Source organism: Enhygromyxa salina, assembly GCF_002994635.1.
Lineage (GTDB): Bacteria > Myxococcota_A > Polyangia > Nannocystales > Nannocystaceae > Plesiocystis > Plesiocystis salina_B.
The window spans coordinates 57,672-154,130 of sequence record NZ_PVNL01000111.1 but is presented as its reverse complement, the minus strand read 5'-3'; the positions used below and the strand labels follow the sequence as shown (position 1 = coordinate 154,130).

Here is a 96,459-nt window from a genome sequence, read left to right as displayed (position 1 = left end):
CGGTTGAGGTTTGGGGTGAGGGGGGCTGCGGGATCCGCAGCGTGCGCGCGCCCGTGGGGGGTGGTGCGGCTTCTGACCGGCTTCCGGACTCGGAGTCTCGTCGACCGGCTTCCGGAGTCGGCTTCCGGACTCGGAGTCTTCCTTTTGATCCTCAGATCACCCTGCTCGCTCGTCCAGTAGTCTCGTCGGCTTCCGGACTCGAAGTCTTCCTTTTGACGTCGGCTTCCGGACTCGGAGTCTTCCTCTTGATCTCAGAACACCGTGAGGAGGCGCGATGCCCGCGACACACCAGCCCTCTGATCCTCCGCTGACAGGAGCACGCGCCCCGACTCCAGCTCACTGGTTGGATAGGTAGTCCGCGACATGCAGAAACTCTGCAACACAAGCCCGCGCGGGCCGATACCCATCTCGTGGCCACATCCGAGCAAAAACAAGCCAGTGCCGCCCGTCGCGCCAAGAACCGAGCCCGGGGGCAAGCCCGTGACTATCCACGGGTCCGTGCGCGCCCGATCTATCCCGGCAGCCGGTACAAGGTCAACCGGCGCTGCGCGGGCCAGCTGATGATGTTTGCCCCAGAAGCGAATCCCACCGAGCTCAACAACTTGATTGGCTACTGCCTTGCCCGCGCGGCGGCACTCTACGGAGTCCAGATCCATGCCAGCCTCTGGATGTCCAACCACCATCACACGGACATCACCGATCCCGACGCCAACTTCGGAGCCTTCAAGCAGCTCCTGCACAGTCTCATCGCGCGTGGCCGCAATGCCCAGCTCGTTCGAGACGACAGTGTTTGGAGCGGCGCTCGCCCCTGCGACACCCAACGACCAGCCGATGACCATTCGCTCGTGGACCTCGTCTACACGCTCACCAATCCGGTCAAAGATGGACTGGTCAAGTGGGCGCGCCTGTGGCCTGGGTTCACCACGATCGGCTGGCGCTTCGGAGAGACCCGCACTTTCAAACGCCCGGACTGCCTGTTTGATGAAGAGGGCGACATGCCCGAGGAGCTCTCGCTCACGCTGGTTCGGCCGCCGGTCCATCCCGAACTCGACGACGATGCGCTATACGACAAATTGATGGCGGAGGTGCGTCAGCGCGAGCTCGAGATTCAACGAAGCATGGCCGCGCAAAATCGACGGTTCATGGGGCTAACTAAGCTCGCTCGGCAGTCTTGGAACAAGGCGCCAAAGACCTTCAAGAAGCGGTTTACGGTCGCGCCAAAGCATGCGGCCTCGATTCGGGAGTTGGTGCTGGCCCAGCTGCCACGTGACCGGGAGTGGGAGAAAAAGTATGCGGCAGCGCGGGCGTTGCTGCTTGCGGGTAAGCCGGCGCTGTTTCCGGCCGGCACCTACTGGATGCGACGTTTCGCAGGGGTCGATGTGGCCCCGCAGGCGCCGTAGCGGCTGTGCATATGGGGTGAGACGGAGTCGCGCAAGCCATTCCGTCGTTGTGTATTGGTTTGGCTAGTAAAAGGGCATGGTCGCGGGGTAATTAATCTCGTTTATCGGCCCTCGTTGGGCGAAAGTGAGCGTGAACTTGTGACTCGAGTGTCGTCGGAAGCCCAACTCCGACCTCATCGGGTTGCTGCGCGACCAGAGACTCCCAGTCCGGGGCTCCGAGATCAGTCCGGGGCCCCGAGATCAATCCAACCGCAGCTCCGCAAAGCTAGGAATCCCCCGAGGATCCATCTCAAAGTCCCGCACCCGCCAGCTATGCACCGCCACACTAGCCCCATACATCAACGGAACCAACGGCCACTCCTCCTCAAACAACTCCACCACCGCCCCCAACTCCCCCAGCTCCCGCTGCGCCACCGCCAGCCGCCGGTCCATCTCCGGATCCGCATACCCCCCCAGATTCGTAGTACTAGCCATCGGCGTCCCCGCCTTCGGAATCCGCTTCGACGACAGCAGCGCCGCCAAAAAATCCACCGGATCAGGCGTCTCCGCAATATACCCCGACAGGATCAGATCATGCCCCCCCCGACGAACCGCCTCAAAAAACGCCTCCGGACTCTCCGCCTGCTCAATGATCACCCCAATCCCCAGCACCCCAAATTGCTCCGCGATCACATCAGCCACCCCCAGCGGATCCGGCAGATAAGGACGCGGCCCCCAGACCACCAACATCCGCAGCGAGGTCGGCTTGTCCCCGATCTCCGCCAGCGCCTTCGCAGCGATCTCCTCCCCATAGCTCGGCAAGCTACGCCGATTCAGCGCGAGCGCAGGCGGCAGCAACCCGCGCGCGGCAAAGGCCGCCGGATTATCATGGCTCGTCCGCGCGATCGCCCACGGATCGATCGCAGCCGACAGCGCCCGCCGAACCGCAGCGTTCTTCAACCACGGCCGCCGACACCCAAACGCCAAGAACGCGGTGCTCTGCCCCGGCTGATAGACCTTCCGAACCCCCTGCAACCCCTTCGCCACCTCCCGCGGCAGCATCATCGTAAAGTCGATCTCACCGCTCTCGAGCGCCTCCCGCAGCTTGCTCGGCTTATTGTCCTCATCCAGCGGATACGCCCAAAACTCGATTCGCTCGATCGCCGGCTTTGCGCGCCGACCCGCGACCCAATGCGGATTGCGCTCCAGCGTCAGCACCTTACCCGCCGCCGCGATCTTCTCATCCACGATCGCGTACGGCCCCGTCCCGATCCAGTGCTTGGCCCCGCGCTTCCCGATCACGCTCCAGATCTGCGCGAGGTGGGGTTCCAACACGACATCACGCTCGAGGCAGTTGAACTGGACCCGGCGCCCACCGGCCGCGTTGACCTTGGACACCGCGCGCAGCGGCGCCACCTGCTGCAGCGAGGCCGCGACGTCCTCTGGCTGGACCGCCGTCCCGTCACTGAACAGCAGATCGTCGACCAGCCGAACCGAGTAGCGCGGCATCCCCGTCAGCGCGATCGTCTCGAGCCGCAGCTCGTGTGCCAGGTAGCGGGTGTCCGGCACGATCGCGCCGCCGGTCCGAGTGTAGAGCGTCTCGAAGCACTGGTTGCGAACGATCACACCCGACAGGTCCTGCGCCTCCCAAGGATCGAGACCGCCCCAGCCACCGAGCAGCCCCACACGCAAGGTGCTGGAATCGGGCTCATGGGTCTTCGTCTTGCGGGTCACGCCCAGCGATTGTTTCAGACCGTGGCCGATCGGGCAAAGCCGGTCCTCAGGCCGGCGTGGGAGGCCGGGAAGCCAGGCGAGCCGCCTCGCGCGGTTCGCCCCCAAACATGAGATCGATCGAGAATATCTGCGGTCCGGCCGCGGCGACGGCTATAGTGGCCCGATGACACGTCGCGCTGGGTTGCTGATGCTGTGGTCCTCCTCGCTGCTGTGGGTCGCGCCCGCGTGCACCAATACCGGCGCCACCGAGGCCGAGGGTGCAGGCGAGACCAGCACGACGGGCGACGGCGACGGCGACTCCGGTGACGGCGATGGCGACTCCGGCGACGGCGATGGTGATCCCGGCGACGGCGATGGTGACCCCGGCGACGGCGATGGTGACCCCGGCGATGGCGACGGCGACGGCGACGGCGACGGCGACGGCGATGGCGATGGCGACGGCGACGGCGATGGCGATGGCGATGGCGATGGCGACGGCGACGGCGACTTCCAGTGCATCGAACAGCTCCCCCCAAACCCGCCGGTCGAGTGCGACGACGTTGGCATCATGTTCGCCGACGAGTTCGAACCCCACTACGAGTGCTACGACCTCGGCAACCTCCCCAACGTCCCAAGCAACTGGGGCGGCCTCACCGTCAAGATCGACGATCCCTACAAGCTGCTGATCGGCGGCGCAGCCAACACGGCGAACGGCAAGCTCTACGCCGTCGACATCACGCGCGACCTCGACTGCCACGTGACCGGCTGGGCCGGCGTCCCGATCGTCGAGTTCGCCGAGGCGGCCTACAACGACGGCGGCGTGACCTACGGCCCCAACGACGTGCTGTTCCTGGCCCGCTGGCCCAACAACGAGCTTGGCCAGCAACAGCTCGGCAACTTCGCGACCGACAAGATCATCAGCCTCGCGCAATTCAACATCGTGTCATCGCCCGGCGGCCTCAACTTCGTGCCCCCCGGCTTCGCGGGTGAGGGCCAGCTCAAGATGGTCTCGTGGTCGGGCGGGCAGTGGTACTCGGTTGCGATCTCGCCCGACAACAACGGGACCTTCGACATCCTCTCGGCCACGCTCGAGACCACGATCGTCGGCGGGCCGGAGGGCTTCGTCCACATCGCCGACGCCAACCCAGGGTTCCCGGTCGAAGGCCTGCTGGTGTCCGAGTACTCGGCCGGCAAGCTCGCGGCCTACGACACCGACGACAACGGCGACCCGGTCAACGCCAGCCGCCGCGACTTCGTGACCGGGCTGACCGGCGCCGAGGGGGCGTTCCTCGACCCCTACAGCGGCGACTTCTTGTTCACGACCTTCGGCGGCGGCAACCGGCTCATCGCGATCCGCGGGTTCACGCCAAATCCCCAGTAGCCGCCGGCAGCTCGTGGAACACGGCGCGACACTTGGGCACAAACCCGGCGCGTCGACACACGCCCGCCGAGGTCGCCTCATCGGCCCACACCACGACATGCTCGATGCCCTGCGCTCGCAGCACGCCAAGTCGATGATCGAGCAGCGCCTGATACATGCCCTGTCGCCGGTGCTGACGCACGACCGCGGCGCCCTGTAGGTAGCCAAGTCCCGGCAGCAGGCGCAAGATTGCGGTGCCGACCAGCTCGTCGTGCCGATAGACCAACCATGATCGCAGTGTGTTGGCCTCGCGCCTGAGCGCCTGTGTCATGAAGTCTTCGCACTCGCGGCGAAACGCCGCGCCCCGCTCCCACGCCCGCGCGTTGACCTCGCCGAAGCTGGCGATGTCCCCCACTCCGACCTGGCGCAGCTCCACACCCTCAACCAGCGCAGGTGGCTGTTCGGGTACACGCATGTGCATGCCCAGCGCGCTCGCCAGGCGCGGGACTCCAGCGCGCTCGAGCCTCTCCGATAGATCGTCAGGCGTGCTGCTGGGGCCGACGATCCACCGCATTCCAGCCCCGCGCGCCACGTGCGAGCTCCTGATCTCGGCGATGCGCGCGTCCGCCAGCTCCGGGCCCAGCCGAGCCAAGAACACACCATTGCGGTTCGGGTGCGGCGACGAGGGCGTGGTGAGCTGAACCCAGTCGGGCTCATCGACCAACACGGCGTCGGGCGTCGGCGCGAGCGCGTCGACCAACACCCGCTCCAGCTCGACAGCTCCGAGGTCGGCCATGATCAAAACGCCCCGTAGCTGGTCAGCTGCCCGGGCTCGACCTCGACCACGGTGCCGAGCTTGGCGAGCGCGGCGAGGTCGACCCGACTCCGATCACCCACGATACTGATGATCGCCGGCCGATCCGCGACCCCACTCGCAAAGGTCTGAACCTGCTCGACCCCCAGCGCCTGGATCTGCTCCCACTCCCACGGCCGCGGATCCTGCTTCTCACCCTCGCGGTCCCAGCTGTCGACCCACAGCACAATCCAGCGCGGATCAATGCGGCTCGAGCGATAGTCGGCCTCGAGCGACTCGAGGGTCTGCCCCAGCCGATTCCCGTCGATCGGCCGCTCGCGCAGCAGCTCGAGGTAAGTCGTGAGCGCGTCGACGGTCTTGTCAGCCTGGGTCCCCATGCCACCCACCAGCGCGCACTCGTCAGCCGGGATGCTCCCCCGCGCGACGTAGGCGTACGCGTAGTAGGCCAGGCCCCGAGCCTCGCGGATCTCCTGAAAGATCAGCGAGCTCATGCCGCCGCCCAGATAGCGGCCGAAATACTCCGAGACCGGGACCTGATCGCGCGGCAGCACACCCTGGGGGATCGCCACCGAGACCGCGGACTTGGCCACGTCCTTGTGCAAGAAGTAGATCGTCGTGCCCTCGCCCCCAGGCCGGAACTGCCGCTTTTCGCGGGCGCCCGCGGGCTTGTGCTTGCGCCCCATGCCCACGACCTTGGCGGCCTCGGCTGGCGTGCGCGGGCCATAGTAGAGCGTGGTGTGGGTGAAGTCAGGGAAGCTGGTCAGCTGCTTGCGCAGCTGCTTGGCCGTGACCTTGTTGATCGCGGCGTTGCTGGGCTGGCGCAGGTAGGCGCTGCGATCGCCGTAGCTGGCATACGCCGACAACATCTGGGCGAGCGAGTCGGAGTCGTCGAGCTCGTCCTTGCGCTCGCTGATCAGGTTGGTCCGCAGACCCGCGAGGGTCTCGTCGTCGAACTTGGGATCCCGGATCCAGGACTCGACCAGCTTCACGCTCTGCTCGAGGTTCTTGTCGATCCCGTCAATGTCGACATTGGTGTACTCGGAGCCGCAGCCAAAGCTCACGCTGGTGCCCAGCGCGAACAGCTGCTTTTGCAGCTCCTCGGCCGAGGTATTGCCCGCACCCGAGCGCTCGAGCAGATCGAGCGCCACACACAGCATCTGAGCTTTGCGGTGACCACGGTCAAACCGATACTTCACCGAGAACAGATCATTGCGGGAGTTGCGAGCGGCGACCAGCGGGCCGGCCGGCAGCGTGAGGTGCTCGTAATGCTCGCCCTCGACCAGCCACTCGGGCTCCAGCTGGCTCGCGGGCATCGCCTTGATGTCGGCGGAGAACTGGCTCTCGCGGGTGGCGTCGATGTCGATCGGCGTGATGCTGGGCTTTTGAATGTTGGGCAGATCCTGCTTGCCCGACTTGCGGTTGATGACCACATACTCGGCGCCCAGATACTGGTTCGCGACGCGAATCACGTCCTCGCGCGTGACGGCGCGCAGCCGCTGATTACGCGCGATCACATCTGCCCACGAACGCCGCTCGATGTAGGACTCCATCATTCGCCCGACCCGCCCCCGGTTGCTCTCGAGCGTCCGCTTGTCGTGCATGTCCTCGTGCAGCTTGATCGCGTCAATGTCGGCCTGGGCAAACTCGCCCGCCTGAAGCTTGGCGATCACCCCGGTCAACAGCTGCTCGACCTCGGCGTGGGTCTGGCCCTGCTGCAAGGTCGCGCGCACGCCAAAGTAGCCGGCCTCATTGAGGTGGCTGGCCCACGAGCCGGCATCTTGGACCTTCTGCGTGAGCTCGAGCTCGAGGTTGAGCAGGCCGCTGCTGGAGTTGTCCATCAGCCAGTCCGCCACGACCAGCGCGGGCTCGTCGGCGTGGGTGACCTCGACGGTGCGCCACGCCATGGTCACGCTCTGCTCGCCCTCGGCGATGACGTCGTGGGCGACGCGGGTCGCGAGTGGCGGCAAGTCAGCGGGCGCCTTGGTGCCGATGCTGCGCGGCGGGATCTGGCCCAGGCTCGCCTCGAGCACGGGCAGCGCGGTCGCAGCGTCGATGTCCCCGGCCAGGATCACCGCCATGTTGTTGGGCGCATACCAGTCTTCGAAGTACTGGACCATGTCGGAGTAGGCGGGGTTCTTGAGGTGCTCGACCACGCCGATCGTGGGCTGGGTGCCGTAGGGATGCTGGGGAAACAGCGTCAGCAGCAGCGTGTCCCAGATCCGACTCTCGGGCCGATCGATCGACAGGTTCTTCTCTTCGTAGACCGCCTCGAGCTCGGGATAGAACAGCCGGAACACCGGATCCGAGAAGCGCTCGCCCTCGATCTTGGCCCACGCGTCGAGCCGGTTCGAGGGCACGTCACCGATGTAGGCCGTGACTTCGTTGCTGGTGAACGCGTTGACGCCCTCGATCCCCAGCGCCGCGTACATGCGATCGAGCTCGTTGGGGATCGCGTACGCGGCCGTCGCCTGGGTGTGCTGATCGATCTCGGTGAAGATCTCCGCGCGGCGAGCTTCGTCGGCGCCGCGCAGCTCGGTGTAGAGCTGCTCGATCGCGTCGAGGTGAACCTGCTCGGCCTCGAGGTCCAAGGTTCCGTAGTCGTCGGTGCCCTTGAACAACATGTGCTCGAGGTAGTGGGCCAAGCCGGTCGAGCTGGCGGGATCGTTGCGGCTGCCCGTGCGCACGGCGATCCACGCCGAGAACCGCGGCTTTTGGCGATCCGTGCTGATGTACACGGTCATGCCGTTGGACAGGCGGTGCACGGTCACGGCCATCTCGTCGTCCGCGAGCGGCGTCTCGACCAACGGCGGCAGCTCCGACGCCGCCAAGATCTGCGCGGCCGTCAGCTCCTCGACTGGCGGCGTGGCCGTGTCGTCGATCGGCGACGTCGTGTCCGGCGTGCGGCAAGCGAGCAGGAGACCCGAGAGCGCGACCGTGCGAAGGAGGTGGCGCGAGAGGATGGCGCGGTTCATGCGCAGTGACATAACATGCCCGCGCGCTGCACGACTCGATTTTCCGCCCGTCTTGGACCATGCAGCCGCGATCACCACGCGGGCTTCACGAGAAACTTCTGCAAAGCTTGCGTCGCTGCCCCCTGTTGGCGCTTTCCAATTTATCTACACTCCGGCCCATGTCCCGGTCCCGCACCCTCGCACTGAGTTTCGTCTTCGTCGGCCTCGCCACCGCCTGCAACGGCAAGGGCGACGCCAACGCTGAGGCCGCGGCCGAAGCGGAGAAGGTCTGGCAGGAGCGCTGCGTCACCTGTCACGGCCCGGACGGCGGCGGCAACGGTCCGGGCGCGGCCGCGCTCGCGGTCAAGCCTCGGTCGTTCAAGGATCCGACCTGGCAGGCCACCACCGACAACGAGCGGATCAAGAAGGTCATCGTCGAAGGCGGCGCGTCGGTCGGTCTCAACGAGGCCATGGCCCCCAACCCCGATCTCAAGGACAAGCCCGCCGTGCAAGACGAGCTCGTCAAGAAGGTCCGAAAGCTCGCCCAGTAATGGAGATCGACAGCAAGGGCGCCCCCGACCCACGCCAGAACCTGTTTGGTGGGGTCGGCACGGTCAAGGTCTGGAACTTGCTGCGCCGCAGCGCTCCGCCCTTCACCGCCGTGCTCGCGTGCGAGCTCGAGCCCGGCGGGCGAGTCGGGCGACATCTACAGGAGGAGTTCCCGGAGATCGTCGTGGGGATCGAGGGGCTCGGCGAGGCGGTCGTGGGTAAGCAGCAATTTGGGCTGCGACCGGGCGATGTGGTGTACCTGCCGCTGGGTGAGACCCTGGAGATCATCAACCATTCGGACACCGCCCGGTTGCAGTACCTGATCATCAAAGCCCGCGAGGCTTAGTGGCTGTCTCGGGCCAGGCTTCTGGCCCGCTTGCGGGCGCCTTGGTGTACTGGAACGCTCGTTGGCGCGAGGACTCAGCCCTTGGTGCGGAACTTGATCTGCACCGAGGCGGAGACCGTGAGGTCCTCGGGGATCACCGGGGTCGCCACTGACTTGGCCTCGAGCGCTTGTGCCCGGTAGAACAGCTGCGTCGGACGAGGATCGATCTCGATCATCTCGGGCCCCTCGATCTCGACGTCGGCGGACTTGGCCACCAGTCGCGCCTCCTTGCAAGCCGCCTTCACGGCCATGCGCAGGGCATCTTCTCGAAATGGGGTCTCGTCCTGCAGACGGAAATCAATGCCGCTGCTCTGGTTGGCGCCAGCCTTGACACCCGCGTCGAACACCTGCCCGGCGTAGCTGACCTTGGTCCTGATCTGCACCCCGTTGCTGGCCCGAAAGCCGACGATCGAAGGGACATTGGTCTTTGGATCGTAGGTGATGACCGGGCTGACGCCGAGGCCCGTGGTCGTCACGCCGTGGTTGGGCTGGGCCGACACCGCCTTGAGCACGGCGTCGGTCTGCTTGGCGGCCATGGCGACCGCCTCGGACGCGGTCTTGCCCTCGGTGAGCACGCGTAGCTTGACGACGGCCTCGTCGGGAGCCACCTTGATGTCACCAGTTCCAGTTACTTGCAGGGTTCCATACTTTTCTTTCATAACACTCTCCGTCGACTGCGTATCCTGTCACGAATTTGCATAGTGGCTGGTTGGTGCAGCCCGCAGCGTTTGCGACCGGATCTTCGCGAGACCGTGGAGTTTTCGCTGCCCTGACCCCGCTCTCTCACCTAGCCTGCGCATACCTCGATCACGAAATTCCCACGCATGGCGCACATCATCAGCTCGCTCATTCAAAAGCTCGACTCCACTCCGGTCAATATGCCCGACTATGAAGCCACGAGAACCGGCTTTGACTGGGCGGACGCCCGCGCCGAGCTCGCCGGGCTGCCGGGCGGCGGCCTCAACATCGCCCATGCAGCCGTCATGCGCCACGCCAGAAGCCCGCTCGCTGACACTGTCGCGCTGCGCTGGCTGGGAAAGCGCGGCGCGATCGTGGAATACAGCTACGCCGAGCTCGCGCGCAAGGTCGCCCAATTCGCGAACCTGCTCGATGCGCTGGGCGTCCGCGCGGGTGCTACGGTGTGCTCGTTCGCCGGTCGGCTGCCGCACCTGTATGTCGCGGCGCTCGGCGCCCTCGCCCATCGATCGGTGTTCTGCCCGCTGTCTCCCGGGCTGGAGCCCGAGCCGATCGTGGCGCGACTCGGCTCGAGCAAGACCAAGGTCATCGTCACGACCGAGCGCCTGTACGCGAGCAAGCTCGCTGCGCTGCGCGACCGTCTGCCCGAGCTCGAGCACGTGCTCTTGCTCGACATGGATCTCGATCTCGCGCCGCCCAAGGGCACGCGCTCGCTCGCGGCGGCGCTGCGAGACATGAGCCATGTCTACGAGATTCCGCCGACGAACCCCGAGGACCCCGCGTTGCTGCACTTCACCAGCGGGACCACCGGTCAGCCGAAGGGGGTCCTGCACGTGCACGAGGCGGTGGTCGGCCACCACAGCAGCGCACGCCTGGCGCTGGATCTGCGGCCCGGCGACGTCTACTGGTGTACGGCCGATCCCGGCTGGGTGACCGGGATCTCGTACAGCATCATCGCGCCGCTTTGTCATGGTGTGACCATGATCGTCGACGAGGCGAACGTCGACGCGCGGCGCTGGTGCCAGATCGTCGAGCAACAGCAGGTCACGGTCTCGTACACCGCACCCGCGGCGATCCGGTCGCTGATGCGCGCAGGTGTTGGGCTCAGCCGCGAGTATGATCTGTCGAAGCTGCGCTTCATCGCCAGCGTCGGCGAGCCGCTCGACCCCGAGGCGGTCCGCTGGAGCATCAAGGCGCTCGGTCAGCCGATCCACGACAACTGGTGGCAGGCCGAGACCGGCAGCATCATGATTGCGAACTATGCCTCGATGCCGGTCGTGCTGGGGTCAATGGGCAAGCCGCTGCCCGGCGTCACGGTCGGTATCGTCACCCGGGTCGCTGGCGGGGTCCGGCTGATCGATGAGCCCGGCGCCGTCGGTGAGCTGGCCGTGCGCGCGCCTTGGCCTTCGATGTTTCGTGCGTACCTCGATCAGGAGGAGCGCCACGAAAGCTGCTTTGTCGACGGCTGGTACCTCAGCGGTGATCTGGCCTCGCGCGACGCTGCCGGCTACATCTGGTTCGTCGGGCGGGCCGATGACATGATCCAGTCCGCTGGCCACCTGATCGGCACATTCGCGGTCGAGAGCGCGTTGCTCCAACACCCGGCCGTCGCCGAGGTGGCGGTGATCGGCAAGCCGGATCCGGTCGACGGTGCGTGTATCAAGGCCTTCGTCACCCTCGCGCCCGGCTTCGCGGCCCGGGAGGCGCTGCGCCGCGAGCTCCTCGGCTTTGGCCGCGCGCGCCTCGGCCTGGTCGCGGCCCCGCGCGAGCTCGAGTTCTGCGACGGGCCGCCCCGGACTCGAAGCGGCAAGACCATGCGGAGGCTGCTGTTGGCGCGTGAGCTGGGCCTGCCCGAGGGAGACACATCGACGCTGGCGACTGGGTCCGATGAGTGACGCCCGATAAACCCAGGTAGAATCTGGCATGAGCCGGATCCTGGTCATCGGGGGCACGGGGTACTACGGAGCCCGGGTCGTGGCGCAGCTCGCCCGCGCGCACGAGGTCTCGATCGGCTCGCGGTCTGGCTCGGGCGACGTCGTGCTCGATCTCTCGCGCCCCGAGACCTTCGGCGCCCTCGCGGGCTTCGAGCTGATCATCAACTGCAGCGACAGCGTGAACGCGCCGCCCGACGCCGCGATCGCCCATATCCTCGCCCACGGCGGGACCTGGCTGGAGATGGGCGCCGACCCAACCACGATCGAGCGGCTGCTCGCGCTCGATCGTCCAGAGGCCAACGCCGCGGCCAAGGGCACCGTGATCCTGGGCGTCGGCGTGTTCCCGGGGATCAGCACCGTGCTCGCGCGGGCCGTCGCCGAGCGTGCGCCCGAGTGTGACAGCATCGAGCTCGGTATCCGGATCTCGCCGCTGTCGGGCGCGGGTCCGGCCAACTGCGCGCTGATGGCCGAGAGCCTGTTCACGCCTGCGTTTCGGTGGGACCGAGGCCAGCGCCTGCAGTCCAGGACCGCGCTGGGCCCGGGCACGGCGCTGCCCTTCGCCGACGGTTCGGCCCGATCGATCAACTTCGCCCTGCCCGACACCGCGCTGATCCGCCACGCGACCGGCGTGCCCACGGTCATCGCTCACTTCGCGTTGACGCCCAGCTGGCTGCTGTTCAACTTCGCCGCGCTGGCCTGGGTCGCGTGGCTGCTGCGCGTCGCCAAGCGACCGTTGGCGTGGGTGTTGACGTGGCAGCTGGTGATCTTGCGCGCCTGGCTGCTGCGCACGGTCGAGTCACGCGTGGAGCTGGTGGCGATCGCGGACCGCAACACCAGCAGCGAGCGCGGGTGCTGGCTGAGCTTCGAAGACGGACAGCAGGCGACCGCGCTGGGGGTCGGGGCGGCCGTGGAGGCCTGGCTCGCCAAGCCAGACCACCGGGCGGGGGTGTTTGGGGTGGCGAATTACTTTGAGCTCGCGGAGATTACCGCCGGGCTCGAGCGCTGCGGTGACGAGACGGCGGTGCTGCACTGGATGTGAAGGTTTGCGAGCGGGGGACCTCCGCTCGATCTGCGCTACGCGGGGCCAGCCGACACGAAATGTGGTTTGCCGGGCTCGGAAATGGCTCAGCTCCTGCCAGGACCAAAGCTGCGGACGAGCTGGGTCAGGGCCGCCTCGAATTCGGTGAACGCGGCGAGACGTCGGAGCGCCGCGAGGCTCACCTGCTCACCAAACAGCGTGTAGGGAATGCCGGGTGCGCTCCCACGCGGGGACGGCAGTCGCTCACGCAGGATCCTCTTGGGGTCGAGCTCGCGCTCGGGAGCCGCCGGTAGAGCAACCTCGACGCCGAGCTGCTCGCGGAAGACGCTCTCGTCTGCGAGCAACCACGCCTCGATCTCCCGGACCGGGACACAGGGGATCGCGGGGATGGGCTTGTTGGGGATGGCAGTTCGGGCGGCCTCAATACCGGGCGCGACTTGCTCTCGGATCACGGCGGCGGGATTTCCTGCGCCATCAGCGTGGATGATCAGGATATCGATGAGATCTTCGTTGTCCCGTACGGCTGCGGCGATGCGATCGGCTCGGGTCTTCTCGCCGCCGGAGCTGTCGATCCCCCGGGTGTCTTCAATCTCGTTTGCGCCCGGGAACAGCTGCGCCGCGATCTCTCGAAGCATTCGGTTGAGCAGCGGGCACAGGAAATAGTAGTCGGTAGGTCCCTCGGCGTAGAGCCCCGCTCGCAGGTAGATCATGGGGGACCTCCGCTCTTGACGGTGTTCATGAGCTCGTCGATCTCTCGGGGCGAGACCACGAGGTGCCGACGATCGGCGCTGACCGAGCCTACCTTGCGGACGCGAGTGACCCGACGCCTGTCGCGGTGCACGGTGTCGACGAAGCGCAGGTGCTCCGGGTGCTCGCGCAACATTGCGAGCAACAGCGGCGAGTGGGTCGTGAGCAAGATCTGCGGCGGGAGAAAGTCGCTCATCAAATTACCGAACTCGGCACCGCCGCTGCCTGCGAGGCGCGCGTCGGCGAATCCGGGCTCCTCGTGCAGCTTGCGTCCGGCCTCCTGGCGCAGGAGCTCCACGAGCACGCTGAGCCGGCCGGGGAAGATGCCGTTCTCGGGCTCCTCGATCCCAATGAGGGCGGGGCGTTGCTCGAGCCGCAGGGCGGTCAGCAGCGCGAGCAGGCGCAAGGTCCCGTCCGAGGCCAGGCGCCCCGGGACCCGCTCCCCCCCAGAAAGCTCGAACTCGAGGCTCAGCGCCTCCTGAGCAGGAACCACGGACACCGAGGAGAGCCCGGGTACGAGCGCGACGAGGCTGGCGCGGATCTCCCCGAGCAGGGGCGGGGGGAGATCGGCGAGCACCGTGGGGAGGTTGGAGCCATCGGGACGCAGGCCGTCGGTGTCGACTCGATCGCTGGTGCTAGCGAGGTGAGCGAGGTCGAGACGGAGCCACTGACACGCCGCGAGGTTGTCGGCGACCAGGTGAACGCTCGCGGACTGATTCGACTGCAGCTCGTCGCGGCCGAGCAGCGTGCGGCGGGGGTCTGGGCGCAGCTTCTCTGGCCATATCTGGGGGATCAGCGTCACCTGGGAGCGATCGACGGTGAACTGATTCTCGGCCTCATCGCTCGGCTTCACCAGCTCGGCGAACTCGGGGTGTGCCACGACCCAGGTGTCCTCGGCGCTCGTCATCGTCCGGAGCAGCTCGTGGCTCGCGCTCAAGTGCTCGGTGCCCGACGCCCGGGTCTCCCGCGCGATGACGAGCTCGTAGCGAAATCGTCCCCGCGGGTGCGGTGCGAAGCCTGTGGACTTGGCGTAGCTCCCGAACAACAAGAACTCCGCGGCGAAGCGAATTTGGTGGCTCCGCTCATCGACGTAGCGCGAGAACTGATCCCCCGGGAGACCGCGGCCGCCCTTGAACGCGTCGACGATCGGCATCGTCGCCAGGCGCGACAGCAGCGACAGCGCCTCGAGGATGTTTGACTTCCCAGCACCGTTGGGCCCGAGAAACACGGTGAACGGCTCTAGATCGACGGAAAAGTCGCGCAGGGACTTGAAGCCGTCGACTTCGAGGCGGGTGAGCATGTCGCCGCGAGCATAGCAGCCGTTCGGCGACGCCTCTATGCCCTCCATGGGTAGCACCACCGCGAGCTCCGCCCTGGTGATGACGGATGCGCGCCAATCGGATCCGCGTTCGCGCCAAGCCATGGCCAACCGACAGCCTCGCCCGCATGGTCCGGCGCGATGACCCTCGCACACGCGCAGCGACTCACGCTCTTTGCCCTCCTCGGTGCCGGCCCGCTGGCGAGCGGCTCCGCCTGCCTGGTGATCGACGCCGACGCCGACGCCGACGCAGGCCCGACCGCTGGCTCCACAGCCACTGACCCCACCACCAGCGACGCCTCCGGCACCTCCGACGGCGACCCCGGCACCACCGAAGGCGACTCCGGCACCACAGACGACGACCCAACGATCACGGAGCTGATCCCCCAGCAAGTACTGAGCGACGCGGGCCCCGACCACGCTGTCGCTGCGTTGGCGTTGAGCCCCGCCGGGGACCAGGTCGTCGCTGCGCTCGGCGCCAACCGTGTCGTCGTGTTCTCGCTCGCCAACACCAGCGCGACGCTGGTCCACACGATCGGCGCGGGTGACTTGTTCGAGCCCAGCGCCGCGGTGTGGGGCGCGAAGGGGTTTGCGATCGGGACCTTCAGCCACTGCCTGGTGTTCGACGCCGCGGGCAGCCTGATTCACGAGCTGCCGGATCGCTGCTCGTACCTGACCGTGTCCGCCGACGGAGAGACGCTGGTGCGAACGACGACCGACGCCGTGGCGACCGTCGGATTCGAGAGCGGCTCGGTCACGGCGACGGCCGCGATGGTCAGCCCGTCGGGCCTGGGCTTCGACGGCGATCGAGTTCACGTGCTCGAGAACGACGGTCAGTTCTCGATCGCCTCGCGGACGCTCCCGAACCTGGACGGACCTGTGAGCCACCCGATCGACGTCCGCGCGCTGTCGGGCGGACCGCTGCGTGGGACCTTGCTCTACGCCGAGGCCAAGCTCTGGTCAGACTTCGCGGCCTCGCCCGTGGTCCTGATCACCGAGGGACTCGAAGACCAAAAGGCGCTCGCGGTCAGCGGTGATCGGCGCTGGGCCGCGTCGCTGGGCTACAGCGCAGGGCTCCACGTGTACGACGCTGCGACCGGTCAGCACCTCGCCGAGGCGACGCTCGACACGACCAGCGCCGCTGGGTTGGCGTTCGACGCGAGCGCAGATCGGTTGTTCGCTGGCAGCAGCGCTGGCGTCGCTGTGTTCACGATCGTCAAGCAGTGAGCTCTCCCGCCGCTCACGATCGCTGCGCCGCACGCCAGGCCGCGGGTGGCAGGCCGGTCTCACGCGTGAACAGCTCGGTGAGGCGCTGCGGCGCGGCGAAGCCCAGCTCGAACGCGATATCCTTGATGTCGCGATCCGACTCGCGCAGCAGCTGCTTCGCGGCGATCACGAGCGCGCGGCGCTTCTCGCGAGCGAAATTGGTGCCGGCGAGGCTGAGTCGGCGCTGCAGCGTGCGCGGGCTCTGTCCGGTCTGCCGGGCGGCCTGCGAGAGGGTCAGTCCGGCCCCGGCTTGGCCCAGCAGCTTGGCGAGGCGCTCGAGATCGGGAGCCGCGGCTCGGGCGTGGTCACGCAGCTGCTCGCGGATCCTCGCCAACCATGCCAACCGCTCGGCCGACCACTCGACAGGCTGCGGCCGCAGCCACGCGAGCGCCTCGCGTTCATCGGTGAACACGCGACCGTCGAACGGCAGCGGCACGACCCGGTGGAAGCCCTCGGCGAGCATGGCGACGACGCCCTCGGCCCGGATCACGGCCTCTTTGTGGATCCCGTCGAGATAGCTCGGCCGGGTCGCGTAGTACCGCATCACGCGGGTCATGGCGCGGGGGCTGACACCCGTGACGTCGCTGAGAACGACCAGCTGAAGTCGACGCTGCGGCCCACAGCGAGCGCACGCCTCGAGGGTGTCGACCAGCTCGTCGGCGTCCTCGGCCTCGAGCCGACCCCAGGCCAGCAGCACGAACAGATCGTCGCCCGGCGAGGCGCACCAGAACCGTCGGGCCTCGAGGCGGTGCTCGCCGGGCGCCGAGAAATAGCGGGCAGCGTCGGCCGTCCGCTCTGGCTCGATGGCGCTGGCTGGCGACACGCGGCGGAGCATAGTGGGTGCCTGCGCCAGCCTCTACCCCACGTGGCAGCGCGGGCGACCAAGGGCCGCCCGCGCGTGATAGTTGCAAGCTAAAACCAGGACTTCGAGGGCACCGCGGCGGCGGGGATCGGCTGCCGCGGCTCGACGATCTTCAGGTTGGACCCAGTGTGCGGCTCGGTCTTCAGCTCGGCCTGACGCACGACCGGCGCGTCGCTCTCGGCGACGCCTTCGCTGCGATTCGCACCAAGCTGCAGGGCCTGCCGCAGCAGGCTCTCGCGGTTTCCGGTGTTGCTCTTGGCGAAGATGTTGTGCATGTGCCACTTCACGGTCGCGCGGCTGATCTCGAGGTCCTTGCTGATGTCCTCGTTGTTGCGGCCCGCGAGCACCCGCTCGAGGATCTCTTGCTCGCGCGCGGTCAGCTTGTGGCGACGCGAGAGCCGGTTGACGGCCCAGCGCAGGCGCGAGGGTCCGTCGCCTTCCTCGAGCTCGCGCAAGACAGTGTAGCCAAGCGCCTCGAGCACCGCGCTCACGCGGTTGGCGTCTTCGTCATCGGTGACCCAAATACGAACTTCGGTAGAGAGAGTGGTTGCGGTGGTGGTTGCGGTGATTTCATTCGACACGGCGATAACCTCGACTTCTGAGCTCGCGCTCGATCAGCCCGACCGCGGCCGGGCTATACAGGTGAGAGACGACGGCGCGATCTCGGCCGACGGCCTTGTTGAGGACTGCTTTGCTGTGAACCTTGCTGTCGCGCAGGCCGGTCGAGCTGATGACCTGGCCGACCCGCTGCGCGGTGACGCCGAGGTGCCGACGAGCGATCTGCGTGGGGCTCAGCCAGCCCGGCTCGATCATCGGCTTGAGCTGCCACAGCTCACCGCACAGCGCGATCTCGGCGGCCACCACTCGGTAGGCCCAGATGACCTCGGGATCGATCTCGTGCTGGTCGGCGAGCGCGTCGCACAGGCCGGCGAGCGCGTCGTACTCCCAGCGTCGGCGCTCGAGCTCGATCCGCTCACGAACGATCGCCGCGGCCTCGCGCTGCAGCGGCGATCCGCTGGGTCGACGAATGGCGGCGACGTCTGGGATCACGCGATCTCGCAGGTGCGCGAGCAAGCGGCGACTGACGCTGGCCTGTCGCTGCTCGGCGCTGCAGCGCGCGGCCACCAGCGCGATGCCGGGCTCGAGCAACAGCAAGGTGCTGCTGGCCTCGGCCAGGCTCGACGGCATGACCACGCCGCGATCGCTCAGATCCAGGCGCAGCTCCGAGAGCTCGAGCTGGCCGATCCGGACCCAGTGCACGCCCTGGCGGGCTTCGGCGGCCCAGTCGATCGCAAGCCGACGCGCGAGCTCCGACGCGCCGCCGATCCCCAGGATCGCCGCGACCTCCCCAGCGAGCCAGCAGGGCTTGCCGTCGAAGTCACAGGTGATCAGCGCCCGCCCCTCGAAGGAGCCAATGAAGCTCACCCCCGTCGGTGGTCGGGTCGCCTCATTCCAGGCCTCGTCGGACGGGTGGTCGTGTGGGTCGTGCTCGAACATCTCGGTGGGCTCCTGCTGTGCAGCGAACGAACCCACGATGAAGCGCGAGGTACCTGACCGTCAGGGACGACGGCGCCACGCTGGGATCACGGTGACGCCCCGTTCGAAGCACGGTCGAACCGTTCGCGTTCGCGACCGAACCGACCCCGCCATCGGCCTCGATCCCGCGTGAACGGGTGGTAGCGAGGCTCCGATCCCCAGAGCTGGTTGGGGGTCGAACCCATGTCACGGGTGATCACTCGACCGTGGACGGGCACCGACCGGTCGCGGCCAGCGGTGACGCCCCGTCACCGGGGGTCGGCCGCGCGTGTCCGTTCGCGCCGCGTCCACGCAGGGTCGGTGGTCTGGGCAGGCCCTGACCGCGCGCGTGGTGGGCTCGCCGAGATCTCGGCGGGAGCTGTTAGCCTTGGGGATGGCTCGCCGCCGCCGCCGCCCACTCAATTGCTCTTGGACCACGTTGCGCCGGGTCGGTGTCGCGGCCCTGCTTGGCGTCGCGGTCGTGGGTGCGGCCCCGAGCGACGCGCTCGCGTGGCATGACGACGGTCATCGCATCGTTGGCGAGATCGCGGCGCGGAACCTGTCGAAGTCGGCGCTTGCCCAGATCAACGAGCTGCTCGCGGACATGCCCGAGTACTCGACGATGGCGACCGCGGCGACCTGGGCCGATCAACAAGCCAAGCTCGATCCGAGCTTCGCGTTCGCCTACTCGAGCCACTACATCAACGTCGACGCACGCTCGACCCCGCGCGAGGTGCTGGCGCAGTGCCTGGAGAAGTCTGGCTGCGTGGCGACCGGCATCACCTACTACGCGGACATCCTTCGCAGCGAGCGAGCCTCGCGGGCGCAGCGGGCCGAGGCCCTGCGGTTCTTGCTGCACTTCGTGGGCGACGTGCACCAACCACTGCATGCCGGCCACAGCCAGGACAAGGGCGGCAACGACATCGCCGAGCTGCGCTTGCTCGAGTACACGCCGGCCAAGCAGCGGACCAACTTGCACGCGGTCTGGGACGGGGGCTTCGTCGCGATCACGATGGCCCGCGAGGGTTGGGACTGGCAGCGCTACGCGGCCGAGCTCGACGCCCGCGTCACCGACGAGATGATCGCGCGCTGGGGCCGGGGCTCGGTGTACGACTGGATCGAAGAGTCGCGCCTGTTCGCGGCCGCCAACGGCTACCTGCGCGCCGACGGCATGACCCCGGTCCGCTCGGGTGACGCGCTTGGCGAGGACTGGTACCAGCGCAACCTCCCGGTCGCCGAGCAGCGCTTGCAACAGGCCGGCGTCCGCCTGGCGCTGGTCCTGGAGGAGCTATTTTGAGCCGCTGGCGGCAACCGTTTGACCTCGCGGCACTTGTTCACGTAACAGTTGGTTGGAGATCTGCCTGGATTTTCTTCGGAGCCAACATGATGCGAACGCCTTACAGTCTCGTGGCCTGCGTGATCCTGACCCTGACCGTGGGCGCGATCGGGTGCGACTCCAACCCCGACGACGGCTCGACCGAGAGCGTCGCGGATGACACGGAGGGCACCACCGGTGATGGCGGCGGTGACGAGTCGGGCAGCAGCGGCAACAGCGGTGACGGCGACGGTGACTCCGACACCGACCCCGACTGCCCGCTCGGCAGCTTCGACTGTCCCTGCAACGACGGTGAGTGCGCGGAAGGCCTGACCTGTGGAAACGACGGGCTGTGTTCGCTCGGCGGGGGGACCGGCGACCCGACGGGCGATCCCACGGGTGATCCCTCGACGACCACCGGAGGCAGCGGCGACCCCTTCGATCCCGAGCAGTGCGAGGCCCCCTCGGAGGTGCTCAGCGTCGAGAAGATCGACGGTGACTTCTGCTCGGCGCCCTGCGTCGACAGCGAGGAGTGCCCCAGCGGTCCGCCCGGGACCACGCCCGCCTGCGCGATCGCAACCATGGGCGCGGTGCCAAACTTCTGTGCGTTGATCTGCACGCCGGAGTCCGAGGACTGCCCGACCGGATCGACCTGCAAGGTGATCCCGCAGCAGCCCAACACCGGGCTGTGCACGTATCCCTGACCCCTAGCGCTAGCTAGCGGGCCCGCAGCACCAGCCCGCGGCGGCTGCCGATCCACACCCCGCGCGTGTCCTCGACCACGCGCGTCACGTCTTCGAACACGCCGAGCTCGCCCGCCACCCAGCGCCCGCCACGATGCACGCGGGCGCCCTTCATGGTCGCGGCGTGGAGCTCACCGTCGATCACGCTCAGGCCGGCCGGGTTGACCCGCCCGCCGCCGAGCGCCTGCGCCTGCCAGCTGTTGCCGTTGGGCGTGAGCGTGTCGACGCCGCTCGCGTAGGTGCCGACGTGGAGCGCGTCGCCCTGCCAGACCAGCGCGGTCACCCAGTTGTCGCTCAGGTGGCCCGACAGCATCGACAGGTGGTCCCAGGTGCCGTCGAGCTTCCAGCGGATCAGCCCCTGCGTGGTGCCGAGCCACAGCTCGCCGTTGGGGGCCTCGGCGATCGCCCAGGTCGCCCATCGCCGGGCGCGGGACCCAAGCTCGCGCACGTCGTCGTTGGCGTCGATGATCGCCACGCCCGCGTGGGTCCCGACGATCAGCTCCCCCGCGCTCGACACCGCCAGGCTCAACACCGTGGAATTCGGCAGGCCGCGCTTGCTGGTCCAGGTCTCGACTCGTCCGTTGTCCACGCGATGCAGCCCGCGCGCGGTCGCAACCCAGACCCGGCCGTTGCCCGCGGGCGCGAGCGCGTTGACCTGCGGATCGATGGCGTGGTCGGGATCTTCGATCGGCGTCCAGTCGCCGCCGCGGTTGACCAGCACGCCCTTGTCGAAGGTCGCGGCGTACAGCTCATCACCCACGCGCAGCAGATCCGTGATGTCGCCCGAGGGTAGGCCGTGATCTGCAGCGGCGACCCAGCGCTGGCCGTCGCGGATCCACAGCCCGTCGGAGCTGGCCACGCAGCGGTCCTGATCGAACCCCTGGACGTGGCTGACGGGCGGCCCGACTCGCAGCTGCGATCCGAGCGGCGTGATCCCCTGTCCGGTGGTGCCGATCAGCAGCTCGCCGCCGACGCTGGCGAGCGCCCGGGCGTCGTGGTCGCTGACGGTGATCGAGGCCGCGCCGTCGAGCTTGCGCACCCCCGCGAAGGTCCCGGCATAGAGCGCGCCCTCGTGGACCGCCAGGCTCCAGACCACGCCCTCGACCCCCTCGACCGGCCGCGGGTGCTCACCGATGATCCAGGCGCCCGCGCCAGCGGTCGCGACGACCACGTGGCCCCCGTGCGCGACGAGGTCCGTGATCCGATCGGCCTTGACCAGGTCGGGCCCCGGGGTCGGCCGGAGCCGCCCGCCGCGGAGCTCGAGCACCCCTGCGCCCCAGGTACCGACGAAGGTGCGCCCGCCGTGCTCGAGCACGGCGCGGACCGGCGCGGTGCTGGTGAAGGCCTCGACCACGCGCGCGCCCGCCTCGCTTCGCTCGACCCGCGCGAGCCCACCCTCGGTCCCGACCCAGACTCGACCCGGCTGCCCCGCGACCGGCTCGACCACGTAGCTGCGGGTCTCGGGCAGGCCGTCCAGGGCGGTCAGCGGCGCGGCACTGTTGCCCGCGTCGTCGAGGAACACCAGGCCACCGTCGGTCGCGGCTGCGTAGCCGTGGTCCAGCGCCCGGCAGCTGCGGACGTCGCGGGTCGCCGTGTGGACCTCGAGCGGCGCGGTCGCGAGCACCCCCATGAACATGCCGAGCGCGAGGTTCATGACGGCCCCTCGAGCGAGAGCTCGACCCGGCGGCTGTTGAGCGCACGGTCAGCGACGACCGCGGTCACGGTCGCTGGCCACTGGACCTCACCACGCGGCGCCCACCGCCGCACGAAGTGCCCGTCCATGCCCAGCCGCAAGCTCAGGGTCTGACCGTCGGGCATGATCAGCTCGACCCGCCTGGCGTCGAGCGTGCTCGCCTGCTCGTCGCCGCGCCGACCTTCGACCCGCTCGCGGGCGGCGTCGGCTTCGCTGAGCAGCTGGTGCGCGTAGACGTCGTAGGCCCCGTCGTCGCGGATCTTCAGCTCGAGTCGCAGCTGCGGCGCCTCCACATCGATCGTGTACTCGAGGTTCAGCAGCTCGACGCGACCATCGGCGTGGGTGACCCGGACCAGGACTTCGTAGGTGCCCGGCTCGGTGTCGTCGTCGACCAAGAAGCGCACGGTCCACTGGCCAAGCTCGTGCTCCCAGCGGGCGGTCTTGGTCTCGCCGAACGGAAACACCACGTCGACCGACTGCGCGTCGCGGGGCGCGGGGATGTGGATCTCGGGGTCGCCCGGCTGCAGATCCCCGGGCCCGAGGTAGGGGCTGCCGCCGTCGGCGTCCAGGTTTCGGCCCGACACTTCCGGGGTCTCGCCTGCGGGTTGGTTGGCGGCCGGACCGTTGCGGCGCTCGATGTCGTAGCGCTCGTACGCCTCCTCGCTCTCGAGCACCAGCAGCGCGGTGTGCTTGCTGAGCACCGAGTGCTCGACGCTGAGCGCCACGGCGGTGGCCTTGTCGGTGGTCGCGGCGAGCTCCCGCGCGGCCCACTGCTGGCGGACGCCGACCTGCGCCAGCGGCTCGCCCAGCTCCACGACCTGCTCGAAGCGCAGCCCGCCGGCCCAGCCGCGCACGGTCACCTGGGTGGGGATCGGCGCGCCCTTGGCCACGCGAAAGTGCACGACCGGACGCTCGCCCTCGAACAAGGTCGTGCGCAGCGGGGCGTGGACCTGCTCGACCCCGGGGACCTCGAGCTCGAGCTTGGCGACCCGGCGGACCTGCGGCGCGCGCTCGAGGAACGCCGAGAACGCCTGGACCTGCGGGACCGACTGGGGCCGGAGCGTGCGGCCGCCCGTGCTGCCCGTGAGCGCCTCGAGGGTGTCCCGGCTCTCACGCTTGCCGACGCTCAGGGCGTAGAGCGGGGCCCCGTCGAGCGCGGCCGTTGCCTGCTCGACGAGTCGCTCGCGGTCGGTCGTGCCCCAGGTTGGCGTGCCGTCGCCGACGTACACGACCTGGTCGCCGACGCTCGGGGTCCGCAGCGCCGCGCCGACCCGGGTGATCATCGCGCCCAGATCACTGGCCCCATCTGGCTCGATCGTGGTCAGGAACGCGAGCGCCGCGGCCCGCTGGTCGGGGTCATTGCGGACGAAGTCATCGCTGAACACGCGGGTCTCGAGGTCGCCGGTCACGAGCATGAACTCGTCGTCGGGACCGAGCCCCGCGAGCACGGCCGCGACCGCCTCACGCGCGAGCGCCCACGACTCGAGCGCGCTGCGGGAGCTGTCGACCACGATCACCGTGCGCCGCTGGTCGATCTGCGTGACGGGGTTGGCGACGCGGGCCCAGTCCAGATCCAGGCGCGCGGCCAGGTACATCTGCTCGCCGCTCGACTCCTCCACGTAGGCCGGCGCGCTGGCGCGGTCGAGCGCGACGCTGAGGTTCTCGCGGGCGCTGTGGTTTTTGCGCTGCAGCACCTCGCGACCGTCGACGCGGACCGTGAGCGCGGGGATCGACGTCTGCATGGCCGGCGCGGCGCTGGGGATCGCCACCGCGAATCCGCTCGGCGCGTCGTCGCTCGGCTGCAGCGGCGCCATGTAGCGCATGACCACGCGCTTGCGCTCGCCCGCCTGGATCGGGAACACCCGCAGCTTGAAGGTCTGGCCGGCCTCCCACTCGAGCAGCGCCGGGTCGCGCATGCTGTCGACGATGTCCTGGTAGATCTTGCGCGCCCGCTCGCGCTCGAGGATCTCGCCGTCGAGCAGCTCGCCGTCGATCTCCATGGCGAGCCCGGTCACGATCGACCCGGCCGGCAGCGGAAACCGGAACGTGCCCTCGAGCACCTGATCGGTCCCGTTGTGGAACACGTGCTCGACCTCGTAGCGCGCCATTGGACCGATCGTGTCGACATTTACGCTGAGTGAGTCGAGCTCGAGAAAGGTCGAGGCGTCGGCCGCCGCAGGGTCCTGGACCTCGAGCTGGCCGGGTCCAAATTGATCCGCGCCGCGATCCATGTCGGCCAGCCACGCGGACGTCCGCGCGACGTCGGTCTTGGCCCCGAGCGCGGGCTGAGCTGCGCTGGTGGTGGTGTTCGAGCTGGTGGTCGGGCTCGCGCACGCGGCGAGCAACACGACAGACAACAACAAAGGGGTACGCGAGCGTCGCATCATTTCACCTCGATCTTGGCCACGCGCACGCTGTCGCCGACCTTGGGGAGCACATAGGGGAACGTGTGTTGCTGCTCGTCTTCGCGGCCTTCGTTGACGACGACGAGCAGCTCGCCGCGGGCCTCCTTCATCGCGCCGCCGCTGCCGTAGTAGTTGACCTCGACCGCGTAGGTGCCGGCCTTGGCGGTCTTGGCCGTGAAGCTCTCGGGCCCGTAGCCGGTCGTGACGTCGCCGTAGAGCGTGCCGCCGAACGCACCTTGGCGGTGGCTGTAAAACACCTTCTCGCCCTTCGGATTGATCACCCACAGATCCACGTCGGTGCGATCCGTGTCCCAGGTCAGGTAGACCTTGATGTCGTTCTGTGAGCCGCCCTCGAGCGCGAGCGCGTCAATCTTGGCGGTCCACTCCCGGCGCTGGGCGTCGGTGTTGGCGTCGCGGCGAAAGCCCGCGTAGACCTGCGCGAGCCGCTGTTTAGCGGGGTGTCGCAGCTGCTCCGAGGCGCCCTCGTCGGCGACGATCGCCTCGAAGCGAGCGGCCGCCTGGGCATAGTTGCCGCGGCGCAGCTCGACGTCGGCGAGCTCGAACGAGAGGCGCTGATCCTCGGGGCGCAGCTGCGTCGCAACTTGGAGGCGGGCGAGCGCGTTGTCGAGATCGCCCTGGGCCTTGAGCACGGTCGCCAGCGCGCGCTGGGCCTCGGGATCTTCGGACAGTAGCTCGGTCACCGCGGAGTAGGTGCGCAGCGCTTGCTTGGCGTCGCCGAGCTCGGTCTGGATGTCACCGATCAGGCGCACGACCACGAGGTTGTAGGCGTCGATCTCCCGCCAGGCTTCGGCGGCCGCGAGCGCCTGATCGAGCTCGCCTGCGTCGATCAGCGCGCGAACCAGCGCGAACCGGTGGGTTCGCTCGCGCGGCGCTTCTACGATCAGCTGCTGCAGTTGCTCGATCTCGGCCGTGAGTTCGGCGTTGGCGACCCGGGTTGGCCGTTCGTCGACCGCCGTGACGGTGAAGGAGGGCGGCGCGAAGGCCAAAGTGGCGCAAAGCCAGAGCGAGGGCGTCATGGTGGCAGCCAGACGCGCAGAGACGGCGGAGCTATTCCGACGCTGGGCACTGCTCGGGTTCGCGCTCGCCGGTCGCGCCGACGGATGTACCGATCAATCTCTATCAACCGCGATCAATCTCGCTCAGAGCGTGCACTTTGATCGAGCCAGATCACCTGCACGCCCGTTCGCAGCGTTCGACGAGACCATCGAGGCGAGCGCGTGTCCGTCGAGTGCCCACACCGTCGCCGCCCTCCAGGACAGCCAATGATGCCAAACCACTGTGAAGAATGCCGCGCGAACGAGTCGATGGGAGCCCGCAGGGGGCGTTGCAAAACTTGTAGTCGAGCCGTCGGTACCCCGCGCGTGGGGGCGCTGACGGGCCAGCGCAACGAGAACTCCTCGCTGTTCTCGCTCGAGGCGCTGGCGGGGCTGTCCATGACCCCGGCGCGCGCGGCCCCGGCCACCGAGGGCTCTGGACTGATCGATATTCGCGCGATGCGGGCGATGCTCAACCCCGAAGCTGGTGACGGAGCAACCCGCGGGGCCGGCCGCGACAACAACACTTTGCTGCCGAGCTTTGGTGAAGGTGGGTTCGGGGGGTTGGCAGCCGATCGGCTCGTGACGGTCGCGCCCGCTCCTTCGGCTCAGACTCAGTCTCGGTCCAGTTCCGCTCGCGGTCCGCTGTATGCAGTGATAGGTGTGCTCGGCCTCGGCGTCCTGGGGCTGGCGGCCGCGCTGGTGCTCGACCAGCCGAGCGCGCCTTCGAGTCCGGAGCAAGTCGTGGTGGTTGCCCCTGCTGTCGAGCCTGTCGAGCCGGATGAGCCTGTCGAAGCGGCTGACGACGAAGCGCCCGCGGACGACGAGCCGCCAGTCGACGACCCGGTGGCCGAGCCCCAGCCGGAGCTCGCCGCGAAGGTCAGCAAACCAGCGAGCAAGCCGGCCAACAAGCCGGCAAGCAAGCCCGCAAACAAGCCGATCAACAAACCGACCAGCAAGCCAGACAAACCGCTCGACGTCGACTGTCTCCTCAACAACAAATTGCCGCAGTGCGACACTGACCAGGTCAGCGAGCGCCCACCCCCCAAGCCGACGGCTCCCGAGCAAGACCTGGCCAACAAGCTGAGTCAGAGCGACATCCTGGCCGGGGTCGGCCCGATCAAGACCGCCGCCAAGACCTGTGGGTCGGGGACGGCCGTCGTGATCAAGTTCTCAGTCAAGGGCGCAACCGGCAGCGTGGTCTCGGCCAGCCCGCTCGAGGAACACAGCGCGAGCGCGGTCGGCAAGTGTGTCGCCAACGCCGCCAAGCGGGCGACCTTCCCCAAGTTTCAGGCCGAGCAGCAGGGCTTCACCTTCACGTTTCGGCTCTGACGCGGTCACGAATCGCTGACGCGCAGGTGCACGACCCCACCCACGAGCACCGCGACCTCGTCGATCCCATCGCCGTCAAAGTCCCCCGCCACGGCTCGCTCACCACCCGCCGGGAACCCCTCGAGGGGATAGTGACACCCGAGCGGATCGCTGTTGAGCCGCTGCACCAACCGCGGCACCGGGGTTCCAAGCAGCACCTCTTCGCCGTTGGTCCCGTCAAACTCCGCGCCCAGGATCCACGCGAGTTCCGTCTCGGGCACGGTCGCCGCCGCGAGCTTGCCCCCGCTCCAGCTCTGCATCACGACCACGCCCAGGCTCGGCGCCGCCGAGAACGCGTCGTCGAGCCCGTCGCCGTCGAGATCGAACGCCCCCCACTGCTGCGGCTGATCCAGGTTCAGCCCCACCGCGGGCCCCGACGGCTGCCAGCTGCCGCCTTGCTGCAGCACCCACGAGGCCGACTGCGCGAGCATGTCGCTGGCCAGCCCGGCGAGCAGCAGATCTTGCTCCCCGTCGCCGTCGTTGTCGCCGTGGTGCACGTGCTGGTGCGCCTCGGTCGGCGTCAGCGAGACCACGACCCCGGCCTCGCCGACCCCTTCGATCGACGCTGGCATCCCGTTGATCAGCCCGACCAGCTCATCTTGCCCGTTCAGATCGAGGTCGAGCCCAAACCCGCCGGTGATCGCCTCCAACACCTCGGTGAATTCGTTGCCAAAGGTGCCGTTGCCATTGCCGAGCATGGTCCGCAGGGTGCCCGACTCGGGCTCGGTGAACGCGAGGTCGACGAACTCGTCTTCATCGACCCGCATCGCAATCATCTGCGTGAACTGGCCAGGCTCGACCCACGCGGAGTCGGTCAGCGAGAGATCATCGTCGAGCACGCTGACCCCGGCCAGGGTCAGCATCACCAGCTCCTGCGCGCCGTCGTTGTCGACGTCGACGAACTGCATGTCGAGCACGTCGTCGAGCGCCGGGATCGCAATCTCCAGCGTCGCCCAGGTCCCGCAGGCCAACGCCTGAGGCACCTGCGTACAGATGCTGTCGATGCAGGCCAGCCCGTCACGACAGTCGAGGCTATCTTCGCAGTCCGGCACGTAGCACTCGCCGTCTTTGCACATCTCGTCGGGGGCGCAGTAGTTACAGGGATCGTAGTAGTCGTCCCAGTTGTCGGAATAGTCGCTGTACGTGGTGTACGTGCTGTACGTGGTGAGCGTGCTGTAGGTCGTGAACGTGCTGTACGTCGTCGTGTAGCTCGTGGTGGTGTCGTTTCCCTGCGTGGTCGTGGTTCCTGCGTCGTCCTCTGCAGCACCGGGTCCGCACGCCGCCAGCGCGAGGGCGCCGAGGCTCAGGGGTTTGAACAGGTTCCAGGCGCTAGGATTGAGTGGACGCATGCTGAGTCGGGACTCCGGTGGCGGGACCTGGCCAGGGTATCGCGTCTGCGTGGCGCGCGGTGCCAAACCCGCTGGGCGGCCCCACGACCGCGCCTACCCGCGCCAGTCGTCGGTGCCGCCCCTGGCCAGATCACGAACGGCCGCGTGTCGAACTGCTCGCCGTCGAACCACGGCCGTTGCATACGGCCCACTGCGAAGCCCGACCCCGCGACCCTCGGCGACCTCGCAGCGCTGCACCCCAAGATCGTCCGCGGACCACCGTGGTGCCCACTCAGGCCAGAAATTGAGCATAGTGAACGCCTCCCCACCCCAAACTCTGCCATGTCTCGCGCTTCATCGTTCACCTCCGCCTCACTGCTTGCCTTGCTGTCGATCGCCTGCGCGAACGAGACCGAGCGCCCCACCGACACCACCGGCGTCACGACCCTCGCCGCCACCAGCACGGACGGCAGCGAGACTGCCGACAGCGCGGACACCACCACCACCACCAACACCAACGCCGACGACGGCGACCCGTGCACCAACGCAGACGACTGCGCGCCCGGCCAGGTCTGCTACCCGGCCTCGGGCGAGTGCGGGCCGGCCGGCGGCTGTGGCATCGACGACGACTGCCCCGAGGGCCAGATCTGCGAGGACAACCTGTGTGTGATCGGCGGCGAGTGTGGCGGCTTCGAGTTCTCGATCGAGGCGGTGCCACCCAACTTGCTGATCATGCTCGACCGCAGCGGCAGCATGGACGGCTCGGTACCCAACACCAACCTCAATCGGTGGGAGGTCGCCAAGGTTGCGATCGAGCAGGTCACCACCAGCTTTGACGAGCAGATCCGGTTTGGCCTCGCCACCTACTCGGCCTGCGTCGGCAACGGCTGCTCGGCCGGGACCGTCGTGGTCCCGATCGCCGATCAAAACGCCGCCGCGATCAACGGGTTCCTGGCGACCACGGTCGGCGCGGGCTCGAACAACGGCGACAACGTCAACAACCAGGGCTTGATCGAGTACCTGTGCGACTCCGGCGATCCCGAGACCAGCACCGGGAAGTCACTCCAAGCTCAGGTGGCCAACCCGTCATTGCAGGACCTCGAGCGCGACAACGCGATCTTGCTGATCACCGACGGCGCCGAGAGTGGCTCGTGCGTCGACAACGGCAACGACGGCCCGACCGCGGCGGGCAACCTGTTTGGTCAGGCGATCCCGGTCAAGGTGTTCGCGGTCGGGTTTGGCGGGGCCAACGTCGGCGAGGTCAACGACATCGCCGAGGCCGGCGGCACCGAGACCGGTTACCTCGCGGATCAGGCCGCCGAGCTCGACATGGCGCTGGCCCAGATCGCCAACGCCGTGGCCACGTGCACCTTCGAGCTCGATCAAGTCCCGCCCGATCCCAACGAGATCTTCGTGTTCTTCGACAAGGATCCCGCGGGCGTGCCCAACGATCCGAACAACGGCTGGACCTACGATCCAATGACGAACACCGTGACCTTCCACGGGACCGCGTGCGAGGCGATCAAGAGCGGGGTCATCGTCGACATCGACATCGTGTACGGCTGCAACGAGCCGCCGATCGGGTGATCGGCCGAGCCTGCTCAGGGCAGGTTCATCGGGTAGTAGAGTGCCACGATGTCTTCCCTGTTCGATCACTTCTTCGATGACGACCACCGCCAGCGCCAAGACATCAACACACTGCGTCTCGATGCCCAGCTCGATGCCGACAACATCCAGCTGTTGTGCCGTCGGCTCGACGCCACCATGAAGCGGCTCGATCGTGCGGAGCTGGTGCTCGAGGCCATGTTCCTCTACCTCGAGAACCAGGGCCTGATGAACCGCGAGACGCTCGCGCGGCTGGTCCGCGAGGTCGACGAGCTCGACGGCAAGCGGGATGGTCGGGCAGGCGTCAAGCCCACGGATGAATGAGCGGACTCGGAGTTTCGCTACTCGGAGCTCGCGGGCCCTAGCACGGGCGCGGGTGTCGACGCGTGTCCGACCAGCTCCGAGAACGCGCCGCGCAGCTGCTGCTCGCGCCCGTCGCTGCGCCATCGCCAGACCGCGCGTCCGATCAACCAGCCGATCAGCGCCCCGGTGGCCGTCATCGGACCGAGCAGCGTGAGCAGCAGCCACTTGGCGACCAGCGGCTTGAGCGGGATGATCGACATGAACCCGCTGAAGCCAGCGATGAAGGTCCGTATCGCGACGGTCCCGTGCGCGTCGTTGGGCATCCGCTCCTCGAGTCGGCCGGGGTCCGCGAAGTGGCGGCGCAGGACCTCGATCATCTGCGTGAGCGCGTCCTCGTCGACGTGGCTAGCGATGCTGGTCTCGAACATCAGCTCGGTCTTGCCGCCCAGCCACCACACCGGGCGGTTGCGGACGTCGGCGACAGACAGCTCGGACCAGGCGCTCGCCCCCTGCGATCGACGAGCCGGTCGCCGAGCGTGCTCTGGTGCGCCCGATCAAATGTCAACAACCAGGGGTTGATCGAGTAGCGAGCAGCCACGCGCGGTGGCTGAGATATCCGCTCTAGAGTCGACGGGGTGTGAACATCATGCCACCATGCTCTTGGTTCGGGCAGCGCTGTGCACGGCGCAGGGCGCCTGTAAGCCGACCGACGACTGGGTCGTCGCGGCGCTGTGTATGTACAATCAGGCCCACGATGAGTACGCCGACGACCGTCTCGCTCAACACCGAAGCCAACCGCAAGGCCACGATCGCCGCCGGCGCGGTCGCGGCCGTGGGCCTCGGCCTGCTCGCGCTGGCCTACTTTCGCGACTGGGGCTTCTTGGCGTGGTTCTGGAGCGGTGTCGTGGCCTTCGGCGGGCTCGCGGGGTTGTTCGGCTTGCTCAAGGGTGGCGGCCACGCCCAGGCGCCGTGCCCCCACTGCAGCGCGCAGCTTCGCTTCATCCACCCCGAGACGGCGCGCACGATCCAGTGCTCCAAGTGCAGCGCGTGGTCGACGGGAACCAAGACCATGGCCCCCGTCTCGAATGACCACATCAATCCCGAGGCCGTGTTCAACGTGCCCTTCCCCGATGGCGGCGTCTCCTGGCCGACGACCGACGACGGGACGCCGTGCTGCCCCGTGTGCGAGCGAGCCGCGACGCGGCAGGTCGAGGTCACGTTCTCGACCGGAGACATCGCGGCGCTCGTGCTGCCCGTGTCGATTCGAACCACCAACAGCCTTCAGGTGCCCGCCTGCGCCGAGCACGACGATGGCGCGAGCCTCCAGCCGAGCGAAGACGGAGAGGTCGAGCTGGCGTTCCGATCCTACGCGTACATGCGTCGGTTCGTCGCGACCAACCGCTCTCTCGCGACGCCCTGACGATCGCTAGCTCGCGCCTCGCGGTCTTCACTGAAGCTGTTGTTCGACGGCGACGCCTCCGAGCCGCCACCCATGGGCATGGCTGTGGTCTGCCCGCGCCATCACCACTCCAGCCGGCCTCCCAAGCGTCGCAGCTCCTGTTTACGCCGCTCATAGTCGGGCATCAGCGCCCCGAGCCGGGCCCAGAACGCCTTGGTGTGATCCGGGTGGACCACGTGCACGACCTCGTGAGCGACGACATAGTCAACCAGGCGCATCGGCGCTTGGATCACGCGCCAGTTGAAGCGCAGCACGCCCTTGTCGTCGCAGCTGGCCCAGCGCTTTTGTTGGTCGCGGACGCGCACGTCGGCCACCTTGGACGCGACTGGCGAGGGCCTCAAATTCTCTCAGCGCCTCGTCGTCCACTGGAGTCCGAGCTATCGGCGTGTCGGTCGGCGTATAGGACTTCTAAACAATGGCCGGGATGGCGACGAATGCACGCCCGTGCAGGACGCGACCAGAACTGGGGCTCTGGCCAGCGTCGGGCGACCTCGTTGGCGGCGGCGCGGCGACGGGCGCCGGCGTGCCACGAACGATCTCGCTCGGCTGCGATTTCGAGGAGTGCTGAGTGCAGGAGACTGCGAAAGAGACCCGCTGAGTGTCCGCATGACGGGTCAGTTATGCGAGTCTCAGTGCAACCCTCGCTTGACCACCATGCGCGAAAACGATATCCTCACAACAAATGCGTCGACGAACATCAATTGCGCAGGCGTTTCCCGCAATACTACTGGCCATAACAGCATGCACTTCCCCTGACACCAGGCTTGACGATGCGATCAGGCAATATGTCGAGCAGCGAGCGGCGGAAGCAGAGGCAGCCTGCGAGTGCTACTTTCTATTCCTAGACCTAAGCGATCCCGACAACAACACCTTCACATCAAAGTCTGATTGCCTCGAGTCCACGATCCCTAGCTCCGAGGACGATGCAATCCGCTGCGTGCGTGACACTTTAGACGACAGCGGCGCGACCACCGACGAAAGCACTGAGATCATAGCCTGCTACACCGAAGGGACCAAACGCACAACAGACTGTCATCTGCAAAACACAGACATGTGCTCGGCGTCGGAATGCACAAGTGACACAGTGACGGCCGACACATGCAAAGGCCACCTCACATCAACACAGGCCGAAGCACTTCACTTCTGCGTATGACGAACCCTCGCGTCCTACAGATCAGAAACCCTATCCCATGCAAAAAGCGCCATTATTTTCTGCGCATCGTCTGCAGCGACGAGACGGGATTCCCCGAGAAACGACAACCTTGGGACCTGAGTTCTCCCCGAGAAAATCATCTCTCACCGCCCCTCGGCGCCCGACGGCGAGTTCCGCCCTACGTTGCCCGAGTTCCAGGGGGATCGGCTCCGTGTTCTCAACGAGACGGCCCGTGCCCGCGGCGTCCAGGCGCAGGCATTTTTCGAAGAGCTAACACCGCAGAGTGTGCTAGACATTGCGGTGCGCAAGCTCGGCGCAGCCAACGTGAAGGTCTTTCCACGATGAGCGACCGCGACTACATGCCCGATATGGCTGGATCCAAAGGGTTCGCCCTCTTCTCCCGGCAGCGTGAGAATGCGGATTGGCTGGACGGACTGCGCTTCCTGAACGAGTCGGGGTTTAGCCTCATCGATCCCAACGTGGTCGACGCGACGGCCGTAGCAACTGTCGAGAACATGGGCGAACGGCACGACCTTGACGTTGAAGTTTTCCAAGAACATGTGATGGCTCAAAAGCCGATCAACTTTCGCGTATGGACCCACGATGGCGACGACATGTTGTGCGAGTTTCGTCGCTGCGGAACGAAACTAGTCGAGTGGTACTGGTTTGGTCAACTCGTGACGGCGGACAGTGGATTCGTTTCTGCGCTGGTGCGTCGCTTCCAATCAGCAACCGCTGCCGGCCGCACCATGATAGTCGTCGACTGGCACGCGCTTTCAGAAAACTTCGACTGGCCGGCGTTGCTTGCTGGAGCCGTCGCATACTCTGGCACTCCCCCGGAGGTCTTCGGCATCCCGTTAGACTTGTCACGTGCAAACCGGCTAGTTCTTCAAGGTTTTCGCACCCAGGTATTCAATGGTCACGTACTGCACAAGCGTAGCCAAGACCCAGACAGGCCGGTGGGACCACCGTTGGAACTGCCGGTCTCTGCTCTCGACTAGACGGCTGCTCGAGTGGCCTTACGCATGGCGCATCTTGGCCAACTCGGCGCAGCACGGACAGTTCGTTGCTCGAGACAGAAAGAGAAAGGGCGGTCGGCGGTGGTCTCTTTCTGGGCTCGAGACCGACGCCGCGCTCGAGAGTCAGCTGCGGAAGCTTGGTGGATCCTTCGAGTCGAGCCACGTCGCCAACCGATGAGATCGAGTAATCGATGACGCGGGCTTCGTCGGTCGAGTGTATCCGACAGGAAAAAAAGAGTTCAAATGAAGGCCGGCGTCGGTGCATACTCCAGCCCGCATGACCGTGGCGCCCGAGCAACAGCAGGTACTCGACCCCTCCGCGAGGCGGGCCTGATGCGTTGGCCAGAGCCAACTTTCGTGGAGCGGGCGCTGCAGCTACCACCCGAAATTCGAGCCTGCGGGCTCGCGCGTGGCGACATCCCCACCCTGATCGAGTTACTCGCCGCGTGGTATCCGAGCCTCGCGGCCGCCGAGGATCAGACGTTGCTCACCAGCGCGATCTACGAGACACAGGCCGCCCTCGTCGGCGAGGAGCAAGACGTCTTGGCGCGCCCGCTCCATGTGCTCCTGTTCAAAGCGCAGGGCGAGGCCGCGCCGGTCGGCTACCTCGCTGTCGAGTACGAGCCGATCAACCGATCCATGCTCGGGCGCATGTCCGTGGTCGATCCCCGGTTTCGCGGCCGGGGCCTCGGCGGCGCGCTGGTCGAGGCCTCGGTCGTGATCGCGCGGGCGATGGGGGTTCAGATGATCTACGGCCTCGTCGAGCTCGACAACAAAGCGCAGTGCGCTGGCCTGGAGCGAGCTGGACACCTGCTATGCGGGATCGCGCCCGACTCGGACAGCAAGCCGCTCGACGCCGCTTCGACCTGCCACGTCCCCGAGGCCGTCTACGTCAACCTGTTGTTGCCCGCAGACGAGCTCGTCTGGCCCAAACCAGCGGCCCTGCGCCCGAGCACGGCCGCCCTGATGCAGCTGCTGTTCGAACACGATGACACGCGAAGCGCCCCGCCACCATTGGCCATGACGCCGCTGCCGAGGCTCAGCGCGTCCGCGGCTGCTCGATGCGCCGCCCGGCCCCCGGGCACGTGGCCGGACATCCGCTGGCTCGCCGACGAGCTCGGGCTGCCGCAGGGTCTCACGCCGCGGCCGCTCGCACGCGCCGACGTCCCAAGGCTCATCGCTGCGCTGCCGGGGCTCAACCCAGAGCTCGAGCACGACCCCGATCATCACATGCTCGATCCAACGTTCTATGCCGAGCGTGTGGCCTTTGCCGGGGAGGACGCCGTCATCGCCAACCGACCGGTCTACGCCTGGGTCATCGAGCGCGAGGGCGAGATCGTCGGCTTCCATCACGCAACCTTCGATGTCGAACGCTCGACCTTCACCGCCAAGCTCTCGACCCTGGCCTCACCGCGCGACCCGGAGGTCCAGACCTCGCTGCCTCGCTGGATCGCGCTCGTCGGACCGTGGCTGGAAGTGGAGACGCTGCTGTGCTGGACGGACCTGCGCGAGCTGAGCGGCCAGCTCGCGTGCGAACGCAGCGGCCTTCGTCTGTTTGGTTTCCTCCCCGCCTCCGACCGCACTGCGACCGCGCCGGGCGTCGTCCGTCATGGGTTTCTTGCAATCTATGGGGTCTCGCTGGTGCCCCCAGAGCGCGCCTACGTCCCCGCCCGCGCAACCATGACCCCGCGCGTGGCCACGCTCGCCGACTTCGTTTTGGGGTCACCAGCGTAGCTGATCACAGACGCAGGAAATTGGGCGTAGCGAAGGCGCCCAGATGAACCAACGGATTGTAGTAGCGCAATGTGGTGCCGAAGCGATCATGAGCGGCCTCGAGCTGGGCCAGATCGAGTTGGGCCAGGTCGAGCGTATCGGAGGCCCAGCCGAACGCCAGCGGACCGCCACAGTAGCTCGGCACCGTTGCGAAATAAAAGCCCGCGTGGCGGAACAGCTTGGCTCGGGTGGCGCCGGTGGTTTGGTATTGCAGGCGCTGCACGAATGGCACACCGTTTTGGGTGACCAGAATACCACCCGGCGCCAAGACACGCTGACAGTCGGTATAAAAGGCATCCTCGAACAGCACCACGCCCGGACCGATCGGATCCGTGGAGTCGATGATGATCAAATCGAAGCGTTCGACGCTCTGGGCCATGGACTGCATGTACCGAGCGCCGTCACCGATGATCAGCGACAGTCGGGGATCGTCGAAGGCACCGTTGGAGATCATGGCCAGGTGTGCCTTGGCGGCCGCCACGACCGCGCCGTCGATCTCGACCATCACGACCGTCTCGACGTCGTGCTTGAGCACCTCTTCGGCGCAGCCACCGTCGCCGCCGCCGATGATCAGCACCTTGCGGACCCCACCGTGGGCCAGGATCGGCGGATGGGCCAGCATCTCGTGGTAGATGAATTCGTCCGCCTCGGTGGTCTGGACCACACCATCCAGCGCCAGGACCCGACCGAAGGTGCGGTTCTCGAAGATCTGGAGGTTCTGATACGGTGTCTGCGTGACGTGAATTTCGCGATCCACGCGCATTAGTTGTTTATAGTCGCCATTTAGTACTTCGCGTGACGGAATCATGGAATTAGGCCGCGGTCCAGCAAGGGAAGGTCAATTTATCGCAGAGAGTCGGCGCGCATGCAAGCGTCAAGTCATCGGCCGGGTCCCGGCCCCGATGTCTGCCCCCGATGTCTGGCCCCGATGTGGTGATTGGCCAGGCGGGCCATGGCCAGGGTCAGTGTTGGGCGATGAAAGCCTGATAGAGCCCATCCGGCGCGCCGAGCCAGGGGTTGCATTCACTGTAGTTCGCCGTCTCGACCCAGATGTCGTACTCGCCAAGCTGCCCCAGTTGCCCGCGAACAAGCTGGTCATCTCGTCGCCGAGCGTGAACTCGAGGCCGACGCCCTGCGACTTGGGCAACATCTCTTCCCCGGTGTCGCACTAGTCGTCGGCTCGCATTGTCAGACCGAGCGGCTCGTAGATGTAGATCCGGTGGTCAGGTGACTTCGTACTCGATCGGCGCGTGATCCATCAGGTCCAAGTCCCGTCGGCGGATGCGTGAACAGCGGATGCGTGAATCCGAGCGCGGCCGCGAGATCGTCGAGCGAGCGCTGGTCGTTTTCACGCGCGCATGTGCGCGTGCTCGCTAGGTCCCCTCGATCTCGTAGTGGTATAGCCGAGCTGTGTTCGCCACCCCGCCCCGCTGCGCCACCTTCGTGCTCTTGCTCTTCATCTCGGGCTGCGCCGAAGATCCCAGCGCCCGCGCATTGACACAGAGCACGAGCGCACCGACGAGCGACTCTGCGACAGCCGAGACGGCCACGACGGACTCGGACAGCTCGACGCAGAGCTCCTCGGACACCGACGACACGACCAGCACCACGCAGACTGACTCGACCGGACCAACCGACGACGAGACCACGACGACTGGCGAGCCGCTGCCGCCGGACATCATCTGCGAGCCCTGGGCTGTGCCGAGTGACGCTCACGATCAGTCTGTCGTCCCGGTCGAGGTCGAGCCCGAGGACCCCAACGCGACCAAGATCGTCTTGGTCGCGGGAGCGCCGAGCCTCACTCACCCACTGGGCGCGCACGAGTTCTTCGCCGGGACCGCGCTCCTGGCAAAGATGCTGTGCCAGACGCCAGGCGTGGTCCCAGTGATCGTCAAGGATGGCTGGCCAACGGACGAGGCGATCTTCACTGGCGCCGACGCGATCGTGTTTTATCTCGACGGGGGTGACAGCCATCCGCTCACGGATCCCAACAAGCTGGCGGTCCTCGCCGAGCACATCGACGCGGGCGCAGGGTTCGTCAACCTGCACTACGCGGTCGACTATTCGCCAGCGCTCGGAGCCCAGATCCTCCCCTGGCTCGGCGGATACTATGAATCAGGCTACTCGGTGAACCCCATATGGCAGACGAACTACGCCGAGTTCGCGGCGCATCCGGTGACCAACGGCGTCACGCCGATGACCATCGAGGACGAGTGGTACTACAATATGCGTTGGGTCGAGGGGGAGCTCGGGATCACGCGGATCCTCGAGGACGTCCCGCCCGAGTGGACGCGGACCACCCCTGACACCCAGGCCCACCCAGGTCGCTCGGAGGTCACCGCGTGGGCCTACGACCGCGAGGACGGCGGCCGCGGCTTCGGCTTCACTGGCGGGCACTGGTACGGCAACTGGATCGACACGCCCGAAACCCCGCACGCGCCGATGTTCCGCCGCGTCGTCGTGCACGGGATCTTGTGGAGCGCCCATCATCCGATCCCGGACGGCGGCGCGCCCGTGGCCCTCGACCCCGCAGACAACGGCCGCTGGCTCGATACGAAGTAACGCGCTGAGCCGCCGACTGTGGGTCTGCTCCGAGGTGGCGTGGACGTGAACGGCCGCAACGAGCCGCGGATCGATTGATCGGCCGAGCCTGATCAGGGCGCGCCAAAATACACAGCGCCGATCTCCACGCCGCCCGCGATGAACTCGACGACCTCGCCGTCGACCGGCTTGCAGGCCCCCTGCGCCGTGCACAGCTGCTTGTCTCGCGTGTAGGGGGTGAACACCTCGCCGGACGCGTCAAACCGCGGCGCGTGCTCTTGCGCGAGGGTATCGAGCTGACCCGGCAGCTCCGCCGTGGACACCCACGCGCCGCCGCTGAGCCACTCTTCCATGCCGATCCAGCGATCACCCGCGCCGTCGTGAATCACGCTCATCACGTGGGTGAAGTCGCCCTGCTCATCGCCGACGACCACCAGCTCGTATCCGCTCAGACCGAGCGGCAGGCTCGCGCCGCAGTGGTAGCTAGAGCAGCGGTCCGCGAACAACGGATTGAGCGGCTTGCCGTCGTCCGGCATGTACGGGAACTCGAGCGCCGCCGAGCTGGGCTTTTGGGCGGGCCAGGCGTGGCGGTCGACCCGGCTGCTGAACCACGCGCTGTCGAGCAGGCCCAGCGGCTCGGGGGCCACCTCGTCGCCCTCGGGCGGGTACGAAGGGGACTGCAGCGCCAGCGAGGGCGTGGCGGTGAACTCCACGCGCACATACATCGCGCCCATGTCCGACAGGCTCACCACCGCGTGGCGGTCGGGGTAGACCAGCAGCAGCTCCGCGTCGCTGGTCGCCTTGGACGACAGCGTGGTGACCTTGGGCAGCTGCCCGGCCGGCAGCGGCTCCGCGAGATCGATCGCCAACAGCGAGGTGTCCTGGATCATCAAGGCGATGCCCGAGCGCGGGTCGTACATCGCCCGGTCGATCGGCCCCGCGACCAGCTGCTTGTCCATGCCCGCGAGCGAGACCAACTTCAGGCCTGACTCGCCAATGATCAGCGCGACCGGCTCGGCGTGGGCGCGGACCTCGGCGAGCACGCTGTCGGCCGGAGCCTTGTTCAGCGCGGACGCGGGCGTGACCAAGCTCGCCCACTTGCCCGATCCAGGCTTGGGCTCGGGTTCGGGCTCGGGCTTGGCTTCGGGCTTTTCAGGCGGGTCAGCCGGCTTGGCCTCGTCGGGCTTCGCCGCGACCTCGGGCTGCTCTGCGGGGGCTTGCTTCGCCGCCGGGCCGGTCTTCGCCGGCTCGCCTGCGGGCTCGGAGCGGCACGCCGTCAGCGTGAGCACAGCTGTCGCACACAACACAGTCGCCGAGGCTCGAGGACGCATCGGGCGATGATCGCTGGCGTCGGCGTGGAACACAAGCCGAGTCGACTTACAGACGACTCGGTCCGGTATCCCGACTGCCTAAAAGCTGCCGCCAACGTGAACCCCACCGATCAGCTGGTGGACCCGCGACTGCCGGAGCTCGCGCTCGATCGTGCACACCCGCTCACCACGGGTCTTCTCGCACACCTCACCATGAAAGTTGAAGGTGAAGTCGACCTTGGCGCCCACGAACACGCGCCTGCCAAGCCAGATATCCAGCGACAACCCGGGGCGCAGCGCGAAGCCCTGCGAGTAGGTTCGGCTGCCGCCGCTGGCCGCGACAAACGCCTGGCGCGACCAACCGGGCGCCAGCTCGAACCCGATGTCGATCCGCCAGATCGGAATGTACGCGCGGAGGATCCCGAACACCCCCTGCTGATGGGCGCTACGAAATTCACGCGCGCCCGCGCCCTGCCACGTGGGGTTGAACCAGCCGACGCTATACCCACCGCCAATGAAGAACGCTGGATGTGCGCGCCAGCCAATGTCCAGCGCCATCCCAACCGAAGGCGCGGTCTCGCCGAGCCCGTCGGCCGTGCACTCGCCCTTGCCGGGAATGCAGGCCGACGCGCCGACCATGACCTCGGCTTGACCACCCTTGCGGACCGGCTTGTTGTTCTTGCCGGCCATCGCGACCTGCGGCAGCGCGAGCGCGGCGGTCAGGCCGACCGCAGCTGGGAGAGCGAGAGGGGTGAGGCGAGTGACAAGCGAGCGATGCACGGCGGCTCCTCCAACAAAGGTGAGCGCACCATACCGCGCGCGACCTCGTGCCGCCCGCGGGGGTCGGGCCGAAGTTCCGGTGACGAACGGTGACGCCCGGTTCGCAGGTCGGGCAGTTCGCGCACGGCGCTGGATACATGCCGAATTCTAGACTTTGGAGCCCGTCCCGGCGGTCGGCGGTCACCGGCTCTCGGTTCGTGTCGGAGACCCGCCGGTGGCACTGGCGTCCCTGACGGTCAGCCCCCTCCGGCCGCATGGTGAACCCACCAAACGACGGGCCGCCGCAGCTCGCACCCCCGGAGACAAATCTCGTGACCAACACCGACATTTCCACCACCACTGAGGTCCACATTCGCGTCGCTCGTGACGACGACGCCAGCCGTATCGCCGCGGTGCTCGAAGCGCTTGGCTACAACGTCCTGCGCCAGCTCGACGAGGGCGACGGACCGCAGCGTCTGCGCTGGGCCGTGACTCGGCTCGCGCGCCGCCACAAGCTGACCAGCCGCGAGCAAGACATCCTCGAGCTCGTGCTCGAGGGTCGCTCCAACGAGCAGATCGGGCGCGTGCTCGAGATCAGCCGCGCGACCGTGAAGTGGCACATGCACAACGTGTTCGCCAAGACCAACAGCGGCAATCGTGAGAGCCTGCTGCGCCTGGCCCTGCAGCTCGGCAGTGGTGGCGATCCGATCGTCGAGCCGCTCGCGAGCAAGCAGCCGATGCCAGCGCAAAAGTCGAGCGCCCCGGTCCTCAGCGCGGCCGGTCGCACCCAGACGCTCGTCAAGCGCAGCGACAGCAACTGGGCTGGCTCTGACGACGTGACCGCGCGGATCGAGTTCGATCAGCCCCGCGTGCCCACGGCCGACTCGATCCCCTCGAAGAGCTGGTTCTGACGGGTGGTCGCTCAGGGGTCGCGCGTGCCCACTTCGAGCACGTGCGCGACCCCGGGCACCCCGCCCGCGACCGCCTGCGTCACCCGAGCATCTTGATCCGCGCGGCCCGAGACGGGGCCGCGACAGATCACCGTGCCGTCGAGCCGAACCGCGCACGCGCCCGCGGTCGCGACGACGTCGCTGATCCGCCCGAACACGCGCGAGTCGATGCGATCGTGCGGCTCGTGATCACACGATAGCCGCGTGGCGCCGACCACCGAGCAGCCGCACGCCCGACGCTCGCAGCCGTCGAGCTCGAATCGCTCGTCGCCCGCGAGGCAGGTCCACTCACCGTCGGCGCCGACACACACCCGGCCGCCGATGATCGCCACCGCGCTGGCCGTGGTTGGTGCGTCGACTCGCTGCGGGTGCCCAGGAGCGATCAGCTCGAGGTTCAGCGCCTGTTCGCGATCCCAGCACCACAGCTGCGACTGGTCGTCGACGCGACGCAGCACGCAGCCGTGGTCCTCGTCGCTGTCCGCGAGGATCCGCTCGACCTCCGTGAGCGCGTAGCTTGGCTCGCCGAGCGGCAGCAGCGGCGCCAACGTGTCGGTGTCCGGCTGACGACACGCGACCTGGCCGGCCGCATCGACGACGCAGCCGCCCGCGATGTCGCGCGCGGGGCCGTTCACCTGTTCATGCGTGGGTGCTTGATCGGGCCGCCAACAGCTGACCTGGCCCTCGGCGTCGCGGATGCAGCTGCGCGCGCGATCGCAGCTCAGCTGCACCGCGGGCGCGAGGTCTTCGACCTTGGTCAGGACCTCGCCCGTGCTCCGACCGCAGAACACCGCGCCGTCGGCTCGCCGGGCGCACACGGTGGTCTGTCGCGCGGGCGAGCTCGTGCACAGCTCGACGATCGCCGTGCTCGGGTCGCTCACGGTTGTCGCGGGCGGCAGCTCGACGGGGGTCGTTGGGATCTGCAGTGAGTCGAACGCGGCCTCGATCGTCCGCCACTGCTCGGTCCGGCGATGGGCCCGACAGTGGACCAGCACCGCGGCGCTGGGCGTGGGTCCGGGCAGCTGGCGCAGGCGGCCGCGCACAGGTCCGTGCGAGTAGTCGGTCGCGCCAGCGCTCGCGCTCGAGCTGGGCTCGACCCCGGGCGGCAGCGGACCCGGGCCCTGGCGGCGCAGCTCGATCGTGCACAGCGAGATCTGTGAAGGATCGTCGGTCGGGCCCCAGGCCATGGCGAAATTCGGCTCGTCCTCGTCGACGACGGTCCAGCTCGACGGCAGCGTCAACTGCACGCCCGCCGCGCTCAGCGTGTGACCGGACGCGGGCGGCTGTTCGAGGTCGTGGGTCTCGGTCTCGCCGCGATCGACCTGGCGCGGGGCCGGGGCCTCGCTGGTTCGACAGCTGGGCACGAGGGCGAGGGTGAGTCCGAGCAGGGCTGCGCTGACGCTTCGCATGCGCGCGTGTTGACTAGCAAGATCGCCCGCCGAGCGCCACAGGGTATGGATCTATAGTGGCGGGGTCGTGGACGTCGAGACCGCCGAGCTGCTGCTGCCGTGTGACGAGCTGGTGGAGACCCTCGCGTTCTTCACGGGGCTGGGGTTTGAGCTCGCGTCGATCTTTCCGGCCGATGATCCGCAGCAGGCCCTGCCGCGCGGGCATGGGCTGTGTATCCGGCTGCAGCGTGGGGCGGCGGGGTCGCCCAGCACGTTGCGGTTGCGGTGTCGGCGGCTCGGGGCGGCGCGCTCACGGTCGAGCTGCCGGGCTAAGCACGCTCAGCAGCGCAAATAAAAGTCCTCCCCCATCCCAAACAGCCCATCGAGCTCCACCCGCTCCCCATCCCCCCCGCGTACAAACCCTCGCACCCGACCAAACGGCCCCCGATAGCGACTCTCGATCACCACCGCATTCACCCGAACATGCCCGTCGAGCTCGATCACAAAGTCAACCTCGACGTCGCCAGCCTCATCACGGATCTCCCAGACCTCGGGCGAATCCTCAGCCCGCCGCACAAACGTCACCGGAGGCAACAAATGCAAGCGCCCGTCGATCCACAGACAATTCTCGTTATACCGGGCCGGATCAATCGAGTCATTCCGCGTCAGATTGAACCCAATCCGCCGCCCACGAGCGTCAAAGCCCCCACCGGTCACCCAGTCCCAGCGCATCACCCGGGGGTAGTACCCCTTGTGATCATCCATCAACAAAAAGCTGTCGTCACGCCCAAACCGCAGCTCCTCGTCCCCGAGCCTCAGCTCCCCCTCGAGCGCCAGGCAACCCTTGTGAGAGTACATCCCGCGCCCGCGAGCGAACGGAATGCACACCACCTCGGGCTCGCATCCCTCAGCCAACGCCGTGACACTTCCAGACAGCCGCGGCATGTCGTCCGTCTGCGGCAGCTCGAGCTCGATCGTAATCCGATCGTCTACGAGACGATTCACGAACCGCAGCGACGCGCCCCCGCCTTCGTACTGCATGCACGAGTCCAGCAGGTTGCGCGGCGCGGTCAGAGCCCAGCCGGGCAGCCTGCGCTCGAACACGTGCTTGCGACGTTGCTCGCGGTCGTAGACCTTGACCTGGGCGAGCGCGAGCAGCTTGGCGTTGAACAGGGCGACGATGAAGAACCACCGCTCGTTGCCGAACTGAAACGCCTGCCACTCCTTGAGTCGCAGCGCCCGCAGCGGACCCGGCAGCGGGACGGCGAAGGGCTGGGCGTCGATCAGGTTGGTGTCGGCCAGCGGCGCCCGATAGGTTCCGTGGGCGACGCGGCCGTGCTCGACCAGCGCCGCGGGGACCTGCAAAATCTCTCGCATGTGGGCGAGATGGTACGACGATTTTGCCGGCTGCGCCCGCCGGGCCCGCGACGCCGTGCGCGTCAGGATTCGACGCCCACGCGGTCGGCCTCGAGGGTCGCGGGCACCTCGATGTCGGCTCCGCGCATGCCAAGGGTGGCCGAGCTGCCGCTCAGGCTGGGGTTGCCGGTCTTGAACAGGCCGCCGTCGCCGTGGCTGACGGCGCCACCGGTGTCGTGGCCGATCAGCATCGAGAAACCAACTAGACTGACGGCGAAGATCGCCAACATGGCTGCAATGAACATGGGACTCATGGAAATTCCTTTCGGGGGGGAAAACGTTTTGTGGTTGAGTGAGGGCGGCTCTAGGCGAGCACGCCGGTCTGGACCGCGCCGTGGCGACGCAAGAGCAGGTCGAGGTCGCGCTCGGTCTCGATCAGCAACACGGTGTTGCCGAACCGCAGCAGCCCGCGGAGCCTTCGCAGCTCCTGTCGAGCCCGCGTGGAGTAGGTCAGCGCACCCGCGAGTCCGCCGAGCAGGGCGGCGAGCATGACGACGATCGCGGTCGTCCAATACGGCGAGGTGATCCGCGGAGGCAGGGCGTCGACACCCACCATCACGAGCCCGGCGAGCGAAGCAAGCATCATGCCTGCGACGACCGAGGCGCCCATGATCGTGCCAACACCGGCCATGGTGTGCCGCAGCGGGATCTTGTCCTGGGTGAGGTCGGCGGCCTTGTCGAGAAGCTCGACCTCGCCGTCGATCGCAGCGTCAACCTCGGCTCGCGCCACGTGGGCGGCCTTGCGGTTGGGAAAAAGTGCATACTTGAGACGTGCCTGACCTGTCATGGGACTCCTTTGTGCTCCACCGGGAACCCGGCGTGCGCAGCAGTAATCGGGCCTAGACAATCGATTCGAGCCAACATGGCGAGTCGAGAGACCTCGATGTGCGCTTATCAATTACATAGTACACTTTTGCGCATATGTCAAATATGTGAACATTGTTCGAGGTGTCAAATAGTGACACTCGACGACATCTGACGCTCGCTCTGGCTGCGCCTGGCTCGACGGCCACACCGCCGCCACACCGCCGAAGATCACTCCGCGCGAGCGCCCTTGTAATTTTCGACCGATTCAGTTATAAAGGCATCCGCAGACGCTGCAGATCGGATCTACCTGGTCATGCACGTCGTTCCGGTTGACACTTGCGTCCCGGTCAAAAATCAACGTGCAGACACGCAATCTCATCAATGGCGAGTGGAGGGATGCACCTTCGGGGGCGACCTTCGACGTGACAAATCCGGCCACAGACGAGGTCATTGCCAAAGTGCCCGACGGGGGCGCTGGGCAGGCCGTAGCCGCGATCGCGGCGGCCCGGGCGGCGCTGCCCAGCTGGCGAGCGCTGCCGGCCGCCGAGCGGGCGGGGCCGCTCGCCAAGCTCGCCTCGCTCATGCTCGCGAAGCAAGACGAGCTAGCGAAGTTGCTGACACGTGAACAGGGCAAGCCGCTCGCCGAGGCCCGCGGTGAGATCAGCTATGCGGCCTCGTTCATCAGCTGGGCCGCCGAGGAAGCCAAGCGGGTCTACGGCGAGACGGTGCCGGCCTCGCGCACGGACCAACGCATCCTGGTGCTGCGCCAGGCGGTCGGGGTCGTCGCCGCGATCACCCCGTGGAATTTTCCGGCCGCAATGATTACGCGCAAGCTCGGGCCTGCGCTGGCGGCCGGGTGCACAATTATCGTCAAGCCAGCGGAGCAGACGCCGCTGTCGGCCTTCGCCATCGGTGAGCTCGCGCTCGAGGCCGGAATCCCGGCGGGCGTGCTCAACATCATCACGGGTGACTCTGCTGCGATCGGTCAGGCGATCTTCGCCGATCCAACCGTGCGCAAGGTGTCGTTCACCGGCTCCACGGCCGTCGGCCAGAAGCTGATGGTCGCGGCGGCCAACAACGTCGTCCGGCTCTCGCTCGAGCTGGGCGGCCACGCGCCGTTCTTGGTGTTCGACGACGCGGACGTCGACGCGGCGGTCATCGGGGCGATCAAGAGCAAGTTCCGCAACGCCGGCCAGACTTGCGTGTGTCCCAATCGCTTCTTCGTGCAGGACGGGATCTACGATGAATTCGTGGCCAAGCTCGCCGCCGCGCTCGAGCCCCTGCGAATCGGCTCGGGCCTCGACGAGGGCGTGAGCGTGGGTCCACTGATCGACGACGACGCCGTCGCCAAGGTCCGCGACCACGTCGACGACGCGCTCAGCCACGGTGCCACGCTGCGGCTCGGCGGCAAGATCTTCAGCCCCGAGTCCGGCCTGACCGAGCGCTTCTGCCAGCCAACCATTCTCGAGGGCGTCAACGCCTCTATGAAGCTCAATCACGAAGAGACCTTTGGCCCGGTCGCGCCGATCCGCCGCTTCACCCACGAGGCCGAGGCGATCGAGCTGGCCAACGACTCGCCCTACGGCCTGGCCTCGTACTTCTACACCCGGGACAACTCGAGGGTGTGGCGGGTCGCCGAGGCCCTCGAGTACGGCATCGTCGGGGCCAACGATGGCGCCCCCTCGACCGCACAGGCGCCGTTTGGCGGGGTCAAGATGTCTGGCATTGGCCGCGAGGGCGGGCGCTACGTCATGCACGAGTACCTCAACATCAAGTACGTCTCGATCGGGATCGACTGAGAGCGAATGAACAACTCTACTGACTTGATTCAACGTCGGCGTGCGGTCGTGGCCCAGGGGGTCGGGATGTTCGCGGGCGAGACAACGGCGGTCTCGGCCAGCGGCGCGCGCATCGTCGACGCCGACGGCAACGAGCACATCGACTTCGCCGGAGGGATCGGGGTCATGAACGTCGGCCACTGCAACCCCGAGGTCGTCGCGGCGATCCAGGAGCAGGCGGCGCGGCTGCTTCACGCCTCGATCCATGTGGCCACCTATGAGCCCTACGTGGCGCTGTGCGAGGCGCTGGTCCGGCTGATCCCGCATGGCAAGGAGTCCGGGGGGTCCGGCGCGACCAAGGCCATGCTCGTCAACAGCGGCGCCGAAGCGGTCGAGAACGCGATCAAGATCGCCCGCCAAGCAACCGGCCGGGCCGCGATCGTGTGCTTCGACGGCGGGTTCCATGGCCGCACGCTGCTGGCGATGACGCTGACTGGAAAGAGCGCCTACAAGCTCGGCTGCGGCCCGTTCGCGCCGGAGGTCTATCGGGTCCCGTTCCCCAGCGCCTTCCACGAGGGCCACCGCGGCTCGGAGGCCGAGCTCGTGAATCAACACCTGGCTCAATTCGAAGAGCGGTTCGTCCGGGGCCCGATCGCCGCCGATCAGATCGCCGCGATCATCATCGAGCCCGTTCAGGGCGAAGCTGGGTTCGTGGTCGCGCCCCCGGCCTACCTGCAGGGCCTGCGTGAGATCTGTGATCGCCACGGCATCATGTTGATCTTCGACGAGGTCCAGAGCGGGTTTTGTCGGTCGGGCTACTGGGCGGCGTTTCAGCACGCTGGGGTCACGCCGGATCTATCGACGTGGGCCAAGTCGCTGGGCAGCGGGCTGCCGATCGCGGCGGTGCTCGGCCGCGCCGCGGTCATGGACGCGGCGCTGCCTGGCACGATCGGTGGCACCTACGGCGGCAACCCGGTCGCGTGCGCGGCCGCGCTCGCAACGTTGAGGGTGATGGAGCGCGAGCAGCTCAGCGCCCGGGCCCGGGTCATCGGTGATCAGGTCCGCGCCCGCTTCGAGGGCCTGCGCGACCAGTGCAATGTCGTTGGCGAGGTCCGGGGCCTCGGCGCCATGATGGCGATCGAGCTGTGCCACGGGGGTGATCCCAAGCGCCCCGCACCCCAAGTGACCGCGGCCGCGGTCGCCCGCTGCCGCGCCGAGGGTGTGCTGGTGCTCACCGCTGGCGCGTTCGGCAACATCATTCGAACACTCTCACCGCTGGTCATCTCTGACGCCGATCTCGATCGTGGCTTGACCGTCATCGAGACGGCGATCATCGCGGCCGCAAAGGAACACGCAACTTCATGACGCCATTCGCCATCGCCGGAGTCCAAATGTCGCTCTCGGCCATTCACTCCAACGTCGACCGCATGATCACGCGCTTGAGCGTGCTCATGCAGATCTACCCGTGGGTGCAGATGGTCGTGTTCAGCGAGCTGGCGCCGTTCGGGCCGCTGATCGCCAACGCCAAGACCTTCCCCTGTGACACCGAAGCGCGGTTTCAGGAGCTCGCCGCTCGCCACCAGATCTGGCTGATACCGGGCAGCATGTTCGAGCGCGAAGGTGACACGATCTACAATACCGCGAGCGTGATCGATCCGGCCGGCAACGTCGTGGGTCGCTATCGCAAGATGTTCCCGTTCTACCCCTACGAGCAAGGTGTCACCGGTGGCAATGAGTTCCTGGTGTTCGACGTCCCCAACGTCGGGCGATTTGGCGTGTCGATCTGCTACGACATGTGGATCCCCGAGACCTCACGCACGCTCGCAGCGATGGGCGCCGAGGTCATCCTGCACCCAACCTTGACCTCGAGCATCGATCGTGACGTCGAGCTCGCGATCGCCCGGGCCACGGCGGCCCAGCAGCAGTGCTTCTTCTTCGACGTCAACGGCCTCGGCGACGGGGGCATTGGCCAGTCGATCGTGATCGGGCCAAACGGTGATCCGCTGCATCGCTGCGGCGCCGGGGAGGTCCTGTTCCCGATCGAGATCGACGTCTCGCGCGTCGCTCGAACCCGCGAGCTCGGGCTCAAGGGCCTCGGCCAGCCGCTCAAGAGCTTCCGCGATCGCACGGTGCGGTTCCCCGTATACGAAGACACCTGGCGCGAGCAGGGCTACTTTGCTGGCCTCGGGCCCCTCCAGAAACCGGTTCGTAACGAGCCACTGCCCTACCCCGGCCCCGTAGTGAGGACGCGTAATTCCCAGTGAATGATCAGAAGTCACAAGCGCAACAAGGTTTCCGACCCTACTACGACGCGTCTCAGTTCCGCGTTGACGTGTGGAACGAGCTCAGGCGGCTCACCAGTCGGCTCGAGCGAAACGGCCGGACCAAGGCCGACAGCACGGGGCTCAGTCTCTCGATCAAGCACAAGCTCGAGACGCTCACCGAGATCGAGCAGTACTTCGCGTTCCCGGGCTGTCGCGCGTGTCGCCAGCTCGAGAGCGCCCAGCGTCGCGGGCACCACGGGGCCCTGGCTCGGCAGACCGAGCGCCTGGTGCGGATGCTGGTCAGCGATCAATACCGCAGCCGCGACGCCCGCGATGTCATGCATGACGACAGCGAGGGGCCTGAGACCGCGGGGAGCGACCCAACAGACCACGCTGGCGCGAACGGGGGCCGGCCCTACTTCGAGGTCCTGGTCGTCGACGACACGGGCACCGACACCAGTCAGGACACGCGCAAGCGCCTGCTCGGGATGCGCCGCGAGCAGGACGCGTACACCTACGACGTGGTCGTGGTCACCAACCTCGAAGATGCGGTCATTGCTGCGCAGTTCAACTTCAACATTCAGAGCGTCGTCATTCGCTATAGCTTTCCAACCGAGTCGCAGACGACCGAGCCGATGTTGCGCAATTACCTGGCCCACGGTGACGTGTCCGCGGCGATCGAGCGCAACCTCGAGCACCCGGCCTGGGGCCTGGGCGAGGCCCTCAAAGCCCTGCGGCCCGAGCTCAACCTGTACCTGGTGACCGATGATCCCCTGCGCAACGTCGCGGGCCACACCGGGCGCTCGTTCAGCCGGGTGTTCTACGACCAAGAAGACTACCTCGAGCTCCACCTGACGATTCTTCGGGGCATTCACGAGCGCTACGAGACCCCGTTCTTCAACGCGCTGCGCGAGTACAGCCACCGCCCCACCGGGGTCTTTCATGCCATGCCGATCTCGCGCGGCAAGTCGATCTTCAAGTCGCACTGGATCCGCGATCTCGGCGAGTTCTACGGTGAGAACATCTTCCTGGCCGAGACCTCCGCGACGACCGGGGGCCTCGACTCGCTGCTGCAGCCGCACGGGCCGATCAAGAGCGCGCAAGAGAAGGTCGCCCGCGCGTTTGGGTCGCACCGCTCGTACTTCGTGACCAACGGGACCTCGACCGCCAACAAGATCGTCGTGCAGGCGCTGCTGTCGCCCGGCGACATCGCGCTGGTCTCGCGGGATTGCCATAAATCGCACCACTACGCGCTGGTCCTCGCGGGCGCGCAGCCGGTGTACATGGATCCCTACTCCCTGCGCGAATACACCATGTATGGCGCGGTCACGCTCCACGAGATCAAGCGCAACCTGCTCGAGCTCGACCGCGCGGGCAAGCTCGACCGCGTGCGCATGTTGCTGCTGACCAACTGCACCTTCGACGGCATCATCTACAATCCCTATCGGGTCATGTCCGAGGTCTTGGCGATCAAGCCGGACATGGTGTTTGTGTGGGATGAGGCCTGGTACGGGTTCGCGCGGTTTGCCCCGGACTACCGACGGCGCTCGGCGATGGCCTCGGCCCGGCGGCTGCGCTACGAGCTCGAGAGCGAGGAGTACCGGTCCCGCTACGCCACGTGGCGGGCCAGCGCGGATCTCGACGATCCCAAGTTCATGCTCGAGCAGCCGCTGATGGCGGATCCGGACGCGTCAACCGTCCGCTGCTACGCGACCCAGTCGACCCACAAGACGCTCACGTCGCTGCGCCAGGGGTCCATGATCCACGTGTACGACCTGGACTATGGCCGCCGGGTCGCGGAGGCGTTCGAGGACGCGTACATGACCCACACGTCGACGTCGCCGAATTACCAGATCATCGCGTCGCTCGACGTCGGCCGGCGGCAGGTCGAGCTCGAGGGCTACGAACTGGTGACCCAGAGCGTGGCGCTGGCCATGGCCCTGCGCGAGCGCGTGCAAGACAGCCCCGAGCTCGCGGCGTATTTTCAGGTGCTCAAGCCGCGTGATCTGATCCCCGCGGAACACCGCGCGTCGGGGCTCGAGGAGTTCTACCGGCCGGGGTCCGGCTACCAGAAGATGGGTCCGGCGTTCGAGCATGACGAGTTTGTGGTCGACCCCACCCGCGTCACGATCCAGATCGGGCACACCGGGATGGACGGCGACACCTTGCGCAGCCACTTGATGGATCGTTACGACATCCAGATCAACAAGACATCGCGCAATACCGTGCTGTTCATGATCAACATTGGGACCAGCCGGGGCGGGATCGCGTACTTGCTGGAGGTGCTCAGTCGGATCGCCCGCGACCTGTCGGAGCACCGCGCGGTCGAGAGCGCGCTCGAGCGGCGCATTGGCGAGGCCCGGGTCGACGCGCTGACCAAGCAGCAGCCGCCCATGCCGAACTTCAGCCGGTTTCACGCGAGCTTCTCCGACGACTCCGGCACGATCGAGGGTGACCTGCGGCGCGCGTTCTTCCTGGGCCGCAGCGAGTCCTCGTGCGACTTCTTGCGGCTCGACGGGCAGATCCAGGCCGCCATGAGCGCGGGCAAGGCGATCGTCTCGGCCGGGTTCGTGACGCCCTACCCGCCCGGATTTCCGGTGCTCGTGCCCGGGCAGATCGTGAGCGCCGAGATCCTCGATTATCTCGCCGCCCTCGATGTCAAGGAGATCCACGGCTACAACCCCGACTTTGGCCTGCGGGTCTTCACCCAGGCTCAGCTCGGCCTCAACTAGACGGAAAGCAACAAATGAAGACACTCGATTCGCTCTCTGACATCCGCCGATTCTTCTACCGCGACGACGTCCCCACCTACTTTGTCAGCGCCACGCCGTTCAACCTGTTGGGGCTCGACGAGTGGGTCAAGAACTGGAAGTTCATCAATTATATCGATTGCTTCGATGGTCAGCACCCCAACGTGATCACGCCGTCGGACACGACCGATCGGGTGTTTCAGAGCATCGAGGAGATCAACAACTATCTGTTGCAGCACAAGTCGATCGTCGACTTCATTCGCGCGCGGGGCCCAGGGCGCGCGGTGTTTCTGTTCTTCGACGAGGAGACCGAGGCGCTGTGCAAGGAGCTCGACCTCGAGGTCTGCTTTCCCTCGGCGCAGCTGCGCGAGGCGATCGACAACAAGATCGCGACCACGCAGATCGGCAACGAGGCTGGGGTCGCTTCGGTCCCCAACGCGCTCGGCAAGGTCGCCGACTGGGACGGGCTGGTCGCGCTGGCGAACGGCGCGGATCTGGGCCTGGATCTCGTAATTCAGACGGCGTTTGGCGACTCGGGGCACACCACCTTCTTCATCAAGAGCGAGGCTGATTTTGCCAAGCACGCCGAGGAGATCGCCAAAGAGGACGTCGTCAAGGTCATGAAGCGGATCCGCTGCCGCGGGGCCGCGCTCGAGGCCTGCGTGACCCGGCATGGCACAATTGTGGGGCCGCTCATGACCGAGCTCGTCGGGTTTCCCGAGCTCACGCCCTACCGCGGCGGCTGGTGCGGCAACGAGGTGTTTGTCGACGCGTTCCCGGCCGTGGTCCGCGAGCAAGCCCGCAAGTCGACCTTTCGGTTCGGCGAGGCCCTGCGCAAGCGCGGCTATCGGGGCTACTTCGAGTGCGACTATCTGTATGATCTCGACACCCACGATGTGTATCTTGGCGAGGTCAACCCGCGCGTGACCGGGGCCAGCTCGATGACCAACCTGGCCTCGTTCGCCCACGCGGACGCGCCGCTGTTCTTGTTTCACCTGCTCGAGTTCTCGGGCGCCGAGTTCGAGCTCGACGTCGCCGCGCTCAACGAGCGGTGGTCGGACCCCGACAATATCGACAACTGGAGTCAGCTCGTCATCAAGCACACCGAGGACTCGGTCCAGTGCGTGACCGAGGCGCCGACCTCGGGGATCTGGACCTTGCGCGATGACGGCGGCGTCGACTTTGTCCGCAATCAGACCCACCGCCGCACCGCCCACGACGGGCGCAACGCTTTCTGGCTGCGCATGACCGGGGTTGGCGACTATTTCTACGAGGGCGCCGATCTCGGGATTCTGGTCACGCCGGGTCGGTTGATGGATGACGAGTTCCAGCTGACGCCGCGGGCCAAGTCCTGGATCGCGGGGATCCGCGCGCAATATTCGGGCCGACCGCTGCAGGCCCAAGAAGACGAGGTCGTCGCCCGCGTCGCCGAGGTCGCCGGCTTCAAGTTCCTGTAGATCGCCATGATGTAGACTCGCGCGATGGACCTGCGCTTCGCCGCTCTCGAGGAGCTCCGCCCGGGCAGCGCGTGGGCGGACCACTGCGCGCGCGTGGCCCCGGCCTACGAGCGCTGGTACTTCGCCGAGGGCGACGCCGCGCGGCCCAGCTACCTCGCGTGCGGGTCGGCCCTGCGCGCGCACATGCCCGAGCTGTTGCCGGTCTGGAATCAGCTCGTCGAGCTCGCGGGTGGGGGCGATCGCGTGGCGCGAATGCTGAGTCTGTATCGGCCGCCCGCGTTCATGGCCGGCTGCTCACAGCTGCTGTGGAGCCGCGACGAGCCGGCCCTGGTCCGCAACTACGACTACGAGCTCGATCGCTGCGAGGGCCTGCTGCTGCACTCGGCGTGGACCGGCGCGGGCGTGATCGCGTCGATCGACTCGCTGTGGGGCGCGCTCGACGGGATGAACGAGCACGGGGTCGCGGTGAGCCTGGCGTTTGGCGGGCGTCAGGTCGTGGGTGACGGGTTTGGGATCCCGCTGATCCTTCGCTACGTGCTCGAGACCTGCACGCAGACGAGTGAGGCCGTGGCCGTGCTGTCCCGGGTGCCCTGCCATATGTGCTACACGGTCGGCGTCATCGATCGGGCCGGGGCGCTGGCCACGGTGTTCCTCAACCCCGATCGCGACGCCCAGGTCGTCCCCCACGCGGTGGCCACCAACCATCAAGGTGCGGTCGAGTGGCCGGCCCACGCCCAGATCACGGGCACCGTCGAGCGCCACGCCGAGCTCGTGCGCGTGCTCGACGACCCCAGCCAGCGCCTGGACTCGCTGGTCGATCGGTTCTTGGCACCACCGCTCTACTCACGCGACCACGCCCGTCGGTCTGGCACGCTGTACACGGCGGCCTACTACCCGGGCCGCGGCGAGGTCGAGCTGCACTGGCCAACCGTCACCTGGCGCCAGTCCTTTCAGCGCTTCGCGGCCCAGACGATGCAGGTTGATCTATAAATACCCCCAGCCGTACCCGACGCGACCCGTGCTCGCTTCGCTCTCTTTTGCCCCCGGCCGTACCCGACGCGACCTGTGCTCGCTTCGCTCTCTTTTGCCCCCAGCAGGGCGGGGCTTGTTCCTCACCGACTCTGCTCGGCTTCGCCCTCGGGGCTCGTGCTGCTACGCTCCCGGGCGCGGATGAGCGAGGAACCCCAGGGGCCGATCGATCCGGCCCGCTACGCCAAGCTGGCCGAGCGGCACGTCTACGGCGATCCGAAGCGGCGCCCGGGCGGCCGGGCCCCGTGGTTCAAGATGACCTCGTCGGCGTCGATCGGGATCGAGATCGCGGTCGCGGTGGTCGGGTGCACGCTGGTCGCTCGCTGGATCGAGGTGACCTATACCCACTGGGCACCGTGGACCACCCTGATCGGGTTCTCGGTGGGGATCGCCGCGTCGGTCAAGGCGCTGATGCGGACCGCCCGGCAGTATCAGCGCGAGATCGCCGACCGCGAGCGCGAGCAAGCGCTGACACCCGGCGATGACCAGGCAGGCCCCGGGGCCGCTCCGTGAGTGAGCCCGCGAGTGGGGAGCGCGCGCGTGGACCGGTCGACCGTCGCGCGCTCGTGCGCGAGGCCGTACGCAACGCCTGTATCGTGGGCGCGCTGATCTCCGCCAGCGTGGCGCTCGCTGGCGATCGGCTCGGGGGCTCGGGGCTGGCGATCTCGATCGTGCTGGGGACCTTGCTTGGCGCGATCAATTTGGTGTTGTTGGCCCGCGGGGTCGGGGGGGCGATCGATCGGACGGTGGCCGGGGTCGAGCAGAGCGAGCGGACCCGCGATGTGAGTCAGGGCCCGCTCGAACCCGAGGACGTGCCCACGCGGCCCCGGAGCGCGGGCGGACCCGTCCGCCTGGCGCTGGTCTTGGTCCTGGTTGCTGCCCTGCTCTGGTACCCCGCGACCGAGCCACTGGGTCTGGCTATCGGCGTGGTCCTGGTCCTGGCGACCACGAGCGTCGCCGGGTATCGGCACGAACGCGCGCGCTGAGATTTGCAGGCCAGCTCACAAACCCCGAAAACCCGCTCCTGGCCGTTCTGGCCGGTGATTCTCGTGCTTGCAAGGCCCGAAAACCTTTGGTACATGCCGCGCGACGAAGCCAGGCCGTTGGTGGGCTTTCTCCACCCATACCAAACATGGGCGACCACGACACTCTCTACACCGTTCTGATGCCCGAGTTTTGGGCGCGGCTCACCAACACGGCCGAGCAGAGCGTATTCGGAACTCGCCACTGGCAGTGGATGATGTTCGGCGATACGCACTACTCGCTGGTGCACGTCGCCGCCGCGCTGATCACGGTGGTGTTCCTGATCTTCGCTGCGCTCCGCTGGCGGCAGACGCTCTCGGGCAAGACCCAGGGTGTCGTGCCCCCCCGCGAGTGGCGGTTGCCCGCGATGCTCAACGGCTTCGTGAACGCGACCTACAACATGAGCGCCGACGTGATGGGCGAAGAGGACGCCAAGAAGTGGCTGCCCTTCATCGGCACCCTCGCGCTGTTCATCTTCATCAACAACATTCAGGGCCTCGTGCCCGGGTTGTTGCCGGCCACCGACACGCTCAAGACGAACCTGGCGCTCGCCGTCATGGTGTTCGTCATCTACAACGTCGTCGGGGTCTACACCAACGGGTTCCACTACCTCGCGCACTTCCTCGGGCCCAGCTTCGAGTTCCGCCAGGGTGGCATCAAGTTCCCGTGGCTGTTCTTCCTGATGCTCCCGATCGAGATCGTCAGCCACATCGCGCGTCCGGTCTCGCTGTCGCTGCGGCTCATGGGCAACATGCTCGCTGACCACAAGGTCGTCGGCGCGGTGTTGGTGCTCGTGCCGCTGCTGGTCCCGGTCCCCTTCATGCTGTTGGGGGTCATGGTCGCCATCATCCAGACCGTGGTCTTCACCCTGCTGTCCGTCATCTATCTGGCCCTGGCCCTCGAGCATGCCGAAGAGCACTGAGGCCCAAAAAACGACTTCCCAAACTTCGAATCTGAGGAAACACGACATGAGCAAGCGAATCGTTGCCCCCATCGCCGCCCTGGTGACCTTCCTGGTCCCCGCCATCGTCCTCGCTGCACCCGCTGCCGAGGAAGCTGCGAAGCCCGCCGCCAACATGGGCGTCGCCATCGCGATGGCGCTCGCGATCGGCCTCGCCGCGCTCGGCGGTGGTCTCGGTCAGGGTCGCGCCATCGCGGCCGCCCTCGAGGGCATCTGCCGCAACCCCAACTCCAGCTCGGCCGTGTTCACGCCGATGCTGATCGGCCTGGCCTTCATCGAGTCGTTGGTCATCTTCGCGTTCCTCATCTCGTTCCTGCTCAACGGCCGGCTCTAACTCGCCACCCCACGGGTGTCCTCACTCTGCCTCGGGCGGACGCTCTCGCGTCCGCTCGCTGCGCTTTTCGTGGAGCCGCCCAACGCCAAGACCCCGATGTCCGCTCGCGCGGCCTCGGGGTTTTCTTTGCGCGACTGGTATAACGCCGACGTGGACGTCAAGAAGATCTTCGAGAAGATGCCGAGCCGCTACATCAAGGGCTCAGCCGAGAAACCGACGACCTACTACTTCTCGATCGGCGACGAGAAGTTCACCGTCAAGATCGACGCGGAGGCGGCGACCGTCGAGTCGGGCAAGACGGTCGAGAACGCCGACTGCGTGCTCAAGACCACGCCGGATCTGTTCGAGAAGATGGTCCTCAAGGGCAAGGCGCCGGGGCCAATCGATATCGCCAGGGGCAAGATCAAGACTAACGACCCCATGGGCCTGCAGAAGCTGCGGACGATGTTCGACTTCAAGGGCATCTGATCCCAGCGCGAAAATCACCCGCTCGGGGCGCTTGGGTGCATCGCTTGTAGTAGGGTTGCGGCGCCGTCATGCGCACGCTCTGGACTGTGGCTCCCCTCCTGCTGACCTTGCTGCCGGGCTGCGGCCTGATCGATCGGATCCGCGGGGTCGATGACGACGAGGCCGACGAGGCCGAAGAGGCCGGCGAGGCCGAGCCCGAGACCAAGGACGGCGGCGAGTCCGACGAAGCCGTCGCCGACACCACACCGAAGATCGCGCCGATCACCGGGCTCGATCGATTTAAGCACTGGGCGCCGCGGCACGCGTTTCTCGGCGCGCCAACCGTGGTCGCGCAGGTGATCTCCGAGCAGAAGCTGATCGTCGCGACGAGCGACGCCCACGTGGGCGTGAGCGACGATGCAGGCAAGACCTGGCGGTGGACCAAGGCCGGCGACGCCGTGCGCGACGTGGGCGGGTACCCCGACGGTCCGTACCTCGCGCTGCACGAGGGCGCGATCTCCATGTCCGACGACGGGCTGCAGTGGCGCCGCCTCGCCCGATTCTCGTCGGACTCGCTGATCGACATGGTCGCCGCCGACATCGGCATCGTCGCGATCGGCAAGAACGGCGGCTTCATCCACGTCGGCAAGGACGGCACCGGAGGCCGCGGCGGCTGGATGCCCGACAAGTTCAAGCCCAAGGCGCTGCTCGAGCTCAACGGCGCGGTGCTGGCGTGGTCGGGCAAGTCTGGCTACGGCACCACCGACGGGGTCACGTGGACCGAGCTCGAGCAGCTCCCCGCGATGGCGGACGGCCGCGGGTTCCTGACCAGCGCGGGCGCCTGCGCGATCGCCAAGGTCGGCAAGCGTCGCGGCGTCGCGTGCTCGGTCACGGGCAGCGCCCACGGGATCGGCGAGGAGTTCGCGGTCGAGAACAAGGGCGTGGTCTCGCTCACCGACGACGGCGGCGAGACCTGGGTGACCGCGGCGCTGCCCTTCAAGGGCGCCAACTCGATCTTTGGCAAGCCGGGCGGGCCCTACTACGCGGTCGGCAACGGCGGCGCGATCGCGATCTCCAGCGACGGCGGCGAGACCTGGGTCGACCAGAAGTGGGAGGAGACGGCCAACCTCACCGACGGCCTCGTCGACGGCAACAACGTGATCATCGTGGGCGCCAAGGGCACGGTCGTCTACTCGCAAAACGGCGGCGAGAAGTGGGACTACGCCGCGCCCCCCACGACCAAGAACCTGACCTGGGTCGGCAAGTCGGGCAGCGACTTCGTGGCCAGCGACGGGCGGGCGTTCTTCTCGAGCGGCAACGGAGTCGACTGGGTCGAGGCCGAGCCGATCGAGCTCCCGGCCAGCGGCGGCCCCTGCGACGAGGGGCCCGATGACGGCGAGCAGTGTCGCTACGCCGCCGACGTCACCACCCCCGAGAGCATGCCCGAGGTCCGCGGCCTGACCTTCACGGGCGACGTCGGCGTCGCGCTCGGCGACGACGCGCTGGTCGCCGTCACCACCGACGGCGGCGCGACCTGGTCGAGCGCGCACGGGCTCGACCTGGCCCGCTACGGCGCGATCGCGTTCTCGGTCGCGGGCGACAACGTGCTGACCACCGACGGCGTCAAGCTGGTGTCCAGCGCCGACGCGGGCGGCAGCTGGGTCGAGGGCGAGATGGTCCGCACCTACAAGATCAACGACGTCCACGTGATCGCGCAGGGCAAGAACGCGGGCATGTGGCTGGCCGCCGCCAAGGACGAGATCCTCGCCGCCAAGGTCGACCCCAAGCTGTGGCTCCCGGCCGGCGACGATCAGATCAAGGGCGACTGGCGAGCGATCTTCGAGATCGACGGCGTGGTCTACGTCTCGGGCTCGAAGGGTGAGCTGCGCCGCAGCGAGGATCTGAGCAACTGGACCGAGCTGGTGACGGGGATCCCCAGCCCCGTGATCGACATGGCGGGCGAGGGCGACACCGTGTGGGCCGCGACCGCCCCGACTCGCAAGAACAACAACGTGCTGCTGCGCAGCGAGGACGGCGGCAAGCACTTCATCGTCGTGCAAGAGATGCCCGGCGCGACCGAGCAGCCAGATCTGCGGGTCAGCGACGGCGCCGTGCACTGGGGCGACCTGCTCTCGCGGGACCTCGGCAACAGCTGGACCCGCGAGACCGAGCGCTACTTTCCGGGCCTCGTCGACGTCGCGGACGGCTCCGGCATGCAGATCGCCAACCTGATCTACCGCTACGGCGGCGATCGGATGTACGTCGTGACCGGCGAGGGCGAGCGCGACTGGATCCGCATCGACTCGGCCTACACCGAAGGCGGCACGATCCAGTGCGCGCAGACCAGCGGCTGCTGGATGCTGGCCAGCGGCGTCGTCTACCGACCCCTGGGGATGTGAGGGTTGGGTTGGTCGCTGGCTGAGTCAGGAAGGGATGTCGCTCGTCGGTCCAGTGTGCTCAGCGAGGAAACCTGACCCGAAACCGAACGCCGCTCGGCGAGTTGTCCTCGACCACCACGCTGCCGCCTGACTCTCGCGCCGTGGTCGCGACGATGTGAAGTCCCAGGCCGGCACCCTCGCGGGGGTGCTTCGTGGTGAAGAACGGCTGGAAGATCTGCTCGCGCAGCTCGAGTGGAATCCCGGGGCCATTGTCGCTGACGCTCAGCTCGACAGCGCCTTCGAGTGCTCGAGTCTCGACGCGGATCTCGGGCTGGAAGTCGTCGTCGGTGCGAACACGTTCGCGCAAGGCATGCTGCGCATTCTGTAGCAGGTTGATGACGACACTGAGCACGTTGCGTGGATTGAGCGCGACCACACCAATACTGGGGTCTAGCTGCCTATGTATCACGACCGCGGGCGCATGGTCGGCATGAACAGCACGAACGCTAGATTCGAACAGGTCGACGTGGCGCTCGATGGATTCGCTAAAGTTGAGCGGTCCACTGCCACCACCGCCGCTGGCGACCAGCGAGCCGACCAGATCGAGCGCCCACTCGCCGTGGGCCGCGACCTTGCCGAGGGTGAGAACGACCGACTCGACCTGGGCGTTCAAGCTCGCCGCTAGTGAGCCTTGACACTGCGCTTCCACCTGTTGACCGAGCTCCTCGAGTAGCTCGCGGGCGAGCGTGGTAAAGTTTGTCATGAGCCCGAGCGGATTCCTGAGATCATGGGCGACTCCAGCGACGAGCAACCCGAGCGCCGCGAGCTCCGGTCGGTTGGTGGCACGTGCGACCAGACCTGCCCGCCGCACGGTCTGGTAGTGACGCAGGGCCTTGGCCAGGGTGAGCTCGAGGTCGTGCAGATCCAGCGGCTCGAGGAGGAAGTCGAACGCGCCGTGGTTCATGGCCTGCCGAACTCGGGGGAGGTCGGCAGGTGCGGCGAGGATGACGATCGGGGTCTCGGGTTGGCGCTCGGCCATCGCGTCGAGCAACCCGAGGTCGCTCATCCCGGACATCGAGATATCGATGACGATCGCATGGTAGGGCTCAGATCGCTCGTTGAGCTGGGTCAGCGCCGCCGCCTCGCTGTGTGCGAATTCGCCAGCTAACTCGCCCGCGTTCTGCTTGTGAAACGTTGAACGGATGAGTCGTTCCAACTCGGAGTCGTCATCGACGTATAGGATGGTGGCTGGCATGGGTGGCGCTCAGCAGGGGTCCGTGAACACTTGGCTTGTCTTGACCACGTTGGTGTAGAGTCGCACGATGCGTGGCCGAGTCATCGCTGGCAAGTATGAGCTACAGCGGCAGGTTGGCCAAGGGGGCATGGGCATGGTCTGGGAGGCGCAGGACACCACGCTGCGACGCGCCGTCGCCGTCAAGCTCATGAGTCCCGACCAGGTCAGCTCGGCCAGCTTTCGCGCCCGTTTTGAGCGCGAGGCCCAGGCGCTGGCGCGGATACGCAGCGAACACATCGTCCAGGTCCACGACTACGGCGTCGAAGACGGCGCCCCGTACATCGTGATGGAGCTGCTGGCCGGTGAAGATCTCGAGGCTCGCCTGCAGCGTGAGGGCAAGCTGTCAGCTTCACTGGTGGTCCAGCTGCTGCGCCAAGTCGCCAACGGACTGACGGAGGCTTCGCTGCTCGGCATCGTACATCGCGACCTCAAGCCTGCGAATCTGTTCATCGTAGCCGGCGGCGCTCGGGAGCTGGTCAAGCTGCTCGACTTCGGTGTGGCATGGATGCGAACCACGCGCGACGCCCCGAGCCCGACCTCGGGCCGCACGGTAATCGGCACGCCGCACTACATGAGCCCCGAGCAAGTTCGTGGACGCGAGCCATCCCTGCTAGGCGATCTCTGGTCGCTGGGCGTGGTCGCTTACCAAGCGCTGACCGGACAGCTGCCGTTCCCCGAGGGGCACCTGGGTAGCCTCATCGTCAGTATTTGCATCGACCCGGTCCCGCCACCGAGCGTCGTCAACCCCGAGCTGCCCAAGGCGCTCGACGGCTTCTTCGAGATCGCCCTCGCCAAGCAACCAGACGCGCGGTTTCAGTCTGCGACCAGCTTCATCGAGGCGCTGGCTAGCGCCTGCAAGACCACCACGACAACCACGATCCTGGCCGTCGACGACGAGCCTGACATGGCGCACCTGATCAAGATGCGCTTTCGCAAGCAGATACGCAGCGCGACCTACCGGTTCTTGTTCGCGGAGAACGGACAGGCGGCGCTGGAGATCCTGCGCCAGAACCCGGACGTCGATGTGCTGCTGTCGGACATCAACATGCCGGTAATGGACGGGTTGACCCTGCTCGAGCACACCCCGGAGCTGTCTCCGTTCTTGCGGACGATCATGGTCTCTGCGTACGGCGACATGGGCAACATTCGCCGCGCCATGAACGTCGGCGCCTTCGACTTCGTCGTCAAGCCGATCGACTTCGGCGATCTCGACACCACGATCAAGAAGGCTGCGCGCACGGTGACCGAGCACCGGGCGATGGCCTCGTCCGACGGGGAAAACAAGGTCTTGCGCAAGCTAGCTAGCTCGGTCCTGCTCCGGCGCTTGTCCGCCCTCGAGCTCGACGCGGCGCTGGGGACCGAGCTGATCGAGGCGACCGTCGCGGTGATCGTCATCAGCCGACCACACGACGATCCGACCGAACACCCAGACATCTATGCACGGGCGCTCAACGCCAACTACGAGGTGATTGTGCCCGTGGTCCAGCAGCACAACGGCATGGTCGACACGATCTTCACCGAGGAGATCGTCTGCGCATGGACTGGGAGCGGTCACCTCGAGCGGGCACTGGATGCGTGTGGTGCCGTGTGCAAGGAGGTTGCGAACCTTGCCGAGCTCGCGGGCCAGGACTCTCCCTATTCCCCCGGTCTCTCGATCGGCGTGGCAACAGGTCGACTCCTCAGCACCTGCGTGGGCTCGAGCGTCGGCGGCCGCTTCACATACACGATCGTCGGTCCGCCCCTCGGCGAGGCGTTGAACCTCGCGCGCGTGGCCCAACGCGGCGATATCTACGTCAGCCACATCGCGCGCCGCCAGGCCGGCAACCGCTACCCCTTCGACGACGCACAGGTTGGCTCCGGTCCAATGCGGATGTTGTGGGGGCAGGCGGCCGACCGTGTGTTCGAGTCGCCGACCATCGAAGTATCCACGACTTGACTCGAGACACGGGCAGGTCAGCTCCGCTCGATCACCCACCGGGGCAGCGCTGCGATGAAGCGCTTCTCACGGCCGTCGGGCAGCCAGCGGAACACCTGCTCGAATTCATGGGTGGCCGCCCCCGCGAGCGCGTGGGCGAGCGCCCGCGCATGGTCGATGCAGTCGTAGTGGTGCATGCGGGCCCGAACCCAGTCGACCTCGGCGGCGCCGCGGCGCTCCCGGGGCAGCGCCAAGAAGTCGCGCAGGCGCCCGCGCTCGTCTGGCGTGCCGCGCTCCAACAAGCGAATCAACATCAGCGTTCGCTTGCCCTCGTAGATATCGCCGCTGAGCTCCTTGCCGTAGCGTTTCGGGTCGCCCGCGAGGTTGAGTAGATCATCTTGAATCTGAAACGCAGCACCCAGCAAGAACCCAAAGCGGATGAGCCCGTCGACGGGGTAGCGCTCGCCCGCGCCGATCAGCGCGCCTGCGCGCAGCGGGTGGATCGTTGCCAGCCAGCAGGTCTTCTTGAGCACCATCTCGAGGTAGTCGCGCTCGCCCAGATCCACGACGTTGTCGTGGCGCCAGCCGAGCTCCATGGCCTGGCCTTCCGCAGACTCGCGCGACATCCTCGCGGACTCCTCGAGCAGGCGCAGCGAAAGCGTCGGACCGAGCACATGGCGGTTCTCGAACAGCGGCCGCATGCTGAACAGCGCCAGCGCATCACCGGTGTTGATCGCCAACGGGACGCCCTGCTGATGGTGCAGCGACGGCCTCCCGCGACGCTCCTCGCTGCCGTCTTCGATGTCATCGTGGATGAGCATCGCGTTGTGCATCAGCTCGATCGACACCGCGGTCAGCACCGCGTCTTCGATACTTCCGCCGAACAGCCTCGCCGTCGCCAGGCACAGCGTTGGACGCATCCCGCGCCCTCCACGACGCGGGTACTCGGCCATCGGGCCGTAGAGGTAGCGCCGAGGTCGACCCTGCGGGAGATATGACATCATTCGCTCGCGTACGGCTCCGCCGTACTCGTGTAGCAACTGCGCCACGACGTGGCTCGTAGACCGCGAGCTCCGGTGAGTCATGGGTCGTCGGGCCTCCGGCAGTGTGACTTCGATACCATAACTGGGACGGCTATTTCACATGGATTTGTTAGGATGCCGGACCCCATGAGGTCGAGGAGTCCGATTCGCGTAGCGATCATAGGCGGCGGCTGTGCAGCCATGACGACTGCGTTCGAGCTCAGTCGCCCCGAGCACCGCGGTCGCTTCGAGGTCACGGTCTACCAGATGGGCTTTCGGCTCGGGGGCAAGGGTGCCTCGGGTCGCGGCGTGGCCGATCGCATCGAAGAGCACGGTCTGCACCTGTGGATGGGGTTCTACGACAACGCGTTCGCGCTCATGCGCGAGTGCTATGCGGAGCTCGAGCGCGATCCGCAGCGCTGCCCCATCTCGACGTGGCAGCAGGCGTTCGAGCCCGCGCCGGACGTCGCGGTCGTCGACCGAAGTCCACGCGGCGAGTGGGCACCGTGGGTAGCCCACTTTCCCCCCGGTCGCGGCCTGCCAGGTGATCCGCCCACGAGTCGCGCTCCCTTCTCGGTTCGCGGCTATCTCGTCCAGGCCGCTGGGCTCGTGGTCGAGCTGCTGCGCTCGGCCAAGCTGCACCCGCCAGGGGCGGCGGCCCAGCCCCTAGAGCCGCGGCCCCTGCTCGACGCGGCCGGCGTCATCGAGGCCGTAACCAGGCTGCTGCGGCTTGGGGTTCTCGCCGCCCCCACGGGCCTGTTGGAGGGCGTCGAGCTGCTCTCGCGCGCTCTCCAGACCCTCGGCCCCCTGCCGCTGCCCGGCGAGACCGTGCTGTGGCCGCTGCTCGAGCAGATCAGCGCGGCCTCGCGGCGCAACCTGACACGGCTCGTCGATGACCAGCCTGATCTGCAGCGGGTGTGGCAGGTGATCGACCTGGTCTTGACGATCATGCGCGGCATCCTGGCGCACAATCTGGCCGCTGATCCACGGGGCTTCGACGCGATCAACGACTACGACTGGATCGAGTGGTTGCGGAGGCACGGCGCGACCGAGCAGTCGCTGCGATCGGGCTTTGTCCGCGGCATCTATGATCTCGTCTTTGCGTACCAAGACGGCGACACCTCGCGCCCACGCCTGGCCGCTGGCGTGGCGTTGCGCGGATCCCTGCGGATGTTCTTTACCTACCGCGGCGCCCTGTTCTGGCGCATGAACGCGGGCATGGGCGATGTCGTGTTCGCCCCGCTCTACGAGATCTGCAAGCGTCGAGGGGTGCGCTTCGAGTTCTTCCATCGTCTGCGCGAGGTCGAGGTAGTCAAGTCAGCGCGTCGCCAGCTTCCGCATGTCGCGTCCCTGGTTTTCGACATACAGGCCAAGCTCCACGCCCCCGAGTACGAGCCGCTCGTCAACGTTCGCGGCTTGCCTTGCTGGCCGGCCCAGGCCGACTACGACCAGCTCGAAGCGGGGCCGCGCCTGCGCGACGAGGGCTGGCAGTTCGAGTCTGCCCTCGAGTCCCGCGTCGCTGGTCAGCGCACGCTCGACCTCGGGCGCGACTTCGACATGGTCGTGCTCGGCATCGGGGTCGCCGCGATTCCGCACTGCTGCAAGCAGCTGCTCGATCACTCGCCGCGGTGGCGCAGGATGTGCGAGCACGGCGAGACCGCGGCGACCCAGGCGTTTCAGCTGTGGTTGCGCGAGGACATGGCCCAGCTTGGCTGGCCGCACCCGCAGATCAACCTCTCGGGCTTTGTGGAGCCCTTCGACACCTGGGCCGACATGCGTCACTTGATCCCCCGCGAAGGGTGGAAGCGAGAGGTCAGGTCGATCGCCTATTTCGTGAGCGTCCTGCCTGACACGGCGTCCCCGGGCACGGCCTCCGACCAGGTCCGGCGCAACGCGATCGACTTCCTCAACCTCGATATCGGCGCGCTGTGGCCCAACGCCATCGCAGCTCCCGGCCAGTTTCGCTGGGAGGTTCTGGCCTGCGAGGGCCACGATCCCGATCGCGAACCCGAAGGCGAAGCCCGCTTCGACACCCAGTTTTGGTTGGCCAACGTCAACCCCACCGATCGCTATTCGCTCTCGGTTCCGGGCAGCATCCAGCACCGCATCTCACCGCTCGACCTCGACTTCGACAACCTCACCGTCGCTGGTGACTGGACCGCGACCGGGCTCGACTCCGGCTGCGTCGAGTCGGCGGTGATGTCGGGGCTGCTCGCCGCTCACGCGCTGTCCCAGTATCCTCCGCTCGAGACCATCGTCGGCTACGACCACCCGTAGAGCCTCGCCATGAATGACCGTGACCATGACAACGACAACGGCCAACCTCGCCCGACCCGCAGCGTGCCCCCACGCAGCGAACCGAGGCGCCACGTGAGCGGAGCCTTCGCCACCCCCGGCGCTCGCGGAGCCGTCGAGGATCGCGTAGCCGAGGCGTATCGTTTGTGCGACGACTACATGAATCAGGGTCGTGCCCAGGCCCGTCGACAGCACGGATGTGGCGATGGTCATGAACATGGTCATCCTCGCGGCGACCGGGCCCGCGGCTACGACCACGGCGGCCACGACCACGGCAGTAGGTACGACGGTGGCCAGCGCTGGGGGCCGCAAACGGGGGGCCCCTCGTGGACAAGCTGGAACGATCCATACAACATCAACAATGCGATTCGTGCATGGATGTCGATGTTTCAAGGCGGCCTGATGTCCTGCGCCGAGCTCACCCAGTGCGCCTGGGACGCCAATCCCTTCGTCCCGGGCGCGGCCAATCCCTTCATGCATCCTCGCGCGCCCGGGCCGTGGCCTGCGAGCCCAGGCGACAGCGGTTGGATGCCCGCGCCGCCGCCGGACGCCGATGAGTGGGTCTTCACCCCGTCGGGCGCCGAACCGGAACTCGCCGATCACACGCCCGCGTCCGCGCGGACCGAGCTCGACACCGAGGTGGTGGTCGAGTCCTCGCGCATCGAGGGCAGCCTCACGCTGCGCCGCCGCGCCGATCACATGACGCTTCGGATGCTGGGCAGCGACGAGCAGCCGCCCCTCGAACTGAGGTCGGCGATGTTCTCCAAGACCAGCGCGACGACGGTGCTGTTCGTCGATGTCGTCCACGAGCACCGCGAGCCAGGGGTCTATCTGGCGGCCGTCCTCGACAGGCAGAGCGGCGACCATTGTGGAGTGCTCGCGCTCACCCTCGGCCCGATCGAGGCCGCGTGCGTATGAACGCGCGGCCGCTGTATGTCAGTCCGCAGCACTTCGACTCGCTCCCGATCGCGCCGCCCTTCTTCTTCGAGTCGGTCACCACCCGGGTGCTGCCGCTGCGGGCTCGGGTCAGCGCGCTCCAGCACCTGATCGATCGCCACGCCAACTTCGTGCCCCCGCAGGTCGGCCGCTTTCGGGTCGCGCTGCCCTACGTCTATTTGATGGTCCTCGACTACGGCAAGCTCGCCCTCGAGGCCGCCGACATCGGCTGGCTCGCGCAAAAGGAGTTCATGTTCGCGGTGCCGACCAACCACTACACGCTGTGCGGGCGCAAGTGGGTGTTTCAGGGCATCAAGTGGTTTTCGCCCTACATCTTCGTCGACTCTGATATCTCCATGACCCTCGGCCGCCGCGTCTATGGCTGGCCCAAGCTGCGCATCTACGAGAAACGCATGGCGTCATCGTGGATCGGCAGTCCGAGCGCGCCGACGCAGCAGGTCGTGCTGACCACCGATGTGATCGGCGATCTTTACGCTGGCAACAAGCAAGACCGGCGTACGCTGTGCGAGATCGTGCAATTGCAAGATCGCTCGTTCGACTACCCCTTTGATCCCAAGGCTGGGCTGCGACCGTGGACCGTGCTCCGCGACGCGGTCGGTCTTGGTCTGGGGATGGGTCGCGACTATCTGCGCGCGCTCTCGACCATGCGCGGGGCGCCGGCCCGCCCCGACGTGTTCTTCGCCCAAACCATGAACTTTCTGGGCGCGATCACGCCGGGCAACCCGGACGTCGCTTTCGACATCGTCAACCTCAAGCAATTTCGCGACGTCGCGCAGCTCGACAACTACTGCTACCAGGCCCTCACCGCCGCGCCTTTGCGCATCATTGGGCTCAACGGAGCAGGGCCGCTCGGGGATGGCAGCGCGACCAGCATGACCGCCAGTGGTGGTTTTCGTGTGCGGCTGTGGAGCTGGCCGATGCTCCCGATCGTCGACGCGCTCGGACTCGAGGTCGCGAAGAAGTGGGACAACGATGGTGTCGAGATCGCCGAGCTCGAGCCGCAGCTCCCGTTTTGGTACGACGTCAACATGATCTACGAGCGCGGGCGCAACCTGGCAGAGCGCTCCTCGAACCGAGTGTGGCATACGCCCCACGGCAGCTATCATCGGCCCGCGACCCAAGCCCCCGCCCATGCGCGTGAAGACGCGCGCTTCAACACCACGATGGGGTCAGCGAGCCAGGCGCTGACCGGCCCGTTCCACTCCCTGTCGAGGACCATGCGCGTGCTGCCGCTGCTCGCCAGCCGCGACAAGCTCCAGGCCTTCATCGATCAGTTCCTCAATGAACCACTGAACGACTCGGGGGACGAGACGGGGGCACGCTTCGAGCTATGGGAGGACGATGCCGCCGCTGAGGAGCACAGCGCCTACGTCTATCTGATCATCAGTAACGTCGGCGATCTCCACTCCGAGACCGACGACGTCGGCAACTGGGCCGGCGAAGACGCGGCCTTTCATGTGCCTGTGCGCCGATACCAGGACGGAGAACTAGTCGGCGTGGGGCTGGTTCAGGCGGTCACCTATGCCTCGAGTACGGCGCGGTCGATCACCGTGACCGAGATCGCCGGCACGCCGACCCGGCTAGCCAAGTTCGTGTCGCCACCCACCGCCTGGCTGCGCAACCCTGAGGACCAGCATGACCACTCGCTGCTCGAGGTCGTGTCGGAGGTGCTCCCGACCGTGGGTCGGGGCCAGAGGGCGGTCGAGAAGACTGTGCTCGAGATCGGGCAGCGGAGCCTGCGCCTGGTTGAGGGGGATCTGCGCGAGCGTCTGATCTCTAATTGGGCGCCGACGCTGCGTCGCGCGGTGGACCACAAGCTCGCTATGGTCGACCATGCGGCCTCGGAGCTCGAGAGCGCGCGCATGCACGCGCTGGGGGTGCTCACCGGACAGAGGTCCGTCTACATGTATACGCTCAGCCAGATTCGAGACATCGAGGACCCCGCGCGAGCCTGCTACCAAGCGCTGAACTGCATGGCCAAGACCATCAGCCATGTCCATGAAGTTGCGCGACTGCCCAGCAATCTCCAGTTGCGAATTCATGAGCACGAGAGCCAGCCGATCGTCAAGTTACTCGGGCTCGAGGCGACGCTCGCCGTTTCAGCGGCTGGTGGACACCACCACGTGATCATCCCGACCTCACCTTTTTGGGCTCGAATCGCGCTCAGGTCAAGCGTTGGCAAGCACCTGTTCGAGCGTTCGATTGGCACGAACTGGCGCTGGCAGGTGTCAGACACCTCGACAGGAAAATTCGTGTCGCGCGCCGTCGACCCTCGATTGCGCAGCGTCGCCCGGGCGCTCGATCTTGGCGCCCCAATCGCGCCCGGACCGAGTGAGCGCCAATTTGTGCCGAAATGGACGATGGGGATTCCACGAATTGTGCACCTCCCGGAGGATGCAGGTTCTCAATATGCGCTCTCAGGGGAGACGCGTGAGGCGCAACTCGAGCACGTCCTCGCACAGTACAAAAAAGATCTGCTCAAACACGCGGGGCAAGCCATTCGTACCCGGTTGTACCTGTTCGGCGTCCTGCTGGCGGAGACATTATTATCGTCTGGCTCGCTGGAGCATGACATGTTCGACGTGACGGTCTGGAACGAGACTCAGCGACAGTGGGTCTCCGGGCTCAGGAAGGCGCTGCTGCAACAGCCCGAGATGCTCGAGACCCACCCAAATTGGGTGTCCGTCGAGTTCTCTGAAAATGTCTCGAACAACGAGCGGCGGTTTGTCAAGGATGTGCACGCGACGGCTTTCCGCCGCGTCGTTCGGGACATCGTGAAGCGCAGGGAAGACCTCGGGCACATGGTCCAAGATGCGATGTGGTGGGCGTGGGAGCGGGTGTGGCGCAAGCCCCGAGGCGGTGCCGCAAGGGATCAAGCGGCGGGTCCCGACTTCGCAAAGACGGTCGAATCGAGGGCACTCACCATGAGTCAATGGGAGATGCCCGCGACGGACGCGGCCCCCGCGGGGCAGTCGGGTCCGCTCGAGCAACGCTCGGTTCGGATCCGCCTGCGCACCCTCGCATTCCCACCTGACAACATGCTGGACGGGCTCGACAGTCGTAGGAATTGGAGCGTGGCCGGACTAGCCAAGAGGTTCAGTCCGCAGATCGTCATCGAGAGCATCCTCGCCCGGGAGTGGTATGACGACAGTGCGGACGCGCCGCGCAGGTTGAACCTCCAGGTAAAATTGCGAGATCTCGAACTCCGACTCGTGCTGAATTCTGGAACCGCCGAGATGGGCGCCTACGAATTCTACCGGCAAGAGACCGAGCGCGCTTGCGCTCGACGTCAGCAGTTTCATGAAGATGACAATCAGAGCGAGCGCCAGCATATCGAGTTGGTCGTGGCGCTTCGGCGATTCAAGGCTATCTGCGAGGCCAAGCGCTATTTGCACGATGCGAGGTGGGGCGACCCCAAGACGAACAAAGCGTTGCTACTGCAGGGCCTCTGGAGGTCAGACCGAAACCAATTGCCGCGATTGGAATGCCCGCACCGCGACCAGGGCGGTACAGAGTGGACGGCGCCCGGAGAGAGCATTGCCGCGACTCATCTCCAGGACATGTTCGCGCTGGCGAGCCGCGTGATAGTCGAGCAAGTCGAGCAAGTCGAGCGGACCGTCAACGAGGACTGGGCAGACCAGATCGTGCTAAAACTGTACGAGGCGTACGTCGCCCAGTCCAAGGTCCTGCTCCACCTGCTAAACAGCGGTCCGGACTTTTTCGTCGACCTGTCGATCTTCGGCTGCGATGTCCCGGAGCACTTTCCCCGCGAGATGTGTCAAGACGGCAAGTACGTGGGCAGGAAGGTCGCATCGCGTGCGGAGATCGGGCAAAACCACGTCGGGTAGATCAACCCGCACGCGTACTCCATCCGCAGTGAGAACGACCCGAACGCCGACTCTTCGATGCTCTTGGTCATGCCCGTGGGCGGAAAGGTCCCCGTCGGCAACCCCGTCACGTAGGACTGATAGATCTTCATGGACGCCCGCAGCGGCTGGATCGTCGCGGTCTGCCAGCGCCTGGCGAACTCGGAGGCGACAAACACGGGCCCGAGTCCCCCGGGCAACATTGAGATCAGCGGTTGCTGCAGCAGCGCGTACATGTGGCGGAATTTGGGAAACTCGTCCACAGGCCAGTACGGCCCCGTCGGCTCGTAGATCAACGAGACCATGGGCGCGTGCGACGAAGGATCCCAGACGAAGAAGCGTCCATTGGAGGTGGTGATGTCGCCAAAGTTCTTCTCAAACCCCCAGAACAGCCGGCCGCCGAAGATCGCCAGCCAGCTGTTGAGCCTGAGCGTGGCCATGTAAAAGAACGGCCCCGAGCAGATCGGGTTGATCAGACTGCGCGTGGTGTGGACGTAGGGGATGCCGACGACGTGCTCGTTGTATGACATGCTCGGCAGCGGCGTCGGAATGTTCATGTGCATCTGGAACATGTCATAGAACCACATCGTGATTGGATGGGTTCCCGTGGGTGTGAACTCCTGTGGCCCGAGGACCATGCCGTGGGGCAGCAGGTCCTCGACTACGTGCGTTGGCATGGGCAAGGTCAGCGCGCGCACGGTACAGTGGGCGCGAAGGCGAACATTGTCGTATAGACCGATGGGGCGCATGGGCGACAGACCGTGACGTCGGGCGGTTTGCGGAGCGAGGGGAACTGGCGGCCGGTTGGCTCGCACGAACTGGCGGCGCTCGATGCCTCGCCATCGATGATTGGACTTGCGCGTGCGGGCCCCGGCCAAGACTATCATCGCTGACGCGACCCGGCCACGTATATTGTCCGCGAGTCAGCGCGACGGTGGCTGGCTGGGCTGGACGGGTGGGGCGCGCTTGGGCAGGCGGATCACGAAGCGGGTGGGCCCACCCGGCTCACTCAGCACATCGATGCTGCCGCCGTGTAGCTGGACGATGATGTCGTGGCTGATCGACAGTCCCAGACCCGTGCCCGCGTCGGTCGGCTTTGTGGTGAAGAATGGGTTGAAGATCTTGCCGAGCATCTCATCGGGGATGCCCGGCCCATTGTCACTCACGCTGATCTCCACGTGCTCGGCAGCCCCCTTGGTGAGAATGACCACCTGCGACGGGGAGCCCGAGGCGCGGTCGTGACGGTGCGCGTGGGCGGCATAGAACGCGTTGCCCATGATATTGAGCAGCGCACGATTGAGGTCGGCGGGCACGGCCTCGAGCGGGCCCAGTGCAGGATCGAACTCGGTCAGCGCCTCGACCTCCAAGCTGGCGTCTTGGGCCTTCGCGCCGTGGTGGGCTAGCACCAGCGCGTCCTTGACGAGTAGATTCACGTCGATCGCCTGAGTCTTCCTTTGCTCGTGCGAGGCCAGCATGTGCATGTCATCGAGGATCTTCTGAGCCCGCTTGCCGTGCTGATTGATGGCGCGCGCGCTGTGCTTGAGGTCAAGTCGGACCTTGTAGACCGCATCCCTGACCTCGGTCGCGCTGGCGTTTAGAACCGGCTCGAGCGCCTCGTCGAGATCCTCGTCAATGTCGATGATCAATTGCGCGAAGTTGTTGATGAAGTTGAGCGGATTCCTGATCTCGTGGGCGATGCCAGAGGTCAAGACTCCGAGCGAGGCCAGCTTCTCTTGCGCGATGATCCGCGCTTGGGCGGCCTCGAGCGTCTCGAGGGCGACGGCGAGCTCATCGTTTCGCTCCTCGAGCTTCTGCGTGCGCTCGGACACCTTGTCCTCGAGGTTGTGGCTGTAGTCCTCCAGGGTCTCGTACAGGCGCGCGTTCTCGATCGAGATCGCCGCCTGGGCCGAGAGCATCTCGAGCAGCTCGACGCGATCGGTCGTGAACACATCGGTCGAGAGGTTGTTCTCGAGGTACAAGAGCCCGCAGAGTCGGCCGCGATCGAGCAGGGGGATGCACAGGACCGAGGTCGGCTGCCTGGCGATCACGTAAGGATCTTGAATGTATCGGCCCTCCCGGGCCGCGTTGGCGAGCACCACGGCCGAGCGGGTGCGCGTGACATAGTTGACGATCGCCATGGACACCAGGGTTCCGGGCCCGTCACCGCCGAGCTCTGCTCCCTTTTGCACCCGCAGTTCGCCGCTGTCGACCTCGGCGCCGATCTGGATCTCCCACCGCGCATCTCGCTCGACCAGCAAGAAGCCACGCTGGGCGCCCGCGCTGGTGATCACCGTCGTCATGATCTTCTCGAGCAGGCGTTCGAGGATGATCTCTCCGGCCAGCGCCTGCGAGGTGCGGATCACAGCGTTCAAGTCGAGCAGCTCACCCGTACTGCGCGACTGGGGGGACATTCCGCCCGAGCTGGACTCCCCACGGCGCAGCTGCAGAGCGTCAAATTGCGCCTGGAGCTGCGCAACCTTGGCGCGGGCGCCCCAGCGTGAATAGCAGTGAACCGCCGACCTCAAGTAGATACGCGCGATCCGGTCGCGGTCCAGGCGTTGGTAGAAGTCGCCAGCGCGCTCGTGAGCGAGAGCCTCCTCCTGCAGGAACCCTTGCACGCGTGCCCCTTCGATCGCGCGATCGTAGTCGTCCATTGCCTGTAGGGGGTCACCAAAATAGCCCTCTCGTTCGGCTAGCAGCAGCCGGTGCTTGTGCATGTAGTTGTCGGGGCCGTGCTCGGCCCAGTGGCCCATCTTGGCGATGACCACGTCCGCGCGTTCGAGCAGCCCGTCTCGAGTCTCACCCTCGTTCGAGTGTGCGCTGCTCAGCAGCGCCAGCCCGTAGTAGAAGTAGAACACCGGGACCGTCGCAAAGCCCTGGTGTCCCAACTCGTGGCGCAGCGCCGCCGCAGCGTGGCGAAGGACGGCCTCGTGCTCGTCAAACATGTAGGCCAGCCAGCACTTGGCCAGATAGTAGGCGAACAGAATCGTTGGACTGGGCTGGGCCTCGTAGTTGGCCACGCTCACATCCTCATCGAAGGCCTCGCCGACCATTCGCAATTGGTCGGCGCTCTGGCCCAGGAGGTTCAGCACCAGCTGCTGCCACACCAACATGTACTCGACCGGCCAGTCCTGGCCGAGTTTGCGGGACATGGCGATATACTTGACCTGTCGTTCGAGCAACTCGTCGAGGGGGAGGTCACCGGACAACAGAGGAATGCTGCAGTAGTCGGTTGCGTGAAAACCCGCGAACGCCAGATCTCCGATCGCCAGGGCGTCCTGGATGCCATCATAATAGGGCGCGATGGTGCGGGTGAGCGGCTCCTTCCAGTGGCGAATCGCCAGGTTGTAGGGGATCGATGCCTGCACCCGCAGCGGCTTGGCATAGTAGCGCTCGGACAGATCTTGGGCGATGCGTCCGATCGCGTACCCGTCCTCGACCTCATCGAGCATGCCGCAGAGGATGTTGCCGATGTAGACATAGATGAAGCCTGAGGCGAAGGAGTTGCCGTGGGTCACACACAGATTGGCCATCATGAAGCAGACCTTGGGCCACAGCGCTGGCGCGGCTAGAAACGCTGGCGCGTTCATGACCGTGAGGATCTCCAGCCCCATCAGCAGCTGGGGGTCGGTGATGTCCGGGAAGTCCGGGAGGTCGGCGATGCGCTTGCCCTGGGCGCGCAGACCTTCACTGAACTGGTGTGCGAGCGCCTGAGGATCGTCGGCCAGGGCCTCGACATGGATGCCAAGCTTGGCGAGAATCGCCAACGCCACCTCGATGGCCCTGTGAAGATCGTTTCGCGAGATCAGGAACTTGAGCCGCAGGCGTTGGACGCGGGCCTCGTCGAGGCGGTCCGTGGTATGTTCGAGCGCCACGCTCGAGAGGGTGGCCGCTCGCTCGATGTCGTTGTTGAGGTACTCGGCCTCGATCGCGTCGACGTGAAGATCGAGGCTCAAGGATGCATCGAGCTCCCAGCAGTTGGCTCCGATCAGGGCGAGGCCCTGGTTGAAGTACACTCGCGCGGTCGAGTAGGCGGCCGAATTTCGGGCCCTGCGACCGGCGATCAGGTTCAAGCGAGCAAGCTCGAAGCGCTCTTGCGAAGACTCGATCAGATCGTGGGCAATGTTGAGGTTGTTGACAATCTCGAAGATATTCTCCTCGAGCCCGGCCGTCCCCGCATGTCGAGCGAGCAACCGTCCAATCTTTAGATGTAGCTGAGGGCGCTGGCTCGCGGAGATCAGGGCATGGGCGGCCTGGTGGACCCGGTCGTGGAGGAACTTGTAGCCGATCTCTCGCGCGCCATCCGTGAGGAGCTCAGGCGCGAGCGCCATTGGGACCTGATACTGGTCATTCAGGGGGAGAATGAGCTCTTCGCTGAGCGCTACCCACAGCGCGTTGGCTACCTCTTGGGTGTCACTCTCACTGACGACCGAGAGCACGTCGAGCTCGAACCGGTTTCCGAGGCACGCCGCGAGCTCGAGGACCTCCTGGGTACGCTTGGGCAGCAAGCTCAGCTTCGCGACCATGAGGTCGACGACGTTGTCGCCGACCGCGACGGCCTTGATGCGCTCGATGTTCCAGTCCCAGTCGCCGCGCTGGTGGTCGAAGTGGAGCGCGCCGTCCGACTCGAGGAACTCGAGCAGCTGACCGAGGAAGAACGGATTGCCGGCCGACCGAGCATACAGGATGTCAGCCAGGGACCTGGCGTGGGCGCGCTCGCAGTGCAGCGCGTCCGCGACGAATTGTCCGACATCGGACTGTCCGAGGGCCGCGAGTTCGATGCGCTCGACCGATACATCGCGAGCGTCGAGTTCGCCGAGCGCCAGCGCCAGCGGGTGCTCGACGCCGACCTCATTGTCTCGGTAGGCGCCGATCAAGAGCAGGTGGTGAGCGTCGGGGTCGTTCAGCAGCCGCTGTATCAATCGCAGCGAGGCGCTGTCGGCCCACTGCAGATCATCGAGGAAGAGCACCAACGGATGGCGGGCGTCGGCGAACACGCCGATGAACTGCTCGAGCGCGAGATCGAGTCGATTCTGGGTGGCGATCGGGTCGAGCATCGGCACCGCCGGTGCAGGGCCAGCGATGAGCTCCACCTGCGGGATCATGTCGATGATGACCTTGGCGTTGCTCCCGAGCGCCAGCAGCAACTGCTGACGCCAACGCGCGATCGCCTCGGGGCTGTCAGCGAGCAGCTGACGGACCATCTCCTGGAATGCCTGCACGATCGAGTCGTAGGGAATATTGCGCTTGTACTGGTCGAATTTGCCGGAGATGAAGTGGCCGCTGCGGCGTACGATCGGCTTGTGGACCTCGTGGACCAAAGACGACTTACCGATTCCAGAGTAGCCCGCGACGACCACCATCTCGGTGCCGCCAGCGGCGACGCGCTCGAACGCGTCGAGCAAGCGCGCGAGCTCTTTGCTGCGACCATAGAGCTTTTGCGGGAGCTCGAGGCGGTCGAAACGGTCTTCACTGGCGAGCAGGAAGTCCGCGTTTGGGGCCGTTTCGGTCAAGCTGACCAGGCAGCGCTCGAGGTCGGCCTCGACGCCGCGACCGCTCTGGTAGCGGTCCTCCCCGGTCTTGGCCAGCAGCTTCATGACCACGGCCGAGATCGGACCTGCGAGCGCAGGGTCGAGCGCTCCGGGTGACTCCGGTGCCCGGGCGATGTGGGCGTGCACGAGCTCCATCGGGTCCTCGGCGTCGAACGGCAGCTGGTCAGTCAACAGCTGATAGAGGAGCACGCCCAGCGAGTAGAAGTCCGTGCGATGGTCGACTGCTCGATTCATGCGCCCGGTTTGCTCCGGCGAGATATAGTGCAGATTGCCCTCTAGCTGAGTTGGGTTGTTGACCCGTGGGCTCTCGCGGCTCAGCTGCGACGCGATGAAGAAGTTGACCAGCGCGACCCGCTTGGTTTCGCGGTCATAGAATACATTGCATGGCTGGATATTCTTGTGAATGACGTGATGTGCGTGAAGCTGGGCGATGATTCGTGCCAGGCCAATTGCGATGTGGATCGCGTCCGCATGCGAGAGCACTGCTTGTGACATGAGCGCGCTGACAGGGACACCGTCGACGTCCTCGAGCACGAGCGCGAGCGCGTTGCCATGTTTTTGCAGCGCCAAGGGCTTGGTCACGCCCGGCAGCTCGAGCCCTTTGCACAGCTCGTACTCCCGCGTGAGGCTGGCGATGTCGCGCAGCGTGGGGTACTCGTCGTTGAGGGTCTTGATCAGGACCCGTCGTTTATTCTCACGCTGAGTACCGCGATGCAGCGTCGTCGCAGGCTCATTGTGGAGGGACTCGAGGATCTCGTAGGCTGGTAGATCGAGCATCGTGGTCTGCCGGTCGATGACGTGCCCAACCTACCACTGCGTGGGCCCGCGGAGCGCCCGATCGTCGGGCTGCTGTTCTGACGCCCCGCGCAGTGCGTCCGTGCTTGGTATTTCACTCCTGCGTGCGGGCCCACGCAGGCCAGCTTCACTCACCCCCGCCAACAAGACCGTCGGATGTGCTGTTGTCGCCGATTGTCGCCGGCCCCTCGACATGGACCCTCGCCGCTCAGCGCAGCGCCGGCATCGGACGAGACACGCCCTCGGCCATGGCGCCTTCATCTGCGTGGCCGAGAGCCGGTGGATAGACGCCCATGTAGCCGTGCGGCAGCTCCGGCCAGCGCGCCGACTGCACGACCACGCTAGCGAGACCCCAACGGACTGGCCAGCGACCGCATCACTCCGAGGCTTTGCGTGCTTGGCTCCACACGCGAGCCGACGACCTCGGTCTGCTCGCCCGCGAGGGTGCCCGGCGCGACAACCTCGAGCAGACCGTAGACGGCCGGTCCCTTGGCGCCGTTGGCGTTGGTGAGCAGCACGGAGCGAACGCCAAGCGGCGCGTCTGCGGCCGCCGTGATCGTCAGCTGGAACAGGATCGTTTCTTCGTCGGTCGCCTGAGTTCCCTGCTGCTCGAGGCTCACACCGGGTGCGCCGGTGAAGGCGATAATCGCGTTGGTGTCGACATCGGTGGCGTAGAGGCCGATGTTGCTGATGGTCGTGCCTTGCTCGATGCGCATGCTGAGGCCCGAGCGGAAGGTCGCCGGCAGCACCGGGCTGTCGCGCAGACAGGGTGTCCGCGGCAGCGGCGGTTTGGCATCCCTGGCACAGGTCAGCTCGCTGGGCGCCTCCGTCTGTGGCTGCAGACCGTAGGCTGCGAGCGCGATGTGGAAGGTCTCGGTGATCTGCGCGCCGAAGTCGATGTTGAAGCCGTTGATGGTGATATCGCTGACCGTGAAGCCCCACTCTTCGGGTACCTCGAAGACCGCGTGGAGAATGTAGTCGATCGCTTCACCCGAGCCACGCGCGTGGCCACGCAGGATGCTCCAGCAGTCCGAAGGCTGGGCGCCAGCGGGGGCCGAGGACGGCAGGCTGTACTGGTTGAAGTTGGGCGTTTGAATGTAGAGGCCCACGGGGTTGGACAGGCTCACGCGCATGCCGGACCCGAGGCCGTCCGAGCCACGAACCAGAGAATTGACCGACGCGCCGATGTGCGGGTCGCTGTTGCGGTCGGCGATGCCATAGTTGCTGCAGGTAATCAGCCCAGCGGGGTCGGTGATCGGCTCACCCGTCGAGTCCTTGCGCAGGATTGTGGCCTGGCCGGCTAAGGAGATCTCCGCGCTCAGGGCATTGGGGGCGCTGATCAGGTGGACCACACCCTCGGTCGTCGTGCTGTTCCACTTGTTGTGCCCGTTGTAGGCGGGCCGACCGGTCTCGGCATTGATGATCGGGTTGCCCACTTCATCGCGCGAGTAGAGATCTTGGGGCTCTACCTGCGGTCCGACGAGCTGTTGGTACAGACGCAGCACGACCTCGGGCGAGATGTCCCACAGCGTGTACCAGTACTCGCGGTTCTCGCAGGTGAAGCTGACCTTGGTGATCTTGCCCGCGTCGTTGCGCGTCACGCTCCATTCGCAGTACTCGTCCTGCCAACCCCGTGGGCCGAGCGGCTCGTAGTTCTCACTCGCGGGCGGTCCGTTGTCGGCATACGACCACTGCGTTCGCTCCCCCTTGAACGAGAAGGTCTTCGAGATCCGAGCCGGAAACGCCGTCCATCGAATCACTGCCTCGGTCGCCTGGTCGGGGATATCGGTCGTGAGGGGGTTGAAGTATTGGGTCGGCGCCGGCTTGTTCTGCAGGACCGACTCGGTAAACATGTTGATGTTCGAACTCCAGCGCGCGCGGAGTGCCGCCTCCAGCTGCGTCTCGGCGGCCGTGAAATCGTTTTGATTGGCGGGGGGATCGAAAGTCTTGAGCTTGGGCATTGGGTGTTCCTCTGTTTTCATTGACTCAGGTCGGATTCGGGAAGCAGAAGACAGAATTCGTTGAGGTTGGAGATGATCGGCCAGGCTGTGAACGACTGCTGGCGCGAGGCGACCAAGCGCATGAGCTTGTCAGTGCGCGCCTCGTCGGAGAGCCCTGCGAAGGTGTCGAGGTAGGTCTGGATTCGCTGCTGTGCCGCCGTGGTCCAGTCGGCAGCATCGTAGATACTGAGGAACTGTTGCTCCGCCGTGCAGCTGTCGATCTTGCTGGCGTCACAGCTCCGCTGCCCGGCCGCGGCCTGGCGGACCGCGTCACTGAAGTCTTTGACCACGCTGCTCTCGTTGTTGATGATCGTCCCGCTCGTCGGGGCGTACTGCTGCAACCCGGCTCGCGTGCTCGAGAACACCGGCTTGCCGACATCCACGAGTGCGATGGCAGCGGCAAACTTGTTGTCGAAGATCTCCGCTTGCAGCATCTGCGTGATCATGAAGCGGTCGTCGAAAGATGGCGCCGGGGTGTACAGGGCGAAGTGCGTCGACCCAGGCTTGATCGCGTAGACCGCCGTCGCGTTGGCGCAGTCCTGACACTCCCCAGGGAACCGCTGCGCGAGCTCGTATCCGTGCTCCGCGACGAAGCTCTGGTAGCTTGCGCGCGGGATGACGAGTGCGGGAATGCTGTAGTCAAGGCCGAGTGAGCTGGACAACAGATCGTCCCACAGCAGCGCGTTGCTCGGGATGTCGCTGATGTCGTCATCGCCGGCGCTGAGCGACGCGCTCGACACGATGTTGATCGTCGTCCCCGCGGTCAAGTGCTCGAGCATGAGGTCGACGGCGCTGAGTTCGATCTTGCCGTCGGCTCCCACAGAGTGCGCTTGCAGCCACTGTTTGTGGTAAGTCTGTGCGCTACCCATCACCACGCTCTCGTAGGAGTCGGCGCCGTTGAGGTCTTGGAACAGCGTCTCGTTGGCGACGGCCTTGGGTACCTCGTCGGGAGCAATCTGTGCACGCGGCGACTGCCAGTTGTTCCACGGCAGGTTCAGCTCCTTCATGATGACGACGCCATTGTGGTGACAGTCGAAGCAGCCGGCGCCCTTGGTGTCCGGAGCTCGGGCGAGGCTCGAGTCTCCCGCCCATGACCACACGGCGTTGCTCTCACCTGGCACCAACACCTCGAAGTAGTTGAACAGCTTGCGCTGATCATCCCACGAGATCACCTGCAGGAACCCCGACTCTTTGCCAGGGGCGGAAGCGTTGAGGAAAATTTGAACGTTCTGCGGACTTTTGCTCGGCCCCCAAGTCACGACATAGCGTAGATTTCGGGATTTGTCGCGGTCGGCGACCCGCAGCGGGATCTGGCTGCCCTCGCCGACCATGTAGCTCCGGATGACCAAATCGGGGTCGGCCTCTGCGATCGCCGCGGTCAGCTGGGCGACACTAAGCGGGAATTTCCCGTTGCGCAGGAGCGAGGTCGAAAACGGATCGTTGAGGTTCTGTGCGATCTCGGTCTCGCTCATCGGCGCGGGGCAGGGTTGATTACCTTGATTGACGGCGATGTATTTGTAGATGCTGCCGGGCTTTGTCGGCTCACAGCGCTTCGCCTGGGCCTGGCCGCAGGCTTCCACCGGTGCCGCCGGAGCTGCGAGCGCAGCCTTGGCGAACGTCGCCGTGCGTGTCGGCAACCGGGAGTTGAGCGCGGCTTCGATGGCTGGTGCTTGGCTCGATTCGCTCACGGCCTTCGCCGGGCTCACCACGCGCTTGCCGGAGTCAGAATTGTCCGACCGCGAATTATTGCACGCAGTGGTCGTGAGTGCCATCGCCACGATGGCGGAGCTGAGGACTGCACCGTAGTTGTTCATCACAATTGGGTCCCAATCGAAGGTATCGCAAGTGGAGGAGGCCGCGTCCGCTACATACGCGATCACTCAATGATCCTACGCCTGTGGGAACGTGCGCCGGCGAGGCTGGCGTCCTTGATGTCCCCGGACGACTTCGCCTCCTGCAGCAGGAAGCTGAAGTCCGAAGGTAGGGTCTCACTGCCCGCGATCGTCGCCTTCCTATGACAATCGACGCAGCGTTTGTCCTGGATGTAGGTCTCGAGTACGGTGTTCGCGATGTTGCTGTCGGGCTGCATGCTCAGAACGTCCAGAGGCACCAACTTCGGCTGTGATGTCGGTGGGTTGGTGCTCCACTGCACGTTGACGAGTTGGTAATTGAGCCAGACCGAGTCGGTGTAGCCCGCGGCCGTGACCGCTTGCCAGGCTGCGTGGTTGGCGGCGCTCGCGTTGGCGTCGATCGGCGCGACGCGAGTCACCTGGACCGGCACGGGATCAGGGCAGTCCTCGCCGATCCAGTACTGCGGAGCCTGGTTCCAAGCCGACGAATCGCAGCCGACCGTGACCTCGCTCTGACCCTTGAATTGGCAGAACTCGGGGATGTTCGACACAGTCTTGGGCGCGCAGTTGGGATCGAAGAAGGTCCAGGTCTTGGTCGTGTTCGCAGCCTCGCTATTGTCGGGTGTGTTGTCGACATGCTCGAAGGTCGCCCAGATCCAGGTCGGCTGGGTCTCGGTCTTGTGGATGATGTGCAGGGCCACGAGCGCGACGGTCATGGCCCTGCATTTTTGCGTATCCGACTCGACGACCACAGCTTTCGTGAGTTTGTACTCCTTCCACTTGTCGTCGATCGGGTTCTCGGCCTCGATCCACGCCGCCTTGACCTCCATCGCACCAATCTCCGAGGTCCACGCGCCCATCGGCAGGGCCAGGGCTGGATTGGCGGCATTAGCGTAGTAGTTCGTCTGGTCCTCTAGCGAGTAGAGCTGATTGGCGACGAGGTTGTTGTATTCGTCCTCGTTGAGACGGACTTCGTACCAGACGTTGTGCCCAGACACATCGCCGAGCCAGGCAGGCTCCTTGTAGGGAGCGGCCTGGTGGGCGTCGCTACTCTCGCGGTCGCTCGAGAACTTGGTGACCATGGTCAGGGCGGTCAGCGCGTTGGCATTGGCCGGATCGAGCCCAGCCTCCGCAATGCAGTCCAGTGTGATTGTCGGCGAGGTCCCCCACGGGGGCGGTGGCGCGCCATTGGGCTGGAAGAACTGGTGGTTGCTCATGTAGCCTTGCCACGCGAGCGGGCTGAGATCCCCCGGGTCACCGAATCCGCCCTGGCCGTCGGCAGGCCAATTGAGCGCGATGAACTCCTGCCAGCCGAAGCAGTCCGCGTCCTGATCACTCGAGACCTGGGAGAAGTCGGGCGGCACTGCGGGCCCAAAGGTCAGTTGCTGCGTGCTGCTGCACGCGTAGGAAGTTTGAGCGGCCGCGACCGGACTCGGGGTCGGAACCTCTACCTCGGCTGGACTGGCCTCGGCCAGCTTGCGCTTGGTGTCGCTCGGGACAGACCCACGACATCCGAAGACGAGCAGAGCGAATACACAAATGTGGCGCGGCATGGGAGCTTTCCTAGATGATGTTGAGCAGCGCCGGCATAGACGCCGCGGCTGCTTGGTTGGGGTTGGTCGCGTTGACGCCACGCAAGCCCTTGGTCGCGTAGCTGGCCACGTCGATGGTCAGATCGAGCGCGTAGCTGTCGGAGGGGTAGCTATTTCCCGGAATCGTGTAGTTGACCAAGCGCAGGACGCCGCGCGATTTGACCGTGATCCCAGCGCCGAGGTCGATCGTCGGTGCAGTGTTTCGATCAATGCCCGTGAGCACCAACGTCAGCGCGACCCCTTCGCTCCCGGCCGCGACCCACGGCGCGACCAGGGTGCTGTTGCTGGCCAAATTCATCGACGCGCCAACCGGATTGCTGATTGACGTCGCGAGCATCGCGTTGAACACCGCGGTGTGGAACATCTGCAGGGGCTGGGCGAGCCTCGGACTGGCCGTTCCCACGCACGGCTGCGCGGTCAGGCGCGAGGTCTGCGGCAGGGTCTGAGCGGCGATCTGCATATTGAAGGTCTGGGCGATCTGAGCCGCCCACTGGACCGCCGCGCCATCGACCTCGAGATTCGAGATGGTGTAGTCGAACGAGGCCGGAACCTCGAAGGTCGCGTGGAGGATGAAGTTGCCGGGGAGCGCTCGGCCCCGCCCGTCGGTCAAGCTCGACGTGCCGCGCTTGACCGTCCAGAAGGTCGAGGGATCGGTGCCGTCGGGGGCGGTGATGCGCGAGAAGTTCGGCTGCTGAATGTAGAGGCCGGGCGGGTTGGCGAGCGTCGCTTTGTTGGCATGCCTCGCGGGGTCGGATGGGGTCACGGTCTGATTGACCGACTGGCCAATATGGGGATCCGAGTTGCGCCCAGACTGACCGTACTGGGCGCAGCAGATCAGCGTCCCAGCGTTGTTGCTGCCGCTCGTCCTCGGGATCGTTGCCGCGGCGGCGAGGCCGGTCTCGGTCTGCAGCGTATTGGGGGTGCTCGTCAGGTGCATCGCCCCGCCCGCGTCGGCTGATGAGCTGGTCCCACTGTTCCACTTGTTGAGCGGGTTGTAGGCCGGGCGCCCCGTCGAAGGATCGATGACAACCTGGCGGGTCGCGTCATACAGGTAGAGATCCTCGACCCTAATCTGAGGCTTGTCGAGGGTCCCGCGGTAGAGCTCGGCCACGCGCTCGGGGGAGATCATCCACAGACTGTTCCAGTACTCGGGGTTCTCGCAAGTGAAGTCGATACGCGTGATCTGATTCTCCGCGTTGCGGGTGATCGCCCACTCACAGTACTCGTCTTGCCACCCACGCGGGCCGTAAGGCCCATAGGCCTGGGTGTCGGTGTCGCTCGTATCGCAGGGGTTCTTGGTGATCTGGCCGAAGGTGTTGCCCTTCGTATCGTAGCCGGTGTCGGCAAGGGAGTAGATGTCGTTGGGGCTGATGGCCCGGAAGTAGTACCGGATGCGCCCGGGCAGCGGGGACCATAGAATCGGTGCATAAACGGCCGTGGAGGTGTCGTCGATGGTCGGATTGAAGTACCAGTTTTGGTTGCTGGCGTAGGTCGCCGTCCACGGGTTACCGAGCTGCCCCTGGGACGTGAAGCCCTGGAGGTTGGTATCCCACAGCGCGTCGAGTTGGGCTTGACTGCTCGCATCCGTAAAGTCGGACTGGCAGGCAGGGGTCTTAAATGTCATCCATGGTCCTGAGTTTTGTGTGGGCATCTCACTTACCTTGATCGAAAGGCTATCGTGGGGGAGAAGGTCGCTCGAACCTCATGGTTGTCATGACGGTGTTTATCACCGTACCGCCGGTTGCGAGTGCCATGCTAACTAACTAGTCTCCAGCCTCTGGTCGTCGTAGACACTAGGGACCCCAGCTCGGCAGGTCGATTTCAACCCATTGCAACCCATTGCAACTCCTTTCAACCCACGGTTGTTCGCGGTCGGCATCATGACCTACTTCGCCTGCCGATCCACACGCCAAAATGAGCAGCGCGACGTTTACGGTTCCCCCGAACCGCACCGGATGTCCTCTCCGCTCATTACAACCAATTCGGCGACTTCGAGCCCGGCCTTCAACCCGTACGAACCGTCAGCCGCCCAACCCCGATGCGCAGCTGCTGAGACCCCGACCGCCGTTCGATGACCGCCCCCGCCCCCTGCACCCCCGCTTGCGCGAGTTGCTGCCGCACACGATGGATCCAGAGGTTCATGAGCTGCACATCGATGTCGAGTTCGCGCAGTAGATCGTCCCGGTAGGCCCACCCGTGCTCAGCGACTCCCAGATGCTCCTGCGCCATATCGGCCACCCGCTGCCGGGCCAGCGCGGCGAGCAAGAACAAGTGTGAGCGAAACTTCAGCGCCTCCGCGCCCGCAAAGGTGTGCAACGTGACCTCGACATGCTCCCCATCGCGGCTCATCGCGAAGTCGAGCCCAATATTGTCGACATCCGGCACAACCCCCAGGTCCACCTCTCGGGTCCGCTGGGTCGGCGCCGGCAGCCGGAGCTCCCAGGCTTTGCCGCCAACGCTGATGATCTCCCGATGTTGGAGCGCACGCTTGCCTGCCTCGCTCTCGAGCATCCAGCGTCCGTCCGCCTCGCAGAAGATCGACAGCTCGCAAGCCTCCGGGCTCGGCAAACACAGGATGTCGTCCACAGCAACGAGCACCAGGCCGTCGGAGGCCTTCGCCAGCATCCGCGGCGGCGCTGCACTCTTTAGTTGGTAGCTGTGCTCGAGCGTCCCGAAGGCCACGGTCGTGCCCTCGGGAACCGCCGCTCGCTCACCGGCCGACAACCGCCGACCATCGTGGAAGGTGCCGTTGCGACTGCCGAGATCCTGCACCCACCAGGCTTCTCCATCCCAGATGATCTCCGCATGCAACCCCGAGACGCTCGGCCGCGCGATGCACAGATCGCAGCCGTGCGAGCGGCCGATCACGTACACAGACGCCAACTCGTGCTCTATTCCCGCGGCGAGGTCTTCGAGGACTGCCAAGTCCCAGAGTGTACCGCAGCGAAGCGAGCCGTGGGAGCGGCCGTGTCGACAGCGAGCGCCTACGCGCGGTGAAACGGCGTGAAACTCGCTGAAATCGCCTGAAATGGCTCCTCGGCGGGTCGGACCCTAGGTTGTCTCCACCCGGTTGGAGCCCACAACACCATGACAAAAAACACACTACACATGCTCAGTATCACTTCGCTCTTGCTCGGTGCGGCAGCCTGCACCGACGACATCGAGGCCTCGGACACTCGCGCAGACACGGGCAGCGAGACCGGCGACGGTGACGGCGACCCGGATACGGGCGACGGTGACGGCGACCCGGATACGGGCGACGGTGACGGCGACCCGGATACGGGCGACGGTGACGGCGACCCGGGAGGAGAATGTGGTGACGGCGTCCTCGACAATGGCGAGCAATGCGACGATGGCAACAATCTCGACACCGACGCGTGCACCAACGCGTGCACCCTCGCCTTCTGCGGCGACGGCGTCGTCGAGGATGGCGTCGAAGAGTGCGACGATGCCAACACCGACAACACCGACACCTGCGTGGAGGGCTGCGTCGCGCAGCAATGCGGGGATGGCTACGTGGGCCCCGGCGAAGGCTGCGACGACGGCAACACGGTCGACGATGACGAGTGCAGCAACACCTGCGCGCTGGCGAGCTGCGGCGACGGTATGCTCGCCCTGGGCGAGGAGTGTGATGACGGCAATGACGACAACACCGACGATTGTCTGAGCACCTGCGTCGCCGCGACCTGTGGGGACGGCCACCTCTGGGCTGACAACGAGGCCTGCGACGACGCCAACCTGGACAACACCGACGATTGCGTCGATGGCTGCGCGGTCGCTAGCTGTGGCGACGGCCACGTCTGGGCCGGCAACGAGGAGTGCGACGATGCCAACATGGACAACACCGACGCGTGCACGCTCGAGTGCGTACTGGCTGCCTGTGACGATGCCATGATGAACGGGTCCGAGTGGGGGATCGACTGTGGGGGTGACTGTGGGGGCTGTGATGAGCTGTTCAGCGCAGACGAGGACACCCTGGCGATCCTCGAGCTCAACGGCGACGCAAACGACAGCAGCGGGAACGAGCGCCACGCCATGCTGATCGGGGGTAGCTATGTAGACACCGCCTGGGGCCAGGGTCTATCCTTACCCCAGATGACCCAACAGGGGCTGAGCTGGACCGCCCACGTGGCCGACCTCGTCGCACCCTACACGATCGAGCTGGTGCTGACCCCCGCCCAGACCACCTGCTTTCAACGCCTGTATACCTTCAACAGCATGAGCGACCACGGTTGGTATTACTGCTCGGGCTTCGCGAGCTACCCCAACGGGACGATTGGGCAGCAGTTCCCCGTGAACCAACGTCAGTATCTCGCCCTGGTCTCCACGGACGACACCACCCTCGATGTCTATGTCGACGGCGTCCTGCTCGGCTCGACCCCCACAGGCTTCACGACTCCAAGCGGCCACGCAGAGTTCTTCAACGACGACGCCGACAACCTCCATTTCGAGGAGCTGCTCGGGGTCGTCGAGGCAATTCGGATCTCGAGCGTCGCCCGCACCGAGCAGGAGTTCATCGACATCCAGGCTCGCATCGAGCTGCAGCCCTGACGCTGCCGGCCGCGGCGCGCACGCCCCAGCATGCGCGCCGCGAGCCCGTCGCCGGAGCGCGCCGCAGGCCCAGCGATCTACCTGCACATGCACGCGCAGCTCGACGCGGAGTGAAATGATCTGAAATCGACAAGCGCAGCTTCAGAGCACAGGATTGAGGAATGCCCAACCGGATCCTGGTCTCTCCGAAATTTGGCTCTCCTACAGTTCTTGTGGGTGCCTGGAGAGCCGGAGCGAGCCCACAGGGGCACGCAGACGGCCATGGCTGGTGTTCTGAGCGAACGAGAAGCGCGCACGGCGTGCAGGCGCGACACTGGGGGTGTTCTAAGCACCCAACCCCGCACCTGCTGACATGCGCGACACCACTCTTCTACTCCAGACCATCATCGCTCTCCAAGACACGATCGTCACCGCCGTCAAATTCGACGAGCAAGGCGTGATCGCCGACGTCCGACCGTCGTGGAGGGTTCCGCGCTGCGGCGACTGCCAGCGCAAGTGCCCCGCCTACGACGCTCGTCAGCGGTCGTGGCGACACCTCGACCTTGGCGGCATGGTTTGCCGGATCCGGTACTCCATTCGGCGGGTCTCGTGCCCCAAGTGCGGCGTCAAGGTCGAGGCCGTGCCTTGGGCGGCGAGCGGCTCTCGATTCACGTGGCCGTTCGAGCTGCACACGACCTACCTCGCCCAGCAGAACGACAAGACCACGGTCACCAAGGTCATGCGCATCGGATGGGTCACCGTCGGCAAGATCATTCAGCACGTCGTCGCTGAGCAACTCGGTGGTGTCGACCGTCTCGACAACCTGCGGCTCATCGGCATCGACGAGATCAGCTACCGTCGCCGCCACGAGTACATCACCGTCGTCGTGGACCACGAGCGCGGTGTCGTGGTCTGGGCCGCCAAGGGCAAGAGCGCCGACACGCTCAAACCGTTCTTTGAGGCCCTGGGCCCTGAGAGGCTCGCCAAACTCGAGTCCGTGACGATCGACATGAGCGCCGCCTACATCAAGGCAGTCACCGAGGCCGCCCCCGACGCGACGATCATCTTCGATCGCTTTCACGTTCAAAAGCTTGCCAACGAGGCCGTAGATGCGGTCCGACGAGACGAGGTCCGCGAAGCCGAGCCTGAGGACAAGAAGGCGCTCAAAACACCCGGTGGTCGCTGCTCAAGAACGCTTGGAATCTGACTGACCTCCAGGACAAGGCTCTCGTCGCCATCTTCGAGTGCAGTTCGATCTACCTCGCCGACTGGAAGCTGTACGAATGGGAGGTCTGGGCCAGCCGCTCTCGGCTCGCGCCATTCGTGAAACTGGGCAAGACGATCCGCAAGCATCGCGCCGGCATTCTCGAGTATGTCCGCGACCGGCTCAACAACGGCCGGGTCGAAGGGCTCAACGGGAAGACTCGGACGATCACTCGTCGCTCCTACGGCTTCCACTCTGCGTCCGCTCTCATCGCGATGATCTTCCTGTGCTGTGGCGGGATATCTGCCTGTCCCATGCACGTCGGTCCTTTTCGGCCCCACTAAAACTACAGGAGAGCCACTCAACGGCGATGGGCGGCTGATCTCCTACTTCGAGCTGCTGTCCGACAGCCTGCTGGCCGAGTATCAGGCGCGCGGCGGCATCAACTCGCCAGCGGACATCATCATCACGCAAGCCGAGCGTGACGCCATGGGCTCTGTTGCACCGACGGGAAGTTCGATGACGACGAGGACCCCGCTGACTGGGTCGCCCTCGATGCCGGCATGCCGCTGCCGCCCAATCGCCTGGGGATCACGCGGCCGGTCAGCGAAGACCCGGACGCACTTGGGTTCCGCTAGCCCCGCCTGACGCGAGCGGCAGGCTCATGCCGAAGCTGAACGAATTATGGGGGTCGAACCGCTCTTTGACCTGCATGAGGAATTCCAACTCGGTCTCGTGATACACGCGTAGCAGCGCCAGCCGCCCTTCCGCCGTCTCCGAGTTGGGCATGAGGGTCACGTCCTGGAAGTTGATGAACGCGCCGTCTATCAGCTTCTGTTCGGCGAGCGTCGCCCTGAAGCGTCGGACCCAATCGACCTGGTGAGTGTCGAGGATGTCGACGCCGTCGGGCCCAGGTTTAGGATGCCACCATGCCTGAAACTTGAGCATGAACGGCCGCTCCCTGAAGGTCGGCGGGACACAGGTCAGTCGTGCGCCCGCGTCGGCGCTCACGCACCGCTCCCGCTGCGCCTCGCCGCCGCAGCCGAGCAGGCTGACGTAGTTGAACAGGCAGGGATCATGGGACGAACCTTCGATGTAGCGAACGACCGCGTCGATCAGCGCGTCTAGCTGCTGAGGCGCTCGCGGATCGAATATGGGGAACGCCGACGATACCTTGAACGCATGGCGCCCGTTGCAGCCGTCATCGAGGCCGTTCGGCGAGTTCAGGACCTGAGCCGCGCGGCTCACCATTTTGGTGCACGGCGTGTCCGCGGTGCTCGACGGCGCGCTGTCACCCCCCTGCACTTGGCGAGCGCGCTGGACCTCGACACACTCGATCTCGCGGGGCCTGGGATCTGTGAGCAGCTCGGCGATGGCCCGCTTCGCGTCTGCGAGCGCGCCGTAGTACACGCCCGACATCTGGAGTATGGCCGTGTGGCGCTCACCGACCGAGATCTTGCCACCGAGGGTCAGCGCAGTGTTCGCGTCGAGCTGAGCTTGAAACCTCGCCCACTTCCGCGCGGCTTCCCGGGTGTGGCCGGGATCCCAGGTCATCTCGATCTTGGTGAGCCTGTCCACGAGGGGGTGAAGAATGAACTTGAAGCGGGTGACGACCCCGAAGTTGCCACCGCCGCCGCCAAGGATGGCCCTCAGCAGATCGTGGTGGGCAGCGCCAGGTTCTGCGATCACGATGTCCCCGTTGGGCAATACGACCTCGGCGGCCACGACGCTGTCGCAAGTATAGCCGTAGCGTCGGTTGGATAGCCCCCAGCCGCCGCCCGCGACCAAGCCACCAAGAAACACCGAGTCGCAGATCCCCACGGGGATGAGGAAGCCGCGCTTCTCGAGTTCCTCACTCAGGTCCTTTAGCCGCATGCCGGGCGGGATCCAGGCGTGCTTTCCATCATCGAGATACTCGACGGTCTTCATGCACGACAGATCGATGATCCATACCCCATCGGCCGAGGACATACCCTCCTGATGATGGCCGCCAGCGCGTACCCGGAACTTCAAACCATTCTCGCGGCAATGGTCGACGCACCACTTGACGTGGGACCTGCTCTGGCACTTGGCGATGACGTTGGGCCTGTAGTCGAAGCGCTCGTTGGGGGTGAGCCGCCAGTGATCGTACGCTGCCTCATCAGGAACGATGAACTCGAGACATTGCGTATCACACTGCACATCGAGCGAGGCCAGGGAAGGGAGAGACGATGGAGTCTTGTTCGGCATGGTACAAAGTGCTAACTGCAACGCGAGGTTGCCGTGCTCATGAGGCTCGGTTCGGGCGGGGCCTTCGGTCCTCGTCGGCGAGGCCCCCGGCCCGCGATGACAGTCTAGCGCCTCGATGAACTCGTGGCGATTTCAACACATTTCATGGGTTATCAGCGTCATGGAGGTCTTCCTGTAGTGGGTTGAAAGAAGTTGAAACCGACTGAAATTGCGCCCTGGCAGCCTCGCGCGTACAGTATGCACATCCACCGCAATAAAGCCACTGACAAGACCATGTCTCACAAGACCTATCTCAAGATCCTCAACGCCACATCTCACGACATTATCAATATTTCCGTGGATGGCGTCGATAGCCATGACTGGGACGGCCGCAGCCGTCCAGACCGAAATTCTGTCGGAGTATCCATACCCGCGGGAGCTTGGGTGGAAGAACGGCAAGAGCTGAGCGGTGGTGCTCGGAGCGCGTGGTACAGTTTGCACATGACCTTCGCAAACGGCCAGCAGATCACGCTTCGAAATGATCAGCATGACGCCCACGAGGAACACAATCGCTCATACGGGTTGACTGGGCCGGACGCGGATCACTTCGCGGCGTCTCAGTCATCGGGCAAGTCCCTCAATACCTTCAGCATCGAGGACCGGATCTCGCCAAGTAAGTGGATGGCGCGCGTCTCTGGCAGCCAGTTACTATCCCAGCTCTCGATCCCTGGCACCCATGACTCGGGCTCTTACTGGAGCAACATCGGGAATACACATGGTCAATGTCAAAACCTCTCCATCGGTCGGCAACTCGGTGCCGGCATTCGGTTACTCGATATACGAGCCCGTCACATCGAGGACCGATTCACGATCCACCATGGCGCGATTTATCAGCGCATTAATTTTGACGACGTGCTCGACCAATGCCAAGGATTTCTGCGAGAGAACCCTGCCGAGTGCATCCTCATGCTCGTCAACAGCGAGTACGACGCAGAGAAGGTCACGCGCTCATTTGAAGACACGTTCAGGGACTACGTGAGCCGTCGAAGCTCAGCTTCATGGTACCTCGGCGCGCATATCCCCAGGCTCGACGACGTGCGGGGCAAGATCGTGCTACTGCGCCGATTCCCGGCTTCGGCGGAGCTTGGGATCAACCTGCGAAAATGGGGCGACAACAGTACATTTTCTCACACGAACTCGGACGGCGTGACGTATCACGTCACGGATCGTTACAGAGTCGACTCCGCTGGCGACAACAAGCTCGCGCAGGTGGAGAACCTCATGGCCGCCGCCACGGCTGACAGCAGGGCTGACTCGCTGTACATCGCCTTTCTCAGTGGGTCGAACCCACCCGACACGCCGCGTTCGTTCGCGTTCAACGTGAACCCGCGCCTGCACGCGCATTTGCTTGCCAATCATTCGAGTGAGCGAGCTGGGGTGATCGCTTTGGACTTCTGCGACAATCCGAGCACCCTGGTCAAGCAGATCATCTTGCGCAACTCTTAGGTGCCGCGAATGCCGTTGTCGAATCGGCGCTGCAGGATCCTGTGGTGCTCGACGACGCGGATGGATTGATGCAGCGATGAAGAGCCGAGCCAGGCGGAGACACGCTCGCGCGACCACACTCGCGTCCACGTGGTGCCGCGCTCGTGCTGATGTCCGCGCGCCTGCTCGTCGATGACGGCTCGGCGTGGATGAACAACGAAGCCCCCGACACGGATGGCCTGGTCGCCGCCGGCGGTGGCGAGAGCTAGGACCGCCTCGAGGTCGCCGCGCGCGTGGGCTTCGGGCTTGGCCGAGGCCTCGGACCCACAGTTCGACGGTCAGGACCCCGCTTGTCGGCGGCGCGCGGGGGCTCGATCGGGATGTAGCGGTGGTCGCAGCCCTCCGGCTCGACGAGGAAGCCGAAGTGGGCGAGCCCGGCACGAGCCCCGGAAGCCAGCACGCTCACGATGGTAGCGATCGCCGTGTCGGCGTCGGCGAGCACGATCGGCCGCAAGGTTGGGGCTCCCCCCGCGGACGTCGGCGATGTGCTTGTGGAGACCTTCGCCCACGGGCCAGCGCAGCTCGGCCATGAAAAATAGCTTGCAGCGGCTTGGGGACCGAGATGCCGCAGGCGGCGCTGACTCCCGGCCAGACCTGATCGACCTGCGCGAGCGTTGGCGCAGCGTCGACGGTCTCGCCGAGCTTGGCGAGGCCGGCAAAGCGTGAAAGCGGCCGCGGGGGTCTAGATCAGTACCGGCACTCGACGACCATGGCCGTGATGTTGTCGGTGCCGCCCGCCGCGTTGGCTTGATCGATCAGCTCGCCCACGCTGGCCTCGAGGTCCGCGGCGTTGTCGACGATGTTGCCGATCTCCGCGTCGCTGAGCATGCCGGACAGGCCGTCGGAGCACAGGACGTAGCGATCGCCGTCTTCGATCTCCCACTTGCCGATGTCGACGGTCACGTTCTCACGCATGCCGAGCGCGCGCGTGATGACGTTCTTGTGGGGGAAGTTCTTGGCTTCCTCTTCCGTCATGTCGGGCCGCGCGTCCTTGTAGTCCTCGAACAAGGAGTGGTCGCGGGTGAGCTGCTTGATCTCGCTCTTGCGGATCCGATACACGCGCGAGTCGCCGACGTGCGAGACGTAGGCGTGGTCGCCGTTGATCAGGCAGCCCACGACGGTGGTGCCCATGCCGCGCAGGTTGGGCTCGGACTGCGACTTCTGGAAGATCCGCAGGTTGGCCAGGCGAAAGCCCGCGACCATCCGGTTCTCGACGTAGCTCAGGTTGTGGTCGTAGCGATACGGCCACGTCGCGTCTGCGTCGCGTGAGTGCTGATAGAACTCTCCTACGACGTCGGCGGCCAGCTTGCTGGCGACCTCACCACAGGCGTGTCCGCCCATGCCATCGGCGACGATGAAGAGCTGCTCATCCTCGATCAGGGCGAAGTAGTCCTCGTTATGAGTCCTCTTCATGCCAACGTCGGTCTTGGCCGCGTAGCGGATCCGCACGGTTCGGGCATCTTAGTCGACTGCGGGCTTTTTGAGAAAACTGATGTCGTGACCCCGGGAGGAAACCTGACCCCGGCGAGTCCGGGGCAGGTGCGAGGTGGCTGCCCGCTGCGCAGGCGTAGCGGCTGTACGGGTGCGGCTGCGAGAGCGATTTCACACCAGCTTGGCCGGCGGCGAGGATGGGCGATCTCCTCTCGACCGGCCCGTCGATTTTGCTCGAAAGCCGGCGCGACCGGCCTGTGACGGCCACTGCAGCTTGCGTTCGGCCACGCAGACAGCCAATCTCGCGGGCGGGAGCACGGCTCCCGAACATCTTGACATTTGCTCAGTGGTCGGGGAGCGTGGCGACAGTGTCCAGGGTGCGTGCACATCTGCTGACGATCGGTGACGAGTTGCTGTCTGGCGACGTCGTAGACCGAAACAAGGCCTGGCTGGGCCGCCGCTGCCGGGCCCTGGGCGTCGAGGTGGTCCGGGCGACCACGGTGCGCGATCGGCAGGCCGAGATCGTCGCGGCCCTCCACTCGGCGGCCGCCGATGGTTCGCAGATCTGTCTGATCTCTGGCGGCCTGGGTCCCACGACGGACGATCTCACCGCCGCGTCGGTCGCGGCCGCCGCCGGGGTTGGCCTCGCGCGGAACCGAGAGCTCGCCGATCGGCTCGAGGCCTTCTTCGCCGCCCGCGGTCGGGCGCTGGTCGAGGCCAACCTCAAGCAGGCAGATCTGCCCGAGGGCGCGACCGTGCTCGACAACCCGATCGGCACCGCGGCCGGGTTTGCGGTCGAGCTGGCGTACCCGCCCGGGGGTCCCCGCGGCTGCTGGTTGTTCTCGATGCCCGGGGTCCCGCGCGAGCTCCATCAAATGATGCGCGAGCAGGTCGAGCCGCGGCTGCGCGAGCGCTTCGAGCTGCAGCCGATCCCGCGGCGGGTGTACCGGGCGCTGGGCAGCGGCGAGTCATCCGTGCAAGAGAACGTCCGGGCCGTGCTCGCAGCGGCCCGCGAGCGCTCGCCGGGGCTGGCCAACATGTTCGTGCACTACCGGGCCCACTACCCGGAGGTCCAGCTGATCCTCGAGGCCACGCCTGGCGACGACGGCAGCGCCGCGACCGAGGCCGAGCTCGAGCAGCTCGACGGCCCGCTGCGCGAGGCGATCGGTCCGGCCCTGTACTCGTGCGGCAGCGAGACCGAGCTCGCCGAGCTGGTCGTGCAGCGGCTGATCGAGCGCGGGCTCACGATCGCCACCGCGGAGTCGTGCACGGGCGGCGGCGTCGGCCAGGCGATCACGGCGATCCCCGGCAGCTCGGCCACCTTCGTCGGCGGCGTGATCTCCTACTCGAACGCGGTGAAGATCGCCCAGCTCGGCGTCCCGGCCGACATCCTCGAGCTCCACGGCGCCGTGTCCGAGCCGGTCGCGCGGGCCATGGCCGAGGGCGCGCGCGCGCGGCTCGGCAGCGACATCGGCGTCTCGACAACCGGTGTCGCGGGGCCCGGCGGCGGCTCGCCCGACAAGCCCGTCGGCACCGTCGACGTCGCGGTGGCCACGGCCATCGGCACCACTTACAAACGTCTGCGCCTGTTCGGCAAGCGCGACACGATCCGCGAGGCGACGACGCAGTGGGCGCTCAAGCTGGTCTTCGATCAGTTCGCTGCCCACGATGAACCCGTCTACGAATGGCGCCTGCAAGCGGGCCAGAAGCCTGGCCCGAGCTGAAAACACCCCGGCGATCAGCTGGGGGCCCCCACCTTGTCTAGCCTGGACAACGTCCCACCCCCAATCCCGGGCTAGGGTCTGCCTCGCCGCTCACCCCTCGCCCCAGAAACATCGGCAGCATCATGTCCAAACCCGTCACCATCGCCAACACCACCACTGAGAAGCGCTCCGCCGCGATCGACCTCGCGCTCGCCACGATCGAGAAGCAGTTCGGCAAGGGCTCGATCATGCGGCTCGACGCCGAGGGCAAGCTCCCTGGCGGCGACGTGCCGGTCGTCCCCACGGGCTGCCTGGGCCTCGACATCGCGCTCGGCATCGGCGGGCTCCCACGCGGCCGCGTGGTCGAGATCTACGGGCCAGAGTCGTCGGGCAAGACCACGCTCACGCTCCACGTGCTCGCGGAGGCCCAGCGTCAAGGCGGCGTGTGTGCGTTCATCGACGCCGAGCATGCCCTCGACGTCGGCTACGCCCGCCGGATCGGCGTCAAGACCGAAGACCTGTTGATCTCCCAGCCCGACTACGGCGAGCAGGCCCTCGAGATCTGCGACATGTTGGTCCGGTCCGGGGCGATCGACGTGATCGTCATCGACTCGGTCGCCGCGCTCACGCCCAAGGCCGAGCTCGAGGGCGACATGGGCGACAGCCACGTCGGCCTGCAGGCCCGGCTCATGAGCCAGGCGCTGCGCAAGCTGACCGGCTCGGTCTCGCGCGGGCGCACCCTGGTCGTGTTCATCAACCAGCTCCGGTCCAAGATCGGCGTGATGTTCGGCAGCCCAGAGACCACCTCGGGCGGCAACGCGCTCAAGTTCTACGCCTCGGTCCGCATGGACATCCGCCGGATCGGCAAGATCAAGCAGGGCGACAAGGTCACGGGCAACCGCACGCGGGTCAAGGTCGTGAAGAACAAGATGGCCGCGCCGTTTCGCGAGGTCGAGTTCGACATCAACTTCCCGGATCCCACCAACCTCCAGCAGGGCAACCAGGTCGGCATCAGCCGCGAGGGCATGCTCATCGATCTCGGCGTCGAAGATCGCGTGATCGACAAGGCCGGGGCGTGGCTCAGCTACAAGGGCGATCGCATCGGCCAAGGTCGTGAGAACGCCAAGCAGTTCCTGCACGACAACCCCGACATGTTCGCCCGCATCGAGGCCGAGGTCCTGACCAAGCACGGCCTCTCGCGCGGCGGCGGGCCCACGGCGGTGATCGAGGGCGGCAAGCCGAGCACCCCAGATGGCGGCGACGTCGAGGACGACGGCCGCCCCCCGGTGGTCATGGCTCGGTCTGGCAAGTCCAAGACCACGGCCGCGAAGTCCAAGAAGTCGTCCCGCTCCAAGTCGTAG

74 protein-coding genes are annotated in these 96,459 nt (G+C 66.2%); 41 read left to right on the top strand and 33 right to left on the bottom strand.

The features are described from left to right. The first annotated feature begins 410 nt into the window (after positions 1-410). Positions 411-1,400 carry a hypothetical protein gene (locus tag ENSA7_RS28055; RefSeq protein WP_146158218.1) on the top strand — a complete coding sequence of 330 codons (990 nt, stop codon included), beginning with the start codon at positions 411-413 and terminating at the stop codon, positions 1,398-1,400. Between the two features lie 240 nt (positions 1,401-1,640). Here the strand turns inward: ENSA7_RS28055 and ENSA7_RS28050 are convergent, their stop codons facing one another. Next, on the bottom strand, positions 1,641-3,113 hold the full coding sequence (locus tag ENSA7_RS28050) for an ABC transporter substrate-binding protein (protein ID WP_106092439.1): 1,473 nt from the start codon (positions 3,111-3,113) through the stop codon (positions 1,641-1,643). Between the two features lie 163 nt (positions 3,114-3,276). Here ENSA7_RS28050 and ENSA7_RS44270 point away from each other — a divergent pair, with 163 nt between their 5' ends. Then, on the top strand, positions 3,277-4,473 hold the full coding sequence (locus ENSA7_RS44270) for a hypothetical protein (RefSeq protein WP_181234194.1): 1,197 nt from the start codon (positions 3,277-3,279) through the stop codon (positions 4,471-4,473). On the opposite strand, the gene ENSA7_RS28040 is transcribed toward ENSA7_RS44270, so the two are convergent. After that, positions 4,454-5,248 carry a GNAT family N-acetyltransferase gene (locus ENSA7_RS28040; RefSeq protein WP_146158217.1) on the bottom strand — a complete coding sequence of 265 codons (795 nt, stop codon included), beginning with the start codon at positions 5,246-5,248 and terminating at the stop codon, positions 4,454-4,456. The genes ENSA7_RS44270 and ENSA7_RS28040 overlap by 20 nt on opposite strands. Positions 5,249-5,250: 2 nt before the next feature. Next, positions 5,251-8,238: a M16 family metallopeptidase gene (locus ENSA7_RS28035; RefSeq protein WP_181234193.1), complete on the bottom strand. Its 2,988-nt coding sequence runs from the start codon at positions 8,236-8,238 to the stop codon at positions 5,251-5,253. Positions 8,239-8,396: 158 nt separating this feature from the next. Here ENSA7_RS28035 and ENSA7_RS28030 point away from each other — a divergent pair, with 158 nt between their 5' ends. Both ENSA7_RS28030 and ENSA7_RS28025 read left to right on the top strand, forming a co-directional pair. After that, positions 8,397-8,768 (top strand): c-type cytochrome, encoded by a 372-nt coding sequence (locus ENSA7_RS28030; RefSeq protein WP_181234192.1) that lies wholly within the window; start codon positions 8,397-8,399, stop codon positions 8,766-8,768. Further along, on the top strand, positions 8,768-9,112 hold the full coding sequence (locus ENSA7_RS28025; protein ID WP_106092435.1) for a cupin domain-containing protein: 345 nt from the start codon (positions 8,768-8,770) through the stop codon (positions 9,110-9,112). The genes ENSA7_RS28030 and ENSA7_RS28025 overlap by 1 nt, the downstream gene beginning before the upstream one ends. A gap of 74 nt (positions 9,113-9,186) precedes the next feature. On the opposite strand, the gene ENSA7_RS28020 is transcribed toward ENSA7_RS28025, so the two are convergent. Beyond that, positions 9,187-9,810, bottom strand: coding sequence for an SIMPL domain-containing protein (locus ENSA7_RS28020; RefSeq protein WP_106092434.1), 624 nt, complete (start codon positions 9,808-9,810; stop codon positions 9,187-9,189). A 165-nt stretch (positions 9,811-9,975) separates the two neighbouring features. On the opposite strand from ENSA7_RS28020, the gene acsA reads away from it, so the two are divergent. Beyond that, complete coding sequence (gene acsA, locus ENSA7_RS28015; protein ID WP_106092433.1) at positions 9,976-11,742, top strand: acetate--CoA ligase; 1,767 nt, start codon at positions 9,976-9,978, stop codon at positions 11,740-11,742. 28 nt (positions 11,743-11,770) lie between these two features. Then, a complete protein-coding gene (locus tag ENSA7_RS28010) occupies positions 11,771-12,820 on the top strand; it encodes a saccharopine dehydrogenase family protein (RefSeq protein ID WP_106092432.1) in 1,050 nt (349 codons plus the stop codon). An 86-nt stretch (positions 12,821-12,906) separates the two neighbouring features. Here ENSA7_RS28010 and ENSA7_RS28005 read toward each other — a convergent pair whose 3' ends face one another. Then, positions 12,907-13,530 (bottom strand): DUF4276 family protein, encoded by a 624-nt coding sequence (locus ENSA7_RS28005; RefSeq protein WP_106092431.1) that lies wholly within the window; start codon positions 13,528-13,530, stop codon positions 12,907-12,909. Next, positions 13,527-14,867, bottom strand: a complete 1,341-nt coding sequence (locus tag ENSA7_RS28000) for an AAA family ATPase (protein ID WP_181234191.1) — start codon at positions 14,865-14,867, stop codon at positions 13,527-13,529. The genes ENSA7_RS28005 and ENSA7_RS28000 overlap by 4 nt, the downstream gene beginning before the upstream one ends. 159 nt (positions 14,868-15,026) lie before the next feature. Here ENSA7_RS28000 and ENSA7_RS27995 point away from each other — a divergent pair, with 159 nt between their 5' ends. Next, complete coding sequence (locus ENSA7_RS27995; protein WP_106092429.1) at positions 15,027-16,112, top strand: WD40 repeat domain-containing protein; 1,086 nt, start codon at positions 15,027-15,029, stop codon at positions 16,110-16,112. Between the two features lie 13 nt (positions 16,113-16,125). Here ENSA7_RS27995 and ENSA7_RS27990 read toward each other — a convergent pair whose 3' ends face one another. The 3 genes from ENSA7_RS27990 to ENSA7_RS27980 all read right to left on the bottom strand — a co-directional run bounded on the left by ENSA7_RS27990 (position 16,126) and on the right by ENSA7_RS27980 (position 18,510). Further along, positions 16,126-16,974, bottom strand: a complete 849-nt coding sequence (locus ENSA7_RS27990; RefSeq protein WP_181234190.1) for a helix-turn-helix domain-containing protein — start codon at positions 16,972-16,974, stop codon at positions 16,126-16,128. Positions 16,975-17,063: 89 nt separating this feature from the next. After that, positions 17,064-17,504 (bottom strand): LuxR C-terminal-related transcriptional regulator, encoded by a 441-nt coding sequence (locus ENSA7_RS45865; protein ID WP_280524041.1) that lies wholly within the window; start codon positions 17,502-17,504, stop codon positions 17,064-17,066. A 79-nt stretch (positions 17,505-17,583) separates the two neighbouring features. Further along, complete coding sequence (locus ENSA7_RS27980; protein ID WP_106092427.1) at positions 17,584-18,510, bottom strand: hypothetical protein; 927 nt, start codon at positions 18,508-18,510, stop codon at positions 17,584-17,586. 412 nt (positions 18,511-18,922) lie between these two features. Here ENSA7_RS27980 and ENSA7_RS27975 point away from each other — a divergent pair, with 412 nt between their 5' ends. Then, positions 18,923-19,825 (top strand): S1/P1 nuclease, encoded by a 903-nt coding sequence (locus ENSA7_RS27975; protein WP_106092426.1) that lies wholly within the window; start codon positions 18,923-18,925, stop codon positions 19,823-19,825. Positions 19,826-19,914: 89 nt separating this feature from the next. After that, positions 19,915-20,547 carry a hypothetical protein gene (locus tag ENSA7_RS27970; RefSeq protein WP_146158214.1) on the top strand — a complete coding sequence of 211 codons (633 nt, stop codon included), beginning with the start codon at positions 19,915-19,917 and terminating at the stop codon, positions 20,545-20,547. Positions 20,548-20,560: 13 nt separating this feature from the next. On the opposite strand, the gene ENSA7_RS27965 is transcribed toward ENSA7_RS27970, so the two are convergent. Genes ENSA7_RS27965 through ENSA7_RS27955 form a run of 3 tightly spaced genes read right to left on the bottom strand, consistent with a single transcriptional unit; the run spans position 20,561 to position 25,691 of the window. Continuing rightward, positions 20,561-22,240, bottom strand: a complete 1,680-nt coding sequence (locus tag ENSA7_RS27965; RefSeq protein WP_106092424.1) for a ligand-binding sensor domain-containing protein — start codon at positions 22,238-22,240, stop codon at positions 20,561-20,563. Then, positions 22,237-24,663, bottom strand: a complete 2,427-nt coding sequence (locus tag ENSA7_RS27960; protein ID WP_181234189.1) for a VIT and vWA domain-containing protein — start codon at positions 24,661-24,663, stop codon at positions 22,237-22,239. The genes ENSA7_RS27965 and ENSA7_RS27960 overlap by 4 nt, the downstream gene beginning before the upstream one ends. Beyond that, positions 24,663-25,691: a DUF2135 domain-containing protein gene (locus tag ENSA7_RS27955; RefSeq protein ID WP_106092422.1), complete on the bottom strand. Its 1,029-nt coding sequence runs from the start codon at positions 25,689-25,691 to the stop codon at positions 24,663-24,665. Before ENSA7_RS27955 ends, ENSA7_RS27960 begins: the two co-directional genes overlap by 1 nt. Here ENSA7_RS27955 and ENSA7_RS44265 point away from each other — a divergent pair. Further along, positions 25,660-25,971: a hypothetical protein gene (locus tag ENSA7_RS44265; protein WP_181234188.1), complete on the top strand. Its 312-nt coding sequence runs from the start codon at positions 25,660-25,662 to the stop codon at positions 25,969-25,971. The genes ENSA7_RS27955 and ENSA7_RS44265 overlap by 32 nt on opposite strands. Before the next feature lie 95 nt (positions 25,972-26,066). Then, a complete protein-coding gene (locus ENSA7_RS27945; protein WP_106092420.1) occupies positions 26,067-27,071 on the top strand; it encodes a hypothetical protein in 1,005 nt (334 codons plus the stop codon). A 5-nt stretch (positions 27,072-27,076) separates the two neighbouring features. Here the strand turns inward: ENSA7_RS27945 and ENSA7_RS27940 are convergent, their stop codons facing one another. Continuing rightward, positions 27,077-28,459, bottom strand: coding sequence for an EB domain-containing protein (locus tag ENSA7_RS27940; RefSeq protein ID WP_106092419.1), 1,383 nt, complete (start codon positions 28,457-28,459; stop codon positions 27,077-27,079). Positions 28,460-28,780: 321 nt separating this feature from the next. Here ENSA7_RS27940 and ENSA7_RS27935 point away from each other — a divergent pair, with 321 nt between their 5' ends. Beyond that, positions 28,781-30,025 (top strand): VWA domain-containing protein, encoded by a 1,245-nt coding sequence (locus tag ENSA7_RS27935; protein WP_106092418.1) that lies wholly within the window; start codon positions 28,781-28,783, stop codon positions 30,023-30,025. A 48-nt stretch (positions 30,026-30,073) separates the two neighbouring features. Beyond that, positions 30,074-30,367 (top strand): hypothetical protein, encoded by a 294-nt coding sequence (locus tag ENSA7_RS27930; RefSeq protein ID WP_106092417.1) that lies wholly within the window; start codon positions 30,074-30,076, stop codon positions 30,365-30,367. Positions 30,368-30,384: 17 nt separating this feature from the next. Here ENSA7_RS27930 and ENSA7_RS27925 read toward each other — a convergent pair whose 3' ends face one another. Next, positions 30,385-30,804, bottom strand: coding sequence for a hypothetical protein (locus ENSA7_RS27925; RefSeq protein ID WP_106092416.1), 420 nt, complete (start codon positions 30,802-30,804; stop codon positions 30,385-30,387). A gap of 296 nt (positions 30,805-31,100) precedes the next feature. Between ENSA7_RS27925 and ENSA7_RS27920 the strand changes: the two genes are divergently transcribed. Further along, complete coding sequence (locus tag ENSA7_RS27920) at positions 31,101-31,766, top strand: hypothetical protein (protein WP_106092415.1); 666 nt, start codon at positions 31,101-31,103, stop codon at positions 31,764-31,766. A 101-nt stretch (positions 31,767-31,867) separates the two neighbouring features. Here the strand turns inward: ENSA7_RS27920 and ENSA7_RS27915 are convergent, their stop codons facing one another. Further along, complete coding sequence (locus ENSA7_RS27915) at positions 31,868-32,110, bottom strand: M48 metallopeptidase family protein (protein ID WP_181234187.1); 243 nt, start codon at positions 32,108-32,110, stop codon at positions 31,868-31,870. Between the two features lie 1,189 nt (positions 32,111-33,299). On the opposite strand from ENSA7_RS27915, the gene ENSA7_RS27910 reads away from it, so the two are divergent. Together ENSA7_RS27910 and ENSA7_RS27905 are read left to right on the top strand one after the other, a co-directional pair. Next, positions 33,300-33,959, top strand: a complete 660-nt coding sequence (locus ENSA7_RS27910) for a hypothetical protein (RefSeq protein ID WP_106092413.1) — start codon at positions 33,300-33,302, stop codon at positions 33,957-33,959. Positions 33,960-34,310: 351 nt separating this feature from the next. Beyond that, positions 34,311-35,711: a GNAT family N-acetyltransferase gene (locus ENSA7_RS27905; protein WP_181234186.1), complete on the top strand. Its 1,401-nt coding sequence runs from the start codon at positions 34,311-34,313 to the stop codon at positions 35,709-35,711. 4 nt (positions 35,712-35,715) lie between these two features. Here ENSA7_RS27905 and speE read toward each other — a convergent pair whose 3' ends face one another. Next, positions 35,716-36,558, bottom strand: coding sequence for a polyamine aminopropyltransferase (speE, locus tag ENSA7_RS27900; RefSeq protein ID WP_106092411.1), 843 nt, complete (start codon positions 36,556-36,558; stop codon positions 35,716-35,718). A 602-nt stretch (positions 36,559-37,160) separates the two neighbouring features. Between speE and ENSA7_RS27895 the strand changes: the two genes are divergently transcribed. Beyond that, positions 37,161-38,312 carry a ThuA domain-containing protein gene (locus ENSA7_RS27895; protein WP_106092410.1) on the top strand — a complete coding sequence of 384 codons (1,152 nt, stop codon included), beginning with the start codon at positions 37,161-37,163 and terminating at the stop codon, positions 38,310-38,312. A 92-nt stretch (positions 38,313-38,404) separates the two neighbouring features. Here the strand turns inward: ENSA7_RS27895 and ENSA7_RS27890 are convergent, their stop codons facing one another. Next, entirely contained in the window at positions 38,405-39,580 is a 1,176-nt protein-coding gene (locus ENSA7_RS27890; protein ID WP_106092409.1) for a hypothetical protein, read from the bottom strand. A gap of 120 nt (positions 39,581-39,700) precedes the next feature. Continuing rightward, positions 39,701-40,381, bottom strand: a complete 681-nt coding sequence (locus ENSA7_RS27885) for a hypothetical protein (protein ID WP_106092408.1) — start codon at positions 40,379-40,381, stop codon at positions 39,701-39,703. Positions 40,382-40,692: 311 nt separating this feature from the next. On the opposite strand from ENSA7_RS27885, the gene ENSA7_RS27880 reads away from it, so the two are divergent. Beyond that, positions 40,693-41,271, top strand: coding sequence for a helix-turn-helix domain-containing protein (locus ENSA7_RS27880; RefSeq protein WP_244923931.1), 579 nt, complete (start codon positions 40,693-40,695; stop codon positions 41,269-41,271). Between the two features lie 11 nt (positions 41,272-41,282). Here ENSA7_RS27880 and ENSA7_RS27875 read toward each other — a convergent pair whose 3' ends face one another. Continuing rightward, entirely contained in the window at positions 41,283-42,716 is a 1,434-nt protein-coding gene (locus tag ENSA7_RS27875; protein ID WP_106092406.1) for an RCC1 domain-containing protein, read from the bottom strand. 67 nt (positions 42,717-42,783) lie between these two features. Here ENSA7_RS27875 and ENSA7_RS27870 point away from each other — a divergent pair, with 67 nt between their 5' ends. After that, positions 42,784-43,050, top strand: a complete 267-nt coding sequence (locus ENSA7_RS27870; RefSeq protein WP_106092405.1) for a hypothetical protein — start codon at positions 42,784-42,786, stop codon at positions 43,048-43,050. Here ENSA7_RS27870 and ENSA7_RS27865 read toward each other — a convergent pair. The 3 genes from ENSA7_RS27865 to ENSA7_RS27860 all read right to left on the bottom strand — a co-directional run bounded on the left by ENSA7_RS27865 (position 43,035) and on the right by ENSA7_RS27860 (position 44,898). Continuing rightward, positions 43,035-44,072 (bottom strand): DUF2804 domain-containing protein, encoded by a 1,038-nt coding sequence (locus ENSA7_RS27865; protein ID WP_106092404.1) that lies wholly within the window; start codon positions 44,070-44,072, stop codon positions 43,035-43,037. The two genes, ENSA7_RS27870 and ENSA7_RS27865, sit on opposite strands and share 16 nt — an antisense overlap. A 62-nt stretch (positions 44,073-44,134) precedes the next feature. Continuing rightward, entirely contained in the window at positions 44,135-44,365 is a 231-nt protein-coding gene (locus ENSA7_RS42565; protein ID WP_146158212.1) for a hypothetical protein, read from the bottom strand. A 50-nt stretch (positions 44,366-44,415) separates the two neighbouring features. Continuing rightward, positions 44,416-44,898, bottom strand: a complete 483-nt coding sequence (locus ENSA7_RS27860) for a hypothetical protein (RefSeq protein ID WP_146158211.1) — start codon at positions 44,896-44,898, stop codon at positions 44,416-44,418. A 373-nt stretch (positions 44,899-45,271) separates the two neighbouring features. On the opposite strand from ENSA7_RS27860, the gene ENSA7_RS27855 reads away from it, so the two are divergent. The 12 genes from ENSA7_RS27855 (at position 45,272) to ENSA7_RS27800 (ending at position 59,360) form a co-directional block, all read left to right on the top strand. Beyond that, complete coding sequence (locus ENSA7_RS27855) at positions 45,272-46,717, top strand: NAD-dependent succinate-semialdehyde dehydrogenase (RefSeq protein WP_106092443.1); 1,446 nt, start codon at positions 45,272-45,274, stop codon at positions 46,715-46,717. Between the two features lie 6 nt (positions 46,718-46,723). Further along, entirely contained in the window at positions 46,724-48,061 is a 1,338-nt protein-coding gene (locus tag ENSA7_RS27850) for an aspartate aminotransferase family protein (protein WP_106092402.1), read from the top strand. Next, complete coding sequence (locus tag ENSA7_RS27845) at positions 48,058-48,960, top strand: carbon-nitrogen hydrolase family protein (protein ID WP_106092401.1); 903 nt, start codon at positions 48,058-48,060, stop codon at positions 48,958-48,960. The genes ENSA7_RS27850 and ENSA7_RS27845 overlap by 4 nt, the downstream gene beginning before the upstream one ends. Before the next feature lie 68 nt (positions 48,961-49,028). Continuing rightward, a complete protein-coding gene (locus ENSA7_RS27840; RefSeq protein ID WP_219908066.1) occupies positions 49,029-51,692 on the top strand; it encodes an aminotransferase class I/II-fold pyridoxal phosphate-dependent enzyme in 2,664 nt (887 codons plus the stop codon). A 14-nt stretch (positions 51,693-51,706) separates the two neighbouring features. Continuing rightward, on the top strand, positions 51,707-53,167 hold the full coding sequence (locus ENSA7_RS27835) for a biotin carboxylase (RefSeq protein WP_106092399.1): 1,461 nt from the start codon (positions 51,707-51,709) through the stop codon (positions 53,165-53,167). A 24-nt stretch (positions 53,168-53,191) separates the two neighbouring features. Continuing rightward, the gene (locus ENSA7_RS27830) at positions 53,192-54,157 is read left to right on the top strand and encodes a C45 family autoproteolytic acyltransferase/hydrolase (protein ID WP_106092398.1); all 966 of its coding nucleotides are present in this window, start codon (positions 53,192-53,194) and stop codon (positions 54,155-54,157) included. Between the two features lie 180 nt (positions 54,158-54,337). Further along, entirely contained in the window at positions 54,338-54,709 is a 372-nt protein-coding gene (locus ENSA7_RS27825) for an AtpZ/AtpI family protein (RefSeq protein WP_106092397.1), read from the top strand. After that, positions 54,706-55,182 (top strand): hypothetical protein, encoded by a 477-nt coding sequence (locus tag ENSA7_RS27820; RefSeq protein ID WP_106092396.1) that lies wholly within the window; start codon positions 54,706-54,708, stop codon positions 55,180-55,182. The genes ENSA7_RS27825 and ENSA7_RS27820 overlap by 4 nt, the downstream gene beginning before the upstream one ends. 179 nt (positions 55,183-55,361) lie before the next feature. Continuing rightward, positions 55,362-56,141: a F0F1 ATP synthase subunit A gene (gene atpB / locus ENSA7_RS27815; protein WP_181234185.1), complete on the top strand. Its 780-nt coding sequence runs from the start codon at positions 55,362-55,364 to the stop codon at positions 56,139-56,141. Positions 56,142-56,187: 46 nt separating this feature from the next. Continuing rightward, complete coding sequence (locus tag ENSA7_RS27810) at positions 56,188-56,514, top strand: ATP synthase F0 subunit C (RefSeq protein WP_106092394.1); 327 nt, start codon at positions 56,188-56,190, stop codon at positions 56,512-56,514. A 69-nt stretch (positions 56,515-56,583) separates the two neighbouring features. Then, positions 56,584-56,982 carry a hypothetical protein gene (locus ENSA7_RS27805; protein WP_106092393.1) on the top strand — a complete coding sequence of 133 codons (399 nt, stop codon included), beginning with the start codon at positions 56,584-56,586 and terminating at the stop codon, positions 56,980-56,982. 86 nt (positions 56,983-57,068) lie between these two features. After that, the gene (locus ENSA7_RS27800; protein WP_146158209.1) at positions 57,069-59,360 is read left to right on the top strand and encodes a sialidase family protein; all 2,292 of its coding nucleotides are present in this window, start codon (positions 57,069-57,071) and stop codon (positions 59,358-59,360) included. 58 nt (positions 59,361-59,418) lie between these two features. On the opposite strand, the gene ENSA7_RS27795 is transcribed toward ENSA7_RS27800, so the two are convergent. Beyond that, positions 59,419-60,594: a hybrid sensor histidine kinase/response regulator gene (locus ENSA7_RS27795; protein WP_106092391.1), complete on the bottom strand. Its 1,176-nt coding sequence runs from the start codon at positions 60,592-60,594 to the stop codon at positions 59,419-59,421. A gap of 67 nt (positions 60,595-60,661) precedes the next feature. On the opposite strand from ENSA7_RS27795, the gene ENSA7_RS27790 reads away from it, so the two are divergent. Then, a complete protein-coding gene (locus ENSA7_RS27790) occupies positions 60,662-62,569 on the top strand; it encodes a protein kinase domain-containing protein (RefSeq protein WP_106092390.1) in 1,908 nt (635 codons plus the stop codon). A gap of 17 nt (positions 62,570-62,586) precedes the next feature. Here ENSA7_RS27790 and ENSA7_RS27785 read toward each other — a convergent pair whose 3' ends face one another. Further along, on the bottom strand, positions 62,587-63,597 hold the full coding sequence (locus tag ENSA7_RS27785; protein WP_219908065.1) for a polyprenyl synthetase family protein: 1,011 nt from the start codon (positions 63,595-63,597) through the stop codon (positions 62,587-62,589). Between the two features lie 108 nt (positions 63,598-63,705). On the opposite strand from ENSA7_RS27785, the gene ENSA7_RS27780 reads away from it, so the two are divergent. The 3 genes from ENSA7_RS27780 (at position 63,706) to ENSA7_RS27770 (ending at position 70,670) form a co-directional block, all read left to right on the top strand. After that, positions 63,706-65,847 (top strand): FAD-dependent oxidoreductase, encoded by a 2,142-nt coding sequence (locus ENSA7_RS27780; RefSeq protein WP_342352847.1) that lies wholly within the window; start codon positions 63,706-63,708, stop codon positions 65,845-65,847. Between the two features lie 396 nt (positions 65,848-66,243). Then, on the top strand, positions 66,244-66,783 hold the full coding sequence (locus ENSA7_RS27775) for a hypothetical protein (RefSeq protein ID WP_106092387.1): 540 nt from the start codon (positions 66,244-66,246) through the stop codon (positions 66,781-66,783). Positions 66,784-66,983: 200 nt separating this feature from the next. Beyond that, positions 66,984-70,670, top strand: a complete 3,687-nt coding sequence (locus ENSA7_RS27770) for a hypothetical protein (RefSeq protein ID WP_146158208.1) — start codon at positions 66,984-66,986, stop codon at positions 70,668-70,670. Here the strand turns inward: ENSA7_RS27770 and ENSA7_RS27765 are convergent. The 7 genes from ENSA7_RS27765 to ENSA7_RS27730 all read right to left on the bottom strand — a co-directional run bounded on the left by ENSA7_RS27765 (position 70,601) and on the right by ENSA7_RS27730 (position 85,402). Beyond that, positions 70,601-71,365, bottom strand: coding sequence for a hypothetical protein (locus tag ENSA7_RS27765; protein WP_146158207.1), 765 nt, complete (start codon positions 71,363-71,365; stop codon positions 70,601-70,603). The genes ENSA7_RS27770 and ENSA7_RS27765 overlap by 70 nt on opposite strands. 246 nt (positions 71,366-71,611) lie before the next feature. Further along, positions 71,612-77,017, bottom strand: a complete 5,406-nt coding sequence (locus tag ENSA7_RS27760; protein ID WP_106092384.1) for a trifunctional serine/threonine-protein kinase/ATP-binding protein/sensor histidine kinase — start codon at positions 77,015-77,017, stop codon at positions 71,612-71,614. A gap of 359 nt (positions 77,018-77,376) precedes the next feature. Beyond that, on the bottom strand, positions 77,377-78,996 hold the full coding sequence (locus ENSA7_RS27755) for a DUF8225 domain-containing protein (RefSeq protein WP_181234184.1): 1,620 nt from the start codon (positions 78,994-78,996) through the stop codon (positions 77,377-77,379). A gap of 17 nt (positions 78,997-79,013) precedes the next feature. Further along, positions 79,014-80,915, bottom strand: a complete 1,902-nt coding sequence (locus ENSA7_RS27750; RefSeq protein WP_146158206.1) for a hypothetical protein — start codon at positions 80,913-80,915, stop codon at positions 79,014-79,016. After that, positions 80,912-82,438 (bottom strand): cytochrome c family protein, encoded by a 1,527-nt coding sequence (locus tag ENSA7_RS27740; RefSeq protein WP_106092381.1) that lies wholly within the window; start codon positions 82,436-82,438, stop codon positions 80,912-80,914. The genes ENSA7_RS27750 and ENSA7_RS27740 overlap by 4 nt, the downstream gene beginning before the upstream one ends. A gap of 10 nt (positions 82,439-82,448) precedes the next feature. Beyond that, on the bottom strand, positions 82,449-84,101 hold the full coding sequence (locus tag ENSA7_RS27735; protein WP_219908063.1) for a DUF8225 domain-containing protein: 1,653 nt from the start codon (positions 84,099-84,101) through the stop codon (positions 82,449-82,451). A 380-nt stretch (positions 84,102-84,481) separates the two neighbouring features. Continuing rightward, complete coding sequence (locus tag ENSA7_RS27730; RefSeq protein WP_181234183.1) at positions 84,482-85,402, bottom strand: FHA domain-containing protein; 921 nt, start codon at positions 85,400-85,402, stop codon at positions 84,482-84,484. 183 nt (positions 85,403-85,585) lie between these two features. Between ENSA7_RS27730 and ENSA7_RS27725 the strand changes: the two genes are divergently transcribed. The 3 genes from ENSA7_RS27725 (at position 85,586) to ENSA7_RS46210 (ending at position 88,555) form a co-directional block, all read left to right on the top strand. Then, positions 85,586-87,028: a DUF4215 domain-containing protein gene (locus ENSA7_RS27725; protein ID WP_181234182.1), complete on the top strand. Its 1,443-nt coding sequence runs from the start codon at positions 85,586-85,588 to the stop codon at positions 87,026-87,028. Positions 87,029-87,380: 352 nt separating this feature from the next. Then, on the top strand, positions 87,381-88,214 hold the full coding sequence (locus ENSA7_RS27720) for an ISL3 family transposase (RefSeq protein ID WP_106092377.1): 834 nt from the start codon (positions 87,381-87,383) through the stop codon (positions 88,212-88,214). Next, positions 88,190-88,555 (top strand): transposase, encoded by a 366-nt coding sequence (locus tag ENSA7_RS46210; protein ID WP_106092376.1) that lies wholly within the window; start codon positions 88,190-88,192, stop codon positions 88,553-88,555. Before ENSA7_RS27720 ends, ENSA7_RS46210 begins: the two co-directional genes overlap by 25 nt. A 259-nt stretch (positions 88,556-88,814) precedes the next feature. Here the strand turns inward: ENSA7_RS46210 and ENSA7_RS27710 are convergent, their stop codons facing one another. Next, positions 88,815-90,440: an FAD-binding oxidoreductase gene (locus ENSA7_RS27710; protein WP_106092375.1), complete on the bottom strand. Its 1,626-nt coding sequence runs from the start codon at positions 90,438-90,440 to the stop codon at positions 88,815-88,817. Between the two features lie 273 nt (positions 90,441-90,713). Here ENSA7_RS27710 and ENSA7_RS27705 point away from each other — a divergent pair, with 273 nt between their 5' ends. Continuing rightward, positions 90,714-91,925 carry a phosphatidylinositol-specific phospholipase C gene (locus tag ENSA7_RS27705; protein ID WP_181234181.1) on the top strand — a complete coding sequence of 404 codons (1,212 nt, stop codon included), beginning with the start codon at positions 90,714-90,716 and terminating at the stop codon, positions 91,923-91,925. A 726-nt stretch (positions 91,926-92,651) separates the two neighbouring features. Here the strand turns inward: ENSA7_RS27705 and ENSA7_RS27695 are convergent. Continuing rightward, complete coding sequence (locus ENSA7_RS27695) at positions 92,652-93,413, bottom strand: Stp1/IreP family PP2C-type Ser/Thr phosphatase (protein WP_106092372.1); 762 nt, start codon at positions 93,411-93,413, stop codon at positions 92,652-92,654. 359 nt (positions 93,414-93,772) lie between these two features. On the opposite strand from ENSA7_RS27695, the gene ENSA7_RS27690 reads away from it, so the two are divergent. Together ENSA7_RS27690 and recA are read left to right on the top strand one after the other, a co-directional pair. Continuing rightward, on the top strand, positions 93,773-95,119 hold the full coding sequence (locus tag ENSA7_RS27690) for a CinA family nicotinamide mononucleotide deamidase-related protein (RefSeq protein WP_181234180.1): 1,347 nt from the start codon (positions 93,773-93,775) through the stop codon (positions 95,117-95,119). Positions 95,120-95,241: 122 nt separating this feature from the next. After that, entirely contained in the window at positions 95,242-96,459 is a 1,218-nt protein-coding gene (recA, locus tag ENSA7_RS27685) for a recombinase RecA (RefSeq protein WP_106092370.1), read from the top strand.

Bases quoted from the DNA above. Each gene is read 5' to 3' on its own strand.
- ENSA7_RS27875 (WP_106092406.1), bottom strand. From the start codon at position 42,716: ATGCGAAGCGTCAGCGCAGCCCTGCTCGGACTCACCCTCGCCCTCGTG.
- ENSA7_RS27935 (WP_106092418.1), top strand. From the start codon at position 28,781: ATGTCTCGCGCTTCATCGTTCACCTCCGCCTCACTGCTTGCCTTGCTG.
- ENSA7_RS27970 (WP_146158214.1), top strand. From the start codon at position 19,915: ATGCGAACGCCTTACAGTCTCGTGGCCTGCGTGATCCTGACCCTGACC.
- ENSA7_RS27775 (WP_106092387.1), top strand. From the start codon at position 66,244: ATGTCGATGTTTCAAGGCGGCCTGATGTCCTGCGCCGAGCTCACCCAG.
- ENSA7_RS28025 (WP_106092435.1), top strand. From the start codon at position 8,768: ATGGAGATCGACAGCAAGGGCGCCCCCGACCCACGCCAGAACCTGTTT.
- ENSA7_RS27825 (WP_106092397.1), top strand. From the start codon at position 54,338: ATGAGCGAGGAACCCCAGGGGCCGATCGATCCGGCCCGCTACGCCAAG.
- ENSA7_RS27975 (WP_106092426.1), top strand. From the start codon at position 18,923: ATGGCTCGCCGCCGCCGCCGCCCACTCAATTGCTCTTGGACCACGTTG.
- ENSA7_RS27740 (WP_106092381.1), bottom strand. From the start codon at position 82,438: ATGCCGCGCCACATTTGTGTATTCGCTCTGCTCGTCTTCGGATGTCGT.
- speE (WP_106092411.1), bottom strand. From the start codon at position 36,558: ATGATTCCGTCACGCGAAGTACTAAATGGCGACTATAAACAACTAATG.
- acsA (WP_106092433.1), top strand. From the start codon at position 9,976: ATGGCGCACATCATCAGCTCGCTCATTCAAAAGCTCGACTCCACTCCG.
- ENSA7_RS27830 (WP_106092398.1), top strand. From the start codon at position 53,192: ATGGACCTGCGCTTCGCCGCTCTCGAGGAGCTCCGCCCGGGCAGCGCG.
- ENSA7_RS27905 (WP_181234186.1), top strand. From the start codon at position 34,311: ATGCGTTGGCCAGAGCCAACTTTCGTGGAGCGGGCGCTGCAGCTACCA.
- ENSA7_RS27770 (WP_146158208.1), top strand. From the start codon at position 66,984: ATGGTCCTCGACTACGGCAAGCTCGCCCTCGAGGCCGCCGACATCGGC.
- atpB (WP_181234185.1), top strand. From the start codon at position 55,362: ATGCCCGAGTTTTGGGCGCGGCTCACCAACACGGCCGAGCAGAGCGTA.
- ENSA7_RS27795 (WP_106092391.1), bottom strand. From the start codon at position 60,594: ATGCCAGCCACCATCCTATACGTCGATGACGACTCCGAGTTGGAACGA.
- ENSA7_RS27725 (WP_181234182.1), top strand. From the start codon at position 85,586: ATGCTCAGTATCACTTCGCTCTTGCTCGGTGCGGCAGCCTGCACCGAC.
- ENSA7_RS27940 (WP_106092419.1), bottom strand. From the start codon at position 28,459: ATGCGTCCACTCAATCCTAGCGCCTGGAACCTGTTCAAACCCCTGAGC.
- ENSA7_RS28035 (WP_181234193.1), bottom strand. From the start codon at position 8,238: ATGAACCGCGCCATCCTCTCGCGCCACCTCCTTCGCACGGTCGCGCTC.
- ENSA7_RS27835 (WP_106092399.1), top strand. From the start codon at position 51,707: ATGAAGACACTCGATTCGCTCTCTGACATCCGCCGATTCTTCTACCGC.
- ENSA7_RS27865 (WP_106092404.1), bottom strand. From the start codon at position 44,072: ATGCGAGAGATTTTGCAGGTCCCCGCGGCGCTGGTCGAGCACGGCCGC.
- ENSA7_RS27755 (WP_181234184.1), bottom strand. From the start codon at position 78,996: ATGCCCAAGCTCAAGACTTTCGATCCCCCCGCCAATCAAAACGATTTC.
- ENSA7_RS27780 (WP_342352847.1), top strand. From the start codon at position 63,706: ATGCCGGACCCCATGAGGTCGAGGAGTCCGATTCGCGTAGCGATCATA.
- ENSA7_RS27705 (WP_181234181.1), top strand. From the start codon at position 90,714: ATGTCTCACAAGACCTATCTCAAGATCCTCAACGCCACATCTCACGAC.
- ENSA7_RS27965 (WP_106092424.1), bottom strand. From the start codon at position 22,240: ATGAACCTCGCGCTCGGCATGTTCATGGGGGTGCTCGCGACCGCGCCG.
- ENSA7_RS27760 (WP_106092384.1), bottom strand. From the start codon at position 77,017: ATGCTCGATCTACCAGCCTACGAGATCCTCGAGTCCCTCCACAATGAG.
- ENSA7_RS28005 (WP_106092431.1), bottom strand. From the start codon at position 13,530: ATGATCTACCTGCGAGCGGGGCTCTACGCCGAGGGACCTACCGACTAC.
- ENSA7_RS44270 (WP_181234194.1), top strand. From the start codon at position 3,277: ATGACACGTCGCGCTGGGTTGCTGATGCTGTGGTCCTCCTCGCTGCTG.
- ENSA7_RS27845 (WP_106092401.1), top strand. From the start codon at position 48,058: ATGACGCCATTCGCCATCGCCGGAGTCCAAATGTCGCTCTCGGCCATT.
- ENSA7_RS27790 (WP_106092390.1), top strand. From the start codon at position 60,662: ATGCGTGGCCGAGTCATCGCTGGCAAGTATGAGCTACAGCGGCAGGTT.
- ENSA7_RS28000 (WP_181234191.1), bottom strand. From the start codon at position 14,867: ATGCTCACCCGCCTCGAAGTCGACGGCTTCAAGTCCCTGCGCGACTTT.
- ENSA7_RS28030 (WP_181234192.1), top strand. From the start codon at position 8,397: ATGTCCCGGTCCCGCACCCTCGCACTGAGTTTCGTCTTCGTCGGCCTC.
- ENSA7_RS42565 (WP_146158212.1), bottom strand. From the start codon at position 44,365: ATGAGTCCCATGTTCATTGCAGCCATGTTGGCGATCTTCGCCGTCAGT.
- ENSA7_RS27920 (WP_106092415.1), top strand. From the start codon at position 31,101: ATGAGTACGCCGACGACCGTCTCGCTCAACACCGAAGCCAACCGCAAG.
- ENSA7_RS28020 (WP_106092434.1), bottom strand. From the start codon at position 9,810: ATGAAAGAAAAGTATGGAACCCTGCAAGTAACTGGAACTGGTGACATC.
- ENSA7_RS28010 (WP_106092432.1), top strand. From the start codon at position 11,771: ATGAGCCGGATCCTGGTCATCGGGGGCACGGGGTACTACGGAGCCCGG.
- ENSA7_RS27810 (WP_106092394.1), top strand. From the start codon at position 56,188: ATGAGCAAGCGAATCGTTGCCCCCATCGCCGCCCTGGTGACCTTCCTG.
- ENSA7_RS27980 (WP_106092427.1), bottom strand. From the start codon at position 18,510: ATGTTCGAGCACGACCCACACGACCACCCGTCCGACGAGGCCTGGAAT.
- ENSA7_RS28040 (WP_146158217.1), bottom strand. From the start codon at position 5,248: ATGGCCGACCTCGGAGCTGTCGAGCTGGAGCGGGTGTTGGTCGACGCG.
- ENSA7_RS27765 (WP_146158207.1), bottom strand. From the start codon at position 71,365: ATGCCAACGCACGTAGTCGAGGACCTGCTGCCCCACGGCATGGTCCTC.
- ENSA7_RS27735 (WP_219908063.1), bottom strand. From the start codon at position 84,101: ATGACATTTAAGACCCCTGCCTGCCAGTCCGACTTTACGGATGCGAGC.
- ENSA7_RS27910 (WP_106092413.1), top strand. From the start codon at position 33,300: ATGAGCGACCGCGACTACATGCCCGATATGGCTGGATCCAAAGGGTTC.
- ENSA7_RS27850 (WP_106092402.1), top strand. From the start codon at position 46,724: ATGAACAACTCTACTGACTTGATTCAACGTCGGCGTGCGGTCGTGGCC.
- recA (WP_106092370.1), top strand. From the start codon at position 95,242: ATGTCCAAACCCGTCACCATCGCCAACACCACCACTGAGAAGCGCTCC.
- ENSA7_RS27720 (WP_106092377.1), top strand. From the start codon at position 87,381: ATGCGCGACACCACTCTTCTACTCCAGACCATCATCGCTCTCCAAGAC.
- ENSA7_RS27860 (WP_146158211.1), bottom strand. From the start codon at position 44,898: ATGACAGGTCAGGCACGTCTCAAGTATGCACTTTTTCCCAACCGCAAG.
- ENSA7_RS27995 (WP_106092429.1), top strand. From the start codon at position 15,027: ATGACCCTCGCACACGCGCAGCGACTCACGCTCTTTGCCCTCCTCGGT.
- ENSA7_RS27930 (WP_106092417.1), top strand. From the start codon at position 30,074: ATGTCTTCCCTGTTCGATCACTTCTTCGATGACGACCACCGCCAGCGC.
- ENSA7_RS27960 (WP_181234189.1), bottom strand. From the start codon at position 24,663: ATGCGACGCTCGCGTACCCCTTTGTTGTTGTCTGTCGTGTTGCTCGCC.
- ENSA7_RS27710 (WP_106092375.1), bottom strand. From the start codon at position 90,440: ATGCCGAACAAGACTCCATCGTCTCTCCCTTCCCTGGCCTCGCTCGAT.